The organism is Haloferula sargassicola (assembly GCF_040362925.1).
GTDB lineage: Bacteria > Verrucomicrobiota > Verrucomicrobiia > Verrucomicrobiales > Akkermansiaceae > Haloferula > Haloferula sargassicola.
In genome coordinates this window covers 113,323-228,665 of sequence record NZ_BAABRI010000005.1, presented here as the reverse complement: position 1 = coordinate 228,665, position 115,343 = coordinate 113,323, and the positions used below count along the sequence as shown (strand labels likewise).

Below are 115,343 nucleotides of genomic sequence, written 5' to 3'. Positions count from 1 at the left end.
GGGCGTTGGCACGGACTCATGGTTCCGCGTGAGGATCACCGCGACCGGGCAGGCAATCCGGCGGCTGACTGGGAAAGTGACAGGCAGGGCCTCGAAGGTATTGCGAAACGGAGCAGCGTGGCGGGGCCACCCAGAAGGGTTTCGGTCGGCTGCCAGGCTTCAGGACAGGAGGGCTTGGTAGGAAGAAGAGCGCCGACAGCAATGGACCATCCCTCACCGGATCGCCACAGCGAGCCCATGCCACGTTCAGGAATTGCTCTGCCAAGGATCGATCAACTTCACTCCGCAGCCTACGAAATCCTTGGTGTTTCGGGTGGCGACCGAGGCGTTGGCGATCTTGGCCATGGCCGCGATCATGAGGTCCACCGCGTCGATTTCGTAGCCCTTCCTTTTGCGTTGCGCGGCGATTTCCCCGTAGGCGACCGCGGCGGGCTCGTCGTAGGTGAGCAATCGACCCTCGAAGCCACGTGCGACGAAGGCGGCGAAATCCTTCTCCAGGCCGTCGCGTCTCTTGCCCCGTGAAAGAAGCCGGATGCCGTACTGGATCTCGCCGACGGTGACGGTGGTGATGGCGAGGTGAAGCGTTTGCTGGCGCTGCAGCCAGGCGGCGACCCGCTCATCCGGCGCGGCCTTCATGAGTTCCGAAACGACGTTGGTATCGAGGATGATCATGAATCGAAATCCACGGCGGGACGACGGGAATGACGGGGCGGCAGCTCAAGCTCGACTCCCCGGCCGCTGCCGAAGAACTCGCGGGAAAGCTCGAACAGGCCGGCGGCTTTCGGGCGGCGCGCCTGCGAGGCTTCCTGCAGGACCTGGCGGACAAAAGCTTCAAGAGAAACGCCCTGCTGCGCGGCGCGCACGCGCAAGGTCTCCTTGGTCTGGTCGGGCAAATCCCGGATCGTGATGTTGGCCATAATTGACTCCTTCTCTGCTATCATTGTATCGGATGCAATCATTGATGTCAAGTTTGGCGGAACCCCGGAGAGCTTCGCTGGCCCCCATCCACGACGCCTAAAGAAAGGCCGCCCGGGGGGCGGCCTTTCGGCCGGAATTCAGGCGACGATCCGACCCGCCCGATGAGCTTCTTGCGCATACTCGCTGAGAGTTCCTTTCGCTTGAAACCATCGATCCCGTTCGACGGGCAGGCCGAAGTTGCCACGGAGTGAGGCTAGCTCCGAAAGCCGCACCGAACCGAGTTCCGCCACACCCAGCCCGAGATCGCACAAGCCGAAGGCGATGCCCGACTGGGGAGGCCTGGTTCTCGGGGTCAAGGGCGACGAGCACCGCTTCGTGCAACAACTCCTCGAACACGCCGGTCGGTCCCACGACCTGGTCCATCTGCAAGTCCGTCCACCTGGGGCATCGACCCGCTGGCAACCGGAGCAGCGCTACAATTTGCTGTCGGACCGCAGCCTGCCATGGAGCACCCATGCCAAGATTCTGACCGATATTGCCGCGAGCATGAGTTCAGGCCGGCAGCACCCCTTCTTTGGAACCATGGCGCAAATCGCTCTCACCCATGCCATGGAAACCCTCGACCTGCTGGGCGACCCGGTCAACGGATGCAAGCGGTGATCGATCGTCAGGCTGCTGAGATCGTCGTGCTCAAGCAGACCATCGACGCGCTGTGCCGCCGCATTTTCGGCAAATCCAGCGAGCAGCTCGATCCCGCCCAGCTCGAACTCTTCGAGCCGCCAAAAAAAGTGCCCGACGTCGGTCCCGAAGACCCCGGACCGGCGGCTGAGGAGCCCGACCATCGCGTGCCGCGCCGCAAGCAAGCGCGGGCTCCACGCATTCCCGAGCCCCTGCCCGTCGTTGAGGAAATCCTCGACCCGCCCGAGGTCCTCGCCTGCCCCGAGCAGTGGCGTCGCATCGGCGAGGAAGTCCGCGAACAGCTCGACTACAAGCGCGCCGAATTCCGCCGCATCCGGCTCATCCGCGGAAAATATGTCCGCAAGGGCGAGCCGCTCACCAAGCCCATCGTTGCCGAACTGACGCCCTGCTTGCTGGAGCGCTGCATCGCCACTCCCGGACTGATCACCGAGATCATCGACAAGGGAAATCAGAAGGCGGTACGGACCACGCTTACAAAAGAAAGGAGAAACCATGACCGGAGATTTTATCCCATCATCCGAGCTGATGCTGGCTCTGGAATGGCTGGAGCAGTGTCCGGATGAGGTGAGTCAACTCCTCGCGCCTTGGCCAACCGATGGAACGCGCCATTGAGGCGCGTGGGCGTTTTCTCGCACTGGCTCTTTGGGGCCTACTCGAAAGCACCCTCGGGCACTCCGTTCCCTGCTGCGCTCCAACGGCTTCCTTTTATCTGAAGGAGGTCGGCAAACGACGCCACGTGGTCAAGAACTTCTTCGGGCGTACCAAGCGATTCCGCCGGATCTGCACACGCTACGACCGACTGTCCGAGACCTACCTCTCCTTCGAGGCGGGCCTCTTTTTTCGTCCCGATCACGCGTCCGAAACGCAACCCACCATCCAACGGCCGCAACCCGACGCGAGCGCATTCGGTAGGAAAGCATCATGTTCCCCCGATCATGGGCATTTTTCCACGGCTCCAGCCCCCTGCAGATCCACATCCTTCGGTCTACCGAGCGGAAACAGAGCTTGCCGGTCTTCTCCCCCACCTGCCGTCGCGGGCGCGGGTCGTTCTTCGCGCGGCGGGCATCGCCGTTTCCTCTCCGATGACCGGGCTCGATGGATCCACGGGCCTGACCCTGACGGCGGACAGCCAGCTCGTGCTGCACTTCTTCCGCTGCCCGATCGATGACACTCTGACTGCGGCGCTCAGCGACGAGATAGGCACCACGCCCCTGTCGCTTCATTTTCCGGAGGTCCCATGGGTCTCGCCCACCACGCGGAATCTCATCCTCCGCGCCCGGGCCGAACCGACCACTGCCCCGGGCATCTGGTCCCGTGGTGCCGGCGCGTGGCTCGACGAGGGGCTTCACGACAGCCTCCAACTCCAGACCGAGACCCTCTATCTGCTATCGGTCATTGATGAGTCGCGCTCCATCCACGTCAGCGCTTCCGCGGCCGGTTGCTCGATTGAAACCAGCTTCCGCCCGACCTTCATCGATCTCGACGGCAGCCTGTTGCGCATCGCTGACCGCCATGGCCGGCACGCCGTCCACCTCCACCCCGGGCGCGTCCGAGCGCACCAGGATCACGACCAACTCCGCCTTCACTCAATTCCCGCATGACACCCGCCCTGTTGGAAAAACCCATCCGGCTCGACCCGAAGGCCGGCGATCTGGCCGAAGCCCTCGCCGCCCTCGGGCCCTGCTGCCTCCAAACGAGAACCCGCTCGATCGAACTGTCCACCTGGGCCGATCCCGCGGAAACCGTCATCACCGCCGAGGGGCACCTCTGGTTTCCCTCCCTCGGGCTCGAACTCACCTCCGACAGGATCGAAGGCGTGCATGCCTCGCCACTTCCCCAACTTCCAGATCACGCCGGAATCATCGAGCTGGATTCCGCCGACGGCCTCGGCCGGGTCGGGTTCGCCGTCGGGACCGATCCCGCTACGCGCGCCCGCTTCCACCGGTTGATCGGAGATTTCGGGCTTGGAGAAATCGAGAACCGGGAACTCGTCGAGTGGCGCCGCAGCCTGGATTCTGGCTTCCGCATGTGCCCGTGTTGCCTGGAGGCCGCGCGGAAACGGCGGGAGCGGCCCGACCTCCACCCGCTCGCCGACATCCTCATCCACTCTTCCCAGCTTGGAATCGAACTGCTGGTCGAATTCGGCCACGACGCCTTCACCCATTCCGTCTTCATGACGCCCGGACCGGTCCACTGTTCCGGAGGTATCGCCGTCACCTCGGTCGATGCCACCTCCATCCTGCGGATCGACCCACTTCTCCTGCACGCCCTCTGCATCTCACCGAGGGCCGTGGATGGCGAACTGCGAACCGTCCTTCACGCCTTCAATCCCCTCGGCCAACGCATCCTCACGCTCTCGTGCCCGGATGCCGACCAGCTCATGATCTGGCAGGAATACGCACGGACCCCTGATCGCTGATTTCTCTCTCGTGCGAAAAGGATGAGCAGCTTTGCAGAGTTCATGCCTTGTCAGCTCTGCCCAGCTCCGCTTTCCTCGCCCCAACGCTGACGCAGGGATGCATGGAATCCGGTGAAACTCCGGAACAGACGCGCTGCGGTAACTGGTCACGAATTCCCACACAGCCAATCTTCGCGCAAGCGGGGGTGAAGGCGGGAAGGAGGCTTGGCACCAGGAGTCCGAAAACTTCATCCCCTCGGTCGCCGTTCGTTTCCGCGGAATCCGAGCCGCGGGAATCGTCACGCTCCCTCGCGATCCAGGGAGTGACGGGAAACCGGAGCCGGTCCTTGTCGCCGGCTCGTTCTCGCTCGGCCATTACGAGAACCAACATAACATGAACATCCGATACGTCGTCGCCGGTGCGCTCGCCGCATGCCTGCCTGCCCATGCCGTCACCATCACCTTCGAGGACCTCAGCCCCGGCATCGCTTACGCGGGCCCCGGTGGCGGAACCTATGAAGACGGCTCCAACCTTTCCGGCTCATTTACCTCGGGCCCCCTCACCCTCCCCAATAGCTACAGCTCCACCTACGGCTCTTGGTCACAATGGTCATACTCCACGACCACCGACAGCACCACCCCCGGCTTCCTCAACCAATTCAGCGCCTACGCGGGTTCGGGTGCTGCTGGCAGTTCCACCTACGTCGTTGCCTATGGAGGTGGTGCAACCATCCCGATCCCGAGCGGCTACCACATCGATTCTCTCCAGATCACCAACACCACCTATACCGGGCTCTCGATGCTCAATGGCGACTTTTTCGCCAAGGCATTCGGCGGCACCACCGGTGAGGATCCCGATTTCTTCACCGTCACCTTCACCGGCAACCTCGGAGGTAGCCCCATCGGAAGCGTCGACTTCGCCCTCGCGGACTTCACCTTCACTGACAACTCGATCGACTACATCGTCGCTCAATGGACCGAACTCGATCTGAGCTCCCTCGCCGGGGCCGACGAACTCGTGCTTACTTACGCCTCAAGCGACGTTGGAGCTTATGGCATCAACACACCGCTTTACGTCGCCATCGACGATGTCGTCCTCAACGCCGTGCCGGAGCCCGCTGTCCTTCTGCTCGGATCGCTGGCTCCCTTCGCCCTGCTCCGCCGTCGCCGCTGAATCGGGAGAGCGTCCCTCCCCACCGCTCGCTTTCCCTTTCCCGTCGTGCAACTCCGGTTTCTCCTCATCCTCGCCCTCGGTCCCTTACTGCGGGCCGGGGCGCAGGAAAGTGGCGGGGAAGGTCGTCTCGATCCTCTGGTAGTCGAGGCGGAGGAGGAAAACGAGGACTCGGTCCTGCCCGGGCACCCCGCCGGCAACGCGACCGTCATCGGCCCGGAGACCATTGCCGAATCCGGCGCACGCACCGTCGCGGACCTGCTCGTCAGCCGGGGCGGGCTACGTCTCACCAGCACTTCCGGCAACCTCGACGACTCGTCCGTCCACCTTCGCGGCTTCGGAGAAAACTCAGCCTCCCGCGCGCTCATCCTCGTCGATGGCCGCCCGATCAACCGCGCCGACATGGCCTCCGTTTCCTGGCTGGAAGTCCCGCTGGCCCGCATCGAACGCGTCGAGATCCTCCGCGGTAGTCACAGCGCCCGCTTCGGCGACAACGCCGTCGGCGGCGTCATCAACCTTATCACCAAGTCCGGAAGTACTACGTCCACCGTCGTTGAGGCGGCGGGCGGCAGCGACGGCACCCTGATCGCCCGCGCCTCCTACCAGAACAGCTTCGACGGCCATCGCCTCGGCTTCGATTTCGAGAACAACATGACGACCGGCTGGCGCGACAACGCCTTCAGCGAGCTTGAGAGCGTCGGGATCCGCTGGGACAAGGATTTCAGTGACCGCCTCGCCGCCGACTTCTCGCTCTCCTGGGCCGACGAACGCGGCGGCATTCCCGGCCCGCTCACCAAGGAGCGCTATCTCATCGACCCGCGACAATCCATTTACGTCCAGTCCGGTCAGGCCGACCAATACTTCAGCGGGCAAAACCGCTGGCTGGCTGAAAGCGCGATCACTCTCGGTGACGGCGACGATCTCGCCTTCGAAATCCCCCTCTCATACTATCAGCGGGACCTGGCGTGGAACTTTGGCCCCGGCTTCCACACCGACAACCTGCTCGAAACCACCACCTTCAATCCGCGCCTTACCCTGCATCGCGACACCTGGTCGGTCGAGGCCGGCGTGCAGTTCCGGCGGGACACTCTCGATCTCCAGCAATACGCGGAGATCCAGCGCTTCAACCGCACCGCCGACGCCTCCCTTTCCCGCGACATCCTCGGCGCCTACGCCAGCGGCGAGTGGGAACCATGGAAAAACTGGCATTTCAGCGCCGCCGCACGCTGGGAGACCTCGTCGGTCAATGCCGCCGCACGCAGCTACCCGTTTCCTGCGGACCCTTCCCTCAACTTCGTCCGCGGTAACGACGAATCCAACACCGCCCTCCAAATGGGTGCCCGCTGGGAACCCGCCGACGACCTCTCCCTCTGGTTCCGCTACGACCGCCTCTACCGCCTGCCCTCCACCGATGAAATCGCTTCCTATCAAGGCTTCCCCTTAACTGTTCCCTTCAACGACCAACTCCGCGCCGAAACCGGCCACAACTTCGAACTCGGCGGCGAATGGGCACCCGGACACTGGACCCTCGGCCTCAACACCTTCGCCCAATGGCTGGAAGGCGAAATCATCTACGACTTCAACCAGAACCTGAACGTCAACCTTGCCGACACCCACCGCGTCGGCCTTGAGTCCACCCTTGGCTATACCTCGGCGAGGTGGAGCGCCGACCTCCGTCACACCGTCCTGCAAGCCAAATTCGAAAGCGGCCCCTACACCGGCAAGGAGGTTTATCTCGTCCCCAACCACGAACTGACCGCCACCTTCTCCTGCCGCCCCGTCGATGACGTGTTGCTCCAGGCCGAATACCAATGGATCGGCAGCTCCTTCGAGGGGAACGACTTCTCCAACACCGCCGAGAAGCTCCCCGCCTACGACGTGATTAACCTCCTCGTCCGCTACGAGCCGAAGCCCGGCCTATCCCTCTACTTCCGCATCAACAACCTCCTCGACGAACGCTACGCCACCGTCAAATACAGCGGCGTCTGGTATCCCGCCGCCGGTCGCCAATTCCTTCTCGGCATCCGTCAGGAGCTCTAGGAGATGGGACGCCCCACGTCCCTCGCACCCACCCTCAGCCGAGTCTACTTTTTCCGTTATCCTCATCACCACGCCACAGGCAGCCCCACTTTCTTCATGGAACACCACCTCACCCTCCTCTTCCTCCCCACCCTCGCCCTCGCTGGACCCTATCCCGGAGTCGCCGGGACCACCGGCAGTGGTGCCATTTCAAAATCCGATCCCGCCATCGTCGCCTGGGCCGCCGGCCACAGCGAGATCATCTACGGCAGCGACGTCGATGCCACCTGGCGCACCCCGATCAAAGCGACCGGGCCCGCCGCGGACGACGTCTACGATATCGTCTGCCTCGGCAATGGCGGCCGCATCACGATATATTTCCCGCACCCCATTGCCGCGGGCCCCGGGCCCGACTTCGCCGTTTTCGAGAACAGCTTCAGTCACACCTTCCTCGAACTCGCCTTCGTCGAGGTTTCCAGCGACGGTGTCCATTTCCACCGCTTCGCCAACGACTCGCTAACGGCATCTCCCGTAGGCGCTTTCGGCTCGGTCGATCCCACCAACATCTCCGGCTTCGCCGGGAAATACATGCAGGGCCACGGCACGCCCTTCGACCTCGCCGACCTGCCCGCCGATCCCACCCTTGATAAACAGCGTATTATCTTCGTCCGCCTCATCGACATCATCGGCGACGGCAACACCAAGGACAGCAGCGGCGACCCGATCTACGACCCCACCCCCACCATCGGCAGCGGCGGCTTCGACCTCGATGCCATCGCCGTCCTTCACCAGGACGACGGCCCCTTCGCCATCACCCGCCACGGTTTCAACGCTGGAAACTATCGTCTCGAATGGCAGAGCAACCCCGCCAGCAGCTACCGCGTCGAGACCTGCACCGACTTGGAAGATTGGAAACCTGCCGCCACCGTCCCCGCCTCCGCCACCACCGGCCTCACCGATTGGACCACCGCGGCATCCAACGACCCGAAGCGCTTCTGGCGCGTCATCCGCCTCGCCCCTTAGGCTGCCCGCTTGGCTGAGAACCCTTGCAAGCGCTCCCCACCGTGAGCGCGCCAAGGACCCACTCTATGCTCCTTGACCCAACGAGCTTGGGGGCTTTCCCCAAATGCATCTCCTTCCTCGCAGTCACCTCGCGGCCACGCTGAGTTCAAAGAACCTCCAGCAAATGCGACTTCTTGCTTCGACTGGAGGTCGGCGTCAGCGTGGGAATCCAATTCTTCTCACCCATTGACTCATGGCCAGCATCAGAAAGCACCCTCGGAGCGAATAACTACCTCGCCTGTTTTACCGGCGACGATGACAACGACATCGACGATCAAGAGGGACGGTCGTGTCGAATCACGCCGAAAGGCACAAAAGGTCGCCGACACCTTCGAGGACATTGCTCGGAACCTCCTTACCGCAGTCCAAGCCCAGGCTGTGATCCAGGAACTCTTTCAGAAGGCCAGGCAGGAGTCGCTGCCATCCACCAGCATCAAGGATCGCGCGCAGGACTGGCCCGCTGACAAGGAAGGGGCGATCTCTCCTAGCAGCCCGGTGAAAAACGCCAATCGCCCGGTCAGTTTTCCTTCCGAGCATGTTTGAGTCCCGCGCCCCTCTGCCGAGAGCCAGCCCGAGTTCTGGATCGATACCCGCCGCCTGCCGCATGTCACGGCCGGGACCTTCTACCGCAAGCTCGAGGCAACGCTCGATTCCATTGGATTCGCGGCAGGTGTACGCGAGATCTGCCGCCCCGCCTACGCGGATGCCGCCAAGGGCGGCCGCCCGGCCGCCCAGGGCTGCCCTTGCTGCGAAACTACACTTTCGCCGCCTTGGCGGGACTCACTTGGTATCTCCAGTTCTTTTTCTACACGATGGGCGAAGCGCAGATGGGCGACCCGAGATTCAGCTCGTGGGCCCTGCACATGGCGTAGGGGATTCTATTCGGCACACTCTGAGGCCTGGCACTGCGCGAGTGGAAAGGTGCCGGACGCCGCCCGTTCATGCTGCTGTGCGCGGGGATCCTGCTGCTGCTTTCCACCGCAATCATCGGCTACGGGGATTCCCTGAGTTCCCGCGCTGCGGCTCCCTGATTTCAGAAAACTCAAAATACATCACCCATGAAACTCCATCTCACACTTCTTTTGACTACGGCGTTGCTCGGCATCGCCCCCCTTTCGGCCCAATCCGACGACACGCTGCTCGCCAACTTCAAAAACCCGCCCGAGACGGCCCGCCCGTGGGTTTACTGGTTCTGGAACAATGGCAACGTAACCGAGAAAGGCATCCGCGCCGATCTTGCCGCGATGAAGCGTGTGGGCATTGGCGGAGCGATTATCATGGATGTCTTCGAGCGCTTCGCTCCGCCGCCGGGCGATGCTGACTACATGGGCCCGAAATGGCAGTCGCTCATGAAGCTCGCATTGGCGGAGGCCAGGCGGCTCGGGCTTGAGATCACCCTCACCAACGGTCCCGGCTGGTGCGGCAGCAGCGGCCCGTGGATCACGCCGGAACTCTCGATGCAGGCACTCGTTACCTCCTCCGTGGAGGTGGATGGCTCAGGCCTCACCACGGTCAAGGTGCCCCAACCGCAACTTCCGGACCGCCATATCGACGTCTTCGACACCAAGCTCGAAACCGATGACTTCTACCGGGATATCGCCGTGCTCGCCTATCCGCAAAAGCTTGCCGGGGAAAAGGTCGACCTTGATGACGTGATCGACCTCACCCGCGAAATGAAGCCCGACGGCACGCTGCGGCACCGATTTCCCGAGGGGAAATGGACGATCCGGCGCTTCGGCCATACCAGCACCGGTGCTTCCACTCGCCCGCCGGTGAAGGGCGGCAACGGCCTGGAGTGCGACAAGTTCAGCGCGGAGGCGATCGCTCTCCAGTTCGACAAGGTGGTGGGCATGCTTGAAAATGCAGTGCCTGCGAAAAACGGTCGCGGGCTGGTGGCCACCCACGTCGATAGCTGGGAAGTCGGGCACCAGAGCTGGACGGCACGCTTTCCCGAGGAGTTCCGCCGCCGCCGGGGATATGATCTCACGAAATACCTGCCCAACCTCTTCGTGCCGGCCGGCCAGGCTGCGGTCGCCACTCCGGGGGAAGCGGATCGTTTCCGCTGGGACTTTTATCAAACCTGCTCCGAGCTGCTCTCGGAAAACTACATCGGTGCGCTCGCCTACCTGGCACACGAGCGCGGCATGCGCCTCAGCCTGGAGGGCTACAACCTGCCCTTCGGCGACGAGGCCAACTACACGACCTTCTGCGACGAGCCGATGACCGAGTTCTGGTCGACCGGCGGGGCCGAAGACGCACGCAAGTGCCACGAAATGGCATCGGTCGGCCATGTGATGGGCCGCCGGGTGATCGGTGCCGAGGCATTCACCGCCAGCCAGGCGGACGAATGGACCCTACATCCCGCGCTGGTGAAGACGATGGGCGACTATCAGATGTCACAAGGCGTCAACAAATTCGTGATCCACCGCTACGCCATGCAGCCATACAACGACCGCTTCCCCGGCACCACGATGGGGCCGTGGGGACTGCACTACGAGCGGACGAATACCTGGTGGAACATGACCGGGTCGTGGCACGACTACCTTAGCCGCTGCCAGTATCTGCTGCGTCAGGGACACTACGTTGCCGACGTGCTCTACCTGCGCCACCAACATCCGAACCAGACGTATTTCACGCAGGATCCGCCCTTGCCAGCCGGCTACCGTTCGGACGACATTTCCGCGCTCCAGCTCATCTCCCGCGCCTCGGTGAAGGACGGTCGCATCGTCCTACCCGATGGCATGAGCTACCGCCTTCTCGTCGTGCCGAACACGCCCATGACACCCGCATTGGTCGGCAAAATCGCCGAACTCGCCGAGGCAGGAGCCACGATCTACGGCCCTCGACCGGTAACATCGCCGAGCCTCCAGAACTACCCGGCGTGCGATACCCGCGTGGCCGGACTCGCGGCCAAAGCTTGGGGTGACTGCGATGGCGGCAAGGTGACCGAACACCGCTTCGGCGAAGGCCGCATCGTACTCGGCAGGCCCTTCGGAGAGCTGCTCGAGGAAACGACCGGCGGCCCCGACTTCAACTCGGAAACGCGGCTGAACTGGATTCACCGCCATATCGGTGGTCGGGACGCCTATTTCATAGCCAATCCCACCGATGGTCCGGTCGCCGCAACCTGCGATTTCCGCGTCGGCGGGAAAAACGTGCATCTCTGGCACCCGGAAACCGGAGAGGTCAGCAAGCCGGGCCTGATCCGGACAAACGCAACCGGCACGCGCTTGGAATTGCGGATGGAGCAGGGCGAGAGCTTCTTCGTGGTCTTCTCCGGAGACGAGCCGCCAGCTGTTTTCATCGCGGGAATCGAACGCGGAGAGAAGGCCGTCCCGCTCATTTCCAACCTGCCGGACATCGAGGTTCTGAAAGCGCGGTACGGGCCGTCCGGCGACGCAGCGCGCACCATCGACGCCAAGGGCGTCTTTGAACGCCTGCTCCAGGAGGGCCGCCGGTCGTTCAAGGTGAGCGAGCTCGCGCACGACCAAGACCCGGCCTACGGCACCGTCAAGACGCTCGAACTGGAGATCAGGATCGAAGGCGAGACCCTCATCTGGTCAGGCACCGATCCGCAGGAATTCGACCTGCTGCGTGCCTTCGACCGGCTGCCGGCCGCATCGATCCGCGGCGGGGAGGCGCCCGGAAGCTTCATCCTCTCGGTCCGCGAGACGGGGGACTTCGGCGTTAAGACGACGACCGGAAACGAGAAGCGGGTCGAGGTAGCAGAAATGGAACGCCCTCTCTATGTCGCTGGCCCGTGGACCGTCGAATTCCCGCGGAACTGGGGAGCGCCGTCGAAGATCCAGCTCGCGGAATTGATCTCCCTGAGCAGCCACGAGGACGAAGGCGTGCGGCACTTTTCCGGGGTCTCCACCTACCGGACCGTATTTGATTATCCCGATGCACCCTCCTCTGCCCCGGGCACTCCGCGCTACTGGCTGGACCTCGGCCAACTGCAGGTCATGGGCGAAGTCACCCTCAACGGCAAGCCGCTCGGCACCGTGTGGAACCGCCCGGCCCGTATCGAGGTCACCCCCGCGCTCCACCCGGGCCGCAACGAGCTTGTGATCCGCGTGGCCAACCTGTGGCCTAACCGGATGATCGGCGACACGAGCCTACCCGAAGGGAAACGCTTCACCTGGAGTTCCTACCAACCGTTCAAACCGAACTCCCCGCTGCCGCCATCCGGCCTGATTGGACCGGTTCGCATCGAAACCGAGCGCGAAATCGTGCTGACGTTCTAACATCTCGCCAGTTGCTTCGTGCACGACGCGAAGGACAAGCACCCCGCAAATACGGTGAAGATGCAATGATCGGCTACTCATCCTCGCAGCCTTGCTGCTTAATATTGAAGCCGGGAGAGAACATCGACGGAAACACCGACTTCAAAGGCAAAGAGCGCCGCCACGACCACCATGCTTCTGGTCGGCGGCGACGAGATGTTTCACGTTCAGCCCGGTGTGCTCGATGCGGAGAGCTTGCGCACCGAGTCCCGTCGGCCGATTCCCCTACCATTCGACTCATCCGACGAGAAGGCCGAGATCGACATCGAGGGCATCGCCTGGTCGGCGGAGGCCTCCGCCTATTACGTAACCGGCTCCCACGGCGTCGGCGAGAAGAAGGGCGACGTGCAGCCCGCCCCTCTCACTCTGTTCCAAGTTCCGGCTGAAGCCGATAGGTCGATCCGCCGCGAAGACCTCACCCCCGCGTCGCTCGAGCCGTGGTTCCGCAAGACGCTCGTCGAACTCGAACCCAATCTCCCCGCGCCGTTGCAGAAAAACGGACTCAACATCGACGGCCTCGCCGCGCGCGCCGTCAGCAGGACGAAAGCATTCGGGCCATCTTTGCAAAAACTTCGCTCCATTGACTGAACAAGAAAACGGATGTCAACTGTTGCCTATCGGAATGCGAGTCTCAATCAAGTCCGGTATCCTTGCCTCCATGAATTCAGCATCACCCATCCGCCTGCTTCTGTCCGGCGAGCTTTCCTTCGGCCCCGGCAAGGCGGAATTGCTCGAGAAAATCGACGGCACCGGAAGCATCCAGCTCGCCGCGGCAGAAATGGGCATGTCCTACATGAAGGCGTGGAAGATTGTGAAGGGTCTCAATGCGCGTTTCCGCGATCCCGTGGTCGAACTCAGCCGCGGAGGAAACGCCAAGGGCGGCGCGATTCTCACACCGACGGGGCGCGAGATCCTCGAACTGTACCTTGAGGCGGTCGAGCTTGCCGAGCGGGCCACTCACCCCAAATTCCAGCGCATGAGGGAACTGCTCGCGGAACGTGAATAGGTTTCATGGGAGGTAGACCCGTTATACTTTTCCGTGTATAACGGGTCTGGTTTGATCCCCGCCCATGCGGATCAAATGCCTCGTGATGATATTGTCGGTTACCGGCATGGCCAGCCTTCCGGCTCTGGAGGAACTCGGCGAACTCGTCGTGGATGCCGAAGTCCTGAATCAGATCGATCAGGTGGACCGGAGCGAGGCGGATGCTTTCTTTCGTACGGACTTGGCCGAGTCCCTGAGCATCCTGCCGGGAGTGTCGCTCCAGCGGGTCGGCGCCCGGTCGGAAACCATGGTGACTGTGAGAGGGTTCGATCTGCGCCAGGTCCCGGTGCTCATCGACGGCATCCCGGTTTATGTCCCCTACGACGGCTACGCGGACTTGGGGCGATTCCTCGTCCCGAATGGCGCCGAAATGGAGGTGGCGAAAGGAATCAGCCCGGTGCTCGCCGGACCGAACGCGCTCGGTGGCCTGATCAATGTCCATACGCGGCGGCCGGAGGAACGGCTCGAGGACGAGATCCGAGCCGGGGCTTTCACCGGAGACGGTTGGAAGAGCGGCCTCGCGGCGGGCGGCCGGGAGGAACGGTGGTACTGGCAGTTCGACCTTTCCTGGATCGAGCAGGACGCTTTCCGGCTTTCCGACGATTTCCAACCCGTGCCCACCGAGGATGGCGGCCGCCGCGAGAACTCCTGGCGGCAGGACTTCCGCGCCTCCGGACGGATCGCCTGGACGCCCGCCGGGGATGACGAATACGCGCTCGGCTTCTGGATCCAGCGCGGTGAAAAGGGCAATCCTCCCTACACCGGCTCCGATCCGACGATCCGGGCCCGCTTCTGGCAATGGCCCCAGTGGGACAAGACCACGGTCTATTTCCTCTCCCGCACGGAGATCGGCAATGACACCGTGCTCGAGACCACCGCCCACTACGACCGCTTCGAGAACCTGCTGCAGTCCTACGACGATGCCACCTACAGCACGCAGACCCGGCCCTACACTTTCAATTCCTACTACGACGACTGGATCGCCGGAGCCTCCGCCAAGATCGAGAACCGCTCGTGGCAGGACCTCCGGCTTGCTGCGGCGGTTCACTACGAGCGCGATCATCACGAGGAATGGGAACCCGCCACACCCACCTACACCTTCGAGGACGAGACCCTCTCGATCGGCTTCGAGGCGGAACGGACGCTGCTCTGGGACGCCAGCCTGACCGCCGGCATCAGCCATGACTGGAGGAACATCCGGGAGGCGGTCGATACGAACACCGGCGCGCCTCTTGGTGGTTCGAAAACCTCCTCCTGGAATCCGCAGGTCATCTACCGCCAGTCGTTCGGCGATGCGATCGAGGGGCACCTCGGCTACGCTGGAAAGAGCCGCTTCCCGACCATCAAGGATCGCTACTCCTACCGGCTCGGTCAGGCCATTTCGAACCCGGACCTCCAGCCCGAATCCGCGGACCACTTCGACATCGGGATCCGCGGGAGCCATTGCGACGGCGATTTCAACTGGCAGCTCGGCCTGTTTTATTCCCGCATCACCGATGCGATCCAGAGGGTCGATAACGTGGCCTTCGATCCCTCGGGGGCGGGACTGTTCCAGCTCCGCAATGTCGGCAAAGTCGAGCACCACGGCCTGGAACTGGCCATCAACCGCCGGTGGAGCGAGCGGATCGAATCCGGCATCCGCTACGCCTGGACCGAAGCGGAGAACCGGACCGATTCCTCGATCTTCGTCACCGGCGTCCCCGAGCACGAGGTTCTGCTGTACTCCACGATCTCACCCGTTGAAGGGCTTCGTCTCATCCCCAGCTACACCTGGGCGGACTCGCGCGTGGTCACCACCACCGGAAAGCGGGTCGGACATTACGCCCGGTTGGATTTCCGGGCGGAAATCCAACCCTCCGATGCATGGACGCTGGGCCTCGGCGTCACGAACCTCCTCGACCGCAACCAGCAACTGGACGAGGGCTTTCCCGAGCCCGGCCGCAGCTACTATCTCGATCTGAAATATGAGTTCTAGAATCCTGATCCTGCTCTTCCTCCTGCTCCCGCTTTTTTACCTCCGTGCGGATCCTCTCCTCCGGTTGCATGATGGGGAAAAGTGGACCGCCATCGACCGGGCAAAATGGGAGAAGCTTCCTCGGACCAAGGTCAACGCCACTTCCCGGTCGGAGGAAAAGACGGTCTTCGAAGGAGTGCCCATCGGCGAGATCCTGAAGCTTCTCCATGCGCCTACTGGCGACCAACGGCGGGCGGAGAAGATGAAGCTGATGGTGCTGATGACGGCCCGGGACGGCTATCAGACCGCCTTCTCGCTCGCCGAGCTCGACGACAGTTTCCGGAAACGCGGGATCATCCTCGCGGACTCCGCTTCCGGGAAATCTTTGAGCGATTTCGAAGGCCCGCTGATGATCGTCGTTCCCGACGAGGAGCGGCATTCCCGCTGGATCCGGCAGGTCAGCCAAATCGCACTGATCACCGTCCGAAATTCTCCGCCGCCGTGAACATCCCGTAGGCGCGAAATCACGAAAGGAAATCGACTGCTGCCAAGTCCGGTATCAAATCTGGAACCCGATTGAAGCCACGCTCAAGGCCGTCGACGAAGTCGCCAACCGGCTCGGGCATCCGGTGGAGGAAGCCATGTCCGCCTACCGCTCGGCCGCCTACAACCGGAAGATTTCCGGAGCGACCAAGTCCCTGCACAAGAACAACGCTGCCCTCGACGTGAAGTTCCCGGTCGCCGCCAACACCGCGAGAAAACTGCGGGCGCAGGGATTTTCCCGTGAAGGTGTCGGGCGATATCCATCGTTCACCCACATTGACACCCGGGGGGCACAACGTGGACTGGTGAAGGCTCCATCGACCGCCACCCCCCAGTTTCATGCCCGGAAGCGACGACCACTTCTCCCGATGCCGGGCGACTCAGTCTCCGCTCGCCCATCGCGATCCAATACCATCCGAGGTCTGCTAACGAAGAAAGCTGGGCACCGGCGTGCCGGAACTACATTTCCGAGTCATCAGGGATCAACTGAGCCAACTCAATAACGTGATCTCCCTTGATATCCCTCGTCGACTTTAGCCACTTGCTTCTTTCGGGACCGGACGCCGATGCCCCCCTTGGACAATATGTATTTCCGTGTCAGTCCGTCCGCTTCGAAAAACCTGATTTTCTGGCGAACGATTTCCGCTCCCGGACGGAAATAGGATGATGAGATTCGTTAAACGCTTGGGAATCGCGGGAATTTCGCTGGTTCCCCTCTGGTGTCAGGCCGCCCCTGGAGATCCGGATCCTTCCTTCGCCCCGATCGTGAGAAATGCGATTCCGCCCGGTTCGGTGCGGGTGTTGCCGGACGGGAGTGTGCTTCTCGGCAGTTCGTGGGAGGGATTCGATCACATCGACGACATGCCGGTGGGCGACCGGATCCTGCTCGGTCCCGATGGCGAGGTGTCCGGCGAACCGGTTCCCGGGCTCCTGGAGCCGCTGGGTAATCTGGCGTTCGTCGACGGCATTTCGACCAGCGCATCCCGGGACTGGTTTTCACTGGGCCATGGCGAGTGGTTGCTTCCCGACGAGGCCGACGGATGGTTGAAACGGCAGGCGAACGGAACTCTCGTTCCTTTCCCTACCGCGTTGCCGGAGGGTCAGCGGATCGTTCCCCAGTTCGTGGCCGGTGACCGTTTGTGGGTGATCCGGACCGGGGGCGGACAGCGTTTCGCGGAGATCCGCGACCGTTCGGACGGTGCGATCGATCCTTCGTTCCAGCCGTCGGCCGATTGGCCGGACCAGCCTCTCCAGCTTATACCCGCGACGGGAGGCGGGGCGTGGGTGATGGGGGGAGATTCCTCCCCGCTCCTTTTGGCCAGCTGGTATGGCGGGGACAAGGCCAACGTGATTTTCCGGATCGCGGATGACGGCTCTTTCGATGAAATGGTCAGCCCTGTGGAGGTCAATCATTACGCCCGGCCCTCGTTGTCTCCCGCCGCCGACGGTTTCCGGGTGGTAACCGGACGCGACAGAAGGTTTTCCCTTTTCTACGATTCGGCTGAAACCCGGACCATCGACTGGCATGACGACGAAGCGGCATCCACCCGGAGGATGAGCTTCGTGTTCCCCCGCGGCCGACCCTTCACCTGGGCGGAGGATGCGACCGGGGCGGTGGTGTCGGTGGGGCGCGACGGACGTTTGCAGCGTTTCACCGGCACGGATACGACGGACACGTCTTTTGTCGGTCCTGGCCGGGCGCGGTCGGTGATTGCCTTGCCGGACGGCAAATGGCTGGTGGACGGCACGCGCCGTTTGCTGGCGGACGGGCAGCCCGATCCGGATTGGCATGTGTCCAATCCGACCGCGCCGGGACAGGTGCGCTCGATCCAAGCTCTGACGGACGGCAGGCTGTTGGTCGAGGGGCGTTTCTCGTCGTTTGAGGGAGCGGCGGCGCGGGATCTCGTCATAATGAATGGCGACGGGTCCGTCGATCCGGGGTTTGTGGCCGACCCGCGGGCCGCCTTCCCCGTTTCCGCCGCGTTTTCCGAGGGGGCGGTCTATGTGGTGACCGGGTATCCGGTGAACTTGCCGGGTGGAAGCGTATCGAATCTCGTCAAGCTGGGTTCTGGCGGAGGGCTCGATGAAACCTTCGACGCCGAAGAAGGCACACAACTTTGGGGCGGCCGGTTCACCCAAGTTTTCGCCCAACCCGGGGGCGGGCTGATCGCCGTGAGAAGGAGCGAGGCGGAGGTTCCGATGGAAACCGTGTTTTTCATGGATGCCACGGGGACGGTGCAGGCACGACTTCCCTCCTCAATATCCCGGCTCGGGCGGACGGTGCTCCCCTTGTCGGCGGGCGGATGTGTCGTGGGACCGGTGATCCATGGGGCCGACGGCACGCAGCTTCGCCAACTCGGAGGGTCAGCGGAACTCAACCCGGTCTGCGAATGGCAGGGTGGCGTCCTTTTCACGGAAACCCGCTCGTCGGATCCGGCACGACAACGTCTGAGGTGGTGGCGGGATGACAGATGGGTGGCCGGCTTCGCCGCACCGCCGCTGACGGGAGGTCAGGGTGTCCTCCATGCGACGGAAGGAGACGAAGGCAGGCTCTATCTGGCGGCGAATTGGGTCGGCGTCGGCTGGCGGATCCGCCGCATGTTGCCGGACGGGTCGATCGACGAAGCGTTCGCCGCCCCGGAGTGGAAGTTCCGGGTGCGGAGGGACGCGGGCACTTGGAGGATTGCGGGAAGCAGCGGGCTTGAGAACTTCGATCCCGCGAGCTGGGACAGGGCCGTCATTCCATCCGACTGGGCGTATCATCCCGGCACCTCGAAGCTGTGGGTGGGAGGCTCTTTCAATCTCGTCGATGGCCATGCGAGGGACGGGCTCGCCCGTCTGGAGGCGGGCGGCGTGTCTCCTCCCTCGGGCGAACCCCTCACCGCCTATGACTCATGGGCCATCGCCATGGAGCTTGGCGAAAGTGGTCCGGAAGACGACGACGATGGCGACGGGGTCGTCAACGCGCTGGAGTTCCTTTTCGGCTCCGATCCTCGCCAGGCATCCGAAGGGGCGCGGGTTGATGTCGGGGGCGAGATGGCGGTCTTCAGTTATCCGGTCAGTCTTGAGGCCCTCGACTCGACCCACGAAGTGGAATTCAGTGACGATCTGGTAGGTTGGGAGACAGCCGATGAAACCAACGCGCTTCTCACCTCCGGCCCGGAGGTCGGTGATGTGATCCGGATCAGCGTTTCCCTTCCAAGAGCGGATCAACGGAGGCTGTTCTTCCGGCTACGGGCCGAAGTTCGTTAATCTGATGCATGCCGCTCGACCAAGGCAGTTGGAAAGGACGATGAGGAAGGGAGAAGACATGCCTGAATCAGCTTGCCATTCCTCGACCGACCCTCCCTCCCTGCTTTGGGACGGCACTTGGCTGCTCGAGCGCATCGCAGGCGGAGATGGCAACGCATTGGAACAACTCTACCGGATGTGGGGGGACCGGCTTTTCAGCATGGCGGCCCATCTCCTCGGCGACGAAGGCGCGGCCGACGAGGCGCTGCAGGATTGCTTCCTGAGAATCTGGAAGAAGGCGGGGGAATACGATCCCGCCCGATCCCGGGGCTTCACCTGGGCGGGCATGATCCTGCGCGGCATTTGCCTGGACATGCTTCGCAAGCGCCGCCGCCGCGCGCCGGTGTGGGCGGACGAAAGCGCCATCCCCGAACTCGGAGTGCCCGCGTCCCACGGCGGTGTCGAGGATCTGCTCTTCAGGGACACCGTCCGCCGGGTGGAATCGGCGCTTCGAGGACTTTCCGAAGACGAAGCGGGGATCGTGAGGACGGCCTTGTTCGATCCCGCCACGATCGACGAGCAGGCGGTCCGCTGGAAAGTGCCGGTGGCCACCGCCAAAACCCGGCTGTTTCGCGCGATGAAGAAACTGCGCAAACTGATGGAGAACCCAAAAGGAGGAACACCATGAAAAAATCGGATCGTGAAGACGCCCTGATGCGGGCGCTGGATCTCTTGCCGCAGGCTGACGCTTCGCGAACGGACCCGAAATTCGCGAGGAACGGCGATCTTCTCGACGAAGCGGACGCTGCCAGGGAAACGGCCATCAATGTGTGGCTGGCGTCCTCACGCTTGAGCGCCGCCCCTCCCGGGACCCTCGGACGGATCATGGACAAACTGCCTCCACCATCCCCACCGGTTCGCGGGCAGGCAGAGATTTCCCGGCCGTGGAGGCTTGCCGCCGTGGCCGGCTGGGCGGCGTCCATCGCTCTCGCCTGCACATGGTATTTCACGTCCTCACGGGAGTCTTCCATGATGACGCCCGCGATCGGGGAGTCGGTGGACCTTCCGGAAGCGGTTCCCGATACACGGGAGAATCAGATCCGCACCTCACCCACGAGACTGGACAGACCTCGTCGTCCCCATGAGGAACGCCGACTCCGGGAAGAAATCACGCGTCTCAGGGAGATCGTGGAAAGCGCTAACGGAAAAGATCACCTTCCGAAGGTCAGGAAACTGTCTCGCCCCGGAAGCGCGGGCAGGAATTCCGAGGAATCCCGGGAGCATCTCCGAAAGCTGTTGGTCGATGCACTGCGCTCGTCCTTGGAGGCGGAAACAGGAGCGCCCGGTGATCCCGCCTCATTGGTGATCGAACGCGGATGGCCGATTGAGGGGGTGATTCCTGCGGATAGTGACATGATCGTCCGCCACCGGCATTTTCCTGAAACCTCGTGGGAGGAGTTCGGCCTCTGGCAATCGGACGACGGCACCTACTACGACCCGGCGAGCGATATGATCTGGTTTCCCGATCCCGATCAGCGTGGCTTCATCGGACGGCTCGCCGATGCGGGAGATGATCTGGATGGATTCCATCCTGGCGCTGGAGCCGCTCAAACCCAAAAGGTCACACAGACGGAACCCGGTGGCTTTCTGATCGAGAAGCCGGAAGACGGCACGGTGGATGCGGTAATCGAGGGAATCAATCCACCGTCCGAAGGCCAGACGACATGGCTGGTCTGGACCCTGCCGGATGGCAGCACCAACGAGCAGCCACTGGCCGAATCGATGTTCACCGGAAGCGGAACGATTCTCGTCAATTCGGGGTTTGGCATGGAGCCTATCGGAAACATGGGCATGGCTCCGAATGTCGGCGCAGGAAACACGAACCTGGAGATCGAGGTGCGCACCGACGACGGAACCCTGCTGGGAACGGTTCTGGAGAGCGGAGATTGACCTGCAACCGGGTTCCCTCCTCCGGTTGATGGAATCGATTTCAGCTCAGGTGCTGTGAATGAATCGGAGGCCAGAGGCGCGGACGCGGCAAATACGAGACCGCCACCGGTCAAAGTCCATTCGTCAGCTCATAGGCTTGCCGATCGGGCCCGGGCGTTCCCCCTCAGTTTCAGGACAACACCTTCATCGATCCTTTCCGATCCCTTTCGAAAGCATGCAGGAGCCGGCCCTCCGGATTGATGAAGCGCACCGTCAGTTTCTCTTCGGTGACATGGATGTGGTTGAAACCACGGGTCTTCATCGAAAAATCCTTTCCGGCTTCGGCGACATCGTGACGGCTCGCACCACCGCCTCCTGAGACGATAAAATCCTGCGCATACCCTTCGGCACGCAGATGCTGGAGGGTGTGATCGTGGCCGGCGAAGCAGAGGGAGACGCGGGGATCGCCGAGGGCATTCTTCCATTCCTCGCGCAGCCTCCGGCGCTCCCGGTCCCGATCCGGCTTGGCGTGGGAGAACAGCGGATAGTGGGACGCGATCCAGATCCATTTCGCCTTAGTGGGCCGCTTCAGCTCGGCGGCGAGCCACCGCCGTTGGGCGATCTTTTCCTGAGGTGTCAGCGCACCTTCGAAGTAGTTCCCGTCGAGAAACAGAATCTTCACCAACGGATCGTTCACCGGACCGAGTTCGCGGGAATACCACTTGGCCGGCATTTTCCACCGCGACCCCGGGTTGCGAACGGAGTGACCCAGCTCCATGTCCGCCTTCGCCCGGCCTTGTTTTGAATCGTAACCGGGACCGTAGTCATGGTTGCCGAGAACGGCGTAGAACGGGCAATCGAGGGACGCCTTCGGGTAGTAGCCGCCGAAACGCGTCGGAATGGTTTCGGGTGAAAGGTGGCCGTAGAAATTGTCTCCCAGCGCGAGAACGGCGGCGGGCGACATGCGGCTTTCCTTCACCAGGCCCACCATAGCATCCGCCACCGCTCGTTGCTTGGCATTGTTGGTCCCGAAGTCACCCAGGGCGAGGACATGGAGGCCTGCCTCCCCCATTCCAGCAGCCGCTTCGAGGTTCCCCGAAGCTGCCCCCGCAAGCAGGCCGGAACTGAACAACAGGGTGGTCTTGAGGAAGTCGCGGCGGGAGGTGGCTGGATGGGCTGGCATGGATTCGGCAATTCGCTTGGGGGATACGAGCGGCTCCATCGGGAAATTGCCGCCGGTCTGCTTTTCACAGAAGTGCTCGATCTCGGAGAAACCATTCATGCCGCAGAGCATGGCGGAGACGACCATGAAAAGGATCTCGCCAACTGCGATCAGGTAGCCGTCGACGTCCCAAAGCTGGATCGAGACCTACATGGTAGTCGCAAGACCATCCTTCTAGGTTCCGGCAGTGCGATCCGAAAGCATTCAGAATCAGCTCCATAACCGAACGGAGCGCCGCCGGAGGCCCATTTGAGTCGGTGACTTGCCTGCCGGCCCCGACACCACTTTTTACCGACGTTTTACGCACCAACGGGCTCCAGCATGCTGAAATCACCGGATGATGAGCCTCATCCCGCATGTTGTTTTTGCCGCCTTACTCCTCTCTGCTTCGATCGATCCCCTGCGGGCGCAGGACAAGGAGGCGGGGATGCAACGTCGGATCTCCGTCACCGGCACGGTGGAGTTCAAGACTCCTCCGGACGAAATCGTTTGGAACATCCGTCTGGTTGACGAGAATCCGCATCTCGCGACGGCCAAGGAAAGCAACGATGGTAAGATCTCTGCAGTGCTGGCGCTACAAGAGACGCTGGAAATCGATGCCGGGAATCTCGAGACAGGCCATCTGAACATCGAACGCGAATACGAGCGCGGCGCGCATGGAGAACGCGGTGACTTCAAATATTTCCGGGTCAGTCGCCAGGTGGTCATTCGACAGCAGGACCTAACGCGCTTCGACGAGTACCTCGATGCCCTTGTTTCCAGCGCGGAAATCGAGGCGAACTTTCAGTTCGAGTCCTCGAAAATGCAGGACCTTCGCGCCGAGGCGCGGTTGAAAGCCATGGGCATTGCGAAAGAAAAGGCCTCCGGGATGGCGGAAGCGGTGGGCGCGAAGGTCGGCCGGGTCCTGACGATCAACGAGCACTCGGAGGGAGAATTGCCCAATCGCGCCTTTACAAACAATTCGATGTCATTCGACTCAGCACCCATCATCGACCGATCCTCGGGAACGATGATCCCGGGCGCGCTAAGTACCAAAGTCACCGTTTATGTGAGTTTCGAGCTCGAATGAGCAGGGTGTCCCCCCAGCCGGTATGGTTTGAAATCAGCAGAAGGCCTCAAAGGAGCGCGCCAAAGATATGTCGGACCGGGTCATCAGGACGAGCTGAGAATCAAAGGGGGGTCGATCAGGCATTACGCCCCACTCGAACCTCCGGGTCGCCGTCCTCCTACCGCTCCTCGACGACCTGCCCGCCTCCGCCGTTTCAACGGAAGAGGGACCAGATGCCCAGCGCGAAGAACCCGACCCACACCGCCGCGATGTGGGCGATACCGAAGCTGCGCGCACCCGGGGACTCATCGGCGTGTTCGGGATTGGGGCCGAAAAGCGCTCCATACTTCGTGACCAGCCAGCCACCGAAGACGATCCAACCGAAGAGGAAGAGGACGGTGAGTAACTTGATGAAAATGATCATGCGGGGTGCCGGAAGCCTGCCATTCCCCTCGCCTCCGGAAAGGTACAGATCGCCCCGATTCACAGCGGCACACAATCTGTCATGGGCTTTTTTGATTCCCGCTGTATCTGGAAGGCCGCGGACAACCCCGCACGCTCGACTTCGATGCCCGCCGCCACACCGCTGTACCGCAAACTCTCCAGCACGCTCGCCGGACTCATTCGCGCTGGCACCTTTCCGCCCGGGTCCCGTTTTCCCTCCATCCGGCGCACGAGCCGCGAGCATGGAGTGAGCATCACCACGGCCATGGAAGCCTATCGGTGCCTTGAGGACGAAGGCTACCTCCAGGCGCGCGCCCGCTCCGGCTACTACGTCTCACCTCCGGTCATTTCCCCGGATCGCTTTCCCACCACCGGCACCCGTCCATCCAGCCCGCTGAAAGTGACTCATGGCACGCTGTTTGAGACCGTCATCGATCACGCGAGCGGCCAAGGTGCCGTATCCTTCGCGACGGCGGCGCCCGGAAAGGGCATTGTGCCGGAAACCCGTCTCGCATCCATCAGCCGCGAGATCATACGTCGCCACGGCCTGGAGGCGCTGAGCTACACGCCTCCGCAGGGTCGATGGGAGCTGCGCGCGGCTCTTTCCCGCCGCCTCTACAATCTCGGCCTAACAGTCGCACCGGACGAAATCATCACCACGCAGGGCGCGACCGAAGGCCTGATGCTCGCGCTGCGGGCCACCGCCGAACCGGGAGATCTGATTGCAGTGGAAGCTCCCTCCTACTTCGGCACCCTGAATCTGATCCGCGACCTTGGTCTGCGCGTCATCGAAATTCCTGTCGATCCCCGCAGCGGACTCGTCGTCGAAGCCCTCGAAGTTGCCTTGAAGAAGCACCGTATCGCCGCCTGCGTGGTGCAGCCACATTTCCAGAACCCGATCGGGAGTCTCATGCCTGAGTCCCGGAAAAAGGCCTTGTCCGCCCTCGCGGAACAACACGGCTTCGCCATCATCGAAGACGACGTGTATGGCGACCTGGCCCATGACGGCACCCGCCCTTCGTCGATCGCGCTCCACAGCGATCGGGTGATCCATTGTGGGTCGGCGTCGAAGACCATTGCTCCTGGTCTTCGCGTCGGCTGGCTGTTACCGGGAAAGTGGCATGCCGAAGTCCGGCGGCTGAAAGGTATCCAATGCCCGTGGAACGGGACTCTTTCCGAATTCGTGATCGCCCGTTTTCTGGATGCAGGCGGCTACGACCGCCACCTGCGGCGCATTCGGAGGCTCTACGCGGAACAATGCGCGCAAACCCGCGAGGCGGTCTTGAGCCATTTCCCAGAGGATGCCCGTGTGAATCAACCCGCCGGCGGATTCGTGCTGTGGTTGGAAATGCCCGCGGGCTTCGACGCGCGCAGCTACACCGCCGCGGCCTTGCGCAAAGGGATCGGCATTTCCCCGGGGCCGATTTTCTCCGCCACCGCCGGACTGAACCACTGTTTCCGTCTCGCCTGCGGTTTCGCTTTCGGCACGCGCACCTTGGAAGCCATCGCCACACTCGGTAAACTGGCCCGCCATCATCGCTCGTGAATGCGGCACGACATGGATGGTGGTCGGGACTCGCAGGTGTCACGATCTTCGGTTTCACCCTGCCGGCAACCCGCCTGGCGGTCGGCTCGCTGGATCCGATGCTAGTCGGATTGGGGCGTGCCGTTGTCGCTGCCATCCCCGCCGCCACCCTGTTGATTCTCACCCGCCAACCCCGACCTCGGCCGGATCAATGGAAACGGCTCTTCATTGTGGTATCCGGTGTTCTGGTCGGCTTCCCGGTTTTGATAGCGTGGGCGATGCAGCGGGTGGATGCCTCCCATGGAGGCGTGGTGCTGGGTATCCTTCCCCTCGCCACCGCCTGCGCCGCATTCTTCCGTGCGGCCGAATCCCCTTCCCCGCGCTTCTGGATCTGGAGCGGGGCGGGCAGCGCCACCGTTCTCGCTTTTGCCCTGAGCGAGGCGGGAGGAAAGGCGACGCCGGCGGATGCTGCTCTCCTTGCGGCCGTCGCCTGCGCCGCGATCGCCTATGCCGAAGGTGGCCGGCTTTCCCGTGAACTCGGCGGCTGGCAGGTCATGTGCTGGACGCTGGTGCTCGGGTTCCCACTGCTCATCGGTCCCACCGCCTTCCTCGCATTCCGACACGGCCTGCACGCCACCCCTGCTGCGTGGGCCGGCTTTGCCTGGCTGGCGCTGGGCAGCTCCTTCCTCGGCATGTTCGCCTGGTATCACGGACTCGCCCTTGGCGGCGTTGCCAAGGTCGGGCAACTCCAGTTACTCCAACCCTTCTTCACCTTTCTCTTTGCAATGGTCTTCCTCGGTGAACGCTTCGGCTGGCAACCCATTGCCTGTGCCGCGCTGGTCGCTGCCTTCATCGCTCTCGGCCGCAGTGAAACGCACGGAGTGACACCAAAGCGACCTTCGCAGTCACCCGACTCGGAACCCGTTTCGCGTTCAAAGCAGTCAAGCCAGGCCTCCTCCCCCTCGCGACCGTCCGGATGAAGTAGTCTGGCCAAACGGAGCCAGGGACCTTGTTGTGATGTGGTAGGTATAGGGTGACGCAGCCAATCGAAACAACCGCGAAACGGAGAGAAGAACCCACAGCGCCGAGTTTAAGGCGCGGGTGGTCCTTGAATCGCTCAAGGGAATCAAGGCCGTCAACCCACAGTCATCACAGAAGCATCTCGACCCTCTTTAACCTCGCGTGCTTGGGCACGGACACGCAAGAGACGAGCGTTCAGCAGGATCACCTGCACAAAACCAGAATCGCCGATCTGCTCGCTTCTTGGGGGGTCAAAAACCATTTTTTCAACCATTTCGGACCTCCTTGCCTAATATAATCATTGGCTTCCTCCCACTTTAGGGACCGCAACTCCTGGCAATACTCCCAAGAGTCTTGACTGCCTTTGCCGCTCGATCGTTCCAAGGAAAGCCGCAATTCAGGCGGAGACAGTGCTTCAATCGACAGGTCGCCGAAAAAATGGAGCCGGGGATCAGACTGATTCCCTTCTCCAAGGCTTTGGCAGCGAGCTTTTCCGCATCGTAGTCTTCGGGCATCTCCACCCACAGCACGAATCCTCCGCGAGGTTGGTTGACCCGCGTGCCATCAGGAAAAGCTTCGATCACCGCTTCGCGCATCCGGATACAACGCTCCGAGAATAGCGCTGAAATTCGCCGTAGATGTCGTTCCGCCCCTCCGCCCGAGAGATACTCCGCCACAACAAGCTCTGAGTGAGTAGCGGTGGACAGGTAATGTACGGTCTTTAGTCGCTTCACCTGTTCCAGGAATCTTCCCGGCACGATCCACCCCACCCGTAGCCCGGGTGCCAAGTTTTTGGAAACGGAACTGCAGAGGACGACCCGGTTTTCATTATCAAAGTGCGCCAATGCTCTCGGACGCGGTCCAGAGTGACAGAGGTCACCATAAAGATCGTCCTCGATCACGATGAAATCCTGTTTGCCTGCTAGTCCAACTAGCCGGCGCTTTGCCTGATCGCTCATACACGAGCCCAAGGGATTTTGAAAATTGGGTTGGACGATGCAGACCTTGATGCGGTGGCGATCCGAGATCTTCTCAAGCGCATCGAGATCGATACCTTCTTGTGCGTCCATGGGGACCTCCACCACCTTTAAGTTCAGGTCCTGCGCCAAGTGCAGAATCCCGAAAAAAGTAGGAGCCTCGACGGCAACCACATCCCCTGGGCGGGTGGTCGCACGAAGCGCCAGCGATAGCGCCTCGGTAGCGCCCTGAGTTGTTACGATTTGGTCCGGATCCGCCTGTACGCCAGCTATTAGCAATCGTCGAGAAATCGCCGTTCTCAGTTCGCGCCTGCCAGGTGGCATCGTGTATCGGAAAGCGGCTGGCCCATAACGCCGTGCGACGGCGTTGCTGATGGATGACAGACGCCTTGAGGGGACGATCTCGTCCCCCGGCACCGCAGCCCCAAACGGAACCACCTTGGGATCGGCCACTGCCTCCATGACCGCTTTGAAGATCTCGGGAGACTCGACGGCGACCGGCCCTCGGATGGACTTCGCTGGACGCGGCAGTTCTCCGTTCAAAATCTGCGGAGGTTTGACAAAGTATCCCGACCGGGGCCGTGACTCGATCACTCCTTGGTCCTCCAACCTTCCGTAGGCTTCCAGCACGGTGGTGATGCTGACACGCTGTTCGCGGCTCAGCCGCCGCACCGAAGGCAGCCGGCTCCCAGAAGCGAAGGTCCCGCCTCGGATGAGCCCGCCAATCCGATCCGCAAGTTCCTGGTAAAGTGGATCGCTCATAGGTGCGACGAAGGTTCAATGGAAACGCCGCGCTGGCACTAGTGACAGATGCAAGGTTGACCGACCAGCACAGAACCTCAATTTTCAACTGTACCTTCCGACAAGCATTCTCCTGTGTCTGTTCTCTTTTTGGCGGCGATGGGAGGGTTACTCAATGAAGATCCGCTCCCAGCTCGCCCGCTCTGTTTCCCGAATAGAATTCCAGACCAAAATTGCACGAAGCCTGAGCGATGGAGCCTCGCGATTGACCCACGCGGCAAGGGTCTATTTTGAAACCCCTCACGGCTGTGAGATCACGGCACGTTGGACCGGCGGTGAAAGGCTGCGTACGGCCACAAATCGGGGAGGCCAACGCGCTCCCGCGAAGGGCTCGGAAAATGCGGATCAACGACAATCCTCTTCACGAGCTCGTGCTGTGGAAAACGGGCAGACGATCAATCGACGCTCGAACGCTCGCCCACTTTGGCCTCCACGAGTTTAGCAAGCAAGGAGGTGGCCTTCATATCCACCCGCGGGTTGCACCCGGCTAGGCGAGCGAGTTCCTCGTTCAGGAACCTCATCTCGGTCGGTCTGCCCGCCCGCACATCCTGAAGCGTCGAGATCAATTGCGTGGAACGGCCGCTGATCGAAAGGATGGAGTCCATGATCTCTTCTTCCGCCAGCGTCACGCCGCGAACCGCTGCCAATCGAACGCATTCCCCAACCACGGCTTCCGCAACCTCCCGAGCAGCTACATTTCGGCAGAAAAGGCCGTTGTCCTCCTCCATAATTGTGCAAATCGAATTGAACACGGAATTGATGATCGTCTTCCTCCAAACCTCAGGGGTGATGTCAGGTTCGGAACGGAAGGGCATGAACGGCGTGGATAAGGTCGCGACCGATGCCAGGAGTGCCCTTTCCGAACCTGCGACGATCCCCAGTGGCGATTCCCGAATCATCCGAAAGGAGAACCGATCCTGGCCTTTAGCCTGGCTTGTAGCGTATACAACTGCGCGCTGGACACTGGGGAAACCGGCCTCGATGAATGGTTTCTCCACTCCCAGTCCATTTTGGAGTAGAATGATTGGGCCCTTCACAACCCGCGATCGAAGCACCTTCGCGAGGGAAGGATTTGCGTAGGCTTTGCATGCCACCACGACGAGCCCAATCCGAGCAGGCAAGCTCGCAACCGACACGGTCTCGACCGTCGCTGACACCCTCTCGAATGGGGTATCCACCGTGATCTCGTCCGAACGGGGATGGAAATCGCCTCTGCTTGTTCGCACCAAACGGACTTGCGTTCCCGCGCGCGACAAAAAGACGGAAAAAGGCGCACCGATCGCACCGCCTCCCAAAATATGGATCGCCTCGCTTTGTGAAGCAGAGCCGTCGATTCTACTCATGGCAATGCCAGGTAAGAAACTTCGGTGACCTACCAAGGTGCCGCTTGACGTCCAGCCATCCGGCGACACCCACGCTGATTGTCGTGCAAGGCTCGAAGATCCATTCAGTCGTCCTCACCATAATAATCGGTGGCCTTATTGTCCAAGCAGATTCCGAGCGGCTTGAGGTACACCTTTCCGCTATCGGGATAGGTACAAATGTCTGAGCGGGGATTGTCGGCAACCACAAGGTAGACGAGATCCTCCACCCCATTGTTTTCCAGCTGATGAGTATCCCCGGGAGCAGCGAAGATCACGGCCCCTGGAATGATGGACCGCGAAGCACCACCCTCATGAAGCACACCCGTTCCCGACAACACCAAATAGAATTCGGACTGGGCAGCATGGTAATGCAGCGGAAAGTTCGCCTTCCCGGGAGGAATGCGGGCGAGCTCGACATCGAAGGGGTGCCCGCCTCCCCAATCGCCGACATCCTTGATGCCTCCCACCGCAAGACTGAGCGATTTGCGAAAGATCTGGTAGCGTCCGCGTGGCGACACCCGCACCTTTTCCTCAATGGTATCGATATTTGAGATCCTCATATTTGCTTTCATTTCCCGCCGGCGATATCTACGAATGAACCTGTAGTGTAGGACGCTTCAGACGACAAAAGCCAAAGCACGGCCGCCGCGACTTCGTCTGGCCTCCCCCCGCGCCTCATCGGGATGATATCCCGCAACCGCTCGATCCTGTTTGGCTCGCCGCCCGCTGCATGGATATTCGTGTCAATGAACGCCGGGCGGACGGCGTTCACTCGGATTCCCTCGGCTGCGACCTCCGCAGCCAGCCCAATGGTGAGAGTGTCCACCGCTCCCTTGGAGGCAGCGTAATCGACGTATTCACCCGCAGCGCCAAGCCGGGCTGCTGCTGACGAGACATTGACGATCGCCCCTCCCCGCCCGCCATGCTTCGTCGACATTCGCTTCACGGCCTGACGGGAACAAAAAAAGGTCCCCAGGACATTGGTTCTGAAAACCCTCTCAAGGCGGGGTCCATTAAACTCGTCAACCCGACCTTGCTTCTCCAGGGTTCCGGCGTTGTTGACCAAGCCCAAAAGGGTTCCCCATTCGTGATCCACGGTCTCAAAGATTCGCTCCACGTCACTCTCGCTGCCAACATCGCCTTGAACGGCCATCGCCATTCCCCCGCAGAGGTTGATACGTGAAACAAGCTTGCCGGCAGCCTCCTGGCTATGCCGGTAATTGATGCACACCGCGTACCCACGCGACGCCGCCAAGGCTGCCGTCGCTGCACCAATGCCACTGGCGCCACCTGTTATCAAAAGAATTGGTTTCATTCCCGGAGAAGAAAGATCGGGCAGGCTCAGCTGTCGGTCACCATTTTCGTGAACGTGGTGCTGCGCTCGCCTTGGAGCATCCCAAGGCAGGACGACGACGAACAGGTGCAGCTCCTCATTTGCGGACCCGGTACAGTATTACCGGAAGGAGGTAGGTCACCCCGCTTGGCGTTTCTTCTTTCTCCGGAGCCAGCGAGTCCATTTTTTGATCGATAAGGTCTCTGCTTCCCTCGAGGAGGATGTTTTTCACCGAGGCTGGGATCCGGTCTCCCATTACGGTCCGGCTCCGATCTTGAGTAAGCCGGGCAGCAGCCGAGGCGAAGGTTGCGAGAAGCTTTCGTCCGGAAGCGTCTTTAGTGTTCTGATTTTCAAGCCGGGTGGCGGGAAGCCCCGCTCGACCGTCGTCTGCAAGGTAAGTTCTACCGTCGAAGGCGACCTGCTGAACCTGTCCGGCTACTTCCGCCCATTCTCCTGAAGGCAACTGAACCTGCCACTTCGGACTGAAATAGAACCGGCCCCCGCGAATGCCCTGAACTTTGCCGCGAAGGGAGGGGTGCGAGTCCCCCCTCGAGCACCACTCTCTTTTCAAGGGGTTACGGCAGTCCGTAACCCCTTCTTCGTTTGGCGCCGCTCTGCTTCGGTGGGTAGAGGTTCGTGAAACGGGCCAACAGCCCTGCCTATTCTTTCAAACCCGGCGGCATGTCGCCGGCGATCACCTTGCGCAGCCGTGAGGTGGCGGCACGGCCGATGGACAACCGCTGCGTCATCCCCTCGAAGCTGAGCAGCGACTCGTTCCTCGACTTCCTTTCGATCTTCCTGAGGAGCTTGGTGTGGATGATCGATGACCGGTCGATCCTGGCAAACGCCTCCGCCGGCAGAGCCCGCTCCCAATCCGCCATGCCGCGGAGCACCACCAGGGAGTTATCCTCTCGCAACGAGACCCTGGTATAGGCTCCCAGCGCATGGATCGCCACGATATCCTTGATCGGAACCAGACGCCGCGTCTGCCGATCCCCCAACTCCACCTGGCTGTCCAAGGTCCAGCCTTCCTGCGCCATCTCCGGCACCCCTTGGACCGCCTGCTCCAGGCGCTGCACGGTCATCGCCAGGCGGTCCGGGTGGACCGGCTTGAGAAGATAATCGACCGCACAGACATCGAAGGCTTGGACGGCAAAATGATCGTAGGCGGTGACGAAGACGACCGATGGCTTGGTCGCTTCTTTCCCGGACTGCTTGAGGATCAGGTCCAGGCCGTTCCCCGGCGGCATCTCGATATCGAGGAAAACCACGTCGGGCTGCAACTCCTGCATTTTCGCCGCGGCGTCCGCCATCCCATCGGCTTCGCCAGCAACCCGGATGACCGGGTGGCGTTCCAGCAAGGTCGCGAGACGCTTCCGAGCCAGCCTCTCGTCATCCACCAACAAGGCACGAAGCGGATTCATAGGATGTCTCCTCCCTGGGGGTGCGGCGTTCCGTGATCGAGCGGGACCGCCACTTCGACATGGACCCAGCCGGCTTCCTCGCGATGTCTCAGGTCCGCCCGCCCGCCATAGAGCAGCTCCAGCCTCCGCCGGAGGTTGGAAATCCCGATCCCATGGGACCGCTGCGGGTCAAACTCCATCCAGCGACCGCTGTTGGCCACATCCAGTCGCAGAGCCTTCGCCTCACCATCCACCCGCGCGCCGATCCGGATGCGGAGCGGCGTGAGACTCGTCTGCCTGCCATACTTCATGGCATTCTCCACCAGCGGCTGCACCACGGCCACCGGGACACGCACCTGTCTTGCGCCTCCATCGGCCTCGATGTCATAGTGTAACTTCTCCTCGAACCTCGCCTTCTCCACCCGGAGATAATGTTGGAGGGCATCGAGTTCATCTCCCAGCTCCTGAAAGTCGCTGGTCGTCCGCAGGGAGAACCGGAGAAACTCCGCCAGCTCCTGGGTGATCGCCTCCACGGCATCCGGATCCTGCTTCTCCGCAAGGATCGAGTTGAGGGCATTGAAGAGAAAATGCGGATTTACCTGCGCGCGCAGTTGCTTCAATTCACTGGTCCTTGCGGCGGCTTCGCTCTGCGCGGCGAGCAAGCGCGTCTGACCAATCTCCAGGCGGAGTTTGATCCCGAAATACAAAAGGCTCCAAATCACCAACAAGCTCGCCCGCAACAGGATGCCCGTCTTCAGGATGAAATCGTGGAACTGAGTGGCCGGCAGTTTCCGGATCAGGCTGCCCGCCAAGCGCTGCGTCATCACCGAATCGATCCCGCCCAGCAACAGGCTCAGCAGCAACACCATCAGACCCAGTTGCCACAAGGGCCAGTGCCGCCAACCGATGCGTTGGTAAAACCACCTCATCGCCAGGGTCACCATCAGCCCGGAGCCGGTGCGCAGCACCAGGATCAATCCGGTGGCCGGCAAACTGAACAGCTGGATCAAGGGAAAGCTCGATAACGCGGCGACGCTGAACCACCCCGCCAACTGCAAGCTCCAAAACCACCGCCTGGCGGTCCGACCATCCGCCGCCTCCTCCAAGGGGATCGACGCCATTCCTTGAACGGCGTTCATCCTCAGAGGCATGGTGTGGAGGAGTTGAGCATGATTTGCGGCATCCGGCGGACGGATTCCAAAGCTTATCCTTCGTTCCGAGCAACGAAAGCAAACCGAAATATCCCGATTGGTGAAATATCCGGCCCGTTTCGTTCAATGAAGCGTGTGTTTCCCGGCTCATCCTCAAAATGGCCGTTCAGCCGTGCCCGATTCCCTGACCGTGTCCGATCGCCTGCCAACCTCCATCCGCCTCCGCCCGGGTCTTGCCCTCGCACTCTGGGGTTCCCTATCGTTGGCCGCCTCTGCATTCCCTCCGGCACCGTTCTTCACCTTGTACGGGATGGTGCGGGACGAGAGTGGAAATCGATTGCGCGTCGAGGGTGCGAGCGTCGTTTTCTTCAAAAGCGGAAACGAGTTCTTGCGTCAGCCGATCCAAGCCGGCGACGAACTCGACCGCAACTATCAGATCCGCCTGCGCATGGACATGTTGCGCAGCGGCACCCGCACCTACAACGCCCTCGCCAACAGCACGGGCACCTCTTTCACCCTCGGCGTGGTGCTGCACGATGTGGTGCACTATCCCATCGAAATGACCGCTTCACCGCATGCGGTCGGGGGGCCCGGAGAGCGGGTGCGGCTCGACCTGACGCTGGGCATCGACTCGGATGGCGACGGCATCCCCGACGCGTGGGAACAAAGCCAACTCTACGCCGGCGGTTTCCTCCCCGATGAGAACGGCTGGGACCTTTCACTGATCGGCCGCAATGGCGACTTCGACCACGACGGTGTTTCCAACTGGGACGAATACATCGCCGGCACCTACGCCACCGATCCCACCGATTATCTCACCCTGCAGATCACCGCCAGATTCCCCCACAGCGTCCGTCTCGGGTTCTACGGGATCCATGGTAAAACCTACTCTCTGGAGGTATCCAGCGACCTCCAGACCTGGCTCCCGGCCGATCTTTATCTGAGCAATCCGGCTGATCCGCACGAGGGCCCCGACGATCCGAACACTTCCGCCCGTGCTGCTCTGGATTACGAAACCGACGACTTCAATCCCAGCCATCCTCCTCTTCCCCAGAATGGTTGGAGTGCTGACCTCACCGGCGTGATCCAGCTCTACACCTTGGCGGAGACCTCGCAAAACACCTACTACCGCCTCAAAGTCCGATGAACGCCAGAACCTACGCCTTCATCGCAACGCTGGCCGCCGTTTCCCCGGCCGCCGCCCAGTGGAAAACGGAAACCTACACCCTCAAAGGAGGCTGGAACGCGATCTGGCTCCATGGCGACGCGACCCACGCCACCCCCGCCCAGCTGTTCGCGGCCTACCCGAACGTGCTCGAAGTCTGGCGATGGAACCCGAACCCGGACGCTGTCGGTTTCACCGGCTCGCCCACCGACCCCACCTCCACCAGCAGCGAGTGGACGATCTGGAACCGCGACGACCCGGAGGAACAGATGCTCACCTCCATGCTCGGCCAGTCCGCCTATCTGGTTCGTTGCAGCGGCGATGCTGCTACGATGACCACCGTAGCCATCGCCCAAAAGCCGAAACCGCCCGAGGCCACGTGGCTGATCAGCGGAGCAAATCTGATCGGGTTTCCCGCCGGGACTGCCACCCCGCCCTTGATGGCGTCCTACTTCGCCAGCTTCCCGGCGGCGATCACCTCGCCGGCAAAGATTTTCAAATACATCGGCGGAGAACTCGGCGCAGGAAACCCCCTTCAAGTCTCCGCCTCCTCCGAGCGGCTCGATCGCAACACCGCCTATTGGTTCGAGGCCGCCACCGTAGGCGACTTCACCGCTCCGGTGGAGTTCGAAATGCCCGGCAACCAGGGCATCGCCTTCGGCCGCACGGGAAACGTGATCACCCTGGGGGTCATGAACCGCACCACCAGCGCCATCACTCTCCAGTTCACCCCGGAAGCCTCCGAGCCCGCCCCGGCGGGGCAGCCCGACATCGCCGGAAGCGTGCCGCTCACCCGGCAGGTCGTCGATGAATCGGGCACCCCGGGCGATGTGCCGGTGCAGGGTGGCTTCTCGCTGTCGATTCCTGCGTCGAGCCGGATCCATGTCGAACTCGGCGTCGATCGCAGCCAGCTCGGCAGTTCGCCGGACGACCTTTTCGCCTCGTTCCTCCGCGTGACCGACTCCGCTGGGCTCAGCAACGTGCTGCTGCCGGTCAGCGCCCAGGTGACCTCCCCGGCGGGCCTGTGGGTCGGGCAGGCCGATGTTTCCTCCGTCACCAGCACGGTCGCCGGCAGCCCGGGCAGCACCACCTCGCGCGCGTTTCCCCTGCGTTTCAATGTCCACGTCGATGGGGGCGGCACCGCTCGCCTGCTGTCCCAGGTATTCGTCGGGACCCTCGATGGCGAAGGCGCGCTCGACGGCATCTGCATCCGGGAATCGGCGCTGCTGGCATCTGAAAAGGCAGACGCGCTCCGTTTCGTCTCCAGCCAAATGCCACTCGATCGCGTCATCTCCGGCGACGGCAGCTTCGCGGTCGGTTCCACGCTTTCCTACACCGTCACCATCCCCTTCAACGATCCCACCAATCCCTTCGTCCACACCTATCATCCGGATCACGATAACCGCGATGCCCGCTCCGCTCCGCTTCCGTCAGGCGTGGAAAGCTACGACATCACCCGTCATCTGAGCTTCACCTTCACCTCCTCCCCGCCGAACGGCGCCAACATCCGCGGCTGGGGCACCACCGTTTACGGAGGAACCTACTCCGAGTCCATCGAGGGCCTCAACAAGGCGCCCCTCACCGTCGGCGGCACGTTCATGTTCCGCCGCGTCTCTGAAAACGCCGACATCCTTCTCGACTAACCGACCACCCGCATGAAAGCCCTGCTCACCTCGCTTCTTCTCGCGCTCGCCCTTCCCGTGGCCGCGCAAGCGCCTTCGCTCCTGAGTTATCAAGGACGCGTCAGCGATGCCTCCGGGAACCTCATCGGCTCCGGCAGCGCCGTGAACCGCAAGGTCACCTTCAGTTTCTACGCCAGCAGCACCGGCGGCGCGCCTTTGTATGTCGAGACCCAGACGGTCACCATCTCCGGCGGCGAATTCAGCGTGCTCATCGGAAACGGCACCGGCGTCGCTGGCGCCCCCGGCCCCAGTGCCCCGGCCGTCCCCCCGTTCATCACGCTGCCTTCGATCATGAATGGCGATGTCTATCTGGGCATCACCGTCGATGACGGCACGCCCGCCGCCGATGCGGAAATCACCCCGCGCCAGCAGATCGTTTCCGGTGCCTATGCCTTCCGCGCCAAGGTCGCCGAAGGTCTGGTGGATGGAGCTCTCTCGACCGACATGCTCGCCGACACCTCCGTCACCACGAACAAGATCGGCAGCAGCCAGGTCACCGCCGCCAAGATCGCGGATTCCAACATTGTCACCTCGAAGATCGCCGACGCCAACATCACCACCGTCAAGCTCGCCAACCAAAGCGTCACCTCCGAAAAGCTTGCCGCGAATGCCGTCACTTCCTCCGAGATCCAGGACGGCTCCATCCGCACGGCGGACATCGGAAACGGCCAGATCAACTCCGCTCTCATCGCCAACGGCAGCGTCGCCTCGGTCGACATCGCCGATCACGGCGTGGCCACCGAAGACCTCGCCGATGGCGCCGTGACGGGTGCCAAGGTCGACGCCAACGCCATCGACTACAACAAGCTCGCCGCCGCCGTGCAGCAGGCCCTCTGCCCTGCCGGCACCATCCTTCCCTACGCCGGCGACAATGCCCCGTCCGGCTGGCTGCTCTGCAATGGAGCCACCGTCAGCCGCTCCACCTACTCCTCGCTTTATTCGGTCGTCGGCAACCGTTTCGGCAGCGGCAACAACAGCAGCACCTTCCATCTCCCCGACTTCCGCGGTCGCTTCCTCCGCGGACGCGATGGCGGCGCGGGCCGCGACCCCGACCGCAACTCGCGCGGCGCCATGAACGGCGGCGGAGCTACGGGAGACGCCGTAGGCTCGGTGCAGGGCGACATGCTTCAGAGCCACAATCACGGCTATCAGGACATCTACTATTCGGAAGGGGGTGGCCCGGTCAATGTGCCCGACCGACTCGGCTCCGGCGATACCGACCACGACAACGGCGGCTACCAAATATCCCGCACGTCGTCCGCCAGCGGTGGCAATGAAACCCGCCCGACCAACGCCAACGTCAACTACATCATCAAGTACTAAGGTCCTCGTTTCACGTCGATCCCCGCCATGAAACGCCATCCACGGCCCCGCCGCCTCGCCGCCCTTCTGGGCGCGCTCGTGCTCGCCCTGACAGGTGCCTCGCCGGCACAGTATGAAATCGATGGCGGCGTGTTCAACGACCTCAGCCAACGCCCGGGTGGCATCCCCGTCGGCCCCGGAGGCACGCCTTCCGGCGAACCCACCATCACCCCGCAGTTCTCGAACGTGGTGGAAACCTCCGGCTCCGCCGGCCCCATCGCCACCGGTTCCCTTCATCCCTCCTCATCGGGCGTCGTGCTCGAACGCGCCAGCATCGGCACCACTTTTGCCTCCGGCGTTCCCCGCTACTTCCTCGGCGATCGCATCGCTCCGCCCGCCAGCTACGTTTCCTCCAGCGGCCAACTCGTGCCCACCGACCCGTCCTTCTGGCGCGCGGAACCGGTCCGTCCCGGAGAAATCATCACCAATCCCTCAGGCGACCCGCTCGCCGACGCCGCCGGTGCCCCCATCCCCCACACCGGCGGCGTTATCATTCCCTTGCTCCCTGAAGGAGTTCTCGAGTCCTTCTACTACAGCCCTCACGCCAAGGCGGTCTTCGCCTACGAGCCCGGCCGGGTGCAAATCTGGTGGCGCTCCCGCCTGCCCGACGCCGATGGTAACTATGTCCTCCTGCAGGACACCTTTTCGGTCTCCTCCTCCACCAGCAATCCGGTCCGCACATTCTACTGGACGGAAAAAAGCTTCAACGGCCCCCGCATCACCGTCCCGGGCGGCCGCATCGTCACCGTCAATCCGGTCTTCAGCAACGTCTTCCCGGCCACGGTCGAGACCGAATATGTCGTCCCCGGATCCTCGCCTCCCGCCGACGACAGCGCCCAGCCCGCCGCGGAGCTCCGCACCGTCTGGTATGAAAAGAACAACGGCGTCGGCGAGCTTCACGCCTACAACCTCTCCGGGCGGATCATGATCGAATACCTCGGAGAGCTGCAGGACGACGGCTCCCACGCCTTTCTCGGGGCCGATGTGGTGGACGTCACCCAGGCCGCCGATCCTACGACGCTCACCGTATTTCTCGGCGATGAGATCCGCCCCGGCATCGAGGACCGCACCCTGGCCGCCCTACCTGTGGACAACAGCGGCTCGTCGGACTCGGTCAGCTACTATGGCAGCTTCGCCCGCCCCGACGGTTCCCTGGCCTACTACGCCGAACGCGCCAACGACATCGAGGACCGCGTCGTCTTTTACTGGATGGAAACCCTCGACGCCGCCATTCCGGCGACCGCCGGCACCACGCCCGGGCTGTCGCTCAACTGGCCGAAGTACCTTCACAAGTATCTCCAGGTCTGGCCCGACGACGTCGGCAGCTTCGCCCACTACACGGTCGGGCACGACGGCAGCTCGATCGGCACCGGCACCGGATTGAAGTTCGAGGGCGGAAAGATTCCATCGCTCATCTTCCAGGACGACCTCGAACAGGACGAAGCCGCGATCGATGCCGTGACCCAGCGACTGCTCGTCGATCTCGGCGGTGACCAGCTCAACCGCACCCTCCTGAAATTCACCGGCGACAACGGCGGCGTTTGGTACGTGCGCCTCATGACCCAGGCCGAGGATCGCGACGGATTCCAGGAATCCGACGGTGGCCCGGCCCTCACCGGCACCGCCTACGTCGGACACCGGATCGAGCCCCCCACTGGCGATTACTCCCTCGCCGGCTACGTCGCCGGAGGCACTTCGTATTCCCCGAGCGCGTACAAGGACCCGTTCGCCACCGGCATCGCGACCGCGGAAACCGGAGCGATCATCCCGGTGAACGCGCTGCCCGGCGACGACAACCCGCTCACCATTTGGTGGTTCAAAGAGGTCACGCCTCCGTCGTCCGAGTTCTCCAGTTTCTTCACCCCCGCCAAAGTGGGGCGCTACAGCGTCGCGTGGAGCGAGGATGATCCAGCCATCGTGCTCGCCTCGAACGAAGGCTCTGGCGATCTCACCGGCGCACAAAACACGGGCTTCATCTACGTTCAGAACGACGCCACCAAGCCCGGCTACAACCCCAACGAAGAACACGCGCTTCTGCTCGGCGGTCGGGCCTATGCCCTTCGCGATGACCTCAATGTCATCACCGGGAATTCCTATACGTCGCAGCCACGCGTCCTGCTTCAATATCCTGATCCCGTCGATCATCGGCCGACCATGATCTGCTGGGAAGTTCTCCGCGAGGACGCGCAGCATCGCTTCGACTACCCGATCACCGCCGGCACCATCATCAATTCGCCGATGCCCCTGCCTTTGCTGCCTCTGCCGGTCGATCCCGCCACCGGACAGAGCCGCAATGCCGAAGTTGCCCCCGACCCCGACCTTCACGCTCCCGAGGCCTCCCCTGCCACCGGCTCGCCGAGCTACTACACCTCCTTTACTTTCAAGGACCGCAAGGGCTACGACTGGGTCTACCGCGGGCCCCACCAGCCCGACGAGTCCGGCCTTCCCGCCTCCGCCCCGCTCGCCAACACCGAGTTCAACGCCTCCTCCACCGGCTACTGGACCCACACCCTCAAAATCGACCAGCCGACCGTCGCCAGCGGCGTCTATGCCGGCACCGGCGAGGGGGACGCCCAAATCAGTACGCAGGGACTTCCCCATTTCCCCGCGGATGAGGTCCCCACCCTCGAGATCCGCTTCCGCGCCTCTTCGAATGTTTCCACCCAGGTGTTCTGGGGCAACGAAGATGGCGGCTTCGGTGGCGGACGTTCCTTCACCGTGCCCTATCACGGTGCCGGAGACTGGCAGGTGCTCACCTTCCCGCTCTCCACCTCGGAGCAGTGGGCGGGGAAAACGATCAACGCCCTTCGTTTCGATCCCGTGACGGCGGCCGGCACCACCTTTGAGATCGATTGGATCCGCGCCTCCGCCACCGTGCCTGCCCTCGGCATGGAGTGGTACTATACCATGCGTAGCGGCTTCTTCATCCCCGGCCTCGCCACCCAGCCCGCGGAAGGAACCATCCTTCCCTACCTTCGCCCGAAGAACAGCGATGGAAGTTATCAGGGCGACCCCGTCACCGGCCATCCCACCACGGTCATCTACCGCCCCTCATGGCCCGAGGACAGCCCGTCGATGAGCGTCGGCGAGACCCTCACCCTCGCCAACCACGGCCTGCCTTCCGTCCGTGGCCAGTCCAGTGCCCACGTCCTCTATCAGCAATCCACCGCCCGATCAGGAGCCGGGAGCGCCAGTGTCACCCTTCACGATCCGACCCGCGCGAAAACCGTGCTGCTCAACGATCCCGCCGTCGGGCTCACCACCCTGCCGGCCTCCATCGCCACCACACCAAGCGCGGGAAAGACCTACTTCCAGCTTCTCCCGCCGCACCTTCAGCAGCGGTTTTACTACGATCCCTCTCTCGGCGACCTCGGTGGACTGGTCTTCATCGGCGAGTTCGTCGATGAGCTTGCCGGCGAGGATTACCTGCTGCTCAACACCCTGAGTCCCGACGACACCGCCTCGCTCAAGGCGCTCGTCAGTTCCACGGACAATGACGCGCAGGCTTGGTACAACGCCGTCGACCGGCTTTCGACCAAGGTCGAAACCTTCATCGAAGATCCCGCCAAAGCCGGCACCTACATCGCCGACAGCTCGCGCACGGTCACCGTTGGCGGCAACGAGTTGGCGGTGATCGACGACTCCGACACCGCCGTCGACAGCTACGCCCTCACCGCCACCGGCACCGGTTCGGGCTACGTCACCCTGCTTTTCGGAAACGGTAGTGCCTTCACTCCGCAGGGCGAACCGGTTTCGCTATCCATCGTCCGCGTGGCCTCGCAACTCTACACGGGCGACCTGAAGACACTTGGCGCCTCCAACCCGCTCGACGAGCAAACCTCGCTGCGCCACAGCGGGGACTTCGCCGCCCATCCCGAAAGCTACGAATTCGAGTGGCGCTACGCCCCGCCCCAGGATGGCGTCCAGCCGCCCGTCTATACCTACACCATGGAAACCGTGCTGGGCGGCACGGACACCCGCCTCTGGTTTCTTGCCCAGAACCCGACGGCCCCGCTCCCTTCGTCGTATCCGGCCACGGAGTATGAGTTCCCCCGTACTTTCGCGATCAATGATTCCTCCCACGACCCCGGATCCACCTACCCCGGCGTAGCCGCCCGCTCGGTCTCCGGTCTCCAGCTCGACGGCGCGATTCCCTCCCGCTTCGTCTTCAGTGCCAACCTCGGCACGCGCGATGGTTTCATCCTCTACGTCAACGGCACCGCCGCCCTCGCCTCCCGCCTTCCGGCCGGCGTTTCCGCACCGGCGGGGACCCTGGCCGACGCCCGTACCGGGCTCTCGGCAAACGGCCTGACCTATCAGTACGAAGTCCTCCCCTCCTATTTCACCGCCGGAAACAACCGCATCGAGGTCGCCCTCTACTCCTCGGCCGATCCCGACGCCGTGTCTTCCTTGGACTTCCGCCTGGATGCCTCCGTGGAAGTCGATCACGTCGATACGCCCGGCTCTCCCTGGATCCAACCCAACGGAACGCTCAGCAATACCGTCGTCGTCGGCGGCTCGGCGGATTCCCCCCTCGGCAACCCGCTCCTCGTCTTCAGCGACAACTATTTCACCATGCGCTACCGCGCCAAGGACGCCAATGCCGCCGGCGACGGCTGGAGCCGGTGGATGACGCCCAAGCTGGTCGAGAGCTGGATCAAGCGCGCCCTCGACGGCATCAACCCCTTCAATCAACGCACCGACGACCTGTTCAACAATCCCGTTTCCACCGACGTGTCGATTCTCACCCAGGCCGGGACCCGGTGGGAGGGCGATGTCGCCCTCACGCTCGACAATCTCGACGATTTCGGACTGATCGAGATCTACGAAACCCTCCTCAACCGGGCCAAGAACCTCTCCATTGATGCCGGCTACGATGACCCTGGTACCAATGACACGCTGCTGCTCGCCGCCGGCTACCTCAATGACCTCTACATCGTGCTCGGCAATGAAGCTTCGGACGACGCCGACAATCCCACTATTGCCATCGACAGCGAAACCGAAACCTCGGCCATCAACACCTCCCGCTTCTCCTTCGAAGGCCAGGTTCCCAGCCTCATTGAGGAAGAACTCGCCCTGCTCCGCGGACGGGATGATTTCCTCGCTCCCGGGGTCACCGGCGCCCCTGCCTACAACCGCCTCTTCTGGAACTACATCAATGGTATCAACTCCGGCGAATCGATCTACGCGGTCAACTATGACATCCAGGAAAAGGCGGGCGGCCCGTATGCGGACGGCACCCTCGACGCCTCCGATGCCTACCACATGTTCCCCCAAGGCCATGGCGACGCCTACGGCCACTACCTCACCGCCCTCACCGGCTACTACAAGCTCCTGACCTCCCCTCATTTCACCTGGACCCCGCGCAGCGAGGCGGTCGACGTGCTCGGCGAGACGCTGCAGGTCGATTACCAGGACGAGCGGAAATTTGCCGCCGCCGCGGCGAATGTCGCCCGCGTCGGGGCACGCATCCTCGACCTCACCGCGCGAGCCACCTACCGCGACGATCCTGCCGCCGGCTGGGCTCACCAGCGCGATGGCGAAACGAACTCCGCCACCGGCGTCTCCCGTGCCTGGGGGACCGACGAATGGGCGTCGCGCGCCGGCCAGGGAGCCTACTTCCACTGGATCAGCGCCAACGCCATGCTGCCGGACAAGGACGAGAACCCGCAGCACCACGGCATCCAGATCGTCGATCGCACGACGGTTCCCGAACTCTCGGAAATCGTCTCCAGCGCCGAAGCCATCCAGGCCACGCTCGACGCCCAGTGCGCCCGCCTCAACCCGCTCGGGCTCGCCCACGGAGCCATCGCCTTCGACATTTCCCCCACCGCCCTGAAGGCCGGGGAATCGCACTACGAGCAGATCTACGGTCGTGCCCTCCAGGCCAGCCTCAATGCCAAGGCCGCCTTCGATCAGGCCTGCGTCATGAACCGCCACCTGCGCAGCCAGAACGACTCGCTCAACGACTACAACAATGCCGTCGAGGATCAGGAAACGGCCTATCAATACCAGCTGATCGAGCTACTAGGGTCTCCGTATCCTGGCGATGTGGGACCCGGAAAACTCTATGAACAAGGTTACGCCGGACCCGACCTCTACCACTACTATTTCATCAACCGGCCATCGGCGCTGGTCGATACCGGCAGCACCGTCACCTCCACCTTCCGCGAGCCGGTGGAAATGAACCCGTTCACCGAGTGGTCGCTCGACAACGTTTACGACAAGATCAACGACCCGCCGCAATTCATCGAGCGCAGCTACACGATTTCCCCGGACAAGATGATGCAGTTCCCGCCGTCCGGCTATGGCTCCCGCAGCCAGCCCGGGGCGCTCCAGAGCGCGCTGCTCGGCGTTTACGACGCACAGGTGAACGCGCTCGAAGCTTCCAACCAGCTCGACACGCTCATGCGGCAGTTCGATCGCGACTACCAGCTCTTCACCGAGTTCCGGACCGCCTACGACGACGCGAATGTCGGAGCCGCGGAGAAGCTCGATCAGGCCGCATCCTATCTCAAGGCCTCCGCCACCCTCACCAACTCGGCGGCCCTTCTGGAACTCAGCGGGGATTTCATTTCCGCAATTTCCGAGGCCACCGCCGAAGCCTTCCCCACCTCCGCCGGCCTGTCCTTTGACGCCACCTCCGTCGCCCGCGGGCTTTCGGTCTATTCCGGAGCCACCACCGCCTATGCCCAAGGCCTGTCCGCCCTCGCGCTCGACAACACCGTCGCCTACCTCGAAGCCGAGGCGGAGAACCTCTCCTCCGAGGCCGATGATTTCTATGCCCAATACGACTGGGACAATGAGGACAAACAGCACGTCGTGGAATTCGAGCGACTACTCGACGAAGTCCTCAACCAACGCTTCGAACTCACCCGCCGTCTCAGCCAGCTGCAGCGGGCGACCGAGGAAGTTTCACGACTCCTGGCGAAATCGAACCAGATCCTCGCCGAGCGGGAAACCTTCCGCCAACGGGCGGCTTCGGTGATCCAGGGCTACCGCACGCGCGACATGACCTACCGCACCCTGCGCAATGAAGAACTCTCGCAGTACCAGGCCCTTTACGATCTCGCCGCGCAATACACCTATCTGACGGTGCAGAGCTACGACTACGAAACCGGCCTGCTCGGCAACGAAAGCGGGCAGTCGATCATCGACGGCGTCATCGCCACCCGCTCGCTGGGGAATTTCCAGAACGACCGCCCGGTCGCGGCCACCGGCACCACCGGCGACGGCGGACTGGCCTCTCTTCTCGCCCGGTTGCAAAGCGATTGGTCGGTCGTCAAGTCGCGCCTCGGCATCAACAACCCCGACCCCTACGGCACGCTCTTCTCCCTGCGTCAGGAGCTGTTCCGCATCCGCACCGATGAGCCTTCCGAAGAAGACAACAAGATCTGGCAGCAGGCGCTGGAGCAGCACATCATGGGCAACGTCCTCAACGACCCCGACGTGGCGGAGTCCTGCCTCAACCTCCGCAAACCCGACGGCAGCTCGGTGCCGGGATTTGTCATCCCCTTCGGCACCACCATCGCCCACGGCCTCAACTTCTTCGGCTACCCGCTCGCCTCGGGCGACCACGCCTACACCGCGTCGAACTTTGCCACCAAGATTCAGGCGTCGGGCGTCGTCCTCAAAGGCTACGTCGGCATGGATCCGTACTCCGCCGGCACTCCCGGCGCCGGTGGCCCGGCCAGCTCGGCACCGAACTCGCTCAGCGCCACGCCCTACGTTTACCTGATCCCTGCCGGCGTCGACAGCATGCTCGCCTCGCCGCTGGGCGATACGGCGGTCGTCCGTTCCTGGGCGGTCAAGGATCAGGCCGTACCCCTGCCGTTCGACCTTGGAAACGACGACTTCGCCGCGACGCAGTTCTTCACCCCTCAAGGAACGCTCAACGAACAACTCTGGATCACCCGCAAGCATCAGGCCTTCCGGCCAGTCAACGACGCCTCCTATTTCTATAGTACCTTGCCGTCGGAGTTCACCAACAGCCGGCTCGTCGGCCGCAGTGTCTGGAACAGCCAGTGGAAGCTGGTCATTCCCGCCTACACCCTGCTGAACAACGAGAGCGAAGCACTCGACCGGTTCGTCCGCAGCGTCTCGGACATCCAGCTCTTCCTCCGTACCTACTCCCATTCCGGCAACTGATGAGACCGCGGACCCTCGCCCTCGCCGGCCTTCTCGGACTCCTGCTGGTGACGATCGGATTCCGCGTCTCGAGCGCCCGCCGACCGCCGCGGGAAGCGGTTGACAAAGACTACCCCGCGACCGTTCCCGTCCCTCCCGGCCAACACCTGCGCAGTGACCTTTCTGCCGAGGACGTTTTCCGCCGGGCCTTCTGGCGTCACCCGGCCGAGGACGACAAAATCCTGCACGGCGTGCGCCTCGAATGGGAGGACCGCGAAGGCGTGCGGCAATGGGCATGGTTCCTCGAAATCCATCCCGGCTCCGAGCTGCTCGGCACCTTGATCGACTCGTCCCGCTTCGGCTTGCTCCCGACGAACAAACCCCGGGAGTGGCTTCCTGAAGGGATCGACGCGCCCACCTGGTTCCGCCCGGCATCCCAAGACATGAGGATTTTCCAGCACCCAAGTCAGAGACTCACCTTGTTCTACCGCCGCTCAGACAACCTCCTCTTCGCGACGGACCACGGACTCGGCTTCGCGCTGGCAGCCCCCTGACAAGTCCGCGGGCACTCCCGCTCCGGGCAGAAAATGCCGCCTCCCCTGATTTCATGCAGCTTCCCCGGTTGAGTCTGGCAGGTCCCATGCTAACGGCTCGCCGTGGGTTGGTATTCACACACGGATCAGATCGACGAAACCCGTCTTGAAAAGGGCCTCCGGATGCTCGTCGCCGACGGCATCTGCTCGCAAGTCATGGGCGTGCTGACGGGCGGTGCTTTCCTGGTGGCCTTCGCTCTCCAGCTCGGCGCCTCGAACTTCGTGGTCGGCTCGTTCGCCGCGATCATGCCGCTGTGCCAGTTCCTGCAGATCCCCTCGATCTTCCTCATCGAGAAAACCGGCCGCCGCAAGATGCTGGTGGTTCTGCCGGTGATCCTCAGCCGCCTCGCGTGGCTGGTGATCCCCTTCATTCCGTGGATCGTTCCCGCCGGCTTCCAGGTCGAGGCGCTGGTGCTACTGCTTTTCTGGTACTTCGGGATCAGCTCGATCGCCGGATGTTCCTACAATGCGTGGATGCGGGACTTCATTCCGGAAAGCCGTTACGGCGGATTCTTCAGCCATCGTTTCGCCGTGATCACACTGGCCGGCGCCATCCTCACGCTGGTGGCGAGCTTCGCCGTCGCGCCCCTCCAAGTCTGGAGCGGCAGCGAGGTGGTCCCCTACACCGTGATCCTCGGCGTGGGCGGCGCGATCGGCTTGGCCAGCGCGGTGTTCCTTTCCCGCGTCCCGGAGCCCGCACCGGAGCCCGCCGAGCGATCGTCCCCCATCCGCATCCTCGTCGAACCGTTCCGCTCGAAGGATTTCCGCCGACTCCTGAAATTCATGGGGCCGTGGAACCTCGCCATCAACATGGCGGCGGCCTTCTTCGGAGTCTATCTGCTCAAGCGGCTCGAGATGCCGATTTCGACCGTGATGTTCCTCGCCGTCGCCAGCCAACTGGTGAACGTGTTCTTTTTCCGAATCTGGGGTGCCATCGCCGATCGCTGGAACAACCGCGGCGCGCTGGTGGTGGCCGGGCAGTTGTTTTTCCTGAGCCTGCTGCTGTGGCCGTTTACGACCATGCCCGACAAGCATGCCGGCACCCTGCCGATCCTGATCGTGATCCACGTTCTGGTCGGCATCTCGACCGCCGGCGTGAACCTGTGCGCCGGCAATCTCGCCATGCTCAGCGCCCCGCGGGGGAAATCGACGGCCTTCCTGGCGGCCAACGCGGTGGTGGCGGGGATCGCGGCGACCATCGGTCCGTTGCTCGGCGGCTTCCTCGGCGATGCGCTGGCGGACGTGCAGGTGACGCTGGACCTCAGCTTCACGACGCAGGTCGAATCGATCGAGCCCACCGCCGTGCCGGCCATCGTGCTGCGCGGGCTCGATTTCGTGTTCCTCGTGGCGATCGTGATCGGGTTCTACTCCATCCACCGCCTCGCCTATGTGCGGGAGGCCAGCCACAGCGCGGAGCCCCTCGGCATGCCCGCCTTGTTCCAGGAAACCCGCAAGGCGGTCGCGCACGTCTCGAACGTCGCAGGGCTGCGCAAGCTCACCAGCTTCCCCTTCGCCCTGCTGGGGATGAAACCCGCCCCACCGGTGCCCCGCAAAGGAACACAGGCGTCCCGCCTGTGAACCCCCACCGTCCGCCTAACCCTCCCTCTCCCAACCGCTCCATCACCTTCGCCACCCCATCATCCAAAGGAACACAGGCGTCCCGCCTGTGGACCCTTACCGCGCGCTCCACCGTCCACCTCCCAACCGGAGCATCACCTGCGCCACCACATCATCCATATCCAGATACTTGTAAGTTGCCAGCCTCCCCACGAACGTCACGTCCCGCTCCGCCTTCGCCGCCGCCCAATACTTCTGAAACCTCTCCGGGTTTCCCCCGAACGGCTTTGGATACATCCGCACGTTACGGCCATCCCACTCACACGGATACTCCCGCCCGATCACCGTCCGCTTCACCTTCTGGTCGAGCCAGTGCGAGTGATCCACGGCCCGCGTCCACGGATTCACCCGGTTGCATTCATTGATCTGGAAATGCTCTCGCTTCGCCTCCGTGGCGTATTCGAACTTCAGCGACCGGTACTCCAGCGTCCCCAATGACCGCCCGAAGTAGTCATCGATCGATCCGGTGAATACGACGTGGTCCGCCTTCACCTCGCGCCAGTCATCCTCCCCACAACCCAGATGCACCGGAATCCCCTCCAGCATCGCCTCGAACATCCGGGTGAAGCCTTCCCGAGGAATTCCCTGCCAACGGTCCAGATGATACCGACAGTCCCGTCCCTCGCGGCGTTTCGGCACCCGGCCGGTGATCGACGACGGAATCTCTGCCCACGGAATCCCCCAGTGCTTCTCGCTGTAATCCACGAACAGCAGCTCGCGAATCTCCTCCGGAGAAAGATCCCCGACGATTTCCGCCGACACATCATTGAACGGCACCGGAATCACCCCGCGAGGCGTATTCGCCACCACGCAAAAGCCGGTTTCCCGGAAATTCGCAAATCGGTTCATGAACTCCCACACCTCCGGCTTATCGGTGTGAAAGCAGTGCGGCCCATATTGGTGCACCATCACCCCGTCTTGCCAGCGGTCGTAGCAGTTCCCACCCACATGCTCCCGGCTCTCGAACACCTCCACCCGGTGCCCCCGGTCCGCCAGGAAGCGAGCCGCCACCGCACCCGCCAATCCTGATCCCACCACCACCACCTTCATCTCCGTCCTCCTCCTTTCAGAAAGGTTCCACCACCCCGGTTTCCACTCGCTCACCGACGACGGGAAACGGCAGCCCGAAGATATGCAGCCACAGTCGTTCGAACATATAGCCGATCGACCAGTTCTCCGCCGCCAGCCGCCGCATCTCCGGGATGCACTCATGCGGAATTCTCCCCAACCGGTCGTTCTTCACCGCAAACATCGCCCCATACGCGAAGCGCGCCACCGACGCCCGCCAGGCCTCCCGCGCCAGCCCGTGCAGCCCGCACATCTCCAGGAAATGCCCGCTCAGACTCCAGCCTTTCGGCACCTGGTAGTACTCCGCGTGCTCCCGGAACATCCGGTAGCCCATGTCGTCGTCCCGCCAGTTCAGCATCCCCAGCGTCCACGCGCTCACCGGTTCCGTCCTCACCGGAATTCCCGCCACCCACTCGTCATCCTCCAGCCGCTTGAGCACCCTCGGTGGCGTCTCGTTGTCGTCCAGATAGTGCGCCGTCAGCGGCTGCAAGTCCGACCACGCCCCGCGCCGCTCCAGCAGCTCGATGAACCGCGGCTGATGGCTGAATGGATCGCCCTGCGCGAAAACCGTCCACGCCTCGTCCTCATCATGCGCGTGCTTCGCCAGATGATGCAGATACGTGTCCGATTCCCGCCCCACGTTCGGCAGCGCCTCCAGGAGGTCGATCCGTGACAGCGCCGCCTTTCCCCGGATCCTCGGCCCCTTGTTGTAAACCACCACTGTGATCCCCGCCGGCACCCGCCCCAGCCAGTCCAGCTCCTCCATATAGCGCGCCACCACCAGCGTCGCCGGCCGGCTCGCCTCCGCCACCACCGGGAAATGCGCCAGCTTCCCGCGCCCCTTCTCCCGCAGCATCTCGTCCAGCACCTCGCTCCGTGCCGGATTTTCCGCCACCTGCGGCCCCTTCGCCAATTTCTCGTAGAAGTCCGTCACCCCGAAGTAGATCACCTCGCTGCGCGGATTCGCCCAGGTCACATACTCCACATCCAGCGCGAACCAGTGGTTCGGCACCAGGTTTCCCGTCCCGGCCTTCGGAAAAAAGGTCAGCGTCCCCTCGAAGGCCAGCCGCGGATACACTGCCGCCAGCAGGAACCACTCGTCGAATCCGTAGTCCGGCCATTTCGTCCCGAAAACCGGCAGCTCCGTCTCTCCCGACCCGCCGCCCACCCGGCAGTTCGTCGGCATCGTCCCGCGCAGCGTGTGCCACACGAAGGCCCTCAGCAGGCGCTCCACCTCCAGCCCGCCCACCACACCGAAGTGGCAGGCCAGCACCGGCCGGTAGTACCCCGGATGATCCGATTTCCCCTGACCGCCATATACATACGGCACCCGCCAGAATCCGAATCCTCCCTCCGCGACCCTCTCCGTCCGCTCCACGTCATGGATCACCTCCGGCATCCGGTCCGCGTCCGTGATCGTCGCCAGCCGCCCCTTCTCCCCCATCGCCAGAAAACGCCACATCGCCCCCGGATTGTGGCTCAGCGAGGAACCCCGCATCAGCATTACCTCACAACCCGCCCCCACCAGATCCTCGACCAAAAACTCCAAATCCGCCGCCAGATAGACCCTTACCACCACCTCGGGCCGCAACTTCTCCAGAATCCGCGCTCCCTGCAGCAACGGCTTCACATAGCACGTCCACGCCCCCACCCCCTGACTCTCGCCCTCACTCTTGCTCACCATCAACCGCTCCCGCGTCGGCACCTCCAGCGGACCCTCCTCAAGATTCCGGCTTTTCCAGAACAGACTCGTCGCCACCAAATGCCGCCCCTCCCTGGCGTTGAAAACCTTAAGAATCCCAAAGCACTCGTCCAGAAATCCCTGTTCTTCCGGGGAAGCCTCCGAAGCGAAAGCCTCCGCCTGCTCGTCTCCAAATACCGGAAAAAGGTCCGTCCAGCTCATAAGTCGTTCGTGGTTTATGCCAACGAGGCACCCCTCATTTTCAAAAAGAGCTTGCCCCCCCCCCCCCCCGATCCGTGGCAAGACAAAAGTGAGCTTTAAAAATCGCTCGCCCCTGATATGAATGCTCCTAATGAAAACCACCCGCATCCGTTCTCCCGGAGGACCTTTCTCAAGACTTCGTCACTGGCTGCGGGATCCTTTGTTGTTCTATCGCGCGGAATTGCGCTCGCTGGTGACACCGGCTCAAACCGACCGAAAGCCGGCAGTGTTTGGATCACGGTGTATTTGGATTCCGTCGGAGAATGGACACTTGATCCAAACGAAGCAGGCGGACACCCAAGCACTGGCCAACCTGCTGCTCCGAGTCCATTCCCTGCTGAGGGTGCAGAGCATGTCGATCAGTCCGCAGTTAGTTGGAGCACGACAGAACCCTGCGGGGCTTCCGATCCGAAAGTTCCAACCGCGTGGACGGCCGAAACACTAGGCAGCCCGTTCTACAAGCAGGAACTGATTCCTGGCTCAAACCCTCCGCGATATATAAAGTCCTATTCTCAGAAATTCATTCTACAGGTAACTTCTTGGGGATAGCGTTAGGAGTTTTCTCTGCTACATGTTTTCGATCGAACTACACCTTCTTTCCTAGAGACCCATGAGGGGAGCAATGTCACCTCGAGTTCTATTAGTAATAGCCATTGCCGCAGCCGCGGTCGTGGCTGTCTCGTTTATCGTTCTGCAAACCGCGCCCCAGCAGAGCCAAAGTCGCGACGGGAGGGCAGACTCGCAGATGAGGCCTACCCACTCAGACTCTTCATATGATCTCCTGCAAGATCACCATCTATCGAAGGAGGACAAGATCCATCAAGTCCTTGCGGAGAGCGAAGCCGGCGACATCGACAAGGCTGGCAAACTCGAACGTCTGGTAGGGCAATTCAGAGCCCTTGCGAACCAAGCATCGGGCGTTGATTTAGACTTCAAACGGCTCGAATTCTTGAACCGAACGGTGGCCGGATTGTCGAGCGATGAAATTCGTGACTTGGCGGATCTCCTCAAGGACGACTTCAATCAAGATAACATCAGCCTCTTATCAAGAACCTGCCTGTTCGCCTACGACAGCCTGAGCCCGCCGAGTGATGCAGTAAATTCAGCATTTCTGAATTGGATCCGAGAACAAGAAAACCCGGTGTTCCGTTCTTCACTGATCTACGAGTTCGCCACAAATACCCAAGCATTGGGAACTGAAGAACTTGCTGCTATATTCGAGGTTTTCAGTGATTCGGCCACCAAAGATCGATATGCCGCCTCAGTCGCAACCGCATCGGCAGCCGAGCCTTTCGAACAGATCCATGACGCGTTTCCCTTTCTCATAAAAGAATCGGGTGAAGGGCAGCAAATGGCTTCCGCAATTCTCGAAATCAACTTCCCGATTGATTACGATTTCGATTCTCTGGTCCACGCAGCAGGCCACAGCACGCCTTTATTGAGCGCAGTTCTTAACAAATGGACATCTGCCAACCCCGAAGCCGCCGCGGCCTCAGTAATTGAAATCGATGAAAAAGTTTTGGATCCGGCGTTTGAAGCACTAATACACCAATCTCCGGAAACCGCTGGAACCCTCGTCGGAGTGCTAAGCAAACGAGGATCCAGTGATGCTCGAACCACTAGCCTAATCGAACGGATTGCATCGGACGATCCGGAAGCTCTTTGGAGCGTCATCCCATCAATCTCCGATCCTTCAACCCAAGAAGAAATTGCTGCTACGGTTTACTCCCACTGGGCAACAAAAGACAAAGAAAAGGCTGACGAGGCCTGGACCAATCTTTTCTCACGCTAGATTCGCCAGTTAAAAAAAGGCTCGGGTTATGGGTTTGAAGATGAAAACAAATTTGCTTCCACTCGCACTTGTCATGCTCGCGGGAATATTGCTTCTCTTGCGGGCGGGCAAACGCGATGAGTCTAAGACCTACTCCTCCACCGTTCCCAATGAAGTTCAGCGACGGTCGTTCGTTCGCCCGGAACCGAGCACCGACTACCGGCCTCACACTCCAGCGGGCAACAAGGTATTGTCTGATTATTTGGCAACTGCACAAGAAATCCTGGCAAGAATGCGTGCGGACGTATCCAAATCCGGATCTCCGTCCAGAGAAGATTACAAATCCCTGCTAAGAATTATCGCTAAACTTTCCGACTCTGAGCTACGCGAAGTGGCTGAAGAACTTGCAGCCTCCGAGAACTCACGTTTAGTCGGCATAATCGCACCCAGCCTCCTAAACCGCATCTTCCTATCTGACATTGAAACAAGCGATATTTGCGATTGGATAGGCGGTCTCAAAAACGCCACAGCTCGCAACTATTTCCTGCAGATTACTGGAGCCGCACTTCCCGCCCTCCGAGCGATAGATCCGCACCAACTAGCCGAACGTTTCGAAGAACCAGATGACAGAAAATCAATACTAGAGGGATACGTTTCGTCGATTGTAAAGGAGTCGCCGTTGCGAGCACTACGCTTCCTCCTTTCCAATATCCCATCAGATTCAAATCAAGATTCGATTGGTAAGATATTGGTAATTCTTCCAGAGAAGACGGATTTCCCAGAGGTTATTCGATTCCTACTTGAATCCGATTACAGCGGCGCCAAGGAATCGACGGCTGATGCACTTAAAACGTGGGCGCGCTATGACCCAAAGTCCGCCTGTGAGTTTGCGTTTGCTGAGACTCGCATCTCGAATGGCTATCTGAGGATGATTGCCGACAGTTGGGTCCACTCGAACCCACGGGATTTTTTGGCGTGGATCCAGAACCTTCCTGCCGGGGATAAACGAGATGAAGCCGCTGCCAGTTTTTCCATCGCTCGGGGGGAAATGGGTTCCGAAGAAGCATGGCAAGTCGCCACGACAATTGATGACCCAGATCTTCGCCTAAAGACACTTGAGGCCGTATACGGACAATGGAAACGGCACGCGGAGACCAGAGCGAACCACGCAATGCAAACCTTTATCAAAGCACAGGACGCTAGGTAGATCTTTGACTGGCGTTATTGACGCTTCCAAACTATTATCAAACCTTTTTGCGAATCACCTTTGTGGAACCCAGAAACATGTGCCAATTCCGTAGGCTGGTTCACCAAGTCTGGCTAGGGGAGGCACCCTTCCCACCTACAGCCCTCAATTGGCGTCGCGACCTTCAGAACTTTCACCCCGACTGGATCTACCGCCTCTGGACCGATGCCGACCTCGCTGCACTTGAGCCTCGCCTCCTCTGCCCCCACCTCGTCATGGATCCGGAACTCGGCTTCGGCATCCGTTGCGATGTCCTTCGCTTCGAGCTGATTCGTCTCTTCGGAGGCCTTTACCTCGATCATGACATGGAGGTTCTCCAGCCTCTCGACGAGCTGATCCTCGACGACTGCCTCCACATCGGCCTGTCTTTCAACAGCGTCGATGCCGTCTCCACCGCGATCTTCGGCTCTCCCGCCGGTCACCCCTTCTGGGACTTCCACCTTGGCCGCCTGCGGGAAAGCGTCCCGCCGCAGCGACCCGACAACCCGTGGGATGTCCTCCAGCTGACCGGCTACAAGGCCTTGGCCTCAGCCCTCCATGAATGGCTCCAGGGCAACTACCTCGCCCGGGAACTGAGCCGCCCGGACGGTTTCGTAGCCGGCTGGCTCTTCGAACACTGCGACCTGGTCCTCTGGTCCCGCGAGGCCGTCCACCCCTATCATGTCGGCGAACTCGCCTTCGAGGACTTTCGCCGCGAGAACTTCCCGAATGCCTACGCCGCCCACCACTGGCAGGGCGAATGGTTCGCCGAGCATGCGGAAGCGATCGCCCTCAAGAACGGCTCCGCCCCATAATTGCTCTCCCCACAGGCACCGTCATGGGATCGTTCCGTCGGTCCTCGCTCCCTCCCTGACGACACAACCTTTTTCGTGTATTCGGTGTATTCCGTGGTCCCAAAACCCCGCCACCGACCACGCACCCTGCCCGATTGCTAAAACGCGCACTCATCCTCACCCCCGTGACCGCGCACGAACACCATCTCGCTCGCCGGGTTCGCCCAGGTCACATACTCGATGTCGAGTGCGAGCAGCAGCGAGCGCGCATCCGTCGGCACGAAGGACAGCACCCCTGATTCCGCGAGCCTCGGATAGGCCGCGACCGCCAGGAACCACTCGTCAAACCCTCGTTCCGGCCACTCGCCATTGAACATGGGATATTCACCCAGCGTGGGCAGCCGGGCTTTCGTCTCCAGGTATCCTTTCAAAACGTGCCAGGTGAAGACCTTCAACAGCCGCGCCACCGGCAATCCGCCCACAACCCCGAACTGACATCCGAAAACCGGTTTGTAGTCGATAGTCTTGTTCGAATCCAGTCCGATGCAAATCGGCACTCGCCAGATTCCCAAACCGGCATCGGCCATCGCCCGTGTCCTCTCCAGATCCACCGCCGCGTCCGCATCCGGTCCGTGTAGTGCTCCCCCGGAAGTTGGACAGCCTTTCTTCTTATTCAGGCTGCGGATTTGCATAGGTCTTGGTTTCGTTGATTTGGAATTTGATAGCTGAGGGCCTGATGGGGCCGTGTGTGGTTGTAGTGGTGGATGAATTTCGCGAGGGCGACACGCGCCTCGGCGATCGAGGTGAATCGGTTGCACCAGCAAAACTCCTCTTTGAAGGTCTTGATGAAACGCTCGCAGAGGCCGTTTTGCTTGGGCGTGTAAGGGGTGATGTATTCCTGCTTCAAGCCATAGTCCCGGACGACGGCTCGGAATCGCCTGGAGCCGAAAACCAGCCCGTTGTCGTGCCGCAGGAGCATTCCTTGCGGCGCACTTCGGAGAGTGCCGAATCGAGCGAGGAGGGCTTCTTCCAAGGCCCTTTCCGCGGTCTTCGCCTTTCCGGTAAGTTCCAGCGCGTGGCCAAGGACCTCCCGGGTGCAGCAATCGATGACCGGGACGAAGACACACCAACCGTCCTCTCCGCAGAAGATATTGCCGAGATCAGTGGCCCAGCGCTGAATGGGAGACTCGGTGATCGAAATATTGGTTTCTACCCGTGGTCTGCTGCCGGCGAGGCGCTGGTGCAGTGTCCAGCCCTTGAGCTTCATGATCCTGTGGACCTTCTTGCGGTTGACCAGGGTGCCTTCCACAAAGCGCAGGCGGCTCCACGTGCCACGGACGCCGAGGAAGGGCTCGGTCTCATGGATGACCTTGATCCGCGCGGCGAGTTCTTCGTCGATGGCGCGGGGTTGGGATTGTTTCGGCTCATAGTAGGCGGTGGAACGGGGTAGCCCGAACCAGGGGCTGCGGTAGTGTCGCTGCGGCCGTTCTCACGGGGGCGCAGGTGGGGCTGTTTCAAGTGGCCATCGTGTGGGGCATCGGAATCGCGCTGGCCATCCACCTCACCGCCTCGCTCTCGGGTGCGCACCTCAATCCCGCCGTCACCCTCGCCATGGCTGCCTTTGGTGGCTTTGAAAAACGCCTCGTGCCGGGATATCTGCTCATCCAGCTCGTCGCGGCCTTCACGGCGGCGGCCGTCCTTCCCCTCTTGTTCGGGTCGGCGCTCCAGACCTTCGAGACCACCCACGGCCTGATCCGCGGCGAACCCGGCAGCGAGGCTTCTGCGATGATCTACGGCGAGTTTTTCCCTAACCCCGGCGGCAAGGCGCTCGACCAAGTCACGCGCGAATCGCTGCCGCTATGGCGCGCCTGCCTCGTCGAGATGACCGGCACCGCCATCCTGCTGGTCGCCATCTGCGGCCTCACGGATGAATCGAACAAGGGCCACTCGCCCGTCCTCACCGCGGCGGGCATCGGCCTTACCGTCACCATCCTGATCTCGCTGCTGGCCCCGCTCACCCAAGGCGCCTTCAACCCCGCCCGCGACCTCGGCCCGAGAGTCTTTTCGTCGCTGGCAGGCTGGAAATCCCTGCCATTTACATTCAACGGTCAGGGCTGGTGGCTGGTGTACATCCTCGGCCCGATGCTTGGCGGGATGATCGGCGCGGCGGCGCATCGCTACCTCCTCGCTCCGGCATATCGCCGGGCTTCGGCGCCCGCGGAAGCATGAGTTCGCTTTCTGGACAAAGCGCGATCCGCCTCGCCTCAGCGAAACTCCACCCCCTTCGCCTTTAGGAATTTCCCGGCCTATTCCGTGAACGCCATCGCCTTGGCCACGGCGTAGTCGCGGGCGTGGCTGAGGCTGATCTTGATCTCGGAAATGCCGGACTTTTCCGCGAAAGCGGCGCCAGCGCCGGCGAGGAGGATCTCCGGCGCCCCGCCCTCTCGACGCACCACTTCCACATCCAGCCAGCCCAGCTCGGCCCCGATGCCCGTGCCGAAGGCTTTCGACACCGCCTCCTTGGCGGCGAAGCGCGCGGCAACGTGAACGGCCGGCCTTTTCTGCGCCAGGCAGTAAGCCTGCTCGCGCTCGGTCAGGATCTTGTGCAGGAATCGCTCGCCATGCCGCCCGAGGGTTTCCTCGATGCGGTGGATCTCGATGATGTCGATCCCGATGCCGAACACCTGCATGGCCTATTCCGGATAGGAGGCCATCGCCTCCTTCATCTCGCGCACCGCCGCCTCCATCCCCACCCGCATGGCGCGGGAGACGATGGAGTGCCCGATGTTCAGCTCCGCCAGATGCGGCACGGTGAACAGCCTACTAAGGTTGACGTAGTTGATGCCGTGGCCGGCGTTGACCTGCAGGTCCATGCCTTTTCCCATGCGGGCGGCGGTGATGAGCCGCTCGACCTCTCCCATCACGGCATCGCCTTCCGCATTCGCGAAACCACCGGTGTGCAGCTCGATCATCTGGCCGCCGCACTCGGCCGAGGCCTCGACCTGGTGGCCGTCGGGATCGATGAAAAGCGAGACCTTGATGCCGGCCTCGCGCAGGCTGGCGACGCAGCGTTTCACCTCGTCCATGCGACCTGCCACGTCGAGCCCGCCCTCGGTAGTGACCTCCTCGCGGGTTTCCGGAACGAGGCACACGAAGTCCGGCTTCAACTCGAGCGCCAGCCTGAGCATCGGCTCGGTGACGCCCATCTCGAGATTGAGCGGCAGCGGGCATTCGCGCCGGATCTCGAAGGCATCCCTTTCCTGCATGTGCCGCCGGTCGGCACGGACGTGGATCGTGATCGAGTCCGCGCCGCCCGCCATGGCATCCAGCGAGGCCTCCAGCGGCGACGGCTCGGCATTCGGCGAGTCCGGCAGCAGAGCATACCGCGCCTGCCGCAGCGTCGCCACGTGGTCCACATTTACTCCCAGCAACATGACCGCGAGTCTCGCTGAAAACTTGAACCTGAAAACTTGAAACTTGTCCTCAGTGACGGAAATGACGGTGGCCGGTGAAGATCATCGCCATGCCCGCGGCGTCCGCGGCGGCGATGACTTCCTCGTCCCGGATCGAGCCTCCGGGCTGCACGCAGGCGGTGGCACCGGCCTCGATCGCGGCCTGGAGGCCGTCGGCGAAGGGAAACATGGCATCGGAGGCGATCACCGAGCCCTTCAGGCTCAGCCCGGCTTCCTGCGATTTCCAGACGGCGATCCGGGAGCTGTCCACCCGGCTCATCTGGCCGGCGCCGATCCCGAGCGTGCGGTCGGACTTGGCGTAAACGATTGCGTTCGACTTCACATGCTTCACCACCCGCCAGGCGAATCGCATCGCGCGCATTTCCTCCTGGGTCGGCGGACGCTTGGTGACGACCTTTTCCTCGAGATTGTCGAGGCCCAGCGTGGTGTGGTCGCGGTCCATCACCATGAAGCCGCCCGGCGACGAGCGGATCAGCGGCTCCTTCTTGGCCGCGAGATAGGCCTCGTGCATCTTCATGAGGCGCAGGTTCTTCTTTTTCTGAAGCAGCGCGCGGGCCTCGGGCTCGTAGTCCGGGGCGATGATGACGTCGGTGAAGATCTCGGAAATGATCCGTGCCACGCCTTCGGTCAGCGGGCGGTTGCAGACGATCACGCCGCCGAAGGGAGCCTGGCGGTCGGTTTCGAAGGCCTTTTTCCAGGCCTCGCGCAGGTCCTCGTCGTCCTGACCCACGCCGCAGGGGTTGGTGTGCTTGAGGATGCCGATGGTCGGGCGCACGAAGTCGAGGATCAGGTCGGCCGCGGCCTCGATGTCGAGGATGTTGGTGTAGCTGAGTTCCTTGCCCTGGAGCTGGGAGAAACAGCTGCTGAAGTCGCCGTAGAGTGCGGCCTTCTGGTGCGGGTTGTCGCCGTAGCGCAGTTCGCGGTCGAGCGGCAGGTCCAGTGTGTAGCGGCGGCGGGTGCCGTCCTCACAGCGGCCGAGGTAGTTGGATATCGCACGGTCGTAGGATGCGGTGCGGTTGAAAACCTTCACCGCCAGCTGTTCGCGGAGCGAGAGCGAAGTGTCGCCGTCGTGCTCCTTCATGTCCTCCAGCACGCGGGCGTAGTCGGCGGGATCGGTCACCACCGTGACGCTCGAGTAGTTCTTCGCCGCGCTGCGGAGCATCGACGGACCGCCGATGTCGATGTTTTCGATGGCCTCGGCGAGCGTGACGTCGTCCTTGGCGATGGTCTGCTCGAAGGGGTAGAGATTCACCACCACCAGGTCGATCGGGCGCACGTCGTGGCTCTTGGCCTGCTCAAGGTGTTCCTTGTCGTCGCGCTTGAAGAGGAGCCCGCCGTGGACCTTCGGGTGGAGGGTTTTCACCCGGCCCTCGAACAGCTCGGGCGCGCCGGTGAACTCCGACACGTCGATCACCGGCAGGCCGGCATCGCGCAGGGCCTTCGAGGTGCCGCCGGTAGACAGCAGCTCGACTCCCATTTCATGGAGTTCCTTGGCGAAATCGGCCAGACCGGACTTGTCGGAGACGGAGAGCAGGGCGCGTTGGATGGGCATGGACAGGGTGGTTGGTTGCGGAAAGGTCGGACCTTCCGCCGCCCGCGGTACTCCTCCCCCTGTCCCCGGGCAAGCACCAATGGCGACCGCAAGCCGTCACCGACCGCCGCCAGAACCCGCCCCGCCTTGCGGTGATTGGATTTCCGGGAAATCGGTGCCAGCGTCGCGCCGCGACCACCCATGGAACCGAACGACTACTCCATTTTCGAAACCAGAATGCAGGTACGGCCGGACGACCTCGACATGAACGCCCACGTCCACAACAGCCGCTACCTCGACTACGTGCTGGCGGCCCGCTTCGACCAGATGGAGCGCTGCTACGGCATGTCGATGGAGGCCTTTCTGAAACGCGGGCTGAGCTGGTTCGTGCGCACCGCCCACATCGAGCACAAGCGCCCGCTTTTCCTCGGCCAGTGGATCACCGTCCGCACCCGCATCGGCGAGGTCCAGCGCCGCGGCGTGCGGATCGATTTCGAGATCATCCGGGAAACGGACGACCGCGAGAGCGCGAGCGGCTTCTGCGACTATCAACTCGTCGACCGCGAGACCGGCCGTCCGGTGACCATCCCGGAGGACATTATCGAGAGGTATTCCGTTTGAGGAAAAGCTAGCCCTGCACCACCCGCTGGCGCAGCTCGCCGAGGCCTTCGACGCCGCACTCGACGCAGTCGCCGGGCAGCAGGTAGCGCGGCGGGTCCATGCCCATGGCCACGCCGGAGGGTGTGCCGGTGGCGATGACATCGCCGGGCAGCAGGCTCATGAAGCGGCTGATGTAGTGGATCAGGTGGGCAACCCCGAACATCATGTCGCCGGTCCAGCCGTTCTGGCGCATTTCTCCATTCACCTTGCACCACAGCCGCAGCCCTTGCGGATCCGGCACCGCGGCGGCGGGCGTGAGCCAGGGGCCCATCGGCGCAAAGCTGTCGCAGCTCTTGCCCTTCACCCACTGGCCGCCCATGTCCTTCTGAAAGGCGCGCTCGGAGTAGTCGCAGAACACGGAGTAGCCCGCCACGTGTGGCAACGCCTCGTCCTCCGACACGATTCCGGACACCGTTTTCCCGATCACCACCGCCAGCTCCACCTCATAGTCGAGCCGGTCCGAGCCCGCGGGCCGCAGCACGTCATCCGTCGGCCCGCTCCACGCCGTGGTGGCTTTCATGAAGAGCACCGGCTCGGTCGGGATGCCCTCGCCGAACTCCTTGGCGTGGTCGAGGTAGTTTTTCCCGATGCACACGATCTTCGACGGCCGGTCGATCGGCGGTCCCAGGCGGGTTCCGGGCGGGATCGCGATGCAATCCGGGCAGCCGTCGGAAACCCACGCCTCCAGCGCCTCCATGCCGCCGAAGGCGAAAAAGGACTCATCGTAATCATGGAACTGGCCGCTCGCGTCGATCCAGCGCCCGTCATCCAGAATCACCCCCGGCTCCTCGCGGCCGGCCTCCCCGAAGCGGATCAATTTCACCCTCTCCCGCTACCACCGAATTGCCCCGAGGTCATCCGGAAAGCCCGGCACACCGTCACTTCAGCAGCTCGCCGGAGAGCGTCGCCATCGTCTCCGCGGCGGACTCCGCCTCCATGTGCCGGCCATCGGTGAAATGAACGCGGTCCGCCGGAAGCCCGTCGTTGAGATCCCACCACTCGGCCCCCGAGGCCCATGCCAACCCGCGGGCGACGCGGAGCTCGGAGCTGCCCTCGATTTCGCCTGGCGGCAAAAGCACCAGCACGACGCGGCTCCCCCGCTCTTCCAGCCGGCCGATGATTCCCGCCATTTCATCGACCAGCGCCTGTTCCGGCTCCGTCAGGTCGGCGGGTGCTGGACCATGGTAAGCGCCCGGCTTCGAGGCGACCGGCAATGGCTTCTCCACCGGTGCCGGATCGCCCTCCTTCACCTTCATCATGGCGGAGTAAACGAAGGCGGTCGGCCGCGCGGTCGCACCCAGGTTCGGCACCTCGCGGCCGAGCTGGAACCAATCACCGCAGATGGCCGACGACATCTGCGAGCCGCGCCCATCCAGATCGTAGGCCAGCGTGTTCGCCTCCACCACCACGGTCGAGGCGGGGTCGATCTCGCCGCGGTCGATCGCCCGCAGGGTGATGGCCGCACTGCCGCCATCGCAGCCGATGTTCACGAAGCCGTCCACCGCCGCGGCGCGATCGGACATGCGGCCGGTGAGCGACGATCCGAGCATCAGCACGCGCGGCTTTTCGGCGGATGCCGTCTGCACGCGGGCCAGCGAGGAAAAGTAGTTCGACTCGCTCTTGGCCGTCTTGCCCCCGACCGCGCGCAGGCCGAGCGTCTGCGCGGTGAAGCACAGCGCGAGCATGCCGAAGAAGCCGATAAGGTAGCGAACCATGGTTAGAACTGGAAATAGATGAATCCCCGCGGCGCACCGGGATTGGTGATGATAAGGAAAAGCATGAGTCCCTGCAAGGCGGCCTCCAGCGCCAGCGGCGGGTGCAGCAGCCAGCGGTCGGCGCGGTGCTCCTTGAGCCAGCCCCAGGCGTGATAGAGCACCGCCACCCCGCCATAGACCGCCAGCGCGAACACCGGCTGGCCCGGAATGCTGAAGCCCGACCCAAGCGCGCGGAAAAAGCCCGCGATGTGCTCCATGTCCGGCATCAGGAAGGTCAGCCACAGAAAGGTCGTCAGGTGGAAGGTGTAGAACCAGCGCCCCATCGCCACCACGCCCCCGCCGATTCCGCCGGCGGGCCGGCTCGGGGTTTTCCCGCGGGAAACGAGTCGCTCGATCCCGAGAAACAGGCCGTGCAGGCTGCCCCAGAGCGCGAATTTCCACTCCGCCCCGTGCCACAGGCCGCCGAGAAACATGACGAGAAAAAGGTTCACATAAGTGCGCCCGGAGCCCTTCCGGTTGCCGCCCAGCGGGATGTAGAGATAATCGCGCAGCCACGACGAAAGCGACAGATGCCAGCGCCGCCAGAACTCGGTGGTGCTGGTCGAGAGATAGGGAAAATTGAAGTTCGGCGGCAGCGTGTAGCCGAACAGGGCCCCGAGCCCGATGGCGATCAGCGAGTAGCCGGCGAAGTCGGAGAAGATCTGCAGCCCGTAACCGTAGAGCATGGCCATCAGCCCGACCGGCCCGAAGGCCCGCAGGCCCTCCTCGCCGATGGTCAGCAGGCCGGTTTGCTCGGCCAGGTTGTCGGCCACGAAGATTTTCAGGAAATACCCGGTGAAAAGCCCGCGGCGAACCGTGATCCAATCGATCTGCGACCATGCCTTGGCGCCGATCTGGTCGAAGAAGTCCCGCGCCTTGACGATCGGTCCCGCCACCAGTTGGGGAAAGAAGGCGACGTAAAAACTGGCGTCCCGCACCACCGCCGCGCGGCCTTTTCCCGGACGGGTGAACATTTCCTCGGTGTGCTCGCTGACATCGCGGCGCCAGACATCGATCACCAGGCTGATTCCCTGGAAAGTGTAGAACGAGATCCCGACCGGCAACGGGATGCCGCGCGCCCACAGCACCACGCTTTCCGGCAGCCACGGCAGCTGGCTGGCGAGGAAGCCGGCGTACTTGAAAAGGGCCAGCAGAACCAGGTTCACGACCACCGCCACCTTCATCGTTCGGCGGGCGGCATCGTCCTCGCCGCCTCTCCGTTGACGCAGGATGCGACCGGCGGCGAGCGAGTTGAGGATGCAGGAAAAGGCCAGCAGCGGCAGAAGTTGCGGGGCGCCCCAGGCATAAAAGACGGCGCTGGAGACCAGCAACAGCCCGACCTGCCACATCCGCCGCACGCCTCCGGGCACAGGCAGGTAGTAGAGGACGAAGGTCAGCGCCAGGAGCGCCAGGAACTCGAAGGAATTGAACAGCATGCCGGGGGGCGCGGGAGTTCATGGGGGAAACTTCCGGACCCGTAAAACTCCAACCGCGCGGCTCCGTCAAGGCCGCCCCCGCCCGTGATCACGGGGCTTGGCGGCCATTTCAGTCGTCCGTTTTCGGCGGGATCGTCACCCGCCACATGCCGCGCAGCTCGTTCAGCGCATAGCCGGTCGCCTTGTCATCCGGGTAGACGTCCCGCAGCCGGTCCTTGATCTCCGGGTCCATCTGGTCGGGATCGCCATGGCATTTCAAACACAGCGGATTCGAGAGCAGGATCGGGATCCGCACCACGGCCGAGCCATCGCCGGCCCGCGTGGCCGAGGGCTTCGGAGGCCGCCCCCCGGCGATGTCCGCGCGGAAGGCCTCCATGGCCGTGGCGTCATCGCCGCTCGCACCTTGATCCGGGTTGCGAGGTCGGTCGCTCAGCCGGATGACATCCATGCCGTGTGCCTGCCCGACCTCCCGGGCGATCTCGACCGCCTGCGTGGAGCAGAGGGCGATGGCAGAGCCTGGCCCGCCCTCTGCCATCGCCTCCGACAAGGCTCCGGAAAGCCGGCCGAACGCCGCTTGGGCGGTCTCCCTTGCCGCCGCCACCTCTTGATCGGTGACCGGAGCAGGCTTCTCGGACGGCGGGTCACAGCCGGAAATGATCAACAGCGGCACCGCCAGCGCCCTCCATCGAAACTTCGGATTCATGGTCAGGGAGTTCTGACCGAACAGGAGGACCCTTGGCAAGCCACGCCCCTTCTCTGGTTCCAAGGAGCCTTGGCGAGCAGCAGGGCCATGCCGCACCAATCGGTCAGCCCGGCGAAAGCAATACCGGCACCCACGAAGATCGACAGGCCGTGAAACACCGGGTTCACGTAAAGCCCAAGCAGGCTCCCGGCGACGACCATCATGCCCGCCACCACGCGCACCTGGCGTTCCAGCGTCAGCACCGGCTCGCCGCGGTTCACCGGCAGGCCTTCCCGCTCCCAGGCCATCACGCCGCCTTCCAGCACCCGCAGATTTTCACAGCCCGCAGCACGGAGCTTCTCCATCGCCAAGGCCGCCCGTTTGCCCGATCGACAAATGATCACGCACTCCCCGTCGGAGGCCTTTACTTCCTCCGGCCGCAACCGGTCGAGCGGCATGAGCTTGGAGCCCTCGATGTGGATCTGCCCGAATTCCAGCGGGGTTCGTACATCCACCAGCATGACGTTTCCTGCCGCCCGCTCGTCGCTCAGTTGCTTGGCTGTGATCTTCATCGTTTCTTCCGCCCGCACCGGCGGCTAGGCTTGTTTCCATAACCATATGGTTATGCTTGCGCAAGGAAAACTTCTCGGGCAGCTTGGGCGGGTGAAGCTAGCACTGACGGACCTCGAACGGGTGGCCGGATTCTTTCGCGCCTTTTCGGAGTCGACGCGCCTGGCCCTGCTGCAGGAGCTGAAGGACGGGCCGAAATCCGTCGGCGAGCTGGTGGAGACGCTCCCCACGACGCAGGCGAACATTTCCAAGCAGCTCAAGATCCTGCACACCGCCGGGCTGATCGACCGGCGCAAAGAGGGAACCAGCGTTCACTACTCGATCTGCGAGCCGGCCGCCATGGAGCTGTGCCGGATCGCCTGCGACAAGCTGAACCGCGAGGCGGTGGCGAGGAAGCTGGAGTTCTGAATCGCCCCGACGGCGCTCATTTCAGCGGAAACGACAGCAGCGGCGCGCCGACGCCTTCACTGGTGATGAGGAGCGATTCGCCATCGGCGCTGAAGCACACCGACTCGGCCTGGAACAAGCGGAACGAGCCGATCGTTTCCCACGGCCGCGCGAAGGCCTGCGGCCAGCTCTCTCCGGGCCCGCGGCGAATGGCGAACACTCCGAGATAGGTCAGCACGGCCGCCGTTTTGCCATCGGGACTGAGATCCATGGCGGTCGGCTGTCGGCCGAATGGGTGAAAGGGCGAGCCTTCCGGCACCGGTGGCTCCGCCGCCAGTCCCAGCAGCTCCGCCTTTTCCGCAGGACCTTCCAGCGGCAGCCGATAGAGGTGCGGCGTGCCGTCGCGCTTGCTGAGGAGGAGGATCGAGCCGTCCGCCTCATCGACCGCCACCGATTCGCAATCGCGCGGGCCGTCCGGGTAGCGGAAGGTGATCGTCCGCGCTGCCTCGACTTCCTGCGGCGGCTCCTTGCCTCCGCCCACGGCGGGCTCGGGCACGAGATAAAGTTGGACCTCGGCGCGGCCGGCCTCGTTGTCGCCCACGTCCGCGACCAACAGCCACGGCCGGCCCTTCCAGCGGAAAGCCGCGAGGTCCTCCCAGTCGATGTTTTTCGCCCCGCGGACCAGCACGGTTCCGCGCGGCTTGCCATCGCGACCTTCCAGGTGCAGCTCGGCGGTGCAGCCGCTGTCGTTGATCAGCCACAGCAGCGACGGATCGGTGGGCGAGACCGCCATGCCGCTGGCCTCGGGCAGCTTCGGATCGGAAAACTTCGTCGTTTCCGCCACCCCCGGCTGCTGGGCATGGCTCGCACAGGCGGCGATGGCCGGAGCAAGCAGACAAGTGGCGCTCCGGAGCAGGTCGGTCGTTTTCGGCATCGTGGATCGAGCATCGGCGGATTGCCGGCCGATGCAAGACGCGGGCGTCGCCGTTCTTGCCTCGCCCGGCGGGGTTCGCTACGCCCGGTTCCGTGATTCCGAACGTCCTCGCCGAACGCTACGCCTCCCCCGCCCTGCAAGCCATCTGGTCCGCCGAGGGCCGCATCGTGCTCGAGCGCGAGTTCTGGATTGCCGTCATGAAAGCCCAGCGCGACCTCGGCCTCGACGTACCGCAGGAGGCGATCGAGGCCTACGAGAAGGTCAAGGACCAGGTCGATCCCGCCTCGATCATGGAGCGCGAGCGGATCACCCGCCACGACGTGAAGGCGCGCATCGAGGAATTCAACGAGCTGGCCGGCCACGAGCACGTCCACAAGGGCATGACCTCGCGCGACCTCACCGAGAACGTCGAGCAGCTTCAGGTTTTCCGCTCGCTGCAGATCGTGCGCGACAAGTCGATCGCCACCCTGGCCCGGCTGTCCCGGCGCGCCGGCCAGTGGGCCGACCTGGTGATCACCGCACGCACCCACAACGTGGCCGCCCAACCGACCACCTTCGGGAAACGCATCGCCATGTTCGGCGAGGAGCTGCTGTCGGCCCACGCCGCGGTGCAGGACCTCATCGACCGCTACCCGGTTCGCGGCCTGAAGGGTGCGGTGGGCACGCAGATGGACCAGCTTTCGCTGTTCGGAGGCGATGCCTCGAAGGTTGCCGAGCTGGAGCAGCGGGTGGTCGCCCACCTCGGCATGCCGGCGGTGTGGACGAACGTGGGCCAGGTTTATCCCCGCTCGCTCGACTTCCGCGTGGTGGCGGCGCTGGCCGACCTCGCCAGCGGACCTTCCTCATTTTCAAAAACCCTGCGCCTGATGGCCGGTCACGAGACCGCCAGCGAGGGCTTCGCGCCGGGCCAGACCGGCTCCAGCGCCATGCCGCACAAGATGAATTCGCGCTCCTGCGAGCGGGTCAACGGTTTCCACGTGATCCTCAAGGGCCACCTCGCGATGGCCGGCGGACTGGCCGGCGACCAGTGGAACGAGGGCGACGTGTCCTGCTCGGTGGTGCGCCGCGTGATGCTGCCGGACGCGTTTTTCGCCATCGACGGCCTGTTCGAGACCTTCCTCACCATCCTCGATCAAATGGACGCCTACCCGGCGGTCATCGCCCAGGAGAACGCCCACTACCTGCCCTTCCTCATGACCACCACCATCATGATGGAGGCCGTGAAGGCCGGCGTAGGCCGTGAGAGCGCCCACAAGGCGATCAAGGAGCACGCCGTGGCCACCGTGAACGACCTGCGGACCGGGAAAGCCACCACCAACGATCTGGTCCGACGCCTGGCCGGCGACGAGCGCATTCCCTTCACCGACGAGCAACTCACCGCCATCGTCGCCGCCGGCGAGCGCAACGCCGGGGCGGCCGGCCGCCAGATCGAGGCCTTCGTTTCCGCGGTGCGGGCCCTGGCCGAGGCCCACCCGCAGGCCGCCGCCTACTCGCCGGGCTCGATCCTGTGAGTCACTCTTCGATGATCTTCCACCGCAGGTAGCCGCCGCCCTCGACCAGCGGCGCGCTGGCCTGGAGGATGCCGTTGGCATGGATCACGGTGACGCCCTCCGATGACCAGTTCGACAGATCGGTGGAAAACTCGGCGCCGTAGCTGATGCCCGGCTGCATGACTTCGAGCGGCCGGAACAAGGTCGCCGTGTTTTCCGTGACCGAGAGGGCATCGCCGGAAATCCGGGTTTCGTCGGCGGCGAGTCCAAGCGCATAGATGAGTCCCGCCGGCACGCCGCCGAGGGTCATCGGCGAGTCGAAACCGCCGATCCAGCCCGGGAATCCGTACTCGATCCAACCGGAGAAATTCGCCAGCGGCGTGGGCGTCGGAGTGATCTCGAAATCGGCACCGGGACTGCCTTCGATGCCGCCGCTGCTTGGAAAAACGGCGAGCCGATAGGTTTTCCCAGCGACCGGCGCGGCGCCGAGCAGTGAGGAATCGAAGCGGAAATAGCCGCTGAGATCCGGCAGCACGACCGAGTTGAGCACCTCCAGCTCACGGGTCTGGGTCACGGCGATGTCGTCGATCCAGAAGCCGGTGTTCGCTCCTGGATTGGCCGTGGAGCCCACGCCGGTGATTCGGAAACGGATGAGGATTCGCTGGCCGGCATAGGCGGACAAGTCCACGACTTGGGTCTGCCCTGAGGCATCACTTCCGAAATTGATGCCGTCCTCCTGCCAGATGGACGCCCAGGTCGAGGCCCCGTCGATCTTCACTTCCGCATGGAGCTGTTGGTTTTTCGAAGACCCCCGCCGGCGCCAGAAGCTCAGGGTGGCACCGCTCGACGGCACGCTCATGCGATCGATTTCAAAATCGTCATCCGAGGCATCCGCCGGGACCTGAAGGCGGAAGGCCCGGGCACCGGTCTGAAAATAGCCGGCCCGACTACTACGAAGATCGTAGGAAGCGTCACTGTGGTCGATCACCTGCGGAACCGGTGCGTCTTCCGCACCTTCCGACCACGCACCGCCGAGGATGGACACCTCGACGCGGTAGGAATCGGCCGCCTCATCCGTCAGAAAACCGAGCGTCGCGCCGGCGACCGGCGGAGCGGAGGACCCGAAGATGCCGAAGGGGCCGAGGATGGTCACGTCTTTCGGATCCTGCCACGGAAACTCATGTCCCCCGGCCACCGCCCGGGCACGCAATTGCCAATGAGAGCCGGCTCCATCCAGCGGCGCGGTCCAGGCCACCTTGCCCGCGGCATCGGCGGTCGACACGGTGCCCGGCTCGAGCCAATCCGCCCCGACGCAGTGGATGCGATCGATGAATGCCCCCAGCGCGTAGCCATCCAGCGGGGCGTAATCCTCGGTGTAGATCCCGTCGGTGGCGGGCAAGCCGCTGGTTTGGAAATAAAAGCGGAAGCGAATCCGCACCGGCACGTCGGCCACCGGCAGGCTGCGCTCGATTTCGGCGAAGCCGGGATCCACGTCGCCGTCGAAGTTTCCCTGAAGCGGTGCCCCGAGGGTCTCCCAGGTCACGCCGCCATCGGTCGAGGCTTCGACCGCCAGATAGCTGACCTTCGACATGTAGCCGCGGCGGAAATCAAAACGCAGTTTCGAGCCGCTGCCGGTGAGGATTTCCCGGTCAATCTCGAAATCCTGCTCCGGCACTCCGCCGACCGCCGGGTCGTAGGTGGTGGGAAAGGACAAGTGGAAAGCCGTGTCACCCTCGGAGTAGAACGGATCGTCGTAGACCGGCGTGCGCTGGTCCAGCCCCTCCATCAGCGAGTAGTTCGGGCCGGTGTGGTTGATCACGTGGGTCGCGTCCTCCGCGCCCTCCATCCAGTCGGCCTCGAGGACGGCGAAGGCACCCACCTCCACCCGGTCGGCCCCGGCGAGAACCGGCACGGTGAACTCGCCGCTTTCCCCGGTTTTGAGGGAAGCCACTCCGGAGATCGGCAGGGCCAGGCCCAGCTGGTCGGGATCGATGAGGGTCGTCGTCCAAGTATGGGTGGCCGCCACGCCGCCGCCGATGCCCGAAACGGTGACCGTGTAGGTCCGATCGGCTCCCGGGCTGTCGTCATACACCGACTCCGGCACCGACCAGACGATGGCCGGCGCGGCGTAGGTGGCGTTTCGGGCCACCACCGACACAGGCACGTTCGCGCCGTCCGGGCCGGTCATCGTGACGGTGGCGGAGCTGAAGTTGGCATCGTCATGGGACAGCGACCAGAAGGGGGAATTGACCCTCGCGGGGAAAAAGCCGGGAGCGGGATAGCTGACGAAACGACTGGGATCGGACGCCAGCTCATCGGATCCGGGAAAAACATAAAGCACGTTGGTCGGCGCGATGAGGGCCGTCCCGTCGCCCGGCATGTCGCCGGTCGCCATGCGGGTGGAATTCACGTTCAGCAGCCAGCGGCGGTGACCCACGCTGTTGTTCCAGCTCGAGGTGCCGGCAATGTTTTCGCGAAAATAAGCGTCCACCGCCGCGGGACCAAAGAGGCCATAAGCAAGTGCTCCCTTGTTGCAGCCGTTCCAAGCCGCCGCGGTCCAGCCACTCAAGCCCGGGCTGGGGGTGTGCGTGATGGTCTGACTGAGCGCCATCATCAGTGCCCCCCGCTGGGCCGCCGCCGATCGCAAGGTCGAGCTGGCGGGTTGGAAGGCGTCGCTGTTCTGGATCACCACGGCCGCGCCGTCATTGAACGCAATGCTTCCCTGCACCCCGCACATCGCCCGGAAATAATTCACCCGGCGTTCGACATCATCGACGAATGCCGCGGAAGTCGTCCCCTCCGCGCCCGGCAGAATCGAGTAGTGGCCGGTCCAGCCGATCCGGTCCTCAAAACCCTCCGAGGCCATGTAGACGGCATGCCAGAACGACAGCACGTCCACGCGGTCCGAAGTGTCGACCGAAAACCCCGTGCTGGGTGCCGGCGCGGAGGCGCCCGGCATCCACCCCGAAGCAGGAACTACGGCAATCGTCGAAAGAATGAGGAGGCAGCGCGACATGTGGACGGCGCTGACTGCCACAAACCTTTCAATTATTCAAGGGTCCTTAAGTAGCTTTACCCGTAGGTGTAACGAAATGCGGAAATGGCATACAATGCCGCGGTCTCGCTGCGGAGCACCGTGTTGCCCAAGCCAACCGGCTGCCAACCGTGACGCCGGGCGGCTTCAAGCTCGTGCGGCGCGAAGTCCCCCTCCGGCCCCACGAGGACGGCCGCTTCCCTCGGAGGAGGACCGCTGCGGATCGCCTCCGCCAGCGGCAGGGTATCCGCCGACAAAGCCGCAATCAGCTTCAACCCGCCTTGGTATTCCGACAGGAAGTCCTCCAGCGAGCGCACCTCGCCGAACTCCGGAACCCGGCTGCGGCCGCACTGCTTGCAGGCCTCGAGGGCCGTGCGGCGCCACTTGTCCGGCTTGTCATCACCGGGTTTCACCACCGCGTGGCGGGTCGTCAGCGGCTGGATGCCACCCACGCCGAGTTCCACGGCTTTCTGGATCAGCCACTCCATCCCCTTGCCCTTAATCACCGCCTGGGCGAGCACCGTTTTCACCGCGGGCTCCGGATCCTGCCGGGACGCCCCCATTTCGAGGGCGACCCGCTGCCGCGAAACGGAGGCGACCACCGCCGGGGCCGAGCGACCGAGGCCATCGAAGACCTCGATCCGGTCACCCGGCTTCGCCCGCAGCACGCGGCAACAATGCACCGCCTCCTCGCCGGTCAAGGCGGCCCGGTCCCAATCCTGTGGTGCGAGGAAAAACCGGGCCATGACCTCGTCAATCGCCGCCGAAGAACTTCTTCGCCTTTTGGAAAAACGACTCCTGCATCGGCGAGTTGTGGTCGCCGATCGATTCGGCGAACTCGCGCAGCTTGTCCTGCTGCTCGGCGTTGAGCCGGGTCGGCACCTCGACCTGCACTTCCACGTGCAGGTCGCCCTTGCGGCCACCGGAGAGCACCGGCATGCCGCGATCGCGCAGCCGGAAGAACGTGCCTCCCTGCGTGCCCGCCGGAATGCGGATCGAGGCCTTGCCATCGAGCGTCGGCACCTCCAGTTCGCCGCCGAGCGCGGCCGTGCTGAAGGGCAGCGGCACGCGGCAGAAGAGGTCGTTGTCCTCGCGCTGGAAAACCTCGTGCTCCTTCACATGGAGGAACACGTAGAGATCGCCCGGCGTGCCCCCGCGCACCCCGGCATCGCCGTTGCCCGACGAGCGCAGGCGGGTCCCGTCATCGACTCCGGCCGGGATGCGGATCTTGATCCGGCTCGGGCGCTGGACCCGGCCTTCCCCGGAGCAGTCGCCGCAAGGGTCGGAGATCGTCTCGCCGGTCCCGCGGCACTCCGGACAGGTCGTTTGCTGGATGAAAATGCCGGCCTGGCGGGCGACCACGCCGCGCCCGCCGCAGCTCGTGCACGGGCGGGTGCCCCCACCGCTGCGCGAACCCGTCGCATTGCAGGTCGGGCACGCCAAGTGATGCTCGATTTCCAGCTCCTTCTCCGAGCCGTGGGCCGCTTCCTCCAGCGAGATCTCGAGGTCGTAGCGCAGGTCGCTGCCGCGCTGCTTGCCGCTGCGCTGGCGACGACCGCCGCCGAAGAATTCCTCGAAGCCCCCGCCAAACGCGCCGCCGAAGACCTGCGAGAACAGGTCCATCGGATCATGGAAACCTCCAAAGCCTCCGCCTCCGAAACCACCTCCGCCACCGCCGGCGAAAGCCGCGTGCCCGTAGCGATCGTAGGCCGCCCGCTTGTCGGGATCGCTCAGCACCTCGTAGGCTTGGCCAAGCTCCTTGAACTTGTCCTCGGCCGCGGCATCGCCCGGATTCTTGTCCGGGTGCCATTTCACCGCCTGCTTGCGGTAAGCCTTCTTGATCTCCTCCGGGCTGGCACCTTTGGCCACCCCGAGGACGTCGTAGTAATCGCGCTCCGCCATCGTCTTCAGCCTTCTCCGTTTTCAGGCGCGCGCGCCACCACCACCGAGGCGGGGCGCAGCAAACGATCGCGCAGCAGGTAGCCCCGCCGCGTGACCCGCAGCACGGTGCCTTCCGCCGCCTCGTCGGTGGCTTCCTGCGAGACGGCGTCGTGCAGGTTCGGATCGAAGGGCTTGCCTTCGGCCTCGATCACCGACACGCCGCAGTTCGCGAGGAAATCGTTGAGCTGCTTGCGGACCATCGACATCCCGATGAACACCATCGAGTCCTTCTCCTGCCCGGCGGCCTGCATGCCCATCTCGAAGTTGTCGAGGATCGGCAACAGTTCTTCCAGCAGCGACTGGTTGGCGTAGCGCACGGATTCCTCGCGCTCGCGGGCGGCGCGTTTGCGGAAGTTCTCCAGATCGGCCGCGCCGCGCATGGCGAGGTCCTTCCACTTCAAGACATCCTGCTCGAGCGCGGTGATCGGATCCAGCTCGTCCATTTCCGCGGCAGCGGCGTCCACTTCGGCGTTGTCCTCGAATTCCTCGGCGGAATTCTGCGGTTCGTCGGGTTGCATGGCCGCTACCTGTCACGCCCCGCCCATCCCGTCAACCCCGTCGCCACCCTCAATCAACGACGCTCCAGCACCAGCAGTGTGATGTCGTCCATCTGCGGGCCGCCGCCGGCGAAGGTTTCGACCTCCCTCCGGATCTCGCTCAGCACCGCCTCCGCGCCCAGCGGTGCGGCCGCCTGGAAGGCCGCCTCGAGCCGGTCCATGCCGAATTCCTGCTCGTTGCTGTCGACCGCCTCCTTCACCCCGTCGGTATAGAAAAGCAGGCAGTCGCCCGAGCTCATGTCGAAGTCCACCGGCCGCGTCACCCGCTCGAAGGCCGGGCCGTCATCGACCCCGATGGCCAGTCCCGGCGGCCGCACGCGCTCGATTTTCCGCGTGGCACTGCGGTAGCACAGGGCCGGCTCGTGGCCGGCCCGCACCAGCCGCATGGTGCCGCCCTCGGGGGCGATCACGCCGTAAAACAGGCTGATGAACATGTCTTCGCGCATGTCGGAAAACAACTGGCGGTTGAGGATTCCGAGCACCTCGCCCGGATCGTCGCTGCTGTCCGCCTCGGCGCGCAGCACGCTGCGGCACATGGCCATCATGATGCCGGCGGCCACGCCCTTGCCGGACACGTCGGCGATCACCACCCCGTGGCTGCCATCCGCCAATCTCAGGTGATCATAGTAGTCGCCACTGATGATCCGGGCGGGCAGGTTGGTGGCCGCCACGCGGAAGCCGGGGATCACCGGATCACCCTGCGGCAAAAGGATACGCTGCACCTCGCTGGCGCTGCGCAAATCGCTCTCGAACTGTCGTTTCTCCGCCGCCTCGCGGTAGAGCAGCGCGTTTCCGAGGGCGAAGGCGCTCTGCTCCGCCGCCGAGCGGAAAACGGTGAAGTCGTTCGGTGTGAACGGGGACTCCTCGCCGCCGCGGGCCACCGCCAGCACGCCCAGGTCCTTTCCGCCGTGGCGCAGCGGTGCGAGCATCGCCGAGACCTCGCCGCCGCCAAAGCCATGGAACGCGTCGCGAAAGGCCTCGTGGCTCTTCAGATCGGGGATCAGGGCCGGCTTGCCGGACTGCAGCACGCTACCGAGTACGCCTTGGTCGGCCGGCTGCTGGGCCAGCCGCAGGTGGCTTTCCATCGCCCGCGGATCTTTCTTGGCGCGGCGGATGACCTCAACCGGCACCCCGACCAGGGGCGGGCAATGGTCGGAGATGTGCTTCGGCTGCAGCAGCTCGCCGGGGTCATCCAACAGATAGACCGCCCCGCCGCGGGCGCCGACCACCTGGTTCACGCCCTCGACGATTACCCGGTAGAGCCCGAGCTGGCCGGCTTCCTTGCCGATGGCTTCGCCGAGATCATGGAGGAAATCGAACATCCGCGATTCCTCGGCCTCGAACGCGCTGAGTTGTTTCCGCTTCCGCCACAGCCTCCGCCTCAGGCGCCCGATCAGCAGGAAGCAAACCGTCAGCGCGATGCCAAGGATGGCCGAGACGTGGTGCCAATCCATCACTTATCCGCCTCGTCCGGCGGCGCTTGCTTCTGGAGCACGTCGAGCACGCCCTTGAAACGACGGGCGTTCTGGTCGCTGGTCGAGGCCAGGTCGCGGTGGGCGTCGAGCACGTGCCTGGCCCGCTCACCGAGGCCCTGCGGGCCGTTCGGCGAAAAGGACTTCAGGTCGGACCGGATGTCGTCCACGTGACCGCGCCATTCGGCGTCGGCCGGTTCGATGTCCAGAAGATGGTCAAGCCCCAGATCCTCCAGCGACTGGCGGTTTTTCGATCCCGGCGAGGCGATCTGCACGTCGCCGCCCGAGCGGCGCATGCGGGTGGAGAGACCGGCGAGGGTGCCCATGAAGGTCGAGTCCATGCCGCTGCACTTCTCGAGGTCGATCACGAACCGGCGGCGGCCGTGCTTTTCCCCCTGCTGGGCGCACTCCTTGAGCGCCGGGCTTTGCAGGAACGACCCCTTGCCCTCACACCGGATCCACACGAAACCTTCGAAGGTTCCCCAAAAAATGGCGTTCTGCTCGTTCACGAATTCCTTTTCGCCGAGGCGGCGAGACACGTGGCAACCTACGCTCACGGTTCGGCACCGGTCAACCATCCATCGATTCACCACAAGCCGGTTTTGCCGGTGGCGACCACGAACCACCCCATCAGGCCGTTGGCCACCGCGTGCATGATGATGCATGCGCCGAGGTTGCGGCTCCAGACTGCCAGCAGGTAGGTCAGCGTGCCGTAAACGATGGCCCCGGCGTAATCGACCGGCGCGTGGGCCAGCACGAAGCCCCCCGTGACCACTGCGAAGACCAGCCAGGTGTGCTTTCCAAAGGGCTGCAACCAGTAGCGCCCGCTCCAGTCCGCCACCAGGCGCATCAGGAAGGATCGCCAGAAAATCTCCTCGACCAAGGCCACGACCACCGCCGCGCGAAGGAAGCGCATCACCATCGCCGCCCACCAGGCCGCGCCTCCGGGAGAGAAAAACTCGCCCGGATCGAAGCCGTTTTTCCGGTCCTGCACGCCCAGCCACGTCCACCAGCCCTCGCCCTGCGGCTGCCAGCGGTCCCAGATCACCGTCGGCAGCAGCCAGCAGCCGATCCCGACCGCGCCGAACACCGCGCCGGCCAGCGACCAGCGGAGGCTCCAGTTGAACTCGTAGCTTTTCCACCAAGCCCCAAGGAGCACGAGGCAGGCCATGGTTTGCACCGGATAAATCCACTGCTCCGGCGCCTTCCGCCACCATCGAGCGCTCGGCAGGTCGCTGGCGAAAAAACTGCCCGCCACCTGCAGCACCAGCAGGAAGCCCATGAACAGCGCGAAGGGCGCCACCTGACGGCGGATCCACGTCTCGTGGTCCGTGACCCGGAGCTGGTCGGCCGCCGTCATGGCTCAGAGGCGACCCACGAAGGCCTGCATCTTGTCCATCGCCACCTGCAGGTCCTCGAAGGCCGTCGCATAGCAGCAGCGCAGGAAGCCCTCGCCGCTGGCCCCGAAGGCACTGCCCGGCACCGCGGCCACGCCTTCCTCTTCCAGCAGGCGCATGGCGAAGTCCTTGCTCGAAAGCCCCGTCTCCCGGATGTCCGGGAACACGTAGAAGGCACCACCCGGCGAGTGGCAGCTGAGGCCCATCTCGTTGAGGCGTTTCACCAGGAAATCGCGCCGCAGCCGGTAGCTCTCGCGCATGTCCTCGACTGCTGACAGGCCGTTTTCCAGCGCCTCGATCGCCGCCACCTGGCTGGTGATCGGCGCGCAGAGCATCGAGTACTGGTGGATCTTCATCATCGCCTCGATGATCGGCTGCGGCGCGCAGGCGTAGCCGAGACGGAAACCGGTCATGGCGAAGGCCTTCGAAAATCCATGCAGCAGCACCGTGCGCTCGCGCATGCCCGGCAGCGAAGCGATCGACACATGCGCCTCGCTCTGGTCGTAGCGCAGCTCCGAGTAGATCTCGTCGGTCAGCACGATCAGGTCGTGCTCGATGCACAGCTTCGCGATGCCTTCCAGATCCTCGCGCGAGGCCGTGGCACCGGTTGGATTGGTCGGGAAATTCAGCATCACCACCCGGCTCTGGGGCGTGATCGCCGCCTCCAGCGCTTCGGGTTTCAGCGAAAAGCCGTCGCGCTTGCGGGTCTCCACCGCGACCGCCTTGCCGTAGGCCATGACGATGCTCGGCGAGTAGGACACGTAGCAGGGCTCATGGTAAATCACCTCCTCGCCGGGATTGATCAGGGCGCGCAGCGCGAGGTCGATGGCTTCGGAGACGCCGACCGTCACCAGCACCTCGCCGATGTCGTAGCTCACGCCGAAAAAGCTCCGCACGTAGCCGGCGATCGACTTCCGGAGCTGCGGCAGACCGAGGTTCGAGGTGTAGCTGGTCTGGCCCTTTTCCAGCGAGTAGATGGCGGCCTCCCGGATGTTCCACGGCGTGACGAAGTCAGGCTCGCCGACGCCGAGCGAGATGATGCCCTCGCGGCCCTGGACGAGTTCGAAGAAGTCGCGGATGCCCGAGCGCGGCACGGCGGCCACCTGGCGGGCGATTTTTCGGGAGTAATCCATAAATCAAGCCCGCCTCCGCGGGCGCGGCCTTTCTAGAGTCCCGCTCCGTTCCTGCAATCCTCAAACGGAGAATCCGGTATGACGGCAGTCATCGGCTCCCTGCGAGAAAGCGACGGATCTCCGACGCCGCGTCTTCCGGTGCCTCCTCGGGCACCACGTGTCCCGCTTCTTCCAGGATCGCGACCCGGTGGCCGAGTCCGGACGAGGGCAAAGTTTCCACGGGAACGATCGCGTCTTCGCGGCCGGCAAGGATCAGGATCGGCTGGGAAACGCCGTCGATTTCCACCCGGCCGGCTTTCATGGTCGGGATCGCGGCTCCGAAGCCCCGATAGGCCCGGTGCAGACCCGCCACCAGCAATTGCCGACGGTATTCCTCCAGCGTCTCGGGCGTGAGCACGTCCGGGTGGAAATAGGCCCGCTCGAACAAGGCGCGGAGCCGCACCCGGTCGCACACCAGCAGACGCAGCAGCGGATACAACGCCTCGCGGACGAGCGGATTCCGAATCGCGGAGTCGGGCGCCACGTCCATGTTCAGCGCCGGGCTGATCAGCACCAGCCGCCGGACGAGCTGCGGATGATGGGCCGCCAGCCGCAGTGCGATCTCGCAGCCGTACGAATGCGCGACGATGTCGATGCGCCTCAGCTCCTTCGCCGCCACCAAACGGGCCAGCATTTCCTCCTGCCCACCCGGCGCGTAGGCCGCCGTATCCGGCGGTCGCTCGGTGTAACCAAAGCCGTTCAGGTCGGGCGCCAGCACACGCCGGCCCAGCCGCGGACCCAGCTCGCGGAAGGTGTAGCCCGACTGCCCGAAGCCATGGATCATCAGCACCGGCACGCCGCCTTTTCCCCCTTCGCGGAAATGAACGGCCTGCCCGGCCACCTCGACGAACTCACGCTGCGGCAGGCGAGCCCGGATTTCCGCCATGGGCTCCAGCGGACAGCAGGCGGCGGAAACGACCGCCGCCACCATCGCCGCAAGCATGCCGGCCGGTTTCATGCCCCTTCCCCTCGGCCATCCCGGGGTTCGCGGCAAGGTTTTGCGGAGCCAGCGGGGATCCATCGCTAGACCCCGCCATCCACCCACCGTAGAAGCCCGACATGATTCGCTGGTTCGCCCGCAACGACATCGCGGCCAATTTCCTCATGATCGCCATCCTCCTGCTCGGCGGCTGGACGGTGATGAACCGGGTCCCGCTGGAGGTGCAGCCAAGCATGAAGTTCAACGAGGTGCTGGTGCACATCGACTACCGCGGCGGCGCGCCCGGCGATGTCGAGCGGGCCGTCATCGTGCCGATCGAGCTCGCCCTGGAAGGCCTGCCGGGCGTGAAGCGTGTCGAATCCAGCGCCCGTGCCAACTTCGGCGAGGTGAAGGTGATCGCCAAGGACCACATCGATCCCGTCGAGCTGATGGATGAGGTCCAGCTCCGCGTCGACGGCATCGTGACCTTTCCCCAGGAAATCGAGCCGCCGCGCGTGTTCGTGCCGGACACCGCCAAGTGGATGGACGTCATCAAGGTCGCCATCACCGGTGACATGGACATCAACGACCTGAGCAAGGCCGCCCGGCGGGTGCGGGACGACCTGCAGGAACTGCCCGGCATTTCCCAGGCCGCCATCCAGGGCGAGACGCGGCAGGAAATCGCGATCGAGGCCGACCTGGCGAAGCTGCGCGACTACGGGCTGGGCTTCAACGACCTCGCCGAGGCGATCCGCCGCACCTCGATCGACCAGCCGGCCGGCCGCATCCAGACCGACGAGGGCGCGATGATCATCCGCTCGAAAGGCCAGGCCTTCACCAAGGACGAGTTCGAGAACATCGTCATCTCCAACAACGAGGGCTCGAACGTGAAGGTCAAGGAGGTGGCGAACGTCATCGACGGCTTCGAGGAGGGTGGAAAAATCATCCGCTTCGACGGCCACCCCGCCCTGCTGGTCGAGGTGCTGCGCCTCAACGAGGAGAACGCCTTGGACATCGCCGACAAGGTGAAGGACTACGTGGCCTCGCAGCGCACCCGTTTCCCGGAGGGCATCACGCTGCACATCTGGGACGACAGCTCCGTGGAGCTGCGCGGCCGGCTCGGCACGCTCTTCAACAGCATGCTCCAGGGCGGCCTGCTGGTGCTGGTGGTGCTCGGGCTCTTCCTGCGGCCGCGGCTGGCATTCTGGGTGGTGCTCGGCATCCCGATCTCCTTTGCCGGCGGACTACTGATGATGCCGTACTTCGGCATGACCCTGAACTCGATGAGCGTGTTCGGCTTCATCATCGTCATCGGGCTGGTGGTCGATGACGCCATCGTCACCGCGGAAAACGTCTACACCAAGCTGAGGCGCGGCGAGGATCCGGTCACGGCGGCGGTCGATGGAGCAAAGGAGGTCGCCGTGCCGGTCACCTTCGGCGCGCTCACCACCGTGGTGGCCTTCCTGCCGCTGCTCGGCTTCGAGGGATTTTACGGGAACTACACCAAGCAGATCCCGCCGGTGGTCGCGGCGGTGCTGTTTTTCTCGCTGGTCGAATCGAAGCTCGCCCTGCCCTGCCACCTGAAGCACATCCCGGTCGGCCGCACCAGGCTCGGCCCCTTCGCCCGTTTTCAAAAGACAGTTGCCGACGGCTTGGAGACCTTTATCGAGCGCGTCTACCACCCCTCCATCGTGGCCGCCACGCGCCACCGCTACGTCACGACGGCGGCCTTTCTCGCCATCGCGATGTGCGCCTTCGCCTTGGTGAAAAGCGGTCGGCTGGGCTTCGTGAACATGCCCTCGATGGACCGCAACCGCATCTTCGCCCGCATCCAGATGCCGCGCGATACGCCCATCGAAACCACCGACCAACGGGTGAAACGGGTTTCCGCCGCCGTGGCGGAGTTGAAGAAGGAATTCGTCGATCCCGGCACCGGCCAGCCGCTCATCGAGGACGTGCTCACCTCCTCCGGCGGCCACCCGGGGCGTCCGTGGGCCGACCCGCGGGAAGGCTTCGTGATCGTCTCGGTGGTCGATCCCGGCCAGCGCAGCGAACCCGGCCCGAAGAACAGCGACATCGCCAAGCGCTGGCTCGAGCTCGTCGGCGAGATTCCCGACGCCCAATCGTTCTGGATTTCCGGCGAACGCGGCGGCGGCATGGGAGGCGATGACATGGAGGAAATGCGCCTCGAGCTCCGTGGCCCGGAAGGCCCGCTCAAGGCCGACATCGCCGACCGCATCGTGGAGGAAATCGAGGCCTACGAGGGCATCGCCGATGCCTGGAGCGATCAGGGTCGGGTGCGCCCCGAGATCCACGTGACGCTCAAGCCGGAAGGCGAACTGCTCGGCCTGACCCAGCGCGACCTCGGCGGCCAGATCCGCTCCGCCTTCTTCGGCGAGCAGGCCCAGCGCGTCCAGCGCGGGCGCGATGACATCCGCGTGATGGTCCGCCTGCCGCTGGAGCAACGACAGTCGCTCCATACGCTCGAGGACCTGCGCATCCGCACGCCCGATGGCGGCAACGCCCCCCTCGCCACCGTGGCCACCGTTTCCCTGAAAAACGCCCGCTCGGACATCTTCCGCGTCGATGGTGCCCAGGTCACCGGCATCGGCGCCAAGCCGGTCGATGAGAATGTCGACATCATCGCCATCTCGCGCGATCTCCGGCCGCGGCTCGACGCCATCCTGAAGGGCCACTCGGAGTATTCCTGGCGCTACACCGGCTACATCGAGGAGCACGAGGAAACCGGCCACCGCATCTGGATCGCGGGCATCGCACTGTTCCTCGCGCTCTACGCCCTGCTGGCGATTCCCTTCAAATCGCTCATCCAGCCCTTCGTCGTCCTGCTGGCCGTGCCGTTCGGCATCATCGGTGCGTTGGCCGGCCACATGATTCTCGACCTCACGCCATCCTACCTGTCGGTGTTCGGCATGCTCGCGCTGGCCGGCGTGGTGGTGAACGACTCGCTGGTCATGGTCGATTTCGCCAACCAACGGCGTCGGGCCGGCGACATGAGCATCGAAGCCGTGACCGATGCCGGTGCCCGTCGTTTCCGCCCCATCCTGTTGACTTCGCTGACCACCTTCGTCGGGCTGCTGCCGTTGATGCTGGATCCCTCGCTTCAGGCACAGTTCCTCATCCCGATGGCGGTGTCGCTTGGGTTCGGCATCCTCTTCGCCACCTTCATCACCCTCTATCTGATCCCTTCGGGATATCTCGTGGCCGAAGATCTTGTAAACCTCGGCCGACGCGCCGGGCGGTGGTATCGGAAGCCGTTCCAGAGACCGGATGAAGGGCTGCTCAGCATGCATGAGTGAAAACCCATGCATGAACGGACTTGAAAAATGATCCGTTATCAAAAACGAAGCCCGGAGAGTTTTGCCCTTCGGAAATCGAGATTTCCATCACGGCTCGCCCCCCGGGCTTCCAACCCAAGACAACTTTATTCGTTCATCAGGCCCGGCGGCGATGCATCAAGCCAAGCAAGGCGGGGAAAGCAGCCAAAAGACCGGAGGCTTCCGGAACCGCGCTCGCACCGACGATTTGGAGACCATTGACAGGAGCACGGTATGTACCGTCACCGGCAGCAGTCCCCCTGACATTAAGAGTGAATGACGAGCCAGTGATTCCACTGAAAACCAGATAGTTTCCTTCATTACCATTACCTCCGCTGACCGGCCAGGTCGCGTTGCTAGTCCCGCCAGATTGAGGCAATTGATAGACCTTCGCGGTGTTATTTCCGGTTCCCCAGCTGGTGTTCTCGGTGTCCTCCGCGGAGAATGTGGTGCTTCCAATGGAATATTCACCGATCTTCCAGTTGGAACCATTCTGGCCATCAAAGTAGACGTAGACGTCGTAGGAGCCAGTCAGCGAAAGGTTATTGACGGTGATCGATCCTTGATTGTTGTCGAAGTCTGAATAGCCATTCCACATTCGGTCATCACCCGACGAGACGCTTTGGCTCAACCCCCAAGCGCCGATCGAGCCAGCGACGGTAATGCTGGCTCCGGAGGCGGTGGTGTCCGAGTAGGCCAGACCCGACGTGGTGCCATCGCCCCCGGCGACATTGTTCCAATGGTCAACCCGGGTTTGGGTGCCTGCGACGCCCGCAACGTCAGAAGCACCCATGGTGGTATTGACGGCATCAGAGGGGCGGGTGAAGTTCACACTGATGGTGGACGCGTGCGCCTCGCACAGAAGCGCGGTCGCAAGGACGGGGATTGAGGTGAGGAGGTTTCTCATTTTGGGGCTTGGGGAATTTGGGGCAGGGCCGGCATTGCCCTGTCGGCCGGTGAGTGTCCGCGCCGTGAAAAGTCTGACTTAAATTTTCAGCTTTTCTTCCAAAGGTCCCACTGACAGGCGCGGTCGCCCTCATGCTAAATATCCATAATCGATTGGCTTATAAAGGATTTCGCGAATCACTGGGTAGGCCCGGAGAGCTTACCCACGGAATAGATAAAAGCTCGTCAGCTTTCCGGAGCTGCGGGCACTTCCAGCCCGAGAGAGCTCCGTCTTTTAGCGCACCTTGCCAAAGAAGGAGTCCTCGAACGTGACTAACCGACCCCATGAGAAAAACCCATCGATCGAAACCCGACCGGCTGCCCATCACGGCGGCCGGATTCCTGCTATCCCTCGGCACCCTCTCGCACGCGACCACTTTGGAGGTCGGCGTGAACTTCCGTGGCAGCAGCACCGACATGGCTCCCGCGGACTCCGCTGGCGCCCCCTCTTACGAACAAACGAACTGGAACAACCTTGGCGACCGGGGCGGGCCCACCGCCTTGAACGACGCCAACGGTGCGGCCACTGCGATCCAGATCCAGTGGGACTGCCCCGGCAGCTGGGGCGATGGCGGCAATCCGGGAACGACCCCCGATCAGAAGCTGATGAAGGGTTACCTCGATTCCAACGGCACCGTGAACGGCTTGTTCGACGGCTTCGGCTCGAATGACGACGAGCCGCTCATCCTCCTCACCGGCCTCGATACCTGGATGTCGGCCAACGGTTTCACCTCCTACAGCATCGTGGTTTACACGGATGGTGACGACGCCACCGGCCAGCGGGCAACCCGTGTCTGGCTGGCGTCCACCGGCGGCAACGATTCACCCCCGGATCTCGGCGCCAACACCACCCCGGTTCGCGAACTTCTGGATGCCGCCAACTTCGGCACCACCACCACCTACGTCGAGGTCCCTTCCGGCAGCGGCACGGGAAACTTCACGGCCTTCAAGCTCCAATCTTCTCCCGCGGTCTACATCCGCACCGAAGAAGGGGGGACCGACCCTTTTCGGGCTCCCATCAACGCCATCCAGATCATCGGCACGGATGACACTCCGGTCGACACCGACAATGACGGCCTCCCCGACGAGTGGGAAATCATGTGGGGCCTCGATCCCGCGGACGACGGCACCGTCGATCCCGCCAACGGCGCAGCCGGTGATCCCGACGAGGACGGCCTGAGCAATGCCGACGAATACAACGGTGGCAGCGAATCCTCGAACCCCATCTCCGCCGACTCCGACGAGGACGGCCTCGGCGACAAGGAGGAGTTCGACCTCGGCACCGACCCGGTGTATCGCGACAGCGATTTTGACGGCCTCTCCGACGGTTGGGAAGTGACCTACTCGCTCGATCCGCTCGATGACGGCTCCGTGAATGTCGACAACGGTGACGCCGGCGATCCGGACGGCGACAATCTGGACAACCTGGCCGAGTTCGAACTTGGCACCGATCCCCGCAACATGGACACCGACAACGACGGCTATGATGATGGCGTGGAGGACACCTTCGGCCTCTGGGGCGGCGAGAATTTCACCGGCACCGATCCCCTGTTGGCGGACACCGACTCCGACGGCTTCCTCGACGGGGCGGAGAATCCCGACAACGACCACGTTCCCGGCTCGGTGCTCGGCACGGATCCGAACCTGGAAGATACCGATGGAGACGGCGTGAACGATCGCTGGGAGGTCGTGCTCGGGCTCGATCCGACCGACGATTCTCCTGCGGAGAGCCTGCCGACCGTCGCCTTGCTGAACGCGAGTTTCGAGCAACCTGCGACCGGCACGTTCACCTACGGTCAACCGACTTCGTGGACCCTCGACCCCGCCCCACCTTCCCAGGATGCGGTTTACGTCGAAAACATGTCTTCCGTGGGCATGATGGGCGGCGAAGGAATCAACATGGCCGCCATCCAGCTCACCGATGCCGTTCTTTACCAGGACACGGGCGTGAACTTCCAGCCGAACACCACCTACATCGTGGACCTCGCGGGCGGCGCCCGGACCGGTTGGCCCACGGGGCTGATGGAATTTGGACTGCGGGAGGGAACGGGCTCCGGCTCGGGCACGGCACTGCCGGGATACGCCGGCAAGCTAGACCTCGGCGGCATCGCCAGCGACTCGGGGAACCCTGACGCTGATGGACGTCTCGACCGCCTGCGCAGCGCCAGCGTCGTCTCCAACCTCGGCAGCGGCGCCCTGGGGCAGCCCTACTCCTTCGTCACCGGTGACACGCCTCCCACCGGCACCCTGGTGGCCTATGTTCGGAAGGTGACGGACGAAAACCGCGTCTACTTCGACAACTTCCGCATCCTGGCGGTGCCGAACTCACTCGACGGAGATAGCGACGGCCTGCCGGACGCGTGGGAGCTGGCCAACCGCCTCGATCCCACCGACGGCACCGGCGATCAAGGGGCCGCAGGCGACCTCGACATGGATGGTTTCACCAACGAGGAGGAACTCGCAGCGGGCACCAACCCGGCCGACGCGGCCAGCGCGCCCGTCGTGGGCAGCCCGATGATCGTATCGGCGGCATTCAACGGCACCGCCTTCGAAATCAGCGTCGAGAACCTGCAGGCCAGTGAGTCCTATCGCCTGATGCGCTCGCTCACCCTCTCCGATTTCGCTCCGCTGGGCGATGCGGTCACGGGCGTGAGCAGCCACACCTTCAGCGATCCGGCACCTCCGGCTGACAAGGCCTTCTATCGCATTCAGAGCGAGCCTTAAAGCGGGCCTTGAGCCTTGAAGTTCACACGCGGCCGATCCCACCCGGGGTCGGCCGCGTTCTGCTTTTACGCCCTTCTTCCGTCAGGTTTCCGGACCTGCGGACACTAGGTTTCTAGTAATTTCATGAGAAGACTGCTGCTGACCCTGCCTTGGACCGTCCTGATTTTCGCGCCGACATCCGCTTTCGCCGATTCCTTCAGCAGCCCTTCCGGGAATATCCTGGCGGATGTCTCCGTGGTGGATGACCGCCTCACCTTTTCCCTGACGGCCGACGGCACGACGGTGATCGAGCCCTCCCCTCTCGGGTTCGTCATGAACGGCAGCGACCGGGGCACCGGGATCACCTTGGGTCAAGCGACCGGCGACGAGGTCGATGAGAGCTTCCCATCCCGGCACGGCGTCCACGCCTTGGCCAAAAATCACTACCGGGAGTGGAGCCTGCCGGTGACCCACCAATCCACCGGAGAAAGCTACGTCTTCCGCATCCGCGCCTACGACAGCGGCATCGCTTTCCGCTACGAGGTGGACGGTTCGGGTAAAAAAGCCGTCACGGCGGAGTCGACGGGCTTCATGATTCCCGCCGGCACGCGCGTCTTTTCGCAACCCTGCAACGCAATTTACGAAAGCGTCTACAGCGGCACCGACATCGGACAGATCGGCGACGGCACCACCATGGGCCCCCCGGTGGTTGGACGCCTCTCGCAGGGCATCCACTTCGCGATCACCCAGTCGGGCTCGGGCGATGGTTTCTCCAATCCTTTCCTCACCAAGGCCCCCGGCCGTCTTCTTCAAACATCCTACGTTCCGAATGGCGACGGCAGCCAGGGCATGACCACCACGGGAAAGGTGCGCACGCCCTGGAGCGTCATCACCGCCGGTTCCCTCGACACGCTGCTGAACAGCGACATCGTCGAAGGAGTGGCGCCGGCACCCGACCCGTCGATTTTTCCCGAGGGCACCGCCACCTCCTGGGCCCGGCCCGGCAGGTCGGTCTGGAACTGGATGTCGCGGTTTCCCGGCGGACTGACCGCGAAGAACTCAAAGCTCGAATCCCGGTGGGCGAGCCGCCTCGGTTTCGAATACAACACGGTGGATGACGGCTGGGCCGCTTGGAACGAAGGCGACCCCTGGGACGAAGTGGCGGAAGTGATCGATGCTTCGAACGAGGTCGGCGTGAAGGTGCTGATGTGGATTGCCTCCGAAAATCTCGCCACCAAGGCGCAGCGGACGGAGTTCTTCGGGAAGCTCGAAAAGCTCGGCGCGGCGGGCTTCAAGGCGGACTTCTTCGACTTTCAAAAAGTAAGCCCCGCCGCGAAAGAGCGGGTCCAGTTGATCGAGGACATCCTCAAGGAAGCCGCGCGGCATCGGCTCATGGTGGACCTGCACGGCACCGGCAAGCCGCTCGGCCAGTTCCGCACTTATCCAAACCTGCTGAGCGTCGAGGGTATCCACGGAAAAGAAGCATTCCCCGACGCCGCCTCGACCGTTCACGAACCGCTCACCCGACTGCTCGCCGGCCCGGCTGACTTCACCCCGCTCGGCCTCCAAGGAAGGCTGCAAGGCCAGCAAACCCAGGCTTTCGAAATCGCTTCCGTCGCCGCCATGACCGGTCCGCTGATCACCTATGCGGAACGTGCCGACCGGATCGCCCACAGCCCGTTCGCTTCCGTCATCACCGCCATTCCCTGCATGTGGGATGAGACACGGGTTCTGCCGGAAACCGTGCTCGGTGAATCGTGCGTGATGGCCCGCCGGGCCGGCGACGAGTGGTATGTTCTCATCATGAACGCCGGGGAGGCGCGGAACTGGAAACTCGAGCTTCCGTTTCTCAAGCCGGGCGTTTCCTATCAGGCCGAGATTGTCCGGGATGACGCCTCCGCATTGGAGTATGGGATGATGGATTCGCAGAGTTCGGTGAAAGCGGAAACGGCGGCAGGGGGAGGATTTGTCATGCGCCTGTCCGTTCCCGACACCCGCCCCATTTCCGCGCTGCCATTTCAAACCTCCTTCTCCACGGCGCGCGGATCGCTCTATGCCGAACACGGCAGGATCCTCTCCACCGAGCCATGGGCATGCCGGAGCCTCGCCGGACGCCTGCCGGACGAGATGTGGAACATGACCGGAGACGGCTTGGTGCCATCGCTCGACACCACCGACGCGTGGCTTGGCGGTGCTTCGATCAAGGTCGAAGGGACGCTGCAGGACACCTCCGATCTTGAATTGTTCAGCGCCGACCTGCGCCTGACCAAGACCACCCGCCTCAGCGCCGCCTTCAAAACCGTGAACCTTGGCAAGGGCTCGGTGAGCTTGGGCCTGCGGTTTAAAGACGCGCCGGGTTCGCCTGCCTTTTTCCGACTCGATGCCCCTGCAGATGACCGCTGGGCCACGGCGGGCTTCGATCTCGCGCCCTTCGCCGACCGCACCTTGTCGTCTCTTTTCCTCCGCTTCGAAGCCGCATCGCGCGCGGACGACTTCCGCTTCCACTTCGGCGGTCTGGGTCTCCGCGAGGAGCCCGTGACCGGAACTCCCGCCCCCCGCGGATTCCGCGCCGAGGAGGTCGAGGTGAAGGGACTGGAGAATGTTTCCGCTCTCCTTCACTGGCAGGCGGCCCCGGGCGACGTGTCCCATTACTCCATTTATCAGAAAAATCCGCTCTCCGGAAAAACGAGATGGCTCGGTGCCACCAGCGAACTTTCGTTCCCCGTCACCGTCACAGCCATGGGGAAAGAGGACGCCATCGTGTTCGAGATCGCCGCGGCGGGCACCCACGGCGTGTTTTCCAAGCGCCTGCAAACGAAAGTGCCCCTGCCCGAACGGCCCGCCGTGGGTGCCGCGCTGAAAGGCACCGTCATCGGAACGCCGGGCTCCTACGGCAATCAAGGAAACACCCGCGAAAACGTCTTCGATGGCGACCCCTCCACCCACTTCGACGCCCCAGAGCCGTCCGGCGGTTGGGCCGGCCTGGATCTCGGGTCCGCTCCGAGCCGGGTCGCGGGCATCCGTGTGTTTCCCCGCGAAGGTTGGGGTCAACGGATGGTGGGAGGAGTCTTGGAGGGAGCCAATGAGTCCGATTTCAGCGACGCCGTCACGCTCGCCACTCTCTCCGACGCCCCGGCGGATGGCGTCTACAATCTGATCCCGGTCGATAGCACCGAAGCCTTCCGCTACCTCCGCTACGTCTCTCCGGACGGCGGTTACTGCAACGTGGCCGAGATCACCTTCCACCCGCCGGCACCCTGACGCTTATCTCCACCTGAGTCTTATCTCTCCATGATCTGCTATCCCCTGTCAGGGCTCGTGGACTTCGATCGATAGATCGTCGAGGTAGAGAATTCCCTCCATCTTGCAGTCGATCGAAAGAGTCAAAGGCTTCCCTGCCAAGTCGATCGATGGCGGCGTGTCGGGAATGCTGTGCAATGTCTCCTCCTGAGGAATCCAGAGATTTTGCGGCAGGGTCAGAGTCATTTCAAAGGAGTGCCAGCCGCCTGCCTCGACGTCATGCGTCGAGGTCGCAGCCGAGTATTGCACCATGTCCGGATAACCGCTGGCGACGAAGCGGACTGCCGTGAACAATCCGTCGGGGGCCGACACTTCACTCATATACCACCCCCGCACCGTGAGACGGAGGCCGGGCTTTGCATCGAGCGTCGCGCCGTTGCGGTTGAGGATCACCTGGTTGAGGAAGCCCCATTGGCTCAGGGAAACCACGTTGCGTCCCGACCTCGCGTAAAACTTGCCGTCGGTCGCGCGGTTGAGATCCAGAAGATTGGCCCTCGTCGTGAAAAAGGACTCCTGCCAGTAAAAGATCGTCTCGCTCACCGGCGAGCGGCTCTGGCTGAGATCCATCGCTTCGAAATCGCCATTGCGCAGCACGAATTCCTCTCCGCGCAGATGCCTCCACCATAGTCCGCCCCCGGTCGCCAGGATCACCACACCAGCCAGGGCGAGGTAGGTCGGCCATCGCCAGCGCCTGTAGGACCGTCCCAGCCTCAGACGGCGCTGCAAGGTCCATGCAGGCCCGCTTTCGCGATCGATCACCAGCCGCCGGGTCTCCTCCCACTCGAGCTCGCGGGGATTCAGCACCTCACCGAGCGCGGCATCGAAGCGGATCGCCCGGGCGCAATACTCCATCGCCTCCGGTTCGTCCTGCAGCCGTTCTTCAAGGCGGGCGCGCTCCTCCTTGGAGCAAGAATCGTCGAGAAAGCGTGAGACGAGACGCTCCAGCTCCGGATCAGGGGGTTGATTTCGAGGAACCTGACTCATCGTTTCTCCTTCAGTTTCCGTGTCACGCAATCTCTCAGCAAGGCCCGGATCCTCTCCAGCTTCTTGTAAACCGCGTCTGTCGTATATCCGCGCGACTTGGCTTCCTTTGTCAAGGCGCGGCGATCTTTGGAAACGTAGCGCAGGTCCAGCAATCGGCGGGGTTCCGCATCGAGTTCGTCCAGGCAGCCCCGGAGAGCGGCCGTGAGCGAAGCTTTCAGGTCCATCTCCTCCCGCTCCTGCTCCGCCGCCAGTTCGGCCAGGGAAGCCAGCGTTTTCACCGCCAGCATCCTCCGGCGGGTGCGGTAGGTGCGGCGGACCTCGGACATCGCGATCCGCTTGGCGCAGGCCAGCGAGAAAGCCAGCAAGCGCTCCGGCCCCTCCCTCACAGGACCTTTTTTCCAAGCAAGCAACGCCACTTCCTGCACGCAATCGTCCACGATGGACCGGTCGCTCAAATAACCAGTTAGAAACGCGCGCACGGAAGGCTGAACGTCCAACCAATGCCTCTCGAACTCCTCGGCCTCGCGCTGCGAAGACAGCTCCTGCGCCCCCCCCATCAACTCCTCCCCGGCACCCTCGGCGTGGAACGACGGGTCATCCACGCTCGATCTGGGGGTGCTGTCTTTCATTGAATCGCTGGGGCGCGGAAAAGGAGTGTTCCCGGAATTTGAGATAGGCGAGGACGGTGAGAAATCAAGCCAAGGCCACGAAGCGCGACGAAGGCCGCGCTCACCGCGGGTGCCGCCGAATGCGGTGCTTCGTTGCGATTACCCGCAGGCACCCTCGGATGTTCCCGTGCCGAACTGAGTGGATGCAACTCCAAAACGCCGTGCCCTCACAAGCGCCAAGTGCGGTCCGGGACGGGCAGGAGCTCCGCACCGGGAAGCCCGCGGTGAACGCCGGCCGGGCGGGTTATTCCGGCGATCGACGCTCATCTGCTTCCTTCGTAGATGGAGCACCCCAGCCAGCCTCCTTGACTGAGGGAAGCTGATACGTCCTCGGGTTGCATTAATTTACCTCAATCCCACCTCACGAGCTGCTCCGGAAAACAGCAAAAACTTCGTCAGATTGCATGCGAACGGACACTTGCCGGTGAGGAGGCGGCCCATTGCCTCCGAAAAACAGAACCCCACCATGAAACTCATCACGTCCTCCCCATCCTTGGCACTGCTTCTGGCCGCGCTCGCGTGCCCGGTTGGCGCCGCCACGGTCGCCGTCAACTTCGGCGGCACTTCTTTCACTGCCGAGAACATCGGCGCTGGCGAGAACACCGCCACGCTCGACACCGTCGCCGGTCTCGACACCCCCGTGTGGACCAACCTCGACAAGGACAACAACGGCAGCGGAATTCTCGTCACCGATGGCAGCAACGGCTTTACGGTCACTTATCACCGTGCCAACGGATGGTCGGGCGGCTCGCAGGAGCTTACCGGAAGCGATGCCTCGCAGCAGGTGTTCCGGGGCTATTTGGACGACGGGGACGGCGGTGGATCCTATGCCAATGGAGACGGCTATGGCGTCACCCTGCAACTCAGCGGGCTTTCCAGCTACCTCTCATCGGTCGGTGCTTCCAGCTACACCCTGACCGTCTTTCTGAATACCGATCAGGGCGAGGCTGATGCCGGCCTGCTGGACTTCGAACTGCGCCAAGGTCTGCTGTCGGGCGGCAACATCGCCGACCTGAGCCTGCTCCAGACCGTCACCCCGATTGTGCTGGGCGACGGATCCGAGCCCACCGGCGTGGTGGGCGGCATCGGAGGCACCGGCGGCGTGCGCGGTTACGCCACGCTTTCCGGCCTGACGGAAAACGAGATCACCCTCGCCTTTGCGGTCAACAACGGAGCGCATCAGCGCGGCTCCGTCTCCGGGTTCGCCATCACCCCCGTCGCCGTTCCCGAGGCCGCATCGTCGCTTCTCGGCGTGTTCGGCAGTCTTCTCCTGCTCCGCCGCCGCCGCGCCTGATGCCGCGTTTTCAGACGGAGCAGGCGCCTGTCTGCCTGCTCCGTCACCTCTCTGCAGGTCGCTTCCGGCGAACCTGCCGCCTGCGCTTTCCAACTCAATGAACCGTACTACCACCCACCCACCGGCCTTCGGGATTTTCACCGCGATGGTTGTGTCCCTCGCGTCCACTGGCATCGCACCCGCCCAGACCTACAAGGATTCCAAGGCCCCTCTTGAAGAGCGCGTCGAGGATCTCTTCTCACGCCTTACTCCCGACGAGAAACTCAGCCTGCTGAGCGGAGGCGGCTTCAACACCCAGCCGATCCCGCGCCTCGATGTGCCGCCGATGGTGATGGTCGATGCCGGACAAGGTGTCCGCGGAGGTCCCGATTCGCTTTTCGGCCCCGCCACCGCGTTCCCGTCCGGCGTGGCCATGGGTTCGACCTGGGATCCCGAACTCATCTCACGGGTCGGTGCCGCCATCGGTACGGAAACGCGCAACAAGGGCACCGGCGCCCAGATCCTTCTCGGCCCCGCCGTGAACATCCATCGCTCGCCCCTGGGCGGCCGGAATGGTGAGTATTTCAGTGAGGATCCCGTGGTCTCCGCGCGCCTCGGCGTCGCTTACATCCAAGGCATGCAGGGGGTCGGCACAGTGGCCTGCATCAAACATTTCGCCGCCAACAACGAGGAAGTGGACCGCGGCGACGTCGACGTCCGCATGGACGAGCGCACGCTGCGCGAAATCTATCTTCCCGCCTTCGAAGCCGGGGTGAAAGAGGGTGGCGTCTGGACCTTGATGACCGCCTACAACAAGGTCAACGGCCCTCACGCCAGCGCCAACACGTATCTTCTGAGAAACGTCCTCAAGGACGGATGGGGCTTCGACGGCTTGGTGATGTCCGACTGGGGTGGCGTTCATGAAACCCCCGTTTCCCAGGCCGGCAACGACCTTGAAATGCCGGGCGGCGGACTCGCCACGCCGGACAAGCTGAAGGTCGCACTGGAAGACAAGTCGCTGACACAGGATGCCGTCGATGACTCGGCGCGCCGCGTTCTCAGAACGGTGATCCGTGCCGGCTTGCTCGACGGACCGATCGAGCGTGACGCGGGCAAGGTGAACTCGGAAGAGCACCGGAAGCTCGCTTACGAGGTGGCCACCAAGTCGATCGTTCTTTTGAAGAACGAGAACCAAGTGCTCCCGCTCGACCGCAACCGGATCCGCTCCGTGGCCGTCATCGGCGAGCCTGCCGAGAAGCTGCAGATCGGCGCTCTGGGCAGCCCTGAAGTCAAACCGCTTAAAACGGTGCAGATCATCGATGGCTTCCGCGAGACCGCCGGCAAGAATGTCACCGTTCGGTTCGCGGCAGGACGCATCAACGGAAATCCGGTGTCCGATGCCGTGGTGCACGTGCCGGGAGACCCCAATAGCCCCGGTTTTGCCGCGGAGTACTTCACCAACACGAATCTGGAAGGCGAGCCCGCCCTCAAGCGCGTCGAGGCTGAGGTCCAGCTCAACGGCGGGGAATCGCCCGCGCCTGGTATCGGCGGATCGAACTACAGCGTCCGCTGGAGCGGCGTCCTGACCCCGCCGGAGACCGGCGAGTACACGTTCTATTTTACGGGCGACGATGGATTCCGCGTCTTCGTGGACGATCAGCAGATCATGGACCGGTGGAGCATCGGCGGGGCCGCCATCTACAATGGCAAGATCAAGCTCGAGAAAAGCCATCCGGTGAATCTCCGCGTCGAGTTTTTCCAAGGTGGTGGCAACGCCATGGCGGAACTGAACTGGATGCCTCCCTCCTTTACCATTTACAGCGACGCGGTGGCCGCCGCGAAAGCCTCCGATGCCGCGGTGGTCGCGGTCTCCACCTGGCGCACCGAAGGAGAAGGCAGCGATCGCCCCTCCATGGACCTTCCGAACGGCCAGGCCGATCTGATTCGCGCGGTGGCGGCCGTGAACAAGAACACCATCGTCGTCATCAACAGTGGCACCCCCGTCACCCTCAAGGACTGGGTGGATCAGGTGCCTGCCGTATTGCAGGCGTGGTTTCCCGGACAGGAAGGTGGCGCGGCGATCGCGGATATCATTTTCGGCGATGTCAATCCGTCGGGACGCCTTCCCGATACCTTTGCCGCCAACCGTGAGGATTATCCCGATTACGGGAACTTCCCCGGCACCAATGGCACCGTGAAATACGAGGAAGGGATTTACGTGGGCTATCGTCACTTCGACAAGAAGGGGATCGAGCCGATCTTTCCGTTCGGCCACGGCTTGTCCTACACGACCTTCGCCTTCAAGAACGCCAAGGCTCAATCCACAGGCGGGGAAAAGGGTCATCCCTCGGTGCGCGTGACCGTCGAGGTCACCAATACGGGGCGCCGCCAAGGCGAAGAGGTCGTCCAGCTCTACATTCACGATCCGAACCCCCAGATCGACAAGCCGGTGCGTGAACTGAAGGGCTTCCAGCGGATCGCTCTGAAACCCGGCGAATCCGGAACCGTGACCTTCAACCTCACTCCGCGGGACTTCTCTTACTTCGATGTCGCCGGCAAGCAATGGCGTGCCGATCCGGGCACCTACGACATCGAGATCGGGGCTTCCTCGCGCGACATTCGTCTCAAGGTGCCGCTGAAGATCCGCGATGCGGTGACCGAAAAGGTCCCCCTCTCAAAGAACTTCGCTCCTAACTGATTCCATCCATGGGTGGCGACGCGGGGACCTGGCTCCATCGAGCTTTTTCCCGCGTCGTCCGCTTTCTCCGCTCCGGAACGGCGCGGACGTGTCCAGCCGCCTGCCGGCATCTTCCCTTCTTTCGTGGGCCCAACATCCCACAAATCCCCGAAACCCATCCGCTCCCGCTCCTCGATGAACCGCCCGATCCACCGACGAGAATTCGCTTTGTCACCTTCCCGTCCTGATGGCTTTGCGCTGATCATCACCATCAGCTTGATGGTGCTCCTGACCCTCATCGCCGTGGGCCTGCTGGCGCTTTCCTCAATCTCGTTGCGCGGCTCGCGCAGCGGAGAGTCCATGCTGGAAGCCCGCTCGAACGCGCGGATGGCCTTGGCGTTGGCGATCGGCCAGCTGCAGAAGGCGGCAGGCCCGGACCAGCGGATCACGGCCCCCGGAAATCTCGTCCGCGCAAAGGCACCGGAAGGCCTCACCGGAGTGTGGGAGGCATCGACGCCGGCGGAGCTGGTGACTCCCCTCAACGACAAGGACGCAAAATTTGAAACGTGGCTTACCTCCGGAGCCATGCGGGCGGAGGGATCCGAAGTGGATGGCGAGCCATTGGCACCGCCGGACGACGAAGAAGCCGTGGTCCTTCTGGGCAAAGGATCCCTCGGCGAGAACTCGACGGGCAAGGATCTGAGCGAGGAGTATCTGCTGACCCGTCCGCTGGAGCTTTCGACCGACCGGGCGCACGGCGGGTTGGGTTGGGCGGTGATCGACGAGAGCGCGAAGGCCCGACTCGACTTGGAGGTAGAGCCGGACGATGGCCCGGGCACCGGCCTCGCCGAGCAGCTCGCCCGCGTCGGCGCGCCCCGCCGCTGCGGCATCTTCGCGCTCGACCAACTCGAAGGCTTCCGTCCCGACGAGGAAGAGGTCTCGAAGTTCGCCAGCTACGATTCCATTCTGCTGGGCAGTCACCTGGATGCTCTGAAGTCCTACCGTCCCGATCTCACCCCCTGGGCGCTGTCTCTGATGACGGATCCCGTTGACGGCGGATTGAAGCGGGACCTGAGCACTCTCGTCACCGAGGAGCCGGATGCTTTCGCCAGCGAAGGAGGCCTTTATGAAAGTCTCGGCCTTCCCGGGGATCAATCTTCCGAACCTCAATGGGCGTCCTTGGTGGACTACCACAATCTTTACAAGGCGATCGGCGAGCCGAATGCCTTCACCCGCGGAGTCCGGGCCGATGCGGTGGGAGCCAAGCTCCCCGCCGGGCTCAGGCCCTACACCGTGCGGAACAACCGCTACACCGCGAATCCCCAGGTTCCGCAGGGCCAGGTCCTCCTGCCCAGCCTCCTTAGGGTGGACATGATCTTTTCCCTCATCACGCGGGATCCGCATGGCCAGTGGCTCACGCCTCATCGCGCGAAGGGCAACACCCTGATGCTCCATCTCCTGTATCTTCCCGTCATTACGCTGCACAACCCTTATGATGTGCCGTTGAGCTTCGAGTCATTGAAACTCAACTTCCAGGACGTTCCCGTGGGCTTCCGCTTCCTGATCAACAACCAGCCGATCACCAACTCGCTGATCCCTCTCAACAATCTCTACAGGAACTACGTCAACTCCAACGAGTCGAAGATCTTCGGGGTTACCTTGCGGGAAACGCTGGGAGGCGGAGGGTCGGAGACGATCACCCTGGAGCCCGGTCAAACGAAGCTGTTTGGCACCGCCCGGGTGGAGCCCACATGGACGTGGAACGATGAGGACGCGGGCGGTGCCGAAGCCAACAAACAACTCTTTGACTGGGCCAACGACAAGACCACCAATTTCGAGATGATCCCCACCTTGATGACCGATCATACCACCGGTGCCGGGTTCGATGTCGATTGGTTGGCGGGACGCGATTTGGCGCCGGCAGCCCAGCGTTATTGCCAGGAAGGCACCCTCGGCCTGCGGGCGAATGATCAGGTCTCCGTCGAATGGGGACCCATCCGCCAGCCGAATTCGGAGTTCTTCATCGCCATGGAGCTCAATCGCAGACCGGCGGGAATCTACCGGATCAAGTATGGAAACGAAGCGAATCTCCGCAGGATCGTTTCCGAGGGAACTTCGGACCGTTACCCGGAGCCGCGCGAATTCCCCATGATCTATCCCGACCGGAACAGCCCCTCGGTCGCGGGAGGCCGCATCTATGAACCGGGCAGCCGGGCGATTCGCGATTACTCGCGTCCGCGTCCGTTCGCGATCTTCAGTTTCTCGGGAAAAACCACGCGGGAATCCTTCGTCCCCGCCCGTCCTTATGCCGACGCCTCGACGAACCTCTTCGTGGCCGACATCGATCTCTCGGGGACTGGCAACGCACCCGGTGACCAGCCTTACGAACTGGTGATGGTTCCCGTGCTACCCGGAACCGGGACGATCGGAGAAAACCGCGAGGAGGAGGAGGGATACTTTTTCGGCGGCCACGACATCGACCGCGGCACCCCGCGCGCCACCTTCTACGAAATCCCTCGCCTGCCCCTGCAGTCGCTGGCCCAGTTCCGCCATGCAAACCTGGCCAACTCCGGCACTCCGCCCTTCATGACCTATACGGTGGGAGAGTCCTGGGCGCACCCCATGCTCCCTACCGACGACGTACAGGGGCGGAGTGCGTCTAACCAGACGATCTACGACCATTGCTATCTCTCCAACGCGGCTTTGTGGGATCGCTACTTCCTGTCCACGATGAGCGACTACGAGGGGCCCGCCTTCGGGACAACCCGTTCCGCCAGTGAGGTGCGGCAGGGTTTTTTCCGTGGCGAGGAACCCCTTCTCAATCCACGTTTTCAATCGCTGGTTCCGGCGGCGGAGGCGGAGGATGCGGCCGGCGATCTGGGCCAGGCCGCCGGCGACCGCATGGCGGCCAAGTATCTGGCGATGAAAGGCGGCTTCAATGTCAATTCCACCTCGGTCGACGCTTGGATCGCCGTGCTTTCTTCTCTCCGCGATACGACCGTGGCATCCCAAGAGGATGGAGACACCGCTTCTGAAAGCTCCACACCCTTTCCCCGCGTCCGCTACCCGTCTGCGGGTCCGGTCGAGTTGGGAGGTTCGTTCTTTGGCGGACGGGAAGGCCGCTGGCAGGGCTACCGGCAGCTCGATGAGGACCAGATCAAGGAACTCGCTGAGAACATCGTCGACGAAGTCCGCGAGAGAGGGCCGTTCCTGTCGCTTGCCGAATTCGTCAACCGCAAGCTCGGAGGCTCCGGCGATGAAACCAGCTTGAGGGGGGCCATCGCCAACGCGATCCACAACACCGACATCAACTCCATCGTCGCCGTCGACGGCCTCGAGATCACCCCCAGCAACATCGGCACCCACAACTGGCAGACGCCCCAGGCTGCGATGGGCAACAACATCGAAGGCGCGCCCGGAGCGCTCACTCAAGGGGACATTCTGAGTGCACTGGGAAGCCAGCTGACCGTCCGGGGCGACACCTTCCTGGTGCGTGCCTACGGCGAATCCAGTAGCAATCAGGGACGCATCGAGGCGCGCGCCTGGTGTGAAGCCGTGGTGCAGCGCGTCCCGGATTTTGTCGATCCCGGTGACGTTCCGGAGACCGCGTCCGATGAGCTTTCCCCAATCAACCGATCCTTCGGACGCCGGTTCGAGATCCGTTCGTTCCGCTGGCTGGTGGCGGAAGAAGTGTGAACCTTGAACCGCATGAGAAACGCCTGTCTTTTCATCCTCGCCGTCGTCCTCGCTGTGGGGCCCGCTTTTGCCCAGACCCAGACCCAAACGGTTCTTTTCCGGACCCTTTGTCTCCAACATCAGGATGACATCCGCACGGTGTTCGTCCCATCCGCAAAAGGCGGCTCTTCGGAGGTCCCACTCCTCACCGGGGGGTTCAGTCCGGTTTACCGCGCAGCATTCAAGGACGGTGTGGCCGAGTTCCACGTGGATGACGACGACGCGCCGGAGGGCAAACGAGTGGTGGCGCGGGGGCGGCTCGCGTCCTCGGACCGCCAGTTGTTTCTCTTCCTGCCCGATCCTCAGAAGCGCCTCCCCTACCGCCTCCATTGCCTGCCCGACGACCTCCCGGCGTTTCCCATGGGAGGGCTCCGGTTTCTCAATCTCACCCCCTATGCGGCCCGCCTCGAACTCGCCGGAGCCAAGCTGCCGGCGGTCAAATCCGGTGCCAGCCAGACCTATCCCAAGGTTACCAAAGTGGACGAGTGGAACATGTATCAGGCACGGGTCGAACTGCAGGCGCCGGATGGTCACTGGGCCACCATTTCCAGCCCATCCTGGAAATCGCTGGAAACCAAGCGCGATCTCGCCCTGATCATGATCGACCCCACCTCCCGGCAGCCCCGCATTCTGAATTTCAAGGACCTCCCTCCATGGCTGGAACCGACGCCTGAGGAGTAGGAGCCCCCTTGGGAAACCGCTCTGCCCATATTCTTCGACTCCTTTCACCCACCCTATATCATTCATGAAGATCCCGAACCTCCGCCAGGGCATCCTGGCCTCGACATTGCTCCTCTCTCCATCTCTTACCGCCGCTCCCGTTGAGATCACCTCGCCCGATGGAACAAACGTGCTGACCGTCGACGATAGCGACGGCAGCATCCGATACGCGATCACATCCGCTGGCCAGGAGGTGGTCGCGCCGACTCCGATCGGCATCACGCTCAACGGCACCGCCCTTCCCCACTCCAAGGCAAAGGCCGTCCGGGAAAACCAGGTGAGAGAAACGGTGAAGCCGGTGGTTCCAACCTTCAGCGCCTCGTTCCCGGACGCCTTCAACGAGAAGTGGATTCAGTTCGATGACGGAGTCTCGCTGCGCTGCCGTGCTTATGACGACGGCGTCGCCTTCCGCTGGGAGACATCGCGGAATGACGAGGAAATGGAGGTGAATGAGGACCTGCGGATCTCCTTCACGGAGGATTTCCCCGTGTTTTTCCCCGCACCGAATGGCGATGGCTTCTTCTCCCACCAAGAGTGCCTTTACCCGCGGATGAAGGTTTCCGAAACAGCCGGCAAAAAGAATGCCTCGGTCCCGCTTCTGGTCGAGCGGGGTGACGACCGCTGGATGCTGGTTTCCGACGTCAATGTGGAAGGATATCCCGGCATGTGGCTGGAAGGCACGGACTCGACCACGATTCAGGCGGTGTTTCCTCCCTATCCGCTCGAAACGAAGCTGGACGGACACCTGAACCTCAAGGTTGCCAAGGCAGCCGATTACATCGCCCGGACGAAGGGCACGCGCACCTTTCCCTGGCGGGCCTTCGCCCTCACCGACGACGCTGCGGGCCTTCTGACATCGACCCTGTTTTACAACCTGGCGGAACCGAGCCGTTTGAAGAACACGGAGTGGATCCGTCCCGGCCTGGTGGCTTGGGACTGGTGGAACGCGAACAACATCTATGGGGTGCCGTTCCGCGCCGGCTTCAATCAAGAGACCTACAAGCACTACATCGACTTCGCCTCCGAGATGGGCGCGGGATACATCATCCTCGACGAAGGCTGGAGCAAGCCCGGACCCGGCGGGCTGCTCGAGGTCGTCCCGGAAATCGACATGCCAGCGCTCGTGAAATACGGGCACTCGAAGAAAGTGGACATCATCCTGTGGATGGGTTCGGTGGCTTTGGAGCACGATTTCGATCGGGCGTTCGATCAGTTCTCCGAATGGGGCATTGCGGGTATCAAAGTCGATTTCATGCAGCGTGACGACCAAGTGATGATGGACTTCCTCTACCGAACCGCCGAGGAGGCGGCGAAACACCGGCTGCTGGTGGATTTCCACGGCGGTTCGAAGCCGACCGGACTGTCCCGAACCTGGCCGAACATGGTGACCACCGAATCCGTATGCGGCCTCGAACAGAACAAGTGGGGCGGAGATGCGAATCCCGACATGGCCGTCCTTCTGCCCTTCACCCGCATGGTGGTCGGCCCCATGGATTACACGCCCGGGGCGATGGTGAATCAGCAGAAGAACACGTTCCGCCCCATGAACGACACCCCCACCAGCCAGGGAACCCGGGCGCAACAACTGGCGATGTACGTGGTCTACCTCAGCCCGCTGCAAATGCTGGCCGACAGCCCCACCCACTATCGGCGCAATCCCGAAAGCCTTCCCTTCCTCAAGGCAGTGCCGACCACTTGGGACGAAACCCGCGTGCTGAAGGCCGACGTCGGCCGCTGCGTGGCGGTGGCCCGGCGCAAGGGGAACGAATGGTTCATCGGCGGCCTGACGAGCTGGGAAGCCTGTGATCTGGAACTGCCGCTGGATTTCCTGGGCACGGGCAGCTTCGAGATGACGGTCTGGAAGGACGGCATCAACGCCGATCGCAACGGCAACGACGTCGCGGTGGAAACGCGGTCGGTGGCCGCCAAGGACCGGCTGACGGTGCATCTGGCTCCCGGCGGCGGTGTGGCCGCGATGATTCGCAAATGATCTCGAGGTCGAGCTTCCGATCTCTATCTTTTGGGGTGAAGCAGGCCCGTCGCCGTATTTCGGCGGCGGGCCACTTTGTGGAGAAAACCCGTCCCGCCCACGTACGGAGCGGCGCACCCGAAGACCGGGCGTCAGAGCGGCAGCCGCTCCTTCTCACCGAGATGCCTCGGCCTTGTCTTGAGAATCCGCACGTCCAACCACATTTTCACCCGCGCGCCCACCTCGCGGAGGCGGGTCTTGAGCCCACCCTGACCATCCACATCGCGGGCGTTGAAACCGACGCAATCCATCCCGTTCGCCCGGCCCAGGTAGATCGCGCGCTCGTTTTGGAATTGCTGTGAAATGAAGGTCACTTCTTCCACGCCGAAGACTTCCTTCGCCCGCACCACGGAATCCAAAGTACGAAGCCCGGCGTAGTCGCACACGATCTTGTCCGACGGCACGCCGGCTTTCACCAAGGCACGCATCATCCGCAGCGGCTCGTTGTAGTGCTTCGTCCGGTTGTCACCGGAGACGATCACACAAGCCAGTTTGCCCGCTTTCCAGAGATCGGCCGCGGCATCGATGCGGTAGCGGAAATAGAGGTTCTCCCGACCCTCGATCCGGTCGTCGCAGCCGAACACCAGCCCCACCCGTTGGCCGGGCACTTCCGCCGGCTCGTCGTGCAACCGTCCCACGCTTGCCAGCACCGCAGCCAGGTTGGTCCACGCGATCCACAGCACGAAGGCCCCGAGCGCCATCGAGGCGCCTAACAGCAGACGTTTCCACCACGGCCTGCGGGCTTTTCCCTCGGCGGCCTTCACGGCTCGGGCACTCCCACGGTTTTGCGCAGCGATCCGATGAAGGTCTTCATGGCTTCCTCCCACCGGGTGCCGATCGGTCTCTTCGGTGCCAGCACCCGCAGGCGCTCCGGCTGGTCATCGCCGAACACCACCCGCTTGGTGCGCCCGATCAGTTCGCCATCCACCTCCAGCGGCACCTCCCGCTCGCTTTCGACCACCAGCGATTCGGTTTGCAAATACACCACCGTCGATTCGTCGAAGGCCACCCCGCGCGAGGCGATCCCGCGCAGCGAATCGAGCACCAGCCGGTAGCCCGCCTCCTTGAAGACCAGCACGTCCAGCTTGTTGTCCTGATTGTCGGCGCGATGGAAAATCCGGAACTGGCCGCCATAGAGCGAGCCATTGCCGGCCAGCACGGCGATGCCCTCCGCGGTGCGCCCGTCGCCCGTCCTCACCCGCATCATCGGCGGATCCTCGCCGAGCACCTTCACCGCCGACATGAGGTAGGCCAGCGGACCGAGCACCTTCTTGGTTTCCCACGTGGTTTCCTCGATCACCGCGGCATCGAAGCCGACGCCCGCCATCTGCACGAAGGGCGTGCCGTTGGCCTCGAACAGGTCCACCTCCCGAACGTTGCCTTCGAGGATCACCTCAAAGGCGCGGTCGAGGTTGTCGTAGGGAATCCCCAGCTCGCGCGCGAACACGTTCATGGTCCCGGTCGGCAGCACGCCCAGCGCGGTGCGCGTCCCGGCCAGCCCCTGGACCACGGCGTTGAGGGTGCCATCCCCGCCGGCGGCGATCACCAGCGGCTCGCCCTGCTCGGCGAACCTCTCGGCCAGCGCCTGCGCCTCGGCTGCCGAGCGGGTGGCGTAGAGCGCCAGCCCGGCGGCATTGTCCATCAGGAACTCCAAAGCCCGCCGGCCCCGTTGGCTGCGGGCCTTCGGGTTGAAAAGCACCGGATATCGCGGCGGCAGAATCACGCCCGCAATCAAATCACGACCTCACCGCCCCGCAAGCCTTCAACCGCTTCATCAGCTCGGTCATGGGCAGCCCCATCACGTTGTCGAAGTCGCCCTCGATCCGCTCCACCAGCATTTCCCCATGCTCCTGGATGCCGTAGGCTCCCGCCTTGTCGAGCGGATCGACTTTTCCGAAGTAGGTGGAAATGACGGAAGCATCCAGCTCGTGAAAGCGCACCCGCGTGGCCACAACGAAGGTTTCCATGCCCTGCGCCGAACGCAGGCAAACGCCGGTGCGCACCTCGTGGTCGCGGCCCGAGAGACTTTCGAGCATCGCCCTCGCCTCGTCCCGATCCCGCGGCTTGCCCAGCACCCGGCCACCGACCTGCACCAGCGTGTCTGCCGCGATCACCCAGCCCGAACCCGGGTCGACCGCGTCCGCCTTCCGTTCGGCATTGGCCTGGCATAGCTGATCCCACGGCAAGGCCCCGGGCGGCAACTCGTCGGCCGGCGACGGCCTGACCTCGAAATCCAAACCCTCGCGCTCCATCAGCTCTCTTCTCCGGGGCGAACCCGATGCCAGAATCAACCTCACGCCGGGATCCGAACGGCCACGTGGCGGCCTGCCAAGTCTGGATCCTTACCGCAAATTCATTGCATTTCCGCCGCTGCTTTTTAGATTGCACCCATGCCCCGCTGGTTCCTGCCATTTTTGCTCAGCTGCCTGGCCGCCCATGGCGACCTCAAGGTCGCGGCCCTGCATCCCCTGCTCGCTGAACTGGCACAGCAGGTCGGTGGCGATCAGGTGGAGGTGATCGACCTGATGGGCCCCAATGGCGACCCCCACCACTTCGAGCCGACGCCCCGCCAGCTTCGCGAGACCGGCCGTTTCGACCTGATGCTGGCCTGCGGCCTCGGGCTCGAGTCCGGCCTTTCCGACATCCGCGACCTCCTGCCGGCGGGCTCCGAAATGGTCGAGGTCGGCGAGGCTTTGCCCACGCTGGCCGGCACCTGCGACGACCCCAGCCATCACCATGATCATGACGGCCGCGATCCGCACTGGTGGCACTCGGTTGAAACCTATCGCCGCGCCGTCAGCGTCGTGGAGTCCGCCTTCTCGCGGCTCGATCCGGACCAGGCTGATGCCTATGCCACGCGGGCCGATTCCTATCGCCAGCAGCTCGACCGACTCGACCGCTGGGTGCGTCGGCAAGTGGCGCGCGTTCCGCGGGATCGGCGGGTGCTCGCCACCTCGCACGCCGCCTTCGGCTATTTCTGCCATGAGTTCGGCTTCCGGGCCGTGGCCGTGCAGGGCCTGACCCGCGAGCAGATGCCGGACGCCGCCAGCCTGGCTCGCGTTTTCACCGAGCTGCGCGACCAGCACGTGACGGTGATCTTCCCGGAAAAAGGCGCCAATCCCGCGATCCTCCGCGCCTTGGTGAAGGATGGCCACCTGCGGCTCGGCCCCCAACTGGATGCCGATGGCACCCGCTCCGCCAGCTACGAGGCGATGATCCGCGGTAACGTCACGGCCATCCGCGACGCGCTGGCACGCTGATTTCAGGCCACCCGCCCGGCCCGTCGGGTTTCCCTCAGGGAAACGTCCTCCACCCGGTTGACGCGCGGCTTCTCACCCTCGATCAGCACGACTTCGATGACGTCGTAGCGCCACGGAAAGTCCCGCCGGCCGAGCATTCGGAGCCACTCGTTCGCGCCCCGCCGGATGAGCCGCCGTTTCTCCTCGTTCACGGCTTCCAGGGGCCGACCGAAGTCATCGCGGGTGCGGGTTTTCACCTCCACAAACAGGAGCACCTCACCCTGGCGGGCCACGATGTCCACCTCGCCGCCGCCGGGCGCGCGGAAATTCCGGAAGAGCACCTTGGCGCCGATCGACCGGAGCCAGGCGGCCGCGATCCGCTCGCCGCGTCGGCCGACTTCGGCGGGCTCGATTTTTCCGCCATCACGCCCCTCAAGTGGCAGCGCCAATTGAGCGACGGGCTGAAACGAGCGACGATGAATGCGACAAGGCCCATGAAGGCGGAGAGCTTCCAGATGCTCCCTCGTACCATAGCCCTTGTGCCGCTGGAATCCGTATTGTGGAAACTCGGCCGCCAGTTCCGTCATGCAGCGGTCACGGGAAACCTTGGCCAACACGCTGGCGGCGGCGATCGAGAGCGAAAGCCCGTCGCCCTTCACCACGCCGTCGTGGCCGTGGGGAAAGCCGGGCACCGGCAGGCCGTCGATCAGGCAGTGATCGACCGTGCGCGCCAGCCCCGCGACCGCCAGCGCCATTGCCCGGTGGGTCGCGCGCAGGATGTTGAGGCGATCGATTTCCTCATGCTCCACGAAGGCCACGGACCAGACGATGGCCGCGTGGCCGGTGAGAAACGCAAAAAGCCGTTCGCGGCAAGCCGCGGACAGCTTTTTGGAATCGTCCAGTTCGGGGCAGGAAAACGTCTCGGGCAGGATCACCGCCGCGGCCACGACCGGTCCCGCCAAGGGGCCCCGGCCGGCTTCGTCGATGCCCGCGATCACCTGGTGACCGCGGGCCCGACACGCAACTTCCAAACTGAAATCAGGCATGACGCCCTCAGAACTGCCTAAAGCGGTCCGGGAGTGTCATGGCGGAAATGTTCCGCGTGGCAAAAATCTGGGTCGCGTAAACCATGCCATCGTCGGTGACCACCACGCCGAGACCGGCACAATCCCAGTCCTGCTGGAGATTGTAGGAGTGTTTTTTGGAAGCCACCCAGGCGCGGGTGAGCTGGCCGGGGATGTCGCCGGTCACCTTGCCGCCGGCGACGTTTTCCGCGATCGACTCCATGTTGTAGATCCGCTGGGCGGCCAGCACCCGGCCGTTGAAGCCGTAGTGGGAGATGTTTTCCGACCCGAGCGAGAACTTGCCGCGGTTTTTGGCCATGAATTCGCAGTGTTCCTGGGCGAGGCGGTCGAGGCCCGAGTTCGGCTGCAGCGCATCCTTGCCGATGCTGGCGCGGTAGCGGTTGATCGACTGGTGGAGCTGGTTTTTCAGCGATGAATTCTCGGCGCTGTGCGCGTGACTCGCCGAAACGGGAACGCGGGTGGTGTCGAGATCGCTGGCACAGGACGCAAGGAGCACGAGGACTCCCGCGCCCACGACTTTCGTCAGGGTGTTGTGGGACATTCTGTGTGTGTATTGTGTGTGGACGGTGGGACTGTGTGGAGCAGCCGGCTGGCATTCCAGCCAACCGATGTTCTACCCACCCAATCGCAGTCAGGCAGTCACAAAGTCGCGTGTTAGAGTAACGGGAACGCGTAATTACGCTGACTGCCGTAGTTGCCCCGAAGGGCGGGATCGCGAGCTTGGACTCCCCGCCTGGCGAACCTGTTCAAAGCGGTTTCGGGCGAAATTCCGGGCTGGAGCCGCTGGTCGGATTTGAACCGACGACCTGCTCATTACGAATGAGCTGCTCTACCCCTGAGCTACAGCGGCAATTCCCGGCGGGAAGAGGCGCGGAATGAACCAGAGGCCCGCCCGCTGGGCAAGCAATTAGTCGCCCGTCACCGCGACCACGATCTGCCGCTGGTGCGGCGCCCGGCGGTGCTCGAACAGGAAGATTCCTTGCCAGGTGCCGAGCGCCATCCGCCCGTCGATCACCGGAATGACCTCGCTCGTCCGGGTGAGCGCCATGCGGATGTGGCTGGGCATGTCGTCCGGGCCTTCCAGCGTGTGGACGAAATACGGCGTGTCTTCCGGCACCAAGTGATCGAAGAAGGCCTCCAGGTCCCGTCGCGCGCTGGGATCGGCGTTTTCCATGATGACCAGGCTGGCCGAGGTGTGCCGCACGAAGACGGTGACCGTGCCCGTGGAAATCCCGCTCTCGGCGACGATTCCCGCCACTTCGGAGGTGATCTCGTAGGTCCCCTTCCCCCGGCTCCGGACGGTAAAACTGCCTGCATGCGCGCTCATGGCGGTCATGCTGGCGGCGCCGGCGGCGGCGTCCAAGCCCGGAAGCGCCCACCGGAAAAGACGAAACGCAGGACTCCCCCCGGAATCCTGCGTCTTTCGTTTCGTCGTCGGGGACCGGCTTGCTGCCTGGCTCTGAGAACCCACCCCCCGGAGGGTTCAGTCAGAAGCCCCTTCGGACTCGCTTATAACTCCTCCTATCGCGGTGCCCGCGGCCCGTTTTCAAAATGCCTCCATTTTTTTCAGGGGCTGATCCCCTTCCGTCCTGCGGCCTCAGAGCCCGACCGCCTGGCGGACGCGATCGAGCGTGATGGCGGCGGCGGCGCGTGCTTTTTCCGCGCCCTTGGCCAGAACTTCGTCGACGAAGCCGGGATCGCTCACCAGCTCCTCGCGTTTCGCCCGCATGGGCGCGAAATAGTCCCAGTAGGCTTCGGCAAGCTGCTTCTTGAAGTCGCCATACCCGGTCCCGCCGGACTCGTGGCGGGCCACCATTTCCCGGTAGGCGTCCTCGTCGGCGAAAAGACGGAACAGCGGGAGGATGAGCGAGTCCGCAACCGGCTTCGGCTCCTCCACCGGTGTCGAATCGGTCTTGATGCGCATGATGAGCTTCTTCGACGGCTTCTCCTCGCCGAAGAGCGGCAGGGTGTTGCCATAGCTTTTGCTCATTTTCTGGCCATCGAGGCCGGGCACCACCGCCACGCTCTCGCGGATGATCGGCTCGGGCACGACCAGGGTGCCCTCGCCGTAGGCTTCGTTGATCTTGCCGGCGAGGTCGCGCGTGACTTCCAAGTGCTGCTTCTGGTCCTTGCCGACCGGGACCTGATTGGAATCGTAAAGAAGGATGTCCGCGGCCATCAGCACCGGGTAGGCGAACAGGCCGTGGCTGGGCGAGAAGCCCTTGGCGACCTTGTCCTTGTACGAGTGGCACTTTTCCAGCAGGCTGATCGGGCAGACGGTGGACAGGATCCACGCCAACTCGTTGACCTCCGGGACGTCGGATTGGCGGAAAAACACCGACCTTTCGGGGTCCAGCCCGCAGGCCAGGAAATCGACGGCCAGTTCCCGTGTGTAGGCGCGCAGCTCGGCAGCGTCCCTGACGGTGGTCATCGCGTGATAGTTGGCGATGAAGTAGAACGCGTCGCCCTCCTCCTGCAGCTTCACCGCCGGCTCCATGGCGCCGAAGTAGTTGCCGACGTGGAGTTTGCCGCTGGGTTGCAGGCCGGTCAGGATGCGCATGGCGCGGACCATGGGAACTCGCAACGCGGCGGTCAAGAGCCCGCGGGCCCGGAGCCCGGCTTCGACGACCCGCTTGCGCCGGCGGAGCTTCGGACTACCCTGCGCCATGCCTTTTTCCTGCCCCAGCGGGCGCTGCAAGACCCCGCGCTGGATGACCCTGGTCCTGTTCGCCGCGGGGGTGAGCTACCTGGGCTTCGGGCTGGCGGTGAACTTCTTCCCGCAGGGCTTCTCCACGCTGATCGATGACCGCCCGCTCGACCATCCGATGGTGTGGCGGGCGATCGGCCTGACGGCGGCAGCCTTCGGCGTCGGTTTCCTGATCGCGGCCAAGGCACCCTTCCAGCACTGGGCGCTGATCCTGGTGGGTTTCGTCAAGGCCACCCTGGTGGTCGCCGCCAGCCTGTGGTCGGCCGCGGCGGGGAGCCTGTCGCCGCTGGCCTTCACGGTGGTGGCGGGCGACGACCTGCTGTGCTGGTTTCCGCTCGCGCTGATCCTTTGGCACAACCTCGAGCGGCGGCTCGGCAAACCCGGCGACGGCGAGGCCCTGGACCTCGAGGAAGCGGCCTCGCTCTACCGGCTTTCCTCCGGCGAGTCCCTGCGTGCGGCATCGGAAAGCGAGCTCGTCTGCCTCGTGTTCCTGCGCCATTTCGGCTGCACCTTCACCCGCAAGATCCTGCGCGAGCTGGAATCGCTGAAGGAGGAGGCCGAGCACCACCGGGCGCGGCTGGTGCTGGTGCACATGCTGGTCCCCGGCGGCGAGGAAACCTACCTGCCCGCCCGCAGCGGCATCGCCCGCATCGCGGATCCGCGCTGCGACCTGTATCGCGCCTTCGGCCTGGGAAAAGGAGGCTTCTGGGAGCTTTTCGGCCCGCCGGTGTGGATTCCGCTGCTGGTGGCGCTGATCCGCGGCTGCGGGATGGGCCACCTGGCCGGCGATGGCCTGCAGCTCCCCGGCGCGTTTCTGTTCCGGAAAGGGAACATCATTTCCGCGCAGCGGGCACGCACGCAGGCCGACCTGCCGGACCTGCCAAGGCTTTTCGAGGGGTTGCCAAGGCCGGAGCCCGCTGAAAGGCTCGCCGTATGAGCAGCCGTCTTGCGGACCGAACCCTCGTCGTGACCGGTGCTTCCAGCGGCATCGGACGTGCCCTCGCGGAGCGCCTGATCGAGCGGGGGGCCAGGGTGATCGGCATCTCCCGCTCAGCCGGCCGCCTGCCGGCGGGCGTGGTGCCGCTCCAAGCCGACCTGACCAAGCGCGAGGAGGTCACCGCGGCCTTCCGCCGGCTCGAAATCATCGATGCCCTCGTGAACTGCGCCGGCGTGGCCTACCAGTCGAAGATCCTTGATGGCAACCCGTCCGACTGGGAGGAAATGTGGCGCGTCAACGTGATGGGGCTGGCGCTGTGCTGCCAGCTGGCGCTCCGCCATTTCCCGAAATCCGGCGGCCGCATCGTCAACGTGTCTTCCATGAGCGGCCACCGCGTGCCTCCCGGCGGAGGATTCTACGCGCCGACCAAGTTCGCCGTGCGCGCGATCACCGACTCACTGCGGCTCGAGGTCAAGGCCGCCGGCCTGCCGGTCCAGGTCGGCAGCGTCTCGCCGGGCTTCGTCGACACCCCGCTGCTCGACGACTACTTCCGCGGCCGGGAGGAAGTGCTGCAGCAGACCCGCGCCTCGATCCACATGCTGCGCGCGGAGGACGTGGCGGAAAGCATCCTCCACATGCTGGAGACGCCGCCCCACGTCGAGATCGGCGACATTTCCCTGCGCAGCTCCGACCAGCGGGTCTGAGCCGCCATTTCGCTCCAACTCCCTCACCCGTTTGGGCTTGGCATTTCCCCCGACAGCATCCGCAATCCCGCGCACCGCAATGGCCGACCGAGTGAACATCATCTGCATGAAGTGGGGCACCCGCTACCCCGCCCACTACGTCAATGTGCTCTTCCGCTCGATCGAGCGGAACCTCTCGCGGCCGTTCCGTTTCCTCTGCCTCACGGACGACTCCAGCGAGCTGCTCCCGGGCATCGAGACGGCCCCGTTTCCCGAAAATCCGGGCATCACCCAGTCCCGCTGGCCGAATGTCTTCCTCAAGCTCGTGATGACCCGCGACGGCTTTTGCAATCTCGAAGGGCCCACGCTGTTCCTCGATCTCGATCTGGTGATTCTCGACTCCATCGATGGCTTCTTCGACTACATGCCGGGCAAGAACTGCATCATCCACAACTGGTGGGAGCGGCGGAAACAACTGCTCCGCTCGCGGCCGGAGATCGGCAATTCCTCCATCTTCCGCTTCGAGGCCGGCAAGTCGCAGTATATCTACGATACCTTCATCGCCGAGATGGATCGCGCCCAGGATCGCTCGATCTTCGTCACCGAGCAGCATTTCCTGACCTATGCCATGAAGGAGCGCTACTGGTGGCCGGAGGAATGGGTGCGCAGCTTCAAGTTCAACGTCCGCCCCCCCTTCCCGCTCAACCTCGTGATGGCTCCGAAAAAGCCGGCCGGCGCGAAGTTCGTGGTCTTCCACGGCCAGCCGGACCCCGACGACGCGATCGCCGGGTTCCCCGGAAAAAAACTGCACCACCGGGTGTTGCCCGCGCCTTGGGTCGCGGAGTACTGGAAGCTCTGATCTTTCCCACCGCACCATGCAACTCTGGCTCTGTCCGCTCATCGCGTTCCTGCTTGGTTCCATCCCCTTCGGGCTGTTCATCGCCCGCATGAAGGGCATCGACATCCGCGCCCACGGCTCGGGAAACATCGGCGCCACCAACGTGCTGCGCGTCGTCGGCAAGCAGTACGGCATCACCTGCCTGATCCTTGATGCGCTCAAGGGCTACCTGCCTGTCGCCCTCGCGATCACGCTGATCCGGTTCACCGGCCAGCACAATCCGATGGAAATCGCACCCTTGCTCCCCCTCGGGGTGGAGCTGCCTCCGGAGCGGCAGTGGTTCGCCCAGCTGATGCAGGTGCTCTGCGGCTTGCTCGCCATTCTCGGACACAACTACTCGCCTTGGGTCGGCTTCAAGGGAGGCAAGGGCATCGCGACCTCGGCCGGAGTCCTGATCGCGCTCGCGCCGGCGGCGGTGGTGATCCTGATTCTCGTCTGGCTGGCTCTCTTCCTCACCACCCGCTATGTCTCCATCGCTTCCGTCGGGGCTGCCGCCGTGCTTCCTCCGCTGATCCTTTTCGGATCGTGGTTTCATGGAAAGCTCGCCGCCGGGACTTGGAACAAGCCCTTGCTGGTCTTTTCGATCATCATCGCCGCCTTGGCGATCTGGAAGCACCGCACCAATCTCAAGCGCCTGCGCGAGGGCACCGAGCACCGTTTCACCCGCAAATCCAAGCCGTGATGTTCGAATCCGCCGCCATCCTCGGCACCGGCTCGTTCGGGACCGCCATCGCCCACCTCATCGGCAGCCGGCTGCCCGCCGTGGAAATGATCGGCCGCGACGAAGCGGTCGTGGCCGCCATCAACCGCGACCGCCAGAACCCGCGCTATCTCGCCGGGGCGACGCTTCCCGCCGGCGTCACCGCCACCACCGGGCTGGCCGCGGCGAAAAAGCACCCGCTGGTCATTTTCGGCGTGCCGACCTCCGCCACCCGCGCCATCGCCGCGGAGCTGGCCGGCCTGGGCCTGCCGCCGGAGACCGTCCTGCTCTCCTGCGCCAAGGGCATCGAGCGCGGCACCGGCGACCGCATGAGCGTGATCCTCCGCGAAGAGTTGCCGGACCATCCGATCGCCGTGCTTTCCGGCCCCAATCACGCCGAGGAAATCTCCCAGGACCTCGCCACCTGCGCGGTGATCGGCTGCGAGGACGAGGTCATCGCCGAGCGGCTCCAGCAGCTCTTCACCGCCCCGCATTTCCGTAGCTACACCAGTGACGACCTCGCCGGCATCGAGCTCGGCGGCGCGATCAAGAACGTCTACGCCATCGCCGCCGGCATCGCCCACGGGCTCGGCCTCGGGGACAATGCCATCGCTGCGCTGGTCACCCGCGCGCTGGCCGAAATGACCCGCCTGGGCACCCAGCTCGGCGGCCGCATCGAGACCTTCGCCGGACTGTCGGGCGTGGGCGACCTGATCGCCACCTGCTTTTCCGAACACTCGCGCAACCATCGCGTCGGCACGGCACTGGGCCAGGGCAAGACGCTGGAGGAGGCCGTCGACAGCCTCGGCATGGTGGCCGAAGGCGTGCCGAACACGCTGTCCATCTACGAGGCGGCCCGTAGCTGCGGCGCGCGCACGCCGATCATCGATGCCGTCCACGCCATCCTCTACCAGGACATGCCCGCGGCCAAGGCCCTGCGCGAACTCCTCAACCGCGACCCGCGGCCCGAGGCGGAGTGATCGGTGCGAATTCCCTCGGCACGACGAGCCTTCCGGCCTAGACAGCGCGCGACACCCGACATGGACGATCTTTCCGCATCCGAGACTCCGGAAAAAACCGGCATCATCCGCCGGCTCTACCACTGGACGATTTCCTGGGCCGACCGACCCGGCGGAAACTGGGCGTTGTTCGCGATCGCCTTCGCCGAGTCATCCTTTTTCCCCATCCCGCCCGATGTCCTGCTGCTCGCCCTGTGCTTCGGCGCGCGGAAAAAGTGGGCGAAATACGCGCTGATCGCCACCGCCGGCTCGGTGCTCGGCGGCATCGCCGGCTGGCTGATCGGCTGGGGCCTGCGCGAGCCCGTCGCGCTGCCGCTGCTCGGCCTGTTCGATTCCACCGGCGAGGTGCGCGGGAAGATCGAGACCTGGTATGAGGCCTACGGTTTCCTCGGCATCCTGATCGCCGCCATCACGCCGATTCCCTACAAGGTGTTCACCATCTTCTCGGGCATGATGAGCTACAGCCTGCCGGGCCTCATCGTGGCCTCGATCGTCGGCCGCGGTTTCCGCTTTTTCGTGGTGGCCGGCATCGTCCGACTGTTCGGCCCGACGGTCCGGCCGTTCATTGAGAAGCACCTCGAGTGGTGCTTCCTGGCCTTCGGGATCCTGCTGGTGCTGGGGATCGTCGCGCTGAAGTTCCTGCACTGATCAGCGCGTCCCGCCCGGCTTCGGTTTGTCGAACTTCAGATTGCTGTTCGAGACCGCGCGGTCGCCGTTCATGGTGGAAACCTTCATCTTCTGCAGCGTCCACTTGCCATCGCCGATCTTCATCACATCGCTGACCTGGAATCGCTTGATGCGCCGGCCACTGCGATCGAAGCCCTCGACCTTCATGAAGGCACCGTATTCCTTGTCGACCCACACATAGGCCAGCGCGTAGGCGCCCTTGCGACCGGGGTTGTCGACGCGGATCTTCCAGCAATCGCGGGTGCCGACCCTTTCGCTGCCCTCGAGTTTCGGGTTCGGCCAGTAGAGGAAACGGAAGGCGAGGTCCTCGTAGGTCAGGTCGCTGCCGGCGAGCGGCTGCTGGAGCTTCGAGTCGGGGAAACGCATGGTCTTGTTGTTGATGATCTCGAACAGGTCGTACTGGTCATCGCCCAGCCGCATGTGGAAGCGCTGCTGGCCGTTGCCCAGAGCGATCTGGATGTCCTTGCCGCGGAGGAAAAGGGACACGTCCGTGTCGCCCTTCGGGCCATCGATCTCCCCCTGCAGGTCGGCATTCTGCAGGGTCGCGCTGATGCGTGCCCGGTCCATCAACTGCTCGGCATTCTGCGAAAAGGCGGGGGCCACCAGAGCGATGGCGGTCATGATCGGGGCGAGAGATTTCATCGGGGTAAGCATCAGCGGGATTCCTTTCCCGACAAGCGATTCCAAAAGCAATTCTTGTCTATGCGTGGCGTCCGCGTGAGCGACGGCGCCCGCTACGCGACCGTGGCCTCGACCGAGGCACCGATTCCGCTCCGGAGCGATTCCGCGAGTTGGCGCTTCTCCGTGATGAGGTGTTCGCAAAGCGTTGCGGTCACGTGGTCCTCCGCTCTTTGCGCGGTGCGCTGGAGCAGCTCGAGGGCCCCGATCACCAGGTGCTCCACGGCGAAAGCGAAGCAAAGGAGCTTCATCGGGGTGTCGGTCTGGCTGTGGAAGAAAGCGCTCCAGTTGAGCCCGCCAAGTTTCATCGCCGCGTCTTCCATGACCGAGGGCGATGAACCCAGCTCCTCGAGCCGGCGCTCGATTCCCTTCAGTTCCGCCTGCGTCAGCTCCGCACCGCGGCGGTAGGTGCCGGCCAGTTCGCTGCGGCTGCTTTCGGTCCCTTGGTCGAGCAAGGTGGCGCTCTGTTTGAGTAAGGCATGGGCCTCCGCCAAATGGGTGCGGACGTGGTCCGGCAGATCCTCCGCGGGCGTCTCGCCGTGGGCGTCCTCCTCCACGGTGGAAAACCTCCCGCCCAAGCGATCCAACATCACCTTCTCCTCACTCCCGATCGCGCGTGCCAGCGACGCGGTCTCCTCATCGGCGTTGAGCTGCGCCAGATGCTTGAGGGCCTGATAGCCTGCCCATTCCATCGCCTCGTAGGAGTAACTATGGACCAGCAGGCGGCCCGGCGTTTCCGACTGCATCTTGGCGAAGAGCAGGAAACCCTTGCCGCCCAGCTTCATGATCGCCTCCTTCACCGCTGAGGGAGAGCCTCCCAGGGCCTCGAGCCGGTTCCGCACCCGCTCGGCCTGCACCTCCGTCTCGGCGTGGTGCTTTTTCAGGTCGGCCGCAAAAGCCGCGTCGCCGGCGATGTTCGGAGCCGTTTCCAGCTGGGCCAGCGCTTGAAGTTCGATCGAATAGAGATCGCCGAGAAAATGGGTGAGTTCTTCACCGGGATGACGTGACATGCCGGTTCCTCCGCATGAGACATGCCACCGCTCCTTTCTTGAACCGGTAAGGAATCCGAACCATCCGCGACGGCATGCTGCACCCCGGGGGCGTGCAAACTGAACGCAAGGATGCGCTCCAAACCACCCACCGCATCGCCGGAGGAGCTCATCTCCCCAGGATCGCGGCAATGACCGCCTCGCGGAAAACCGCGGACGAATCGGACAGGGCCAGCTTTTTGCGGATGTGGGTGCGATGGGTGTCCACCGTGCGGATGCTGATGTGGAGACGGTCGGCAATCTCCGCTGCGCTCAAGCCCTCTCCCAGCAGCTGGAACACCTCCAGCTCGCGGTCCGACAGCTTTTCCCTCCTCGACTGAACTCCGCCATCCTTGCCCACCACGAATTGACTCATCAAATGGCGGGTCGCCGCGGGACTGAGATAGACTTCCCCCGCCAGGACCGTGTCGATCGACTCCCGGATCTGTCCCGGGGGCGCCCCCTTCATCAGGTAGCCGTGCGCGCCGGCGCGAATCATCCTTTCCCCGTAGAGGATCTCATCATGCATCGAGAACACGAGAATCCGCGGCGATGTCCCGCGGACTTTGATGGCCTTCACCACCTCCACGCCGCTGCGGTCCGGCAGCGTCAGGTCCAGCATGACCAGGTTGGGGTTCAGGCTTTCCATTTCCTCCAGGGCCTGAGCTGCCGTCGCCGCCTCGCCGCAGACCGTGAACTCCGGCCATCCGCTGAAGAACTCGCGCAAGCCGCCGCGCATCATGGGATGATCGTCAATGAGGTACACCGACCAGCTCGCCTTCAGCGGTGGGGACTTCATCCTTTTCAAGTCGGTGGAATGAGGAGTGGTGGTCAAAACGGGCAAGCCTAGCCCACCCCGTTCGCCGCGGAAAATGAAACCTCTCCGCATCGTTGACTTTCCCTTTCCCGGCACCCTCATCTACGGAATTTTCGTAGCCGGAGAAGATTGAACGCGAAACTTGCCCCTCGATAGTTCTGGGGATGTGCTTCCCGATCCTATCAGCCGTGAATTCGA

General features: G+C 63.4%; 95 protein-coding genes, 1 tRNA gene, 2 pseudogenes and 1 riboswitch (1 of these 99 running past the window's edge). Of the genes and pseudogenes, 49 read left to right on the top strand and 49 right to left on the bottom strand.

Annotated elements, in window-relative coordinates; all coding sequences use genetic code 11:
• Positions 1-246: 246 nt before the first annotated feature.
• From ABXH26_RS06000 to ABXH26_RS05990, 3 genes and pseudogenes are all read right to left on the bottom strand, one after another.
• On the bottom strand, positions 247-672 hold the full coding sequence (locus ABXH26_RS06000) for a type II toxin-antitoxin system VapC family toxin (protein ID WP_353566131.1): 426 nt from the start codon (positions 670-672) through the stop codon (positions 247-249).
• Entirely contained in the window at positions 669-917 is a 249-nt protein-coding gene (locus ABXH26_RS05995) for a FitA-like ribbon-helix-helix domain-containing protein (RefSeq protein ID WP_184022348.1), read from the bottom strand. Before ABXH26_RS05995 ends, ABXH26_RS06000 begins: the two co-directional genes overlap by 4 nt.
• Before the next feature lie 138 nt (positions 918-1,055).
• Positions 1,056-1,241: pseudogene (locus tag ABXH26_RS05990) on the bottom strand (DUF2958 domain-containing protein); the annotation flags it as partial.
• On the opposite strand from ABXH26_RS05990, the gene ABXH26_RS05985 reads away from it, so the two are divergent.
• From ABXH26_RS05985 to ABXH26_RS05900, 18 genes are all read left to right on the top strand, one after another.
• Positions 1,240-1,578: a hypothetical protein gene (locus ABXH26_RS05985; RefSeq protein ID WP_353566151.1), complete on the top strand. Its 339-nt coding sequence runs from the start codon at positions 1,240-1,242 to the stop codon at positions 1,576-1,578. The pseudogene ABXH26_RS05990 and the gene ABXH26_RS05985 overlap by 2 nt on opposite strands.
• Positions 1,575-2,180 (top strand): IS66 family transposase, encoded by a 606-nt coding sequence (locus tag ABXH26_RS05980; protein WP_353566130.1) that lies wholly within the window; start codon positions 1,575-1,577, stop codon positions 2,178-2,180. The genes ABXH26_RS05985 and ABXH26_RS05980 overlap by 4 nt, the downstream gene beginning before the upstream one ends.
• Positions 2,181-2,699: 519 nt before the next feature.
• Complete coding sequence (locus ABXH26_RS05975) at positions 2,700-3,218, top strand: hypothetical protein (RefSeq protein ID WP_353566129.1); 519 nt, start codon at positions 2,700-2,702, stop codon at positions 3,216-3,218.
• Entirely contained in the window at positions 3,215-4,036 is an 822-nt protein-coding gene (locus ABXH26_RS05970) for a hypothetical protein (RefSeq protein ID WP_353566128.1), read from the top strand. The genes ABXH26_RS05975 and ABXH26_RS05970 overlap by 4 nt, the downstream gene beginning before the upstream one ends.
• Before the next feature lie 103 nt (positions 4,037-4,139).
• Positions 4,140-4,262: riboswitch (cobalamin riboswitch) on the top strand.
• A 147-nt stretch (positions 4,263-4,409) separates the two neighbouring features.
• A complete protein-coding gene (locus tag ABXH26_RS05965; protein ID WP_353566127.1) occupies positions 4,410-5,189 on the top strand; it encodes a DUF4465 domain-containing protein in 780 nt (259 codons plus the stop codon).
• Between the two features lie 45 nt (positions 5,190-5,234).
• Complete coding sequence (locus ABXH26_RS05960) at positions 5,235-7,226, top strand: TonB-dependent receptor family protein (RefSeq protein WP_353566126.1); 1,992 nt, start codon at positions 5,235-5,237, stop codon at positions 7,224-7,226.
• A gap of 96 nt (positions 7,227-7,322) precedes the next feature.
• Complete coding sequence (locus ABXH26_RS05955) at positions 7,323-8,228, top strand: PEP-CTERM sorting domain-containing protein (protein ID WP_353566125.1); 906 nt, start codon at positions 7,323-7,325, stop codon at positions 8,226-8,228.
• A gap of 294 nt (positions 8,229-8,522) precedes the next feature.
• Complete coding sequence (locus ABXH26_RS05950; RefSeq protein ID WP_353566124.1) at positions 8,523-8,810, top strand: hypothetical protein; 288 nt, start codon at positions 8,523-8,525, stop codon at positions 8,808-8,810.
• The gene (locus tag ABXH26_RS05945) at positions 8,807-9,139 is read left to right on the top strand and encodes an L-rhamnose/proton symporter RhaT (RefSeq protein ID WP_353566123.1); all 333 of its coding nucleotides are present in this window, start codon (positions 8,807-8,809) and stop codon (positions 9,137-9,139) included. Before ABXH26_RS05950 ends, ABXH26_RS05945 begins: the two co-directional genes overlap by 4 nt.
• Positions 9,140-9,325: 186 nt before the next feature.
• A complete protein-coding gene (locus tag ABXH26_RS05940) occupies positions 9,326-12,514 on the top strand; it encodes a glycosyl hydrolase (protein WP_353566122.1) in 3,189 nt (1,062 codons plus the stop codon).
• Between the two features lie 171 nt (positions 12,515-12,685).
• Positions 12,686-13,141, top strand: coding sequence for a hypothetical protein (locus tag ABXH26_RS05935; RefSeq protein WP_353566121.1), 456 nt, complete (start codon positions 12,686-12,688; stop codon positions 13,139-13,141).
• The gene (locus ABXH26_RS05930) at positions 13,134-13,559 is read left to right on the top strand and encodes a winged helix-turn-helix domain-containing protein (protein WP_353566120.1); all 426 of its coding nucleotides are present in this window, start codon (positions 13,134-13,136) and stop codon (positions 13,557-13,559) included. Before ABXH26_RS05935 ends, ABXH26_RS05930 begins: the two co-directional genes overlap by 8 nt.
• Positions 13,560-13,665: 106 nt before the next feature.
• Positions 13,666-15,573: a TonB-dependent receptor plug domain-containing protein gene (locus tag ABXH26_RS05925; RefSeq protein ID WP_353566119.1), complete on the top strand. Its 1,908-nt coding sequence runs from the start codon at positions 13,666-13,668 to the stop codon at positions 15,571-15,573.
• Positions 15,563-16,057, top strand: a complete 495-nt coding sequence (locus tag ABXH26_RS05920; RefSeq protein ID WP_353566118.1) for a hypothetical protein — start codon at positions 15,563-15,565, stop codon at positions 16,055-16,057. The genes ABXH26_RS05925 and ABXH26_RS05920 overlap by 11 nt, the downstream gene beginning before the upstream one ends.
• Positions 16,041-16,598, top strand: coding sequence for a D-Ala-D-Ala carboxypeptidase family metallohydrolase (locus tag ABXH26_RS05915; protein WP_353566147.1), 558 nt, complete (start codon positions 16,041-16,043; stop codon positions 16,596-16,598). Before ABXH26_RS05920 ends, ABXH26_RS05915 begins: the two co-directional genes overlap by 17 nt.
• A 262-nt stretch (positions 16,599-16,860) precedes the next feature.
• The gene (locus ABXH26_RS05910) at positions 16,861-19,347 is read left to right on the top strand and encodes a hypothetical protein (RefSeq protein WP_353566117.1); all 2,487 of its coding nucleotides are present in this window, start codon (positions 16,861-16,863) and stop codon (positions 19,345-19,347) included.
• 58 nt (positions 19,348-19,405) lie between these two features.
• Positions 19,406-20,014, top strand: a complete 609-nt coding sequence (locus ABXH26_RS05905; RefSeq protein ID WP_353566116.1) for an RNA polymerase sigma factor — start codon at positions 19,406-19,408, stop codon at positions 20,012-20,014.
• On the top strand, positions 20,011-21,276 hold the full coding sequence (locus tag ABXH26_RS05900) for a hypothetical protein (protein WP_353566115.1): 1,266 nt from the start codon (positions 20,011-20,013) through the stop codon (positions 21,274-21,276). Before ABXH26_RS05905 ends, ABXH26_RS05900 begins: the two co-directional genes overlap by 4 nt.
• A 169-nt stretch (positions 21,277-21,445) precedes the next feature.
• On the opposite strand, the gene ABXH26_RS05895 is transcribed toward ABXH26_RS05900, so the two are convergent.
• Positions 21,446-22,564, bottom strand: coding sequence for a metallophosphoesterase (locus tag ABXH26_RS05895; protein WP_353566114.1), 1,119 nt, complete (start codon positions 22,562-22,564; stop codon positions 21,446-21,448).
• Between the two features lie 250 nt (positions 22,565-22,814).
• Between ABXH26_RS05895 and ABXH26_RS05890 the strand changes: the two genes are divergently transcribed.
• Positions 22,815-23,546, top strand: a complete 732-nt coding sequence (locus tag ABXH26_RS05890; protein WP_353566113.1) for an SIMPL domain-containing protein — start codon at positions 22,815-22,817, stop codon at positions 23,544-23,546.
• Between the two features lie 193 nt (positions 23,547-23,739).
• On the opposite strand, the gene ABXH26_RS05885 is transcribed toward ABXH26_RS05890, so the two are convergent.
• On the bottom strand, positions 23,740-23,949 hold the full coding sequence (locus ABXH26_RS05885) for a hypothetical protein (RefSeq protein WP_353566112.1): 210 nt from the start codon (positions 23,947-23,949) through the stop codon (positions 23,740-23,742).
• An 81-nt stretch (positions 23,950-24,030) separates the two neighbouring features.
• On the opposite strand from ABXH26_RS05885, the gene ABXH26_RS05880 reads away from it, so the two are divergent.
• Positions 24,031-25,515, top strand: coding sequence for an aminotransferase-like domain-containing protein (locus ABXH26_RS05880; protein ID WP_353566111.1), 1,485 nt, complete (start codon positions 24,031-24,033; stop codon positions 25,513-25,515).
• Positions 25,512-26,474: a DMT family transporter gene (locus ABXH26_RS05875; RefSeq protein ID WP_353566110.1), complete on the top strand. Its 963-nt coding sequence runs from the start codon at positions 25,512-25,514 to the stop codon at positions 26,472-26,474. The genes ABXH26_RS05880 and ABXH26_RS05875 overlap by 4 nt, the downstream gene beginning before the upstream one ends.
• A 357-nt stretch (positions 26,475-26,831) precedes the next feature.
• Here the strand turns inward: ABXH26_RS05875 and ABXH26_RS05870 are convergent, their stop codons facing one another.
• The 6 genes from ABXH26_RS05870 to ABXH26_RS05845 all read right to left on the bottom strand — a co-directional run bounded on the left by ABXH26_RS05870 (position 26,832) and on the right by ABXH26_RS05845 (position 33,531).
• On the bottom strand, positions 26,832-28,253 hold the full coding sequence (locus ABXH26_RS05870) for an aminotransferase-like domain-containing protein (RefSeq protein ID WP_353566109.1): 1,422 nt from the start codon (positions 28,251-28,253) through the stop codon (positions 26,832-26,834).
• A gap of 434 nt (positions 28,254-28,687) precedes the next feature.
• Positions 28,688-29,635: a ketopantoate reductase family protein gene (locus ABXH26_RS05865; RefSeq protein WP_353566108.1), complete on the bottom strand. Its 948-nt coding sequence runs from the start codon at positions 29,633-29,635 to the stop codon at positions 28,688-28,690.
• Positions 29,636-29,739: 104 nt separating this feature from the next.
• Positions 29,740-30,228 carry a cupin domain-containing protein gene (locus ABXH26_RS05860; protein WP_353566107.1) on the bottom strand — a complete coding sequence of 163 codons (489 nt, stop codon included), beginning with the start codon at positions 30,226-30,228 and terminating at the stop codon, positions 29,740-29,742.
• Complete coding sequence (locus tag ABXH26_RS05855) at positions 30,225-30,971, bottom strand: SDR family oxidoreductase (protein ID WP_353566106.1); 747 nt, start codon at positions 30,969-30,971, stop codon at positions 30,225-30,227. The genes ABXH26_RS05860 and ABXH26_RS05855 overlap by 4 nt, the downstream gene beginning before the upstream one ends.
• Before the next feature lie 677 nt (positions 30,972-31,648).
• Positions 31,649-32,413 (bottom strand): LytR/AlgR family response regulator transcription factor, encoded by a 765-nt coding sequence (locus ABXH26_RS05850; protein ID WP_353566105.1) that lies wholly within the window; start codon positions 32,411-32,413, stop codon positions 31,649-31,651.
• A complete protein-coding gene (locus tag ABXH26_RS05845) occupies positions 32,410-33,531 on the bottom strand; it encodes a sensor histidine kinase (protein ID WP_353566104.1) in 1,122 nt (373 codons plus the stop codon). The genes ABXH26_RS05850 and ABXH26_RS05845 overlap by 4 nt, the downstream gene beginning before the upstream one ends.
• A 400-nt stretch (positions 33,532-33,931) precedes the next feature.
• Between ABXH26_RS05845 and ABXH26_RS05840 the strand changes: the two genes are divergently transcribed.
• The 6 genes from ABXH26_RS05840 (at position 33,932) to ABXH26_RS05815 (ending at position 48,050) form a co-directional block, all read left to right on the top strand.
• Positions 33,932-34,690, top strand: a complete 759-nt coding sequence (locus tag ABXH26_RS05840) for a hypothetical protein (protein ID WP_353566103.1) — start codon at positions 33,932-33,934, stop codon at positions 34,688-34,690.
• Entirely contained in the window at positions 34,687-36,351 is a 1,665-nt protein-coding gene (locus ABXH26_RS05835) for a hypothetical protein (RefSeq protein WP_353566102.1), read from the top strand. The genes ABXH26_RS05840 and ABXH26_RS05835 overlap by 4 nt, the downstream gene beginning before the upstream one ends.
• A 12-nt stretch (positions 36,352-36,363) precedes the next feature.
• Positions 36,364-37,713, top strand: coding sequence for a tail fiber protein (locus tag ABXH26_RS05830; RefSeq protein ID WP_353566101.1), 1,350 nt, complete (start codon positions 36,364-36,366; stop codon positions 37,711-37,713).
• Between the two features lie 27 nt (positions 37,714-37,740).
• Positions 37,741-45,900: a hypothetical protein gene (locus tag ABXH26_RS05825; protein ID WP_353566100.1), complete on the top strand. Its 8,160-nt coding sequence runs from the start codon at positions 37,741-37,743 to the stop codon at positions 45,898-45,900.
• The gene (locus ABXH26_RS05820; protein WP_353566099.1) at positions 45,900-46,433 is read left to right on the top strand and encodes a hypothetical protein; all 534 of its coding nucleotides are present in this window, start codon (positions 45,900-45,902) and stop codon (positions 46,431-46,433) included. The genes ABXH26_RS05825 and ABXH26_RS05820 overlap by 1 nt, the downstream gene beginning before the upstream one ends.
• A gap of 102 nt (positions 46,434-46,535) precedes the next feature.
• Positions 46,536-48,050 carry an MFS transporter gene (locus ABXH26_RS05815; RefSeq protein ID WP_353566098.1) on the top strand — a complete coding sequence of 505 codons (1,515 nt, stop codon included), beginning with the start codon at positions 46,536-46,538 and terminating at the stop codon, positions 48,048-48,050.
• 96 nt (positions 48,051-48,146) lie between these two features.
• Here ABXH26_RS05815 and ABXH26_RS05810 read toward each other — a convergent pair whose 3' ends face one another.
• Both ABXH26_RS05810 and ABXH26_RS05805 read right to left on the bottom strand, forming a co-directional pair.
• A complete protein-coding gene (locus ABXH26_RS05810) occupies positions 48,147-49,193 on the bottom strand; it encodes an FAD-dependent oxidoreductase (protein ID WP_353566097.1) in 1,047 nt (348 codons plus the stop codon).
• The gene (locus tag ABXH26_RS05805) at positions 49,156-51,060 is read right to left on the bottom strand and encodes a hypothetical protein (RefSeq protein WP_353566096.1); all 1,905 of its coding nucleotides are present in this window, start codon (positions 51,058-51,060) and stop codon (positions 49,156-49,158) included. Before ABXH26_RS05805 ends, ABXH26_RS05810 begins: the two co-directional genes overlap by 38 nt.
• Positions 51,061-51,844: 784 nt before the next feature.
• Here ABXH26_RS05805 and ABXH26_RS05800 point away from each other — a divergent pair.
• Both ABXH26_RS05800 and ABXH26_RS05795 read left to right on the top strand, forming a co-directional pair.
• Positions 51,845-52,891, top strand: coding sequence for a hypothetical protein (locus ABXH26_RS05800; protein WP_353566095.1), 1,047 nt, complete (start codon positions 51,845-51,847; stop codon positions 52,889-52,891).
• Positions 52,892-52,919: 28 nt separating this feature from the next.
• Complete coding sequence (locus ABXH26_RS05795; RefSeq protein WP_353566094.1) at positions 52,920-54,077, top strand: hypothetical protein; 1,158 nt, start codon at positions 52,920-52,922, stop codon at positions 54,075-54,077.
• A 113-nt stretch (positions 54,078-54,190) separates the two neighbouring features.
• Here the strand turns inward: ABXH26_RS05795 and ABXH26_RS05790 are convergent, their stop codons facing one another.
• Positions 54,191-54,418 (bottom strand): hypothetical protein, encoded by a 228-nt coding sequence (locus tag ABXH26_RS05790; protein ID WP_353566150.1) that lies wholly within the window; start codon positions 54,416-54,418, stop codon positions 54,191-54,193.
• Here ABXH26_RS05790 and ABXH26_RS05785 point away from each other — a divergent pair.
• A complete protein-coding gene (locus tag ABXH26_RS05785) occupies positions 54,332-54,910 on the top strand; it encodes a glycosyltransferase family 32 protein (protein WP_353566093.1) in 579 nt (192 codons plus the stop codon). The genes ABXH26_RS05790 and ABXH26_RS05785 overlap by 87 nt on opposite strands.
• Positions 54,911-55,047: 137 nt before the next feature.
• Here ABXH26_RS05785 and ABXH26_RS05780 read toward each other — a convergent pair whose 3' ends face one another.
• Together ABXH26_RS05780 and ABXH26_RS05775 are read right to left on the bottom strand one after the other, a co-directional pair.
• Positions 55,048-55,581, bottom strand: coding sequence for a hypothetical protein (locus tag ABXH26_RS05780; RefSeq protein ID WP_353566092.1), 534 nt, complete (start codon positions 55,579-55,581; stop codon positions 55,048-55,050).
• Positions 55,563-56,333, bottom strand: a pseudogene (locus tag ABXH26_RS05775) (IS3 family transposase); the annotation flags it as partial. The gene ABXH26_RS05780 and the pseudogene ABXH26_RS05775, both read right to left, overlap by 19 nt.
• On the opposite strand from ABXH26_RS05775, the gene ABXH26_RS05770 reads away from it, so the two are divergent.
• A complete protein-coding gene (locus tag ABXH26_RS05770) occupies positions 56,303-57,118 on the top strand; it encodes an MIP/aquaporin family protein (protein ID WP_353566146.1) in 816 nt (271 codons plus the stop codon). The pseudogene ABXH26_RS05775 and the gene ABXH26_RS05770 sit on opposite strands and share 31 nt — an antisense overlap.
• Before the next feature lie 77 nt (positions 57,119-57,195).
• Here ABXH26_RS05770 and acpS read toward each other — a convergent pair whose 3' ends face one another.
• The 3 genes from acpS to purH are packed head-to-tail and all read right to left on the bottom strand — an operon-like array spanning position 57,196 to position 59,914.
• Positions 57,196-57,579, bottom strand: coding sequence for a holo-ACP synthase (gene acpS / locus ABXH26_RS05765; protein WP_353566091.1), 384 nt, complete (start codon positions 57,577-57,579; stop codon positions 57,196-57,198).
• Positions 57,580-57,582: 3 nt separating this feature from the next.
• Positions 57,583-58,323, bottom strand: a complete 741-nt coding sequence (locus ABXH26_RS05760; protein ID WP_353566090.1) for a pyridoxine 5'-phosphate synthase — start codon at positions 58,321-58,323, stop codon at positions 57,583-57,585.
• Positions 58,324-58,372: 49 nt separating this feature from the next.
• The gene (gene purH, locus ABXH26_RS05755) at positions 58,373-59,914 is read right to left on the bottom strand and encodes a bifunctional phosphoribosylaminoimidazolecarboxamide formyltransferase/IMP cyclohydrolase (RefSeq protein WP_353566089.1); all 1,542 of its coding nucleotides are present in this window, start codon (positions 59,912-59,914) and stop codon (positions 58,373-58,375) included.
• A gap of 180 nt (positions 59,915-60,094) precedes the next feature.
• Between purH and ABXH26_RS05750 the strand changes: the two genes are divergently transcribed.
• Positions 60,095-60,514 (top strand): acyl-CoA thioesterase, encoded by a 420-nt coding sequence (locus ABXH26_RS05750; protein WP_353566088.1) that lies wholly within the window; start codon positions 60,095-60,097, stop codon positions 60,512-60,514.
• Positions 60,515-60,521: 7 nt separating this feature from the next.
• On the opposite strand, the gene ABXH26_RS05745 is transcribed toward ABXH26_RS05750, so the two are convergent.
• The 5 genes from ABXH26_RS05745 to ABXH26_RS05725 form a co-directional block, all read right to left on the bottom strand.
• Positions 60,522-61,376 (bottom strand): fumarylacetoacetate hydrolase family protein, encoded by an 855-nt coding sequence (locus tag ABXH26_RS05745; protein WP_353566087.1) that lies wholly within the window; start codon positions 61,374-61,376, stop codon positions 60,522-60,524.
• A gap of 55 nt (positions 61,377-61,431) precedes the next feature.
• A complete protein-coding gene (locus ABXH26_RS05740) occupies positions 61,432-62,268 on the bottom strand; it encodes a hypothetical protein (protein WP_353566086.1) in 837 nt (278 codons plus the stop codon).
• Positions 62,269-62,270: 2 nt separating this feature from the next.
• On the bottom strand, positions 62,271-63,743 hold the full coding sequence (locus ABXH26_RS05735; protein ID WP_353566085.1) for an MBOAT family O-acyltransferase: 1,473 nt from the start codon (positions 63,741-63,743) through the stop codon (positions 62,271-62,273).
• A 109-nt stretch (positions 63,744-63,852) separates the two neighbouring features.
• Positions 63,853-64,446, bottom strand: a complete 594-nt coding sequence (locus ABXH26_RS05730; RefSeq protein ID WP_353566084.1) for a Tll0287-like domain-containing protein — start codon at positions 64,444-64,446, stop codon at positions 63,853-63,855.
• A 2-nt stretch (positions 64,447-64,448) separates the two neighbouring features.
• Positions 64,449-64,997, bottom strand: coding sequence for a rhodanese-like domain-containing protein (locus tag ABXH26_RS05725; protein ID WP_353566083.1), 549 nt, complete (start codon positions 64,995-64,997; stop codon positions 64,449-64,451).
• Between the two features lie 91 nt (positions 64,998-65,088).
• Between ABXH26_RS05725 and ABXH26_RS05720 the strand changes: the two genes are divergently transcribed.
• Positions 65,089-65,403, top strand: a complete 315-nt coding sequence (locus tag ABXH26_RS05720; RefSeq protein WP_353566082.1) for an ArsR/SmtB family transcription factor — start codon at positions 65,089-65,091, stop codon at positions 65,401-65,403.
• 16 nt (positions 65,404-65,419) lie between these two features.
• Here the strand turns inward: ABXH26_RS05720 and ABXH26_RS05715 are convergent, their stop codons facing one another.
• Positions 65,420-66,316 carry a hypothetical protein gene (locus tag ABXH26_RS05715; RefSeq protein ID WP_353566081.1) on the bottom strand — a complete coding sequence of 299 codons (897 nt, stop codon included), beginning with the start codon at positions 66,314-66,316 and terminating at the stop codon, positions 65,420-65,422.
• 92 nt (positions 66,317-66,408) lie between these two features.
• Here ABXH26_RS05715 and purB point away from each other — a divergent pair, with 92 nt between their 5' ends.
• The gene (gene purB, locus ABXH26_RS05710; RefSeq protein WP_353566080.1) at positions 66,409-67,827 is read left to right on the top strand and encodes an adenylosuccinate lyase; all 1,419 of its coding nucleotides are present in this window, start codon (positions 66,409-66,411) and stop codon (positions 67,825-67,827) included.
• A 1-nt stretch (position 67,828) separates the two neighbouring features.
• Here purB and ABXH26_RS05705 read toward each other — a convergent pair whose 3' ends face one another.
• The 9 genes from ABXH26_RS05705 to ABXH26_RS05665 all read right to left on the bottom strand — a co-directional run bounded on the left by ABXH26_RS05705 (position 67,829) and on the right by ABXH26_RS05665 (position 78,337).
• The gene (locus tag ABXH26_RS05705) at positions 67,829-70,765 is read right to left on the bottom strand and encodes a CAP domain-containing protein (protein ID WP_353566079.1); all 2,937 of its coding nucleotides are present in this window, start codon (positions 70,763-70,765) and stop codon (positions 67,829-67,831) included.
• A 113-nt stretch (positions 70,766-70,878) separates the two neighbouring features.
• A complete protein-coding gene (locus ABXH26_RS05700; protein WP_353566078.1) occupies positions 70,879-71,586 on the bottom strand; it encodes an RsmE family RNA methyltransferase in 708 nt (235 codons plus the stop codon).
• Between the two features lie 7 nt (positions 71,587-71,593).
• On the bottom strand, positions 71,594-72,742 hold the full coding sequence (gene dnaJ, locus ABXH26_RS05695; protein WP_353566077.1) for a molecular chaperone DnaJ: 1,149 nt from the start codon (positions 72,740-72,742) through the stop codon (positions 71,594-71,596).
• A gap of 5 nt (positions 72,743-72,747) precedes the next feature.
• The gene (gene grpE / locus ABXH26_RS05690; protein ID WP_353566076.1) at positions 72,748-73,299 is read right to left on the bottom strand and encodes a nucleotide exchange factor GrpE; all 552 of its coding nucleotides are present in this window, start codon (positions 73,297-73,299) and stop codon (positions 72,748-72,750) included.
• A 53-nt stretch (positions 73,300-73,352) separates the two neighbouring features.
• Entirely contained in the window at positions 73,353-74,792 is a 1,440-nt protein-coding gene (locus ABXH26_RS05685; RefSeq protein ID WP_353566075.1) for a PP2C family protein-serine/threonine phosphatase, read from the bottom strand.
• A complete protein-coding gene (locus ABXH26_RS05680; protein WP_353566074.1) occupies positions 74,792-75,349 on the bottom strand; it encodes an STAS domain-containing protein in 558 nt (185 codons plus the stop codon). Before ABXH26_RS05680 ends, ABXH26_RS05685 begins: the two co-directional genes overlap by 1 nt.
• A 47-nt stretch (positions 75,350-75,396) precedes the next feature.
• Positions 75,397-76,170: a CAAX prenyl protease-related protein gene (locus tag ABXH26_RS05675; protein ID WP_353566073.1), complete on the bottom strand. Its 774-nt coding sequence runs from the start codon at positions 76,168-76,170 to the stop codon at positions 75,397-75,399.
• Positions 76,171-76,173: 3 nt separating this feature from the next.
• Positions 76,174-77,340 (bottom strand): aminotransferase class I/II-fold pyridoxal phosphate-dependent enzyme, encoded by a 1,167-nt coding sequence (locus ABXH26_RS05670; RefSeq protein WP_353566072.1) that lies wholly within the window; start codon positions 77,338-77,340, stop codon positions 76,174-76,176.
• An 88-nt stretch (positions 77,341-77,428) separates the two neighbouring features.
• Positions 77,429-78,337: an alpha/beta fold hydrolase gene (locus ABXH26_RS05665; protein WP_353566071.1), complete on the bottom strand. Its 909-nt coding sequence runs from the start codon at positions 78,335-78,337 to the stop codon at positions 77,429-77,431.
• Positions 78,338-78,438: 101 nt separating this feature from the next.
• Here ABXH26_RS05665 and ABXH26_RS05660 point away from each other — a divergent pair, with 101 nt between their 5' ends.
• Positions 78,439-81,615: an efflux RND transporter permease subunit gene (locus ABXH26_RS05660; RefSeq protein WP_353566070.1), complete on the top strand. Its 3,177-nt coding sequence runs from the start codon at positions 78,439-78,441 to the stop codon at positions 81,613-81,615.
• Positions 81,616-81,751: 136 nt separating this feature from the next.
• Here the strand turns inward: ABXH26_RS05660 and ABXH26_RS05655 are convergent, their stop codons facing one another.
• Positions 81,752-82,540 carry a hypothetical protein gene (locus ABXH26_RS05655; protein ID WP_353566069.1) on the bottom strand — a complete coding sequence of 263 codons (789 nt, stop codon included), beginning with the start codon at positions 82,538-82,540 and terminating at the stop codon, positions 81,752-81,754.
• A 323-nt stretch (positions 82,541-82,863) separates the two neighbouring features.
• Between ABXH26_RS05655 and ABXH26_RS05650 the strand changes: the two genes are divergently transcribed.
• Together ABXH26_RS05650 and ABXH26_RS05645 are read left to right on the top strand one after the other, a co-directional pair.
• Positions 82,864-85,302 (top strand): hypothetical protein, encoded by a 2,439-nt coding sequence (locus tag ABXH26_RS05650; protein WP_353566068.1) that lies wholly within the window; start codon positions 82,864-82,866, stop codon positions 85,300-85,302.
• Between the two features lie 123 nt (positions 85,303-85,425).
• A complete protein-coding gene (locus tag ABXH26_RS05645; protein WP_353566067.1) occupies positions 85,426-88,542 on the top strand; it encodes a glycoside hydrolase family 97 protein in 3,117 nt (1,038 codons plus the stop codon).
• Positions 88,543-88,590: 48 nt separating this feature from the next.
• On the opposite strand, the gene ABXH26_RS05640 is transcribed toward ABXH26_RS05645, so the two are convergent.
• The gene (locus ABXH26_RS05640; protein WP_353566066.1) at positions 88,591-89,565 is read right to left on the bottom strand and encodes a hypothetical protein; all 975 of its coding nucleotides are present in this window, start codon (positions 89,563-89,565) and stop codon (positions 88,591-88,593) included.
• Positions 89,562-90,194 carry a sigma factor gene (locus ABXH26_RS05635; protein ID WP_353566065.1) on the bottom strand — a complete coding sequence of 211 codons (633 nt, stop codon included), beginning with the start codon at positions 90,192-90,194 and terminating at the stop codon, positions 89,562-89,564. The genes ABXH26_RS05640 and ABXH26_RS05635 overlap by 4 nt, the downstream gene beginning before the upstream one ends.
• 505 nt (positions 90,195-90,699) lie before the next feature.
• On the opposite strand from ABXH26_RS05635, the gene ABXH26_RS05630 reads away from it, so the two are divergent.
• The 5 genes from ABXH26_RS05630 to ABXH26_RS05610 all read left to right on the top strand — a co-directional run bounded on the left by ABXH26_RS05630 (position 90,700) and on the right by ABXH26_RS05610 (position 100,628).
• On the top strand, positions 90,700-91,527 hold the full coding sequence (locus tag ABXH26_RS05630; RefSeq protein WP_353566064.1) for a hypothetical protein: 828 nt from the start codon (positions 90,700-90,702) through the stop codon (positions 91,525-91,527).
• 145 nt (positions 91,528-91,672) lie between these two features.
• Positions 91,673-94,204, top strand: a complete 2,532-nt coding sequence (locus ABXH26_RS05625; protein WP_353566063.1) for a glycoside hydrolase family 3 C-terminal domain-containing protein — start codon at positions 91,673-91,675, stop codon at positions 94,202-94,204.
• A 258-nt stretch (positions 94,205-94,462) separates the two neighbouring features.
• Entirely contained in the window at positions 94,463-97,879 is a 3,417-nt protein-coding gene (locus ABXH26_RS05620; protein ID WP_353566062.1) for a hypothetical protein, read from the top strand.
• Positions 97,880-97,891: 12 nt separating this feature from the next.
• Positions 97,892-98,599 (top strand): hypothetical protein, encoded by a 708-nt coding sequence (locus tag ABXH26_RS05615; protein ID WP_353566061.1) that lies wholly within the window; start codon positions 97,892-97,894, stop codon positions 98,597-98,599.
• A gap of 64 nt (positions 98,600-98,663) precedes the next feature.
• Positions 98,664-100,628: a glycoside hydrolase family 97 protein gene (locus tag ABXH26_RS05610; protein WP_353566060.1), complete on the top strand. Its 1,965-nt coding sequence runs from the start codon at positions 98,664-98,666 to the stop codon at positions 100,626-100,628.
• Between the two features lie 131 nt (positions 100,629-100,759).
• Here the strand turns inward: ABXH26_RS05610 and ABXH26_RS05605 are convergent, their stop codons facing one another.
• The 3 genes from ABXH26_RS05605 to ABXH26_RS05595 are packed head-to-tail and all read right to left on the bottom strand — an operon-like array spanning position 100,760 to position 102,964.
• On the bottom strand, positions 100,760-101,431 hold the full coding sequence (locus ABXH26_RS05605; RefSeq protein WP_353566059.1) for a SanA/YdcF family protein: 672 nt from the start codon (positions 101,429-101,431) through the stop codon (positions 100,760-100,762).
• Positions 101,428-102,390: a diacylglycerol/lipid kinase family protein gene (locus ABXH26_RS05600; RefSeq protein WP_353566058.1), complete on the bottom strand. Its 963-nt coding sequence runs from the start codon at positions 102,388-102,390 to the stop codon at positions 101,428-101,430. The genes ABXH26_RS05605 and ABXH26_RS05600 overlap by 4 nt, the downstream gene beginning before the upstream one ends.
• 13 nt (positions 102,391-102,403) lie before the next feature.
• Complete coding sequence (locus tag ABXH26_RS05595) at positions 102,404-102,964, bottom strand: Maf family protein (RefSeq protein WP_353566057.1); 561 nt, start codon at positions 102,962-102,964, stop codon at positions 102,404-102,406.
• A 93-nt stretch (positions 102,965-103,057) separates the two neighbouring features.
• Between ABXH26_RS05595 and ABXH26_RS05590 the strand changes: the two genes are divergently transcribed.
• On the top strand, positions 103,058-103,927 hold the full coding sequence (locus ABXH26_RS05590; protein ID WP_353566056.1) for a metal ABC transporter substrate-binding protein: 870 nt from the start codon (positions 103,058-103,060) through the stop codon (positions 103,925-103,927).
• 2 nt (positions 103,928-103,929) lie between these two features.
• Here ABXH26_RS05590 and rnhB read toward each other — a convergent pair whose 3' ends face one another.
• From rnhB to trpS, 5 genes are all read right to left on the bottom strand, one after another.
• Complete coding sequence (rnhB, locus tag ABXH26_RS05585) at positions 103,930-104,952, bottom strand: ribonuclease HII (protein WP_353566055.1); 1,023 nt, start codon at positions 104,950-104,952, stop codon at positions 103,930-103,932.
• Between the two features lie 7 nt (positions 104,953-104,959).
• Entirely contained in the window at positions 104,960-105,532 is a 573-nt protein-coding gene (locus tag ABXH26_RS05580; RefSeq protein ID WP_353566054.1) for a CAP domain-containing protein, read from the bottom strand.
• 234 nt (positions 105,533-105,766) lie between these two features.
• Positions 105,767-105,841 (bottom strand) — tRNA-Thr (locus tag ABXH26_RS05575).
• Positions 105,842-105,898: 57 nt separating this feature from the next.
• Positions 105,899-106,318: a secondary thiamine-phosphate synthase enzyme YjbQ gene (locus tag ABXH26_RS05570; RefSeq protein ID WP_353566145.1), complete on the bottom strand. Its 420-nt coding sequence runs from the start codon at positions 106,316-106,318 to the stop codon at positions 105,899-105,901.
• A gap of 270 nt (positions 106,319-106,588) precedes the next feature.
• The gene (gene trpS / locus ABXH26_RS05565; protein ID WP_353566144.1) at positions 106,589-107,551 is read right to left on the bottom strand and encodes a tryptophan--tRNA ligase; all 963 of its coding nucleotides are present in this window, start codon (positions 107,549-107,551) and stop codon (positions 106,589-106,591) included.
• 151 nt (positions 107,552-107,702) lie between these two features.
• Between trpS and ABXH26_RS05560 the strand changes: the two genes are divergently transcribed.
• The 6 genes from ABXH26_RS05560 to ABXH26_RS05535 all read left to right on the top strand — a co-directional run bounded on the left by ABXH26_RS05560 (position 107,703) and on the right by ABXH26_RS05535 (position 112,583).
• Positions 107,703-108,635, top strand: coding sequence for an AhpC/TSA family protein (locus tag ABXH26_RS05560; protein ID WP_353566053.1), 933 nt, complete (start codon positions 107,703-107,705; stop codon positions 108,633-108,635).
• Positions 108,632-109,339 carry an SDR family oxidoreductase gene (locus ABXH26_RS05555; protein ID WP_353566052.1) on the top strand — a complete coding sequence of 236 codons (708 nt, stop codon included), beginning with the start codon at positions 108,632-108,634 and terminating at the stop codon, positions 109,337-109,339. The genes ABXH26_RS05560 and ABXH26_RS05555 overlap by 4 nt, the downstream gene beginning before the upstream one ends.
• A 106-nt stretch (positions 109,340-109,445) precedes the next feature.
• Positions 109,446-110,177: a hypothetical protein gene (locus ABXH26_RS05550; protein WP_353566051.1), complete on the top strand. Its 732-nt coding sequence runs from the start codon at positions 109,446-109,448 to the stop codon at positions 110,175-110,177.
• 16 nt (positions 110,178-110,193) lie between these two features.
• Positions 110,194-110,898: a glycerol-3-phosphate 1-O-acyltransferase PlsY gene (plsY, locus tag ABXH26_RS05545; protein ID WP_353566050.1), complete on the top strand. Its 705-nt coding sequence runs from the start codon at positions 110,194-110,196 to the stop codon at positions 110,896-110,898.
• The gene (locus ABXH26_RS05540; RefSeq protein ID WP_353566143.1) at positions 110,898-111,896 is read left to right on the top strand and encodes an NAD(P)H-dependent glycerol-3-phosphate dehydrogenase; all 999 of its coding nucleotides are present in this window, start codon (positions 110,898-110,900) and stop codon (positions 111,894-111,896) included. The genes plsY and ABXH26_RS05540 overlap by 1 nt, the downstream gene beginning before the upstream one ends.
• Positions 111,897-111,956: 60 nt before the next feature.
• The gene (locus ABXH26_RS05535; protein ID WP_353566049.1) at positions 111,957-112,583 is read left to right on the top strand and encodes a YqaA family protein; all 627 of its coding nucleotides are present in this window, start codon (positions 111,957-111,959) and stop codon (positions 112,581-112,583) included.
• Here the strand turns inward: ABXH26_RS05535 and ABXH26_RS05530 are convergent, their stop codons facing one another.
• The 4 genes from ABXH26_RS05530 to ABXH26_RS05515 form a co-directional block, all read right to left on the bottom strand.
• Positions 112,584-113,264 carry an outer membrane lipoprotein-sorting protein gene (locus ABXH26_RS05530; RefSeq protein ID WP_353566048.1) on the bottom strand — a complete coding sequence of 227 codons (681 nt, stop codon included), beginning with the start codon at positions 113,262-113,264 and terminating at the stop codon, positions 112,584-112,586.
• Between the two features lie 92 nt (positions 113,265-113,356).
• Positions 113,357-114,310 (bottom strand): DUF892 family protein, encoded by a 954-nt coding sequence (locus tag ABXH26_RS05525; protein WP_353566047.1) that lies wholly within the window; start codon positions 114,308-114,310, stop codon positions 113,357-113,359.
• 148 nt (positions 114,311-114,458) lie between these two features.
• Entirely contained in the window at positions 114,459-115,127 is a 669-nt protein-coding gene (locus tag ABXH26_RS05520) for a response regulator (protein ID WP_353566046.1), read from the bottom strand.
• Positions 115,081-115,343: the 3' portion of a hypothetical protein gene (locus tag ABXH26_RS05515; RefSeq protein ID WP_353566045.1), read on the bottom strand. It continues 127 nt past the right edge of the window; the window shows 263 of its 390 coding nt (coding positions 128-390); the start codon falls outside the window, past its right edge — the gene reads right to left on this strand; the stop codon is at positions 115,081-115,083. The genes ABXH26_RS05520 and ABXH26_RS05515 overlap by 47 nt, the downstream gene beginning before the upstream one ends.

Coding starts and splice junctions, on each gene's coding strand:
- ABXH26_RS05555 (WP_353566052.1), top strand. CDS start 108,632: ATGAGCAGCCGTCTTGCGGACCGAACCCTCGTCGTGACCGGTGCTTCC.
- ABXH26_RS05705 (WP_353566079.1), bottom strand. CDS start 70,765: ATGCCGGGCGCCTCCGCGCCGGCACCCAGCACGGGGTTTTCGGTCGAC.
- acpS (WP_353566091.1), bottom strand. CDS start 57,579: ATGCAGGTGTTCGGCATCGGGATCGACATCATCGAGATCCACCGCATC.
- ABXH26_RS05825 (WP_353566100.1), top strand. CDS start 37,741: ATGAAACGCCATCCACGGCCCCGCCGCCTCGCCGCCCTTCTGGGCGCG.
- ABXH26_RS05985 (WP_353566151.1), top strand. CDS start 1,240: ATGCCCGACTGGGGAGGCCTGGTTCTCGGGGTCAAGGGCGACGAGCAC.
- ABXH26_RS05685 (WP_353566075.1), bottom strand. CDS start 74,792: ATGGATTGGCACCACGTCTCGGCCATCCTTGGCATCGCGCTGACGGTT.
- ABXH26_RS05535 (WP_353566049.1), top strand. CDS start 111,957: ATGGACGATCTTTCCGCATCCGAGACTCCGGAAAAAACCGGCATCATC.
- trpS (WP_353566144.1), bottom strand. CDS start 107,551: ATGCGCATCCTGACCGGCCTGCAACCCAGCGGCAAACTCCACGTCGGC.
- ABXH26_RS05800 (WP_353566095.1), top strand. CDS start 51,845: ATGAGGCCTACCCACTCAGACTCTTCATATGATCTCCTGCAAGATCAC.
- ABXH26_RS05890 (WP_353566113.1), top strand. CDS start 22,815: ATGATGAGCCTCATCCCGCATGTTGTTTTTGCCGCCTTACTCCTCTCT.
- ABXH26_RS05865 (WP_353566108.1), bottom strand. CDS start 29,635: ATGAGTAGAATCGACGGCTCTGCTTCACAAAGCGAGGCGATCCATATT.
- plsY (WP_353566050.1), top strand. CDS start 110,194: ATGCAACTCTGGCTCTGTCCGCTCATCGCGTTCCTGCTTGGTTCCATC.
- ABXH26_RS06000 (WP_353566131.1), bottom strand. CDS start 672: ATGATCATCCTCGATACCAACGTCGTTTCGGAACTCATGAAGGCCGCG.
- ABXH26_RS05665 (WP_353566071.1), bottom strand. CDS start 78,337: ATGAAACCGGCCGGCATGCTTGCGGCGATGGTGGCGGCGGTCGTTTCC.
- ABXH26_RS05820 (WP_353566099.1), top strand. CDS start 45,900: ATGAGACCGCGGACCCTCGCCCTCGCCGGCCTTCTCGGACTCCTGCTG.
- ABXH26_RS05780 (WP_353566092.1), bottom strand. CDS start 55,581: ATGCAAATCCGCAGCCTGAATAAGAAGAAAGGCTGTCCAACTTCCGGG.
- ABXH26_RS05760 (WP_353566090.1), bottom strand. CDS start 58,323: ATGTTGCTGGGAGTAAATGTGGACCACGTGGCGACGCTGCGGCAGGCG.
- ABXH26_RS05935 (WP_353566121.1), top strand. CDS start 12,686: ATGCTTCTGGTCGGCGGCGACGAGATGTTTCACGTTCAGCCCGGTGTG.
- ABXH26_RS05955 (WP_353566125.1), top strand. CDS start 7,323: ATGGAACACCACCTCACCCTCCTCTTCCTCCCCACCCTCGCCCTCGCT.
- rnhB (WP_353566055.1), bottom strand. CDS start 104,952: ATGCCTGATTTCAGTTTGGAAGTTGCGTGTCGGGCCCGCGGTCACCAG.
- ABXH26_RS05855 (WP_353566106.1), bottom strand. CDS start 30,971: ATGAAACCAATTCTTTTGATAACAGGTGGCGCCAGTGGCATTGGTGCA.
- ABXH26_RS05900 (WP_353566115.1), top strand. CDS start 20,011: ATGAAAAAATCGGATCGTGAAGACGCCCTGATGCGGGCGCTGGATCTC.
- ABXH26_RS05610 (WP_353566060.1), top strand. CDS start 98,664: ATGAAGATCCCGAACCTCCGCCAGGGCATCCTGGCCTCGACATTGCTC.
- ABXH26_RS05625 (WP_353566063.1), top strand. CDS start 91,673: ATGGTTGTGTCCCTCGCGTCCACTGGCATCGCACCCGCCCAGACCTAC.
- ABXH26_RS05885 (WP_353566112.1), bottom strand. CDS start 23,949: ATGATCATTTTCATCAAGTTACTCACCGTCCTCTTCCTCTTCGGTTGG.
- ABXH26_RS05845 (WP_353566104.1), bottom strand. CDS start 33,531: ATGAACGCCGTTCAAGGAATGGCGTCGATCCCCTTGGAGGAGGCGGCG.
- ABXH26_RS05860 (WP_353566107.1), bottom strand. CDS start 30,228: ATGAAAGCAAATATGAGGATCTCAAATATCGATACCATTGAGGAAAAG.
- ABXH26_RS05525 (WP_353566047.1), bottom strand. CDS start 114,310: ATGTCACGTCATCCCGGTGAAGAACTCACCCATTTTCTCGGCGATCTC.
- ABXH26_RS05785 (WP_353566093.1), top strand. CDS start 54,332: ATGGATCCGGAACTCGGCTTCGGCATCCGTTGCGATGTCCTTCGCTTC.
- ABXH26_RS05650 (WP_353566068.1), top strand. CDS start 82,864: ATGAGAAAAACCCATCGATCGAAACCCGACCGGCTGCCCATCACGGCG.
- ABXH26_RS05795 (WP_353566094.1), top strand. CDS start 52,920: ATGGGTTTGAAGATGAAAACAAATTTGCTTCCACTCGCACTTGTCATG.
- ABXH26_RS05550 (WP_353566051.1), top strand. CDS start 109,446: ATGAAGTGGGGCACCCGCTACCCCGCCCACTACGTCAATGTGCTCTTC.
- ABXH26_RS05740 (WP_353566086.1), bottom strand. CDS start 62,268: ATGGTTCGCTACCTTATCGGCTTCTTCGGCATGCTCGCGCTGTGCTTC.
- ABXH26_RS05570 (WP_353566145.1), bottom strand. CDS start 106,318: ATGAGCGCGCATGCAGGCAGTTTTACCGTCCGGAGCCGGGGGAAGGGG.
- ABXH26_RS05940 (WP_353566122.1), top strand. CDS start 9,326: ATGAAACTCCATCTCACACTTCTTTTGACTACGGCGTTGCTCGGCATC.
- ABXH26_RS05830 (WP_353566101.1), top strand. CDS start 36,364: ATGAAAGCCCTGCTCACCTCGCTTCTTCTCGCGCTCGCCCTTCCCGTG.
- ABXH26_RS05725 (WP_353566083.1), bottom strand. CDS start 64,997: ATGAAGATCACAGCCAAGCAACTGAGCGACGAGCGGGCGGCAGGAAAC.
- ABXH26_RS05675 (WP_353566073.1), bottom strand. CDS start 76,170: ATGACGGCGGCCGACCAGCTCCGGGTCACGGACCACGAGACGTGGATC.
- ABXH26_RS05520 (WP_353566046.1), bottom strand. CDS start 115,127: ATGAAGTCCCCACCGCTGAAGGCGAGCTGGTCGGTGTACCTCATTGAC.
- ABXH26_RS05580 (WP_353566054.1), bottom strand. CDS start 105,532: ATGTCCCACAACACCCTGACGAAAGTCGTGGGCGCGGGAGTCCTCGTG.
- ABXH26_RS05660 (WP_353566070.1), top strand. CDS start 78,439: ATGATTCGCTGGTTCGCCCGCAACGACATCGCGGCCAATTTCCTCATG.
- ABXH26_RS05735 (WP_353566085.1), bottom strand. CDS start 63,743: ATGCTGTTCAATTCCTTCGAGTTCCTGGCGCTCCTGGCGCTGACCTTC.
- ABXH26_RS05530 (WP_353566048.1), bottom strand. CDS start 113,264: ATGAAATCTCTCGCCCCGATCATGACCGCCATCGCTCTGGTGGCCCCC.
- ABXH26_RS05925 (WP_353566119.1), top strand. CDS start 13,666: ATGGCCAGCCTTCCGGCTCTGGAGGAACTCGGCGAACTCGTCGTGGAT.
- ABXH26_RS05630 (WP_353566064.1), top strand. CDS start 90,700: ATGAAACTCATCACGTCCTCCCCATCCTTGGCACTGCTTCTGGCCGCG.
- ABXH26_RS05880 (WP_353566111.1), top strand. CDS start 24,031: ATGGGCTTTTTTGATTCCCGCTGTATCTGGAAGGCCGCGGACAACCCC.
- ABXH26_RS05620 (WP_353566062.1), top strand. CDS start 94,463: ATGGTGCTCCTGACCCTCATCGCCGTGGGCCTGCTGGCGCTTTCCTCA.
- ABXH26_RS05805 (WP_353566096.1), bottom strand. CDS start 51,060: ATGAGCTGGACGGACCTTTTTCCGGTATTTGGAGACGAGCAGGCGGAG.
- ABXH26_RS05640 (WP_353566066.1), bottom strand. CDS start 89,565: ATGAGTCAGGTTCCTCGAAATCAACCCCCTGATCCGGAGCTGGAGCGT.
- ABXH26_RS05965 (WP_353566127.1), top strand. CDS start 4,410: ATGAACATCCGATACGTCGTCGCCGGTGCGCTCGCCGCATGCCTGCCT.
- ABXH26_RS05850 (WP_353566105.1), bottom strand. CDS start 32,413: ATGAATCCGCTTCGTGCCTTGTTGGTGGATGACGAGAGGCTGGCTCGG.
- ABXH26_RS05560 (WP_353566053.1), top strand. CDS start 107,703: ATGACCCTGGTCCTGTTCGCCGCGGGGGTGAGCTACCTGGGCTTCGGG.
- ABXH26_RS05645 (WP_353566067.1), top strand. CDS start 85,426: ATGAGAAGACTGCTGCTGACCCTGCCTTGGACCGTCCTGATTTTCGCG.
- ABXH26_RS05790 (WP_353566150.1), bottom strand. CDS start 54,418: ATGATCGAGGTAAAGGCCTCCGAAGAGACGAATCAGCTCGAAGCGAAG.
- ABXH26_RS05540 (WP_353566143.1), top strand. CDS start 110,898: ATGTTCGAATCCGCCGCCATCCTCGGCACCGGCTCGTTCGGGACCGCC.
- ABXH26_RS05870 (WP_353566109.1), bottom strand. CDS start 28,253: ATGAGCGATCCACTTTACCAGGAACTTGCGGATCGGATTGGCGGGCTC.
- dnaJ (WP_353566077.1), bottom strand. CDS start 72,742: ATGGCGGAGCGCGATTACTACGACGTCCTCGGGGTGGCCAAAGGTGCC.
- ABXH26_RS05635 (WP_353566065.1), bottom strand. CDS start 90,194: ATGAAAGACAGCACCCCCAGATCGAGCGTGGATGACCCGTCGTTCCAC.
- ABXH26_RS05895 (WP_353566114.1), bottom strand. CDS start 22,564: ATGGTCGTCTCCGCCATGCTCTGCGGCATGAATGGTTTCTCCGAGATC.
- ABXH26_RS05995 (WP_184022348.1), bottom strand. CDS start 917: ATGGCCAACATCACGATCCGGGATTTGCCCGACCAGACCAAGGAGACC.
- ABXH26_RS05975 (WP_353566129.1), top strand. CDS start 2,700: ATGACCGGGCTCGATGGATCCACGGGCCTGACCCTGACGGCGGACAGC.
- ABXH26_RS05615 (WP_353566061.1), top strand. CDS start 97,892: ATGAGAAACGCCTGTCTTTTCATCCTCGCCGTCGTCCTCGCTGTGGGG.
- ABXH26_RS05750 (WP_353566088.1), top strand. CDS start 60,095: ATGGAACCGAACGACTACTCCATTTTCGAAACCAGAATGCAGGTACGG.
- ABXH26_RS05920 (WP_353566118.1), top strand. CDS start 15,563: ATGAGTTCTAGAATCCTGATCCTGCTCTTCCTCCTGCTCCCGCTTTTT.
- ABXH26_RS05670 (WP_353566072.1), bottom strand. CDS start 77,340: ATGGATTACTCCCGAAAAATCGCCCGCCAGGTGGCCGCCGTGCCGCGC.
- purH (WP_353566089.1), bottom strand. CDS start 59,914: ATGCCCATCCAACGCGCCCTGCTCTCCGTCTCCGACAAGTCCGGTCTG.
- ABXH26_RS05905 (WP_353566116.1), top strand. CDS start 19,406: ATGCCTGAATCAGCTTGCCATTCCTCGACCGACCCTCCCTCCCTGCTT.
- ABXH26_RS05970 (WP_353566128.1), top strand. CDS start 3,215: ATGACACCCGCCCTGTTGGAAAAACCCATCCGGCTCGACCCGAAGGCC.
- grpE (WP_353566076.1), bottom strand. CDS start 73,299: ATGCAACCCGACGAACCGCAGAATTCCGCCGAGGAATTCGAGGACAAC.
- ABXH26_RS05730 (WP_353566084.1), bottom strand. CDS start 64,446: ATGAATCCGAAGTTTCGATGGAGGGCGCTGGCGGTGCCGCTGTTGATC.
- ABXH26_RS05700 (WP_353566078.1), bottom strand. CDS start 71,586: ATGGCCCGGTTTTTCCTCGCACCACAGGATTGGGACCGGGCCGCCTTG.
- ABXH26_RS05715 (WP_353566081.1), bottom strand. CDS start 66,316: ATGCCGAAAACGACCGACCTGCTCCGGAGCGCCACTTGTCTGCTTGCT.
- ABXH26_RS05655 (WP_353566069.1), bottom strand. CDS start 82,540: ATGAGAAACCTCCTCACCTCAATCCCCGTCCTTGCGACCGCGCTTCTG.
- ABXH26_RS05950 (WP_353566124.1), top strand. CDS start 8,523: ATGACAACGACATCGACGATCAAGAGGGACGGTCGTGTCGAATCACGC.
- ABXH26_RS05590 (WP_353566056.1), top strand. CDS start 103,058: ATGCCCCGCTGGTTCCTGCCATTTTTGCTCAGCTGCCTGGCCGCCCAT.
- ABXH26_RS05835 (WP_353566102.1), top strand. CDS start 34,687: ATGAACGCCAGAACCTACGCCTTCATCGCAACGCTGGCCGCCGTTTCC.